104 protein-coding genes and 4 tRNA genes (2 of these 108 cut by a window edge) are annotated in these 112649 nt (G+C 63.7%); 56 read left to right on the top strand and 52 right to left on the bottom strand.

Going from position 1 to position 112649, the window contains the following annotated elements:
* Positions 1-838, bottom strand: the 5' portion of a protein-coding gene (locus tag DSOUD_RS17045) for a vWA domain-containing protein (protein WP_053552130.1). Its footprint begins 500 nt before the window's first position; only the first 838 of its 1338 coding nucleotides appear in the window; it begins with the start codon at positions 836-838; the stop codon falls past the left edge of the window.
* Positions 839-1095: 257 nt separating this feature from the next.
* Between DSOUD_RS17045 and DSOUD_RS17040 the strand changes: the two genes are divergently transcribed.
* The 8 genes from DSOUD_RS17040 (at position 1096) to DSOUD_RS17005 (ending at position 10858) form a co-directional block, all read left to right on the top strand.
* The gene (locus DSOUD_RS17040; RefSeq protein WP_053552129.1) at positions 1096-1788 is read left to right on the top strand and encodes a response regulator transcription factor; all 693 of its coding nucleotides are present in this window, start codon (positions 1096-1098) and stop codon (positions 1786-1788) included.
* 2 nt (positions 1789-1790) lie between these two features.
* Positions 1791-3599 (top strand): HAMP domain-containing sensor histidine kinase, encoded by a 1809-nt coding sequence (locus tag DSOUD_RS17035; protein ID WP_053552128.1) that lies wholly within the window; start codon positions 1791-1793, stop codon positions 3597-3599.
* A 35-nt stretch (positions 3600-3634) separates the two neighbouring features.
* Complete coding sequence (locus DSOUD_RS17030) at positions 3635-4297, top strand: YceH family protein (RefSeq protein ID WP_053552127.1); 663 nt, start codon at positions 3635-3637, stop codon at positions 4295-4297.
* Positions 4298-4398: 101 nt separating this feature from the next.
* Positions 4399-4473, top strand: a tRNA-Val gene (locus DSOUD_RS17025).
* 144 nt (positions 4474-4617) lie between these two features.
* A complete protein-coding gene (locus DSOUD_RS17020) occupies positions 4618-7155 on the top strand; it encodes a helicase C-terminal domain-containing protein (RefSeq protein WP_053552126.1) in 2538 nt (845 codons plus the stop codon).
* Positions 7156-7292: 137 nt separating this feature from the next.
* Complete coding sequence (locus DSOUD_RS17015) at positions 7293-7769, top strand: hypothetical protein (protein WP_053552125.1); 477 nt, start codon at positions 7293-7295, stop codon at positions 7767-7769.
* A gap of 142 nt (positions 7770-7911) precedes the next feature.
* On the top strand, positions 7912-8505 hold the full coding sequence (locus tag DSOUD_RS17010) for a nitroreductase family protein (RefSeq protein ID WP_053552124.1): 594 nt from the start codon (positions 7912-7914) through the stop codon (positions 8503-8505).
* A gap of 202 nt (positions 8506-8707) precedes the next feature.
* Positions 8708-10858, top strand: coding sequence for a carboxy terminal-processing peptidase (locus DSOUD_RS17005; protein ID WP_053552123.1), 2151 nt, complete (start codon positions 8708-8710; stop codon positions 10856-10858).
* A gap of 168 nt (positions 10859-11026) precedes the next feature.
* Here the strand turns inward: DSOUD_RS17005 and DSOUD_RS17000 are convergent, their stop codons facing one another.
* Positions 11027-11731: a spermidine synthase gene (locus tag DSOUD_RS17000; protein ID WP_053552122.1), complete on the bottom strand. Its 705-nt coding sequence runs from the start codon at positions 11729-11731 to the stop codon at positions 11027-11029.
* Between the two features lie 187 nt (positions 11732-11918).
* Between DSOUD_RS17000 and DSOUD_RS18620 the strand changes: the two genes are divergently transcribed.
* Positions 11919-12125, top strand: a complete 207-nt coding sequence (locus tag DSOUD_RS18620; protein ID WP_053552121.1) for a LapA family protein — start codon at positions 11919-11921, stop codon at positions 12123-12125.
* A 283-nt stretch (positions 12126-12408) separates the two neighbouring features.
* Entirely contained in the window at positions 12409-12702 is a 294-nt protein-coding gene (locus DSOUD_RS16990) for a hypothetical protein (protein ID WP_053552120.1), read from the top strand.
* A gap of 99 nt (positions 12703-12801) precedes the next feature.
* Here the strand turns inward: DSOUD_RS16990 and DSOUD_RS16985 are convergent.
* Positions 12802-12877: transfer RNA gene (locus DSOUD_RS16985), tRNA-Asn, on the bottom strand.
* Positions 12878-13103: 226 nt separating this feature from the next.
* Here DSOUD_RS16985 and DSOUD_RS16980 point away from each other — a divergent pair.
* Complete coding sequence (locus DSOUD_RS16980) at positions 13104-14099, top strand: NAD(P)H-dependent flavin oxidoreductase (protein ID WP_053552119.1); 996 nt, start codon at positions 13104-13106, stop codon at positions 14097-14099.
* A gap of 29 nt (positions 14100-14128) precedes the next feature.
* On the opposite strand, the gene DSOUD_RS16975 is transcribed toward DSOUD_RS16980, so the two are convergent.
* Entirely contained in the window at positions 14129-14686 is a 558-nt protein-coding gene (locus DSOUD_RS16975; protein WP_082351354.1) for a cytochrome P460 family protein, read from the bottom strand.
* 159 nt (positions 14687-14845) lie between these two features.
* Between DSOUD_RS16975 and cobO the strand changes: the two genes are divergently transcribed.
* On the top strand, positions 14846-15427 hold the full coding sequence (gene cobO / locus DSOUD_RS16970) for a cob(I)yrinic acid a,c-diamide adenosyltransferase (protein WP_053552118.1): 582 nt from the start codon (positions 14846-14848) through the stop codon (positions 15425-15427).
* Between the two features lie 199 nt (positions 15428-15626).
* On the top strand, positions 15627-15911 hold the full coding sequence (locus tag DSOUD_RS16965) for a CHC2 zinc finger domain-containing protein (protein ID WP_053552117.1): 285 nt from the start codon (positions 15627-15629) through the stop codon (positions 15909-15911).
* An 11-nt stretch (positions 15912-15922) separates the two neighbouring features.
* Here DSOUD_RS16965 and DSOUD_RS16960 read toward each other — a convergent pair whose 3' ends face one another.
* The 3 genes from DSOUD_RS16960 to miaA all read right to left on the bottom strand — a co-directional run bounded on the left by DSOUD_RS16960 (position 15923) and on the right by miaA (position 18608).
* A complete protein-coding gene (locus DSOUD_RS16960; RefSeq protein WP_053552116.1) occupies positions 15923-16294 on the bottom strand; it encodes a PilZ domain-containing protein in 372 nt (123 codons plus the stop codon).
* 126 nt (positions 16295-16420) lie between these two features.
* The gene (locus DSOUD_RS16955) at positions 16421-17704 is read right to left on the bottom strand and encodes a glycosyltransferase family protein (RefSeq protein ID WP_053552115.1); all 1284 of its coding nucleotides are present in this window, start codon (positions 17702-17704) and stop codon (positions 16421-16423) included.
* Position 17705: 1 nt separating this feature from the next.
* On the bottom strand, positions 17706-18608 hold the full coding sequence (gene miaA, locus DSOUD_RS16950) for a tRNA (adenosine(37)-N6)-dimethylallyltransferase MiaA (protein ID WP_053552114.1): 903 nt from the start codon (positions 18606-18608) through the stop codon (positions 17706-17708).
* A 187-nt stretch (positions 18609-18795) separates the two neighbouring features.
* Here miaA and pcnB point away from each other — a divergent pair, with 187 nt between their 5' ends.
* The gene (gene pcnB / locus DSOUD_RS16945; protein WP_053552113.1) at positions 18796-20115 is read left to right on the top strand and encodes a polynucleotide adenylyltransferase PcnB; all 1320 of its coding nucleotides are present in this window, start codon (positions 18796-18798) and stop codon (positions 20113-20115) included.
* A gap of 79 nt (positions 20116-20194) precedes the next feature.
* Here pcnB and DSOUD_RS16940 read toward each other — a convergent pair whose 3' ends face one another.
* The 5 genes from DSOUD_RS16940 to DSOUD_RS16920 form a co-directional block, all read right to left on the bottom strand.
* Positions 20195-22099, bottom strand: a complete 1905-nt coding sequence (locus DSOUD_RS16940; protein ID WP_053552112.1) for a transglutaminase TgpA family protein — start codon at positions 22097-22099, stop codon at positions 20195-20197.
* Positions 22086-22988, bottom strand: a complete 903-nt coding sequence (locus DSOUD_RS16935; protein WP_232426467.1) for a DUF58 domain-containing protein — start codon at positions 22986-22988, stop codon at positions 22086-22088. The genes DSOUD_RS16940 and DSOUD_RS16935 overlap by 14 nt, the downstream gene beginning before the upstream one ends.
* Positions 22949-23890 (bottom strand): AAA family ATPase, encoded by a 942-nt coding sequence (locus DSOUD_RS16930; protein ID WP_053552111.1) that lies wholly within the window; start codon positions 23888-23890, stop codon positions 22949-22951. Before DSOUD_RS16930 ends, DSOUD_RS16935 begins: the two co-directional genes overlap by 40 nt.
* Positions 23891-24012: 122 nt before the next feature.
* A complete protein-coding gene (locus tag DSOUD_RS16925; protein ID WP_053552110.1) occupies positions 24013-25677 on the bottom strand; it encodes a methyl-accepting chemotaxis protein in 1665 nt (554 codons plus the stop codon).
* Between the two features lie 153 nt (positions 25678-25830).
* Positions 25831-26256 carry a VOC family protein gene (locus DSOUD_RS16920; protein WP_053552109.1) on the bottom strand — a complete coding sequence of 142 codons (426 nt, stop codon included), beginning with the start codon at positions 26254-26256 and terminating at the stop codon, positions 25831-25833.
* A 61-nt stretch (positions 26257-26317) separates the two neighbouring features.
* On the opposite strand from DSOUD_RS16920, the gene folK reads away from it, so the two are divergent.
* From folK to DSOUD_RS16885, 7 genes are all read left to right on the top strand, one after another.
* On the top strand, positions 26318-26881 hold the full coding sequence (gene folK, locus DSOUD_RS16915; RefSeq protein ID WP_232426466.1) for a 2-amino-4-hydroxy-6-hydroxymethyldihydropteridine diphosphokinase: 564 nt from the start codon (positions 26318-26320) through the stop codon (positions 26879-26881).
* Between the two features lie 4 nt (positions 26882-26885).
* Entirely contained in the window at positions 26886-27137 is a 252-nt protein-coding gene (locus DSOUD_RS16910) for an eL24 family ribosomal protein (protein ID WP_053552107.1), read from the top strand.
* A gap of 64 nt (positions 27138-27201) precedes the next feature.
* A complete protein-coding gene (fsa, locus tag DSOUD_RS16905; protein WP_053552106.1) occupies positions 27202-27849 on the top strand; it encodes a fructose-6-phosphate aldolase in 648 nt (215 codons plus the stop codon).
* A gap of 201 nt (positions 27850-28050) precedes the next feature.
* Positions 28051-29247 (top strand): ADP-forming succinate--CoA ligase subunit beta, encoded by a 1197-nt coding sequence (gene sucC / locus DSOUD_RS16900; protein ID WP_053552105.1) that lies wholly within the window; start codon positions 28051-28053, stop codon positions 29245-29247.
* 57 nt (positions 29248-29304) lie between these two features.
* Positions 29305-30180, top strand: coding sequence for a succinate--CoA ligase subunit alpha (gene sucD, locus DSOUD_RS16895; RefSeq protein ID WP_053552104.1), 876 nt, complete (start codon positions 29305-29307; stop codon positions 30178-30180).
* 460 nt (positions 30181-30640) lie between these two features.
* Positions 30641-31744, top strand: a complete 1104-nt coding sequence (locus DSOUD_RS18090) for an outer membrane protein assembly factor BamB family protein (protein ID WP_082351353.1) — start codon at positions 30641-30643, stop codon at positions 31742-31744.
* Positions 31745-31895: 151 nt separating this feature from the next.
* On the top strand, positions 31896-32108 hold the full coding sequence (locus DSOUD_RS16885) for a transposase (RefSeq protein ID WP_157671910.1): 213 nt from the start codon (positions 31896-31898) through the stop codon (positions 32106-32108).
* A gap of 38 nt (positions 32109-32146) precedes the next feature.
* Here the strand turns inward: DSOUD_RS16885 and DSOUD_RS16880 are convergent, their stop codons facing one another.
* Genes DSOUD_RS16880 through DSOUD_RS16870 form a run of 3 tightly spaced genes read right to left on the bottom strand, consistent with a single transcriptional unit; the run spans position 32147 to position 35414 of the window.
* Positions 32147-33181 carry a tyrosine-type recombinase/integrase gene (locus tag DSOUD_RS16880; RefSeq protein WP_053550355.1) on the bottom strand — a complete coding sequence of 345 codons (1035 nt, stop codon included), beginning with the start codon at positions 33179-33181 and terminating at the stop codon, positions 32147-32149.
* Positions 33178-34152: a tyrosine-type recombinase/integrase gene (locus DSOUD_RS16875; RefSeq protein ID WP_053552101.1), complete on the bottom strand. Its 975-nt coding sequence runs from the start codon at positions 34150-34152 to the stop codon at positions 33178-33180. The genes DSOUD_RS16880 and DSOUD_RS16875 overlap by 4 nt, the downstream gene beginning before the upstream one ends.
* Positions 34149-35414, bottom strand: coding sequence for a site-specific integrase (locus tag DSOUD_RS16870; protein WP_082351111.1), 1266 nt, complete (start codon positions 35412-35414; stop codon positions 34149-34151). Before DSOUD_RS16870 ends, DSOUD_RS16875 begins: the two co-directional genes overlap by 4 nt.
* Before the next feature lie 175 nt (positions 35415-35589).
* Here DSOUD_RS16870 and DSOUD_RS18745 point away from each other — a divergent pair, with 175 nt between their 5' ends.
* The 11 genes from DSOUD_RS18745 (at position 35590) to DSOUD_RS16810 (ending at position 47462) form a co-directional block, all read left to right on the top strand.
* The gene (locus tag DSOUD_RS18745) at positions 35590-36108 is read left to right on the top strand and encodes a transposase (RefSeq protein WP_198300332.1); all 519 of its coding nucleotides are present in this window, start codon (positions 35590-35592) and stop codon (positions 36106-36108) included.
* Between the two features lie 451 nt (positions 36109-36559).
* Positions 36560-37078 carry a peptide deformylase gene (gene def / locus DSOUD_RS16855; protein WP_082351351.1) on the top strand — a complete coding sequence of 173 codons (519 nt, stop codon included), beginning with the start codon at positions 36560-36562 and terminating at the stop codon, positions 37076-37078.
* Positions 37079-37107: 29 nt separating this feature from the next.
* Positions 37108-38019, top strand: a complete 912-nt coding sequence (gene fmt, locus DSOUD_RS16850) for a methionyl-tRNA formyltransferase (RefSeq protein WP_053552439.1) — start codon at positions 37108-37110, stop codon at positions 38017-38019.
* 1 nt (position 38020) lies between these two features.
* On the top strand, positions 38021-38800 hold the full coding sequence (locus tag DSOUD_RS16845; RefSeq protein ID WP_053552098.1) for a DUF116 domain-containing protein: 780 nt from the start codon (positions 38021-38023) through the stop codon (positions 38798-38800).
* Between the two features lie 76 nt (positions 38801-38876).
* The gene (gene htpX, locus DSOUD_RS16840) at positions 38877-39710 is read left to right on the top strand and encodes a zinc metalloprotease HtpX (RefSeq protein WP_082351350.1); all 834 of its coding nucleotides are present in this window, start codon (positions 38877-38879) and stop codon (positions 39708-39710) included.
* Between the two features lie 115 nt (positions 39711-39825).
* Positions 39826-41181 (top strand): 16S rRNA (cytosine(967)-C(5))-methyltransferase RsmB, encoded by a 1356-nt coding sequence (gene rsmB, locus DSOUD_RS16835; RefSeq protein ID WP_096335457.1) that lies wholly within the window; start codon positions 39826-39828, stop codon positions 41179-41181.
* A gap of 57 nt (positions 41182-41238) precedes the next feature.
* Positions 41239-41898 carry a ribulose-phosphate 3-epimerase gene (gene rpe, locus DSOUD_RS16830; protein WP_053552095.1) on the top strand — a complete coding sequence of 220 codons (660 nt, stop codon included), beginning with the start codon at positions 41239-41241 and terminating at the stop codon, positions 41896-41898.
* Complete coding sequence (locus tag DSOUD_RS16825; RefSeq protein WP_053552094.1) at positions 41898-42458, top strand: CoA pyrophosphatase; 561 nt, start codon at positions 41898-41900, stop codon at positions 42456-42458. The genes rpe and DSOUD_RS16825 overlap by 1 nt, the downstream gene beginning before the upstream one ends.
* 108 nt (positions 42459-42566) lie before the next feature.
* A complete protein-coding gene (locus tag DSOUD_RS16820; RefSeq protein WP_053550358.1) occupies positions 42567-43682 on the top strand; it encodes an IS110 family RNA-guided transposase in 1116 nt (371 codons plus the stop codon).
* Between the two features lie 562 nt (positions 43683-44244).
* Positions 44245-45480 carry a c-type heme family protein gene (locus tag DSOUD_RS16815; RefSeq protein WP_053552093.1) on the top strand — a complete coding sequence of 412 codons (1236 nt, stop codon included), beginning with the start codon at positions 44245-44247 and terminating at the stop codon, positions 45478-45480.
* 134 nt (positions 45481-45614) lie between these two features.
* Positions 45615-47462 carry a bifunctional homocysteine S-methyltransferase/methylenetetrahydrofolate reductase gene (locus DSOUD_RS16810; protein ID WP_053552092.1) on the top strand — a complete coding sequence of 616 codons (1848 nt, stop codon included), beginning with the start codon at positions 45615-45617 and terminating at the stop codon, positions 47460-47462.
* Here DSOUD_RS16810 and grxC read toward each other — a convergent pair.
* Entirely contained in the window at positions 47443-47712 is a 270-nt protein-coding gene (gene grxC, locus DSOUD_RS16805; protein WP_053552091.1) for a glutaredoxin 3, read from the bottom strand. The two genes, DSOUD_RS16810 and grxC, sit on opposite strands and share 20 nt — an antisense overlap.
* 81 nt (positions 47713-47793) lie before the next feature.
* On the opposite strand from grxC, the gene DSOUD_RS16800 reads away from it, so the two are divergent.
* The 5 genes from DSOUD_RS16800 to DSOUD_RS16780 all read left to right on the top strand — a co-directional run bounded on the left by DSOUD_RS16800 (position 47794) and on the right by DSOUD_RS16780 (position 54338).
* Positions 47794-48222: a hypothetical protein gene (locus tag DSOUD_RS16800; protein ID WP_053552090.1), complete on the top strand. Its 429-nt coding sequence runs from the start codon at positions 47794-47796 to the stop codon at positions 48220-48222.
* A gap of 176 nt (positions 48223-48398) precedes the next feature.
* Positions 48399-50354, top strand: coding sequence for an FAD-dependent oxidoreductase (locus DSOUD_RS16795; RefSeq protein WP_053552089.1), 1956 nt, complete (start codon positions 48399-48401; stop codon positions 50352-50354).
* Between the two features lie 93 nt (positions 50355-50447).
* On the top strand, positions 50448-53024 hold the full coding sequence (locus DSOUD_RS16790; protein ID WP_053552088.1) for a molybdopterin-dependent oxidoreductase: 2577 nt from the start codon (positions 50448-50450) through the stop codon (positions 53022-53024).
* Positions 53025-53104: 80 nt separating this feature from the next.
* A complete protein-coding gene (locus DSOUD_RS16785; protein ID WP_053552087.1) occupies positions 53105-53419 on the top strand; it encodes a cupin domain-containing protein in 315 nt (104 codons plus the stop codon).
* Between the two features lie 124 nt (positions 53420-53543).
* Positions 53544-54338 carry an alpha/beta fold hydrolase gene (locus DSOUD_RS16780; protein WP_053552086.1) on the top strand — a complete coding sequence of 265 codons (795 nt, stop codon included), beginning with the start codon at positions 53544-53546 and terminating at the stop codon, positions 54336-54338.
* Positions 54339-54458: 120 nt separating this feature from the next.
* On the opposite strand, the gene DSOUD_RS16775 is transcribed toward DSOUD_RS16780, so the two are convergent.
* The 3 genes from DSOUD_RS16775 to DSOUD_RS16765 all read right to left on the bottom strand — a co-directional run bounded on the left by DSOUD_RS16775 (position 54459) and on the right by DSOUD_RS16765 (position 58217).
* Complete coding sequence (locus DSOUD_RS16775) at positions 54459-56585, bottom strand: methyl-accepting chemotaxis protein (RefSeq protein ID WP_053552085.1); 2127 nt, start codon at positions 56583-56585, stop codon at positions 54459-54461.
* A 423-nt stretch (positions 56586-57008) separates the two neighbouring features.
* Entirely contained in the window at positions 57009-57785 is a 777-nt protein-coding gene (locus DSOUD_RS16770) for an SDR family NAD(P)-dependent oxidoreductase (RefSeq protein WP_053552084.1), read from the bottom strand.
* 75 nt (positions 57786-57860) lie between these two features.
* Positions 57861-58217 carry a TM2 domain-containing protein gene (locus DSOUD_RS16765; protein WP_053552083.1) on the bottom strand — a complete coding sequence of 119 codons (357 nt, stop codon included), beginning with the start codon at positions 58215-58217 and terminating at the stop codon, positions 57861-57863.
* Between the two features lie 224 nt (positions 58218-58441).
* Here DSOUD_RS16765 and DSOUD_RS19035 point away from each other — a divergent pair, with 224 nt between their 5' ends.
* On the top strand, positions 58442-58699 hold the full coding sequence (locus DSOUD_RS19035) for a GSU3128 family (seleno)protein (RefSeq protein ID WP_269745856.1): 258 nt from the start codon (positions 58442-58444) through the stop codon (positions 58697-58699).
* Between the two features lie 80 nt (positions 58700-58779).
* Complete coding sequence (locus DSOUD_RS16760) at positions 58780-59022, top strand: helix-hairpin-helix domain-containing protein (RefSeq protein WP_053552082.1); 243 nt, start codon at positions 58780-58782, stop codon at positions 59020-59022.
* A 139-nt stretch (positions 59023-59161) separates the two neighbouring features.
* Here the strand turns inward: DSOUD_RS16760 and DSOUD_RS16755 are convergent, their stop codons facing one another.
* The 27 genes from DSOUD_RS16755 to glpD all read right to left on the bottom strand — a co-directional run bounded on the left by DSOUD_RS16755 (position 59162) and on the right by glpD (position 86892).
* On the bottom strand, positions 59162-59776 hold the full coding sequence (locus DSOUD_RS16755; RefSeq protein ID WP_053552081.1) for a GNAT family N-acetyltransferase: 615 nt from the start codon (positions 59774-59776) through the stop codon (positions 59162-59164).
* 112 nt (positions 59777-59888) lie between these two features.
* Positions 59889-61058: an IS4 family transposase gene (locus DSOUD_RS16750; RefSeq protein WP_053549677.1), complete on the bottom strand. Its 1170-nt coding sequence runs from the start codon at positions 61056-61058 to the stop codon at positions 59889-59891.
* A 595-nt stretch (positions 61059-61653) separates the two neighbouring features.
* Positions 61654-62442 (bottom strand): TIGR00266 family protein, encoded by a 789-nt coding sequence (locus tag DSOUD_RS16745; RefSeq protein ID WP_053552080.1) that lies wholly within the window; start codon positions 62440-62442, stop codon positions 61654-61656.
* 24 nt (positions 62443-62466) lie between these two features.
* Positions 62467-62865: a CoA-binding protein gene (locus DSOUD_RS16740; RefSeq protein ID WP_053552079.1), complete on the bottom strand. Its 399-nt coding sequence runs from the start codon at positions 62863-62865 to the stop codon at positions 62467-62469.
* Positions 62866-62887: 22 nt separating this feature from the next.
* Positions 62888-64303: an NADH-quinone oxidoreductase subunit N gene (locus DSOUD_RS16735; RefSeq protein WP_053552078.1), complete on the bottom strand. Its 1416-nt coding sequence runs from the start codon at positions 64301-64303 to the stop codon at positions 62888-62890.
* Positions 64300-65784, bottom strand: coding sequence for a complex I subunit 4 family protein (locus tag DSOUD_RS16730; RefSeq protein ID WP_053552077.1), 1485 nt, complete (start codon positions 65782-65784; stop codon positions 64300-64302). The genes DSOUD_RS16735 and DSOUD_RS16730 overlap by 4 nt, the downstream gene beginning before the upstream one ends.
* Before the next feature lie 56 nt (positions 65785-65840).
* Positions 65841-67709, bottom strand: coding sequence for an NADH-quinone oxidoreductase subunit L (nuoL, locus tag DSOUD_RS16725; protein WP_053552076.1), 1869 nt, complete (start codon positions 67707-67709; stop codon positions 65841-65843).
* Positions 67706-68011 carry an NADH-quinone oxidoreductase subunit NuoK gene (gene nuoK / locus DSOUD_RS16720; protein ID WP_053552075.1) on the bottom strand — a complete coding sequence of 102 codons (306 nt, stop codon included), beginning with the start codon at positions 68009-68011 and terminating at the stop codon, positions 67706-67708. The genes nuoL and nuoK overlap by 4 nt, the downstream gene beginning before the upstream one ends.
* On the bottom strand, positions 68008-68508 hold the full coding sequence (locus tag DSOUD_RS16715) for an NADH-quinone oxidoreductase subunit J family protein (RefSeq protein WP_053552074.1): 501 nt from the start codon (positions 68506-68508) through the stop codon (positions 68008-68010). Before DSOUD_RS16715 ends, nuoK begins: the two co-directional genes overlap by 4 nt.
* Before the next feature lie 28 nt (positions 68509-68536).
* Positions 68537-69067 carry an NADH-quinone oxidoreductase subunit NuoI gene (gene nuoI / locus DSOUD_RS16710; protein ID WP_053552073.1) on the bottom strand — a complete coding sequence of 177 codons (531 nt, stop codon included), beginning with the start codon at positions 69065-69067 and terminating at the stop codon, positions 68537-68539.
* Positions 69067-70065, bottom strand: coding sequence for an NADH-quinone oxidoreductase subunit NuoH (gene nuoH, locus DSOUD_RS16705; protein WP_053552072.1), 999 nt, complete (start codon positions 70063-70065; stop codon positions 69067-69069). The genes nuoI and nuoH overlap by 1 nt, the downstream gene beginning before the upstream one ends.
* The gene (gene nuoG / locus DSOUD_RS16700) at positions 70062-72458 is read right to left on the bottom strand and encodes an NADH-quinone oxidoreductase subunit NuoG (RefSeq protein ID WP_053552071.1); all 2397 of its coding nucleotides are present in this window, start codon (positions 72456-72458) and stop codon (positions 70062-70064) included. The genes nuoH and nuoG overlap by 4 nt, the downstream gene beginning before the upstream one ends.
* Positions 72459-72469: 11 nt before the next feature.
* Positions 72470-73732, bottom strand: a complete 1263-nt coding sequence (gene nuoF, locus DSOUD_RS16695) for an NADH-quinone oxidoreductase subunit NuoF (RefSeq protein WP_053552070.1) — start codon at positions 73730-73732, stop codon at positions 72470-72472.
* A gap of 182 nt (positions 73733-73914) precedes the next feature.
* Entirely contained in the window at positions 73915-74397 is a 483-nt protein-coding gene (gene nuoE, locus DSOUD_RS16690; protein ID WP_053552069.1) for an NADH-quinone oxidoreductase subunit NuoE, read from the bottom strand.
* A gap of 63 nt (positions 74398-74460) precedes the next feature.
* Complete coding sequence (locus DSOUD_RS16685) at positions 74461-76848, bottom strand: NADH-quinone oxidoreductase subunit B/C/D (protein ID WP_053552068.1); 2388 nt, start codon at positions 76846-76848, stop codon at positions 74461-74463.
* Entirely contained in the window at positions 76845-77291 is a 447-nt protein-coding gene (locus DSOUD_RS16680; RefSeq protein ID WP_082351347.1) for an NADH-quinone oxidoreductase subunit A, read from the bottom strand. The genes DSOUD_RS16685 and DSOUD_RS16680 overlap by 4 nt, the downstream gene beginning before the upstream one ends.
* A gap of 112 nt (positions 77292-77403) precedes the next feature.
* The gene (rnhA, locus tag DSOUD_RS16675) at positions 77404-77856 is read right to left on the bottom strand and encodes a ribonuclease HI (protein ID WP_053552067.1); all 453 of its coding nucleotides are present in this window, start codon (positions 77854-77856) and stop codon (positions 77404-77406) included.
* A gap of 78 nt (positions 77857-77934) precedes the next feature.
* Positions 77935-78012 (bottom strand) — tRNA-Glu (locus DSOUD_RS16670).
* A 51-nt stretch (positions 78013-78063) separates the two neighbouring features.
* Positions 78064-78139, bottom strand: a tRNA-Lys gene (locus tag DSOUD_RS16665).
* A 93-nt stretch (positions 78140-78232) separates the two neighbouring features.
* A complete protein-coding gene (locus DSOUD_RS16660) occupies positions 78233-79525 on the bottom strand; it encodes an adenylosuccinate synthase (protein ID WP_053552066.1) in 1293 nt (430 codons plus the stop codon).
* 24 nt (positions 79526-79549) lie between these two features.
* Positions 79550-80833 carry an ATP phosphoribosyltransferase regulatory subunit gene (locus DSOUD_RS16655; protein WP_053552437.1) on the bottom strand — a complete coding sequence of 428 codons (1284 nt, stop codon included), beginning with the start codon at positions 80831-80833 and terminating at the stop codon, positions 79550-79552.
* A gap of 46 nt (positions 80834-80879) precedes the next feature.
* Positions 80880-82463, bottom strand: coding sequence for a phosphoglycerate dehydrogenase (gene serA / locus DSOUD_RS16650; RefSeq protein WP_053552065.1), 1584 nt, complete (start codon positions 82461-82463; stop codon positions 80880-80882).
* Positions 82464-82682: 219 nt separating this feature from the next.
* A complete protein-coding gene (locus tag DSOUD_RS16645) occupies positions 82683-82883 on the bottom strand; it encodes a cold-shock protein (RefSeq protein WP_053552064.1) in 201 nt (66 codons plus the stop codon).
* A gap of 226 nt (positions 82884-83109) precedes the next feature.
* On the bottom strand, positions 83110-83310 hold the full coding sequence (locus tag DSOUD_RS16640; RefSeq protein WP_053552063.1) for a cold-shock protein: 201 nt from the start codon (positions 83308-83310) through the stop codon (positions 83110-83112).
* A gap of 176 nt (positions 83311-83486) precedes the next feature.
* Entirely contained in the window at positions 83487-83651 is a 165-nt protein-coding gene (locus tag DSOUD_RS18615) for a hypothetical protein (protein WP_157671909.1), read from the bottom strand.
* A gap of 86 nt (positions 83652-83737) precedes the next feature.
* The gene (locus DSOUD_RS16635; RefSeq protein ID WP_053552062.1) at positions 83738-85255 is read right to left on the bottom strand and encodes a leucyl aminopeptidase; all 1518 of its coding nucleotides are present in this window, start codon (positions 85253-85255) and stop codon (positions 83738-83740) included.
* 11 nt (positions 85256-85266) lie between these two features.
* The gene (gene glpD, locus DSOUD_RS16630; protein WP_053552061.1) at positions 85267-86892 is read right to left on the bottom strand and encodes a glycerol-3-phosphate dehydrogenase; all 1626 of its coding nucleotides are present in this window, start codon (positions 86890-86892) and stop codon (positions 85267-85269) included.
* A 154-nt stretch (positions 86893-87046) separates the two neighbouring features.
* On the opposite strand from glpD, the gene DSOUD_RS16625 reads away from it, so the two are divergent.
* Complete coding sequence (locus tag DSOUD_RS16625; protein WP_053552060.1) at positions 87047-87898, top strand: hypothetical protein; 852 nt, start codon at positions 87047-87049, stop codon at positions 87896-87898.
* Positions 87899-87972: 74 nt separating this feature from the next.
* On the opposite strand, the gene DSOUD_RS16620 is transcribed toward DSOUD_RS16625, so the two are convergent.
* The 3 genes from DSOUD_RS16620 to DSOUD_RS16610 form a co-directional block, all read right to left on the bottom strand.
* On the bottom strand, positions 87973-88416 hold the full coding sequence (locus DSOUD_RS16620) for a tetratricopeptide repeat protein (protein WP_053552059.1): 444 nt from the start codon (positions 88414-88416) through the stop codon (positions 87973-87975).
* Between the two features lie 139 nt (positions 88417-88555).
* A complete protein-coding gene (locus DSOUD_RS16615; protein ID WP_053552058.1) occupies positions 88556-88873 on the bottom strand; it encodes a TRL domain-containing protein in 318 nt (105 codons plus the stop codon).
* A 169-nt stretch (positions 88874-89042) separates the two neighbouring features.
* Positions 89043-90347: a hypothetical protein gene (locus DSOUD_RS16610; RefSeq protein WP_053552057.1), complete on the bottom strand. Its 1305-nt coding sequence runs from the start codon at positions 90345-90347 to the stop codon at positions 89043-89045.
* A gap of 287 nt (positions 90348-90634) precedes the next feature.
* Here DSOUD_RS16610 and DSOUD_RS16605 point away from each other — a divergent pair, with 287 nt between their 5' ends.
* The 4 genes from DSOUD_RS16605 to fusA all read left to right on the top strand — a co-directional run bounded on the left by DSOUD_RS16605 (position 90635) and on the right by fusA (position 97915).
* Positions 90635-93052 (top strand): methyl-accepting chemotaxis protein, encoded by a 2418-nt coding sequence (locus tag DSOUD_RS16605; protein WP_053552056.1) that lies wholly within the window; start codon positions 90635-90637, stop codon positions 93050-93052.
* Positions 93049-93849 carry a GPMC system MBL fold metallohydrolase gene (locus DSOUD_RS16600; RefSeq protein WP_232426465.1) on the top strand — a complete coding sequence of 267 codons (801 nt, stop codon included), beginning with the start codon at positions 93049-93051 and terminating at the stop codon, positions 93847-93849. Before DSOUD_RS16605 ends, DSOUD_RS16600 begins: the two co-directional genes overlap by 4 nt.
* Before the next feature lie 51 nt (positions 93850-93900).
* Positions 93901-95727: a TIGR04442 family protein gene (locus tag DSOUD_RS16595; RefSeq protein ID WP_053552054.1), complete on the top strand. Its 1827-nt coding sequence runs from the start codon at positions 93901-93903 to the stop codon at positions 95725-95727.
* 121 nt (positions 95728-95848) lie between these two features.
* Positions 95849-97915, top strand: a complete 2067-nt coding sequence (fusA, locus tag DSOUD_RS16590; protein ID WP_053552053.1) for an elongation factor G — start codon at positions 95849-95851, stop codon at positions 97913-97915.
* A gap of 195 nt (positions 97916-98110) precedes the next feature.
* Here the strand turns inward: fusA and DSOUD_RS16585 are convergent, their stop codons facing one another.
* Positions 98111-99301 carry a PP2C family protein-serine/threonine phosphatase gene (locus DSOUD_RS16585; protein WP_157671908.1) on the bottom strand — a complete coding sequence of 397 codons (1191 nt, stop codon included), beginning with the start codon at positions 99299-99301 and terminating at the stop codon, positions 98111-98113.
* A gap of 107 nt (positions 99302-99408) precedes the next feature.
* On the bottom strand, positions 99409-100575 hold the full coding sequence (gene rdgC / locus DSOUD_RS16580; protein WP_053552051.1) for a recombination-associated protein RdgC: 1167 nt from the start codon (positions 100573-100575) through the stop codon (positions 99409-99411).
* Positions 100576-100777: 202 nt separating this feature from the next.
* Here rdgC and DSOUD_RS16575 point away from each other — a divergent pair, with 202 nt between their 5' ends.
* On the top strand, positions 100778-101347 hold the full coding sequence (locus tag DSOUD_RS16575) for a YfaZ family outer membrane protein (protein ID WP_053552050.1): 570 nt from the start codon (positions 100778-100780) through the stop codon (positions 101345-101347).
* A gap of 185 nt (positions 101348-101532) precedes the next feature.
* Positions 101533-102489 (top strand): arsenosugar biosynthesis radical SAM (seleno)protein ArsS, encoded by a 957-nt coding sequence (gene arsS / locus DSOUD_RS16570; RefSeq protein WP_053552049.1) that lies wholly within the window; start codon positions 101533-101535, stop codon positions 102487-102489.
* A 270-nt stretch (positions 102490-102759) separates the two neighbouring features.
* On the opposite strand, the gene DSOUD_RS16565 is transcribed toward arsS, so the two are convergent.
* A complete protein-coding gene (locus DSOUD_RS16565; RefSeq protein WP_053552048.1) occupies positions 102760-103836 on the bottom strand; it encodes a pyridoxal-phosphate-dependent aminotransferase family protein in 1077 nt (358 codons plus the stop codon).
* 302 nt (positions 103837-104138) lie between these two features.
* Here DSOUD_RS16565 and DSOUD_RS16560 point away from each other — a divergent pair, with 302 nt between their 5' ends.
* From DSOUD_RS16560 to DSOUD_RS16515, 10 genes are all read left to right on the top strand, one after another.
* Positions 104139-104669, top strand: a complete 531-nt coding sequence (locus DSOUD_RS16560) for a hypothetical protein (protein ID WP_053552047.1) — start codon at positions 104139-104141, stop codon at positions 104667-104669.
* A gap of 249 nt (positions 104670-104918) precedes the next feature.
* Positions 104919-105209, top strand: coding sequence for a co-chaperone GroES (groES, locus tag DSOUD_RS16555; RefSeq protein WP_053552046.1), 291 nt, complete (start codon positions 104919-104921; stop codon positions 105207-105209).
* A gap of 41 nt (positions 105210-105250) precedes the next feature.
* On the top strand, positions 105251-106906 hold the full coding sequence (groL, locus tag DSOUD_RS16550; RefSeq protein ID WP_053552045.1) for a chaperonin GroEL: 1656 nt from the start codon (positions 105251-105253) through the stop codon (positions 106904-106906).
* A 629-nt stretch (positions 106907-107535) separates the two neighbouring features.
* Entirely contained in the window at positions 107536-109641 is a 2106-nt protein-coding gene (locus DSOUD_RS16545) for a TonB-dependent receptor (protein WP_082351346.1), read from the top strand.
* Positions 109642-109651: 10 nt separating this feature from the next.
* On the top strand, positions 109652-110167 hold the full coding sequence (locus DSOUD_RS16540) for a hypothetical protein (protein ID WP_053552043.1): 516 nt from the start codon (positions 109652-109654) through the stop codon (positions 110165-110167).
* Positions 110148-111068 carry a 4Fe-4S binding protein gene (locus tag DSOUD_RS16535; protein WP_053552042.1) on the top strand — a complete coding sequence of 307 codons (921 nt, stop codon included), beginning with the start codon at positions 110148-110150 and terminating at the stop codon, positions 111066-111068. The genes DSOUD_RS16540 and DSOUD_RS16535 overlap by 20 nt, the downstream gene beginning before the upstream one ends.
* An 11-nt stretch (positions 111069-111079) precedes the next feature.
* On the top strand, positions 111080-111283 hold the full coding sequence (locus DSOUD_RS16530; RefSeq protein ID WP_053552041.1) for a hypothetical protein: 204 nt from the start codon (positions 111080-111082) through the stop codon (positions 111281-111283).
* A complete protein-coding gene (exbB, locus tag DSOUD_RS16525) occupies positions 111258-111680 on the top strand; it encodes a TonB-system energizer ExbB (protein ID WP_053552040.1) in 423 nt (140 codons plus the stop codon). Before DSOUD_RS16530 ends, exbB begins: the two co-directional genes overlap by 26 nt.
* Positions 111673-112053: an ExbD/TolR family protein gene (locus tag DSOUD_RS16520; protein WP_053552039.1), complete on the top strand. Its 381-nt coding sequence runs from the start codon at positions 111673-111675 to the stop codon at positions 112051-112053. The genes exbB and DSOUD_RS16520 overlap by 8 nt, the downstream gene beginning before the upstream one ends.
* Positions 112050-112649, top strand: partial view of an energy transducer TonB gene (locus tag DSOUD_RS16515; protein ID WP_053552038.1) — the 5' portion only. It continues 144 nt past the right edge of the window; only the first 600 of its 744 coding nucleotides appear in the window; the start codon lies at positions 112050-112052; its stop codon lies off the right edge, out of view. The genes DSOUD_RS16520 and DSOUD_RS16515 overlap by 4 nt, the downstream gene beginning before the upstream one ends.

The raw sequence follows: 112649 nt of genomic DNA, 5'->3' as shown, positions 1-112649 counted from the left end.
CCCGGTTGCCGCGGATACGCCCCTGGCGGCCGATGATGCGCAGGGGTCGCACGCCGTCGGGACATTCGATCTCGATGACAACCTTGCGGGCGACGACGCTGAGGACATCCCCGAGTTCGGCGGCGAAGATCCGCGGCAGGTCGCTGCTCGACTCGACGAAGTAGTGGTTGCCGTCGCTGCGGCCGGCGAGCTCCGTCATCAGGTCCTCGTTGAAGTCGGTGCCGACGCCGATGGTGGTGACGGAAATTCCTTCCTTGAGGAGAGCGGCGCCGAGGCGGGCGAGATCGGCCGGGGCGCTCGGGCCGACGTTGGCCAGGCCGTCGGAAAGGAGGATCACCCGGTGCACGAAGTCGCGGTGGAGGTTCTTGCGGATTTGGGCCGCCCCCTGACTGACGGCGCCGAAGAGGGCGGTGTTGCCATCGGCGTAGATGCCGCGGATCTCCCCTTCGATCGCCTCGATATGGGCGGCGCTCTGGGACGGAATCAGGGTCTCGACCTGCTGGTTATAGGCGACCAGAGAGAAAAGATCCTGCGGGCCGAGGCGGTGCAGCGCTTCGATGGCGGCTTCCTTGGCCTTTTCGATCTTGCTGCCGGCCATCGATCCCGAGCGGTCGAGGACCAGGACGAGGTTGACGGGAGGACGCTCCGTTTTCCGGAGGAGGGGGGCCACCTCGAGGGTGACCTTGACGATGGTCGTCTGCGCCGGGCCGGCGGGGAGGACCTCGCGGTCGAGAGCGATACGGCAGCGCACCAGGGGTTCGGTGACGGCCGACGCCTGCGGCAGGGGGCTCAGTAGCAGCAAAACGGCGACGGTTAATAATGCGGCGCTTCTTTTCATGGTCTCTCCTTTGCTCGGTGGGTTTTGTTTGCAGATCCGGTGCCAGATTGTTGGGGCCAGTAGATCATTTCCCGGCAAAAGAGTCGTCAGAGGGGGATAAAAGATTTGTAAAAAAATTGTATCCTGCGGAGGGCGCACTCCTCATGTCCCTTCCCCCTTGACGGCGCTGTTCTTTACGGTCACTCTAATACGATCCTAACATCGGGGTCGCAGAATCCTCGCCAAACGCTGTCAGGAGTCCTTAAGGGGATCACATCATGGGCAAAGAACACATTCTGGTCATCGAGGACGAGGAAGATATTCTCGCCGTCGTTCATTACAATCTGAGTCGCCAGGGGTACCGGGTGAGCTGCGCCGCCAACGGCGAGGAGGGGCTGCGGGCGGCCCGCCTCCAGCGCCCCGACCTCATCCTTCTCGATTTGATGCTCCCGGGGATGGACGGCCTGTCGGTCTGCCGGGAGCTCAAGCGCGATGCGGCCACCGAAGGTGTGCCGGTGGTGATGCTCACCGCCCGGGGGGAGGAGTCGGACATCGTCACCGGTCTCGAACTCGGCGCCGACGACTATCTCACCAAGCCCTTCAGCCCCAAGGTCCTCATCGCCCGCCTGCGGGCGGTGCTGCGCCGTCACGAGCGGGAGGCTCCTCCCGCCGAGGGGGAGGCCCCCCTCCTCCTCGACGGACTCACCATCCACCCCGGGCGCAACGAGGTCCTGGTGGACGGCGTCCCCGTCGAGCTGACGTTTACCGAGTTCAGGGTCCTCTATTTCCTCGCCAGCCGCCCGGGATGGGTCTTCACCCGCTATCAGATCGTCAACGCGGTGCGCGGCGACGACTACGCCGTCACCGATCGCGCCGTCGACGTGCAGATCGTCGGCCTGCGCAAGAAGCTCGGTCCCCACGGCGCCCGCATCGAAACGGTGCGCGGCGTCGGCTACCGTTTCCGGGAGTGACCATGCGCCCCGTCCGCCTCATCTGGCAGCTCTACCCCTCCTACCTTGCGGTCCTCCTCGTCTCCCTTCTCGGCGTCGGGTGGTATTTTTCCCATTCGCTGCACCACTTCTACCTCGGGCAGGCGGCCGGCGACCTGGAGGCCCGGGCCCGGCTCATCGCTCCCCAGATCGCCGGGCGCCTGGCTCCCGAAGGCGGCGCCTCCCTGGCCCCCTTCTGCCGCGAGCTCGGCCGCAGCGCCGACAGCCGGGTGACGGTGATCCTCCCCGGCGGCGTCGTTCTCTGCGACTCGGAGGAGGACCCGGCGCGGATGGATAATCATGGCGGCCGCATGGAGGTCGCCGCAGCCCTGGCCGGAGAAACGGGGGTGGCTTCCCGTTACAGCCAGACCCTGCTGCGGGAAATGATGTACGTGGCCGTCCCGGTCCGGGAGGGGGAGGAGATCGTCGGGGTGGTGCGCACCGCCCGGGCGGTGAATGTCATCGACCAGGCCCTGGGGACGGTTTCCCTGAAGATCGCATTGGCCGGGGTGGCGGCGGCCCTCCTTGCCGCGCTCCTGTCCTGGTGGATCGCCCGGCGCATCAGCCTCCCCATCGAGGAGCTCCGCCGCGGAGCCCAGCGCTTTGCCCGGGGGGAGCTTGGCACCCGCCTCTCTTTCTCGGGGCCGGAAGAGCTGCGGGCCCTGGCCGAGGCGATGAATCAGATGGCCGCCCAGCTCGACGAGCGCCTGAGCACCGTGCTGCGCCAGCGCAACGAGCAGGAGGCGGTGCTGGCGAGCATGGTCGAAGGGGTCCTGGCGGTCGACTGTGACGAACGGATTCTGCGCCTCAACGGCGCCGCCGCCGAGCTGGTCGGCGTGCGTCCGGGGGCGGCCGTAGGGCGGCCGATCCAGGAGACGGTGCGCAAGGCCGATCTGCATCGCTTCGTGCGCCGTGCCCTGCAGGCCGAAGAGCCGGTGGAAGGGGACATCGTCCTGGTCAGCGGCGGCGTCGAACGTTTTCTTCAGGCCCACGGCACCCGCCTGCGGGACAGCCGCGGCGAGAAGATCGGGGCACTGATCGTTCTCAACGACGTCACCCGCCTGCGGCGCCTGGAGAATCTCCGTCGCGATTTCGTCGCCAACGTCTCCCACGAGCTGAAGACCCCGATCACCGCCATCAAGGGGGCCGCCGAGACTCTCGAGGACGGCGCTCTCGACGAGCCGGCAGGGGCGCGGCGCTTCGTCGCCATGATCGCCAAACAGGCCGATCGCCTGCACGCCATCATCGACGATCTCCTGTCCCTCTCCCGCATCGAGCAGGGGAGCGAGCGGGAGGGGATCCCCCTGACCTCCCAGGCGCTGCGCCCGGTCCTCGAGGCCGCCATCCAGGACTGCGCCCTGGCCGCCGCCGACAAGGGGCTGGCCATCGACCTCTTCTGCCCTTCCGAGCTGCACTCCCGGATCAATGCGCCGCTCCTCGAGCAGGCGGTGGTCAATCTTCTGACCAACGCCATCAAGTACAGCCCCGAAAGGGGGACGGTGGCCGTCGATGCTGCCCTGGAGGAGGGGCGCTTGCTGATCCGGGTCCAGGACCGGGGGTGCGGCATCGCCGCGGCGCACCTCCCCCGTCTCTTCGAACGCTTCTACCGGGTTGATCGGGCCCGCAGCCGCAACCTCGGCGGCACCGGCCTCGGCCTGGCGATCGTCAAGCATATCGCTTCGGCCCACGACGGTGAGGTCCTGGTCCAGAGCACCGTCGGCGCCGGGAGCACCTTCACCATCGTTCTGCCGCAGGAAGGGAAAGACTCCGGCGACAGACAAACATCCCCCTGACTTGCAACCTTATCTCCCAAAGGAATCGGATGACGATGAACCTCCCCCCTCTCGATGCCGTGGAAATCCGGGTGCTCGGCTCCCTGGTGGAAAAGGAGTTGGCTACCCCCGAGTACTACCCCCTTTCCCTCAACGCCCTGACCAACGCCTGCAACCAGAAGTCGAATCGCGAGCCGGTGCTGGCCCTCGAAGAGACCGACGTGGCTCGCGCCCTCGAGCGGCTGCGCCATCTCGGCCTGGCGATGCTCTCGGCGGAAGGGGGGCGGGTCCCCAAATACCGCCATACCCTCGTCGAGAAGCTCTACCTCGAGAGGGGGGAGCTGGCCATCCTCTGCGAACTCCTGCTGCGCGGGGCGCAGACCGTCGGCGAATTGCGGGGGCGCTCCGAACGCCTCCATCCCCTGGCCGATCTGGCGGCGGCCGAAGGGGTTCTGCAGGATCTGATGGAGAAGGAGCCTCCCCTTGCCGTCCGGCTCCCCCGCCAGCCGGGGCGCAAGGAACCCCGTTTTCTCCACCTTCTCGGCGGCCCTCCCGACCTCGATTTCGAGGCCTCGGCCCCGGCGCCGGAGAGCGCTACCCTGCGGGTGCGGGCCGAAGCGGAGGCCATCGCCGCCCTGGAGGCGGAGGTGGCGACTCTGCGCGCCGAGGTGGACGATCTGCGCCGGGAGATGGCCGCCTTTCGGGCCCAGTTCGAGTGACGGCGGCCCAAGGGGGGGAGTAAGGGAAAATTCTTCGCGAGGGGATTAGGGATTGACAGAACCCCCCTTTTCCCGTAAAAGAAGTCCTTCGTCGGTTGCACAGGCACGTAGCTCAGTGGGAGAGCACTACCCTGACACGGTAGGGGTCCCCGGTTCGATCCCGGGCGTGCCTACCAGCCGCAAGGCTGGTCCCGACACTGCAGGAAGACACCTCCGGGTGTCTTTTTTCGTTTCCACCCCCCCCACCCCCTCTCCTGCCGCGCCTTCCCTTTTCCCGCCGCATCGCCTATAATGCCCCCTTTGCCTCGAGGACTTATCTTTTGGAAATCAGTTACCACCAGCCGGCACTGCTGGCCATGCGCCAGGCGATCGCCCAGGCCCAGGGCAACGAGGTCTTTTTCCTCGGCCGCACCGATGAGGAGCGGCGGGTGGTCGAGGTCGAGGTCCTGGCGCGCGGCAAGGAGGACGCCGTTCCGGCCATCCTTCAGCTCTGCCGCTACGGCGACGTGGTTATCCACAATCACCCGTCGGGAGGGCTTCAGCCGTCGTCGGCGGATATCGAGATTGCCTCGCGTCTCGGGTCCCTCGGGGTCGGTTTCCACATTGTGGACAACTCTGTGGGCAATGTGTATAAGGTGGTGGAAGCCTTCGCCCCCCGGGAGGAACAGCACCTCGAACCCCAGCGTATCGGCGACATCCTCGGCCCTCAGGGGGTGGTGGCGACCACGCTCCCCGGCTACGAAGACCGTCCGGAGCAGCTGCGCATGGCTTTTGCCGTCGGCGAAGCCTTCAACGCCGGGAAGCTGGCGGTCATCGAGGCCGGCACCGGCACCGGCAAGAGCCTGGCCTATCTCGCTCCGGCGATCCTCTGGGCTCTGACCAACGAGGAGCGGGTGGTGGTCTCGACCAACACCATCAACCTCCAGGAACAGCTGGTCCGCAAGGACCTCCCCTTTCTGCAGCGGGCCACAGGGCTCGAATTCCGGGCGGTGCTGGTCAAGGGGCGCGGCAACTACCTCTGCCTGCGCCGCGCCGAAAATGCCCGTCTCGAGACCGGCCTCTTCGACGAGGAGCACGCCGCCGAGCTGCACAGCATCGTCGAATGGGCCGAGAGAACCGCCGACGGCTCCCGGGAGGAACTCCCCTTCCTCCCCCCGGAGCAGGTCTGGGAAGAGGTGCGCTGCGAGCTCGACCAGTGCGGCCGGGTGCGCTGCCCCCACTACGCCCGCTGCTTCTTCCACAAGGCACGGCGCAAAGCGGCCCAGGCCGACATCCTGGTGGTCAATCACGCCCTCCTCCTCTCCGACCTGGCGCTGCGGGCGCAGACCGACAACTACTCCGCCGCCGCCGTTCTCCCCCCCTTCGACCGGATCATCCTCGACGAGGCCCATCACCTCGAGGACGTGGCGACGAACTACTTTTCCTCCCAGGTGACCCGCTTCGCCTTCGCCCGGGTCCTCAACCGGCTCCGTCATCCGCGCCAGCCCGACAAGGGGCTCCTCCCCCGCTACCTTTCGGCCCTGGCCAAGGAACTCCCCGACAGCGCCGACGAGCTCTACCGCGACCTCCACGGCCGCATCGAAAAGCTCCTCGCCGGCCGGCAGGCCCTCTTCGACCTGGCGGTGCGCGATCTCGAATCGATCGGCACCGACCTCTCCGAGGGGCTGTCCCGCCCGGTCCGCGAAGGGGAGGAGCTCAAGCACCGCGTCCTGCCGGCCTTTACCGAAACCCCCCTCTGGGAAGGGATCGCCGCTCGGGTCCGCGCCCTCGGACTGGCGACCAATGAGCTCGCCAAGGGGGTGCGGGCCCTGCTGCGGGCCGGCGACAAGATCCCCGAGGAATACGCCGAGAAGCTCGGCAACTTCTTCACCGATCTGCGGGGGATAGCCGGGCGTCTCGAGGGGATAGCCGCCGATCTCGACTTTTTCGTCGCCAAAGAAGAGCAGACCTGCGCCTGGTTCGAGGTCGCCCTGGGGCGCGTCGGCCGCGGCACCTCCCTGGTTACCAAGCTCTGCACCGCCCCCCTCGAGGTCGCCGACAATCTCAAGGCGGCGGTCTACGACCGCTTCCGCACCGTCGTCCTCACCAGCGCCACCCTGGCCGTCGGCCCCTCCTTCGACTACTTCAAGTGCCGGGTCGGCCTCGACCGGGTGGAGCCGGGGCGGGTCACCGAACTGCTGCTGCACTCCCCCTTCGACTTCGCCCGCCAGACCCTGGTCGCCATCCCCACCGACGTCCCGGAACCGGGGCGCCCCGGCTACCAGGAGATGGTCCGCGACCTCTCCGAGCAGGCGATCCTCTCCGCCGACGGCCGCACCTTCGTCCTCTTTACCGCCTATTCCCTGCTGCGCCGCGTTCACGGCGAGCTCGCCCCGATCCTGTCGGCCCGCGGCTATCACTGTCTGCGCCAGGGGGATGACAACCGCCACCGCCTCCTCAAGAAGTTCGCCGCCGACCCGACGAGCGTCCTCTTCGGCACCGACTCCTTCTGGGAGGGGGTCGATGTCCCGGGGCGGGCCCTCGAACAGGTGATCATCGCCCGTCTCCCTTTCAAGGTCCCCACCGAGCCGGTCCTCGAGGCCCGCTCCGAGGCCATCGAAAAACGCGGCGGCGACCCCTTCATGGAGTACACCGTCCCCCAGGCGGTGATCAAATTCAAGCAGGGCTTCGGCCGGCTGATCCGCCACCGCGACGACCGCGGGGTGGTGATGATCCTCGATGCCCGGGTCGTGAAAAAGGGGTACGGGCGGGTCTTCCTCCGCTCCCTCCCCGAGGCCCGGGTCGTCGCCGCGCCGAGTGCCGAGGTCCTGGCGGAGATGCGCCGCTTCTTTGCCGCCCCCCCTCCAGACGCCCCGTAGACGACCTGCGGTTTGGCCACGGATCGATCTGCCCCGCCTCGAATATTGGCAGGTAAAATGCAAGCCTTCGAGGGTTCAAGGGGAGCGCCGGCCCATCCGGCGCTCCCCTCCCCAATCCCCAAACAAAGGATAAGTGTATGAAGAAAACACTCCTGATCGCTCTGGCTCTACTTTTTCTCACCCCCCTGGCCGGTTTCGCCTCGGGTGTCAACGTCAATGTCAACCTCGACCTCGGCCGGGCCGATCATGTGCCCCTGGTCATCGAGGAACCCCCCCTCTTTCTCGTCCCGCCGTCCCTCGGTTTCCGGGTCGCTGTCGGGGTCCCCTACGAGATGGTGATGCTCGACGGCAGTTACTTCCTTTTTCATGCGGGGAACTGGCACCGCGGCCACGATTATGACGGTCCCTGGGTTGTGGTCGCGCCCGACCATCTGCCGCCGGGGCTCCGCAAACACCGTCACGAAAGGATCCTTCAGCACCGTGACGAGGAGTACCACCGGTACCAGCAGGACAAAAGTCGTTACCACGGCAAGTCATTTCACCCGGAAAAAAAGGAAAAGCATCACGGCAATAAAGGGAAAAAAGAAAAAGGGAACAAGGGGCACCACGACTGAAAAGGGCCGCTTTCGATTCGACACAGAACAGAAGAGGGCAACCCGAAAGGGCTGCCCTCTTCTGTTCTCCCCTGGTTTCCAGGGTGGCGGCGCGCCGCTGGGGCTGCTAGAATGATGCTCACCCCCTGGCCAGGAGATTCCCATGTCGAGCCCCCTTTCCAATTCCCGCACCCCCGAGGTCGACATCGATCCGATGTTCACCGACCGCTGGTCGCCGCGCAGTTTCGCTCCCGAACCGCTCTCCGAGGAGGAGCTGCAGAGCCTCTTCGAAGCGGCGCGCTGGGCGCCTTCCTGTTACAACGAGCAGCCCTGGCTCTTTGTTTACGCCGTTTCCGAAGGTGACCGGCAGCGCTTTGCCACCGCCCTCGTCGAACAGAACCGCCTGTGGGCGAGCCGCGCGCCGGTCCTCCTCTTCGTCGTCGCCCGCCTCGCGTTCGCCCGCAACGGCAAGGCCAACCGTCACGCCATCTTCGACGCCGGCGCGGCCTGGATGTCGCTGGCGCTGCAGGCCCGCAAGCGCGGCCTCTACGCCCACGCCATGGCCGGCTTCAGCGTCGAGCGGGCCCACGAGGTGCTCGCCGTCCCCCGGCAGGGGTATGAGATCATGGCGGCGGTGGCCCTAGGGCGCCGCGACGATCCCGCACTCCTTCCTGCAACCGTGGCGGCAATCGAGGCTCCCAACAGCCGCCGTCCCCTGGTCGATGTCGCCTTCGCCGGCCGCTTTCCCGCCGACTGAGCGACGGATCGATTCCGCGGCCCCTCTGCCGGATTCGTCCCTTCTCTCCGGAGAAGACCGGTTCCGGCAGGGTCATATTGCCTGCACTGTTCCGATTGTGGTATATTTCAAAGCGTTGCGCCATTCCGGCGCTCCCCAACCGAAGGAGAGCGCGGGTGCGCCCGGGGGATTTTGTCTCCCCTGCGCCCCGACGACAGCCGCCATGTCCCTGTTTCGCCTGAAACCGTTCCGCCTCAAATCCCTGTGGCTTCCCGCCCTTTTGCTGGCTCTGCTCCTCTCCATCGGCGCCGCCAGCGGTCTCGCGACCCCGGACGCCTACGACGCCAGCCGCGCCAAGCTTCTCGGCTACGTCCTCAAGGAGCAGCTCACCCGGCATCACTACAGCCACAAGGCTCTCGACGACGATCTGTCGCAGGCGGCCTTCGGCCTCTATCTTAATCAGCTCGACGGGCAGAAGCGATTTCTGCTGCAGAAGGACGTGGTCCGTCTCCAGGGATACGCGAAAAAAATCGATGATGAAATCAGCAAGGGGACCATCGAGCTCCCCCGGGTCGGCGCCGAAATCATGGCCCGGCGCATCGCCGTCGTCCGCACCCTGGTCGAAGAACTTCTGGCCGGCGATTTCGATTTCGCCAAGGCCGAGACCCTGGAAACCGACCCGGAGAAGATCGAATTCTGCGCCAATGACGCCGAGCTCAAAGAGCGCTGGCGCAAGACCCTCAAGTACCAGTTCATCAGCCGGTTTCTCAGCCTGCAGGAGGACGAGGTCCCCAAGGAGGGAGAAAAGGCGCCGAGCGTTGCCGAACTGCGGAAAAAGGCCAAAGAAAAGGTTCTGAAGAATCAGCTCGAATTCCTCGACCGCCTGGAGAGGGAGACGGAGCAGGACCACCTCGATCGCTACTTCAACGCCGTCACCCGCGCGTATGATCCCCATACCAATTACCTGCCGCCGACGGAGAAGGAAGACTTCGACATCAGCATGAAGGGGTCGCTGGAAGGGATCGGCGCCACGCTGCAGGAGGAGGACGGCTACATCAAGGTGGTCCGGGTCATCCCCGGCAGCGCCGCCGCCCGCCAGGGACAGCTCCACGCCGAGGATCTGATCCTTCAGGTCGCGCAAGGGACCGAGGAACCGGTGGACGTCACCGACACCCGACTGCGCGACGCCGTCACTCTCATCCGCGGCCCCAAGGATTCGGAAGTCCGGCTCACGGTGAAGAAGCCCGACGGCACCCGCCTGGTGATTCCCATCATCCGCGACGTGGTGCAGATCGACGAGACCTTCGTCAAGTCGACGACCCTTACCGATCCCAAGGGGAAGACGCTCGGGTACATCCGGATCCCCTCCTTCTACCGGGATTTCCAGGACAGCGGCCACGGCGGCACCGGCCGCAACTCCACGGACGACATGCGCCGGGAACTGGAAAAACTCGCCGGGCAAAAGATCGACGGCCTGATCGTCGATCTGCGCAACAACGGTGGCGGCGCTCTCACCGACGCCGTCTCCATCGCCGGGCTCTTCATCAAGGAAGGGCCGGTGGTCCAGGTGCGCAGCAGCTACGGCGAGATGAAGGTCCTCGCCGACGAGGACCCCTCCATCTCCTATTCGGGGCCGCTGGTCGTCCTGGTCAACCAGTTCAGCGCCTCGGCCTCGGAGATCCTCGCCGGAGCCCTGCAGGACTACGGCCGGGCCCTCGTCCTCGGCGGCGATCACACCCACGGCAAGGGGACGGTGCAGGCGGTCATCGACCTCGACCGGATGGTCCCCTTCCGCAACATGGACAAATACAAGCCCCTCGGCGCCCTCAAGGTGACGATCCAGAAGTTCTACCGGGTCAGCGGCGACTCGACCCAGTACCGCGGCGTCGTCCCCGACATCGTCCTCCCCGACCGCCTCAAGCACCTCAAAAGCGGCGAGCAGTACATCGACTACTCCCTCCCCTGGGACAAGGTCGAAGGGACGAACTACAGCCGCTGGCCGAAGATCGGGGCCACCATCGAGGAGTTGCGCGCCGGCAGCGCCGCCCGGGTATCCGCCGACAAGGAGTTTTCAGCCATCAGCGAGGAAGCCCGGGTCGCCAAGGAGCGCATGGACCAGAGTCAGCAGTCCCTGCAGATCGACGATCTGCGCCGCGAACGCGAGGAGGCCCGCCGCCTCGAGTCCGAGGGGAAAGGGCTCGTCTCTCCCCATGGCGCCGTCCCGGCGGCAGGCGACAAGGAGGAGAGCACTGTCGACTCCGCCGATGCCTGGATCGACGAACTGGCCGAGGATCCCTACGTTCTCGAGGCGCAATCGGTTCTCGACGACATGCAGACCCCCCGTTCCGGATCGGCCGTCGCCGGCCAGCGCTGAGACGGACGCCGGCCTGTTGCGGGCGGGGTGGCGATCGCCCCACGGCGCCCTTAGCGGTCCGACAGAAAAAAAAGGACAGTTTCTCCCCCGGAGAGACTGTCCTTTTTTCTGGTCGATTTTCAAAGGGGAAGGGATCGACGTTGCCCCTCCCCCGGGTCCCGATCCCCCTCAACGTCCGGAGGGTTTGCCGGGGCTCCCCTTCAGGCTGGCGACAAAGACCACGTGGCGGTAGCCGCCGCGCCCCGGGCGCTGGCTGCTGGTGGAAAATCCGGCGTCCTGGAGGCGCTTGTCGAACCCCTCATCGTAGTTCTCCCCCCAGATGGTGAAGACCCCCCCCGGTTTGAGGGCGGCGCGCACCCGGGCGATGGCGCGGCTGCCGTAGAGGGGGTCGTCCCGTCTGTCGGTGCGGAAATGCGGCCCCTTGTAGAGGTCGAAGACCACGGCGTCGAAGCGCGGCAGGGAGGAGTCGTCGGCGGTGCGGCGGACCAATGCGGCGACATCGCCGATCTCCACGGTGACGCGGGGATCATCGACGGCGCCGTCGGTGAGAGGGGCGAGGGGACCGCGGCACCAGGCGACCACCACCGGGTTGAGTTCGGCCACCACCACCTCGGCGGAGGGTGGGAGGGAGTCGAGGACCGCCCGCAGCGTGCAGCCCATACCGAGTCCGCCGACCAGCACCCGGGGAGCCGGATGGTTGGCGAGGTGGCGGCAGCCGAGCTCGCCGAGGACGATCTCGGAGCGGTTGGCCATGCTGTTCATCAGGACCAGGGAGTCGACGGTGATGAGAAAATCCCTGGCGCCGCGCTGGCGCAGCTCGAGAATCCCCTCGTCGGTGGGAACGCTTTCAATGATTTTCCAGGGCTGGGCCATGGTTGAAAACCTCTGGGATCGATGGTTGGAGGAGGGCGAAACTATAACATGGCTGCGCCTGGAAGGGACAGGGGTTCCTGCCCTCTTCCTTGACAAGGGGGGAAAGGACGGGACAATTGAACCGGAGTACCCCCCTTACAGGGGATCAAGAGGGAGAAGACGGAAGGTCGGTCTCGGGGAGGGAAGAATGGTCAAAGCCAAAATGGGTCTCGCCACGACCTTGATTTTGCTCGTCATGTTCGTCCTTTTGCAGAACAGCCAGCCGGTGGAGACCCGGATCCTTTTCTGGTCCTTCACCCTCTCGCGCTGGGTCCTCCTTCTCACCACCACGGTCATCGGTTTTGCCCTGGGGGTCCTCGCAACGCTCATATTCGCAAAAAAGGAGCGTCGGTGACAGGTTTTGCTGATTCCGGTCGCAAGGCAGAGGCGTTGTGAAGCCCTTGGCCCGAGTCGTGCATTCTTTGCGGATCAGTGTCAGAAGAGAAAAATAGTTTCCTTCCGGACGTCAAAGTCTTCGGTGATTCCCCAACTTCAGCAAAATGCCTTCCTTTACGGTCGCCTCGATCGCGCTCGCCAGGGAAGGGTGACTTCCCGCCCCAATGGAGATCGATATGCAGACGTCCCGACAGGTGATAATTATTATCGGCATTTTATTTCTATTAGCAGGGTGTGACTACATGCCCTTCGGCTACACCCCTATCGGGGAGATCAATCGTAGCCCGGGGCGCTTTGAGGGGAAAGAGATCAGGGTCAGGGGGACGGTGACCAATCTCAACAAGTTGCCCTTTCTTGAAATCAAGATTTACACGCTCCGGGATGAAACCGGAGAGATCGCGGTTTTTACCGAAAGCACCCTCCCGGCCATGGGTGAAACGATTGTCATCAAGGCCGCCGTGAAAACGACGGCCATCGTCGGAGACCAATCCTACGGTTTACGGCTGGAAGAAACCAAAAAACTCCCGGCCTTCTGATTGAGTAGCCGATTAAGAGGTGTGTCAAAGGGTTTCTGGAGATCCGGAGGGAAAAAACAAAAAGGCCGATTTCCTTGAGGAAATCGGCCTTCTGATTTTTGGCTCCCCGGGCCGGATTCGAACCAGCGACAGGGTGGTTAACAGCCACCTGCTCTACCGACTGAGCTACCAGGGAATGGTGTTCTCGTCCTCGCGGTGAAGAGACCCGGTCGAAACGAGTTGATTATATACAACGAGCTTCAATTCATTGTCAAGGGGGATTTTCCCGGGGAAGTATATCCGCCGTCGGTCTGCCGGAACCCTCCGGCTTGACAAGGGAGGAGGATGGCCGAGACTTGAAATAGAAAAACCTGGCGAAATTTTTTTCGCCAGGCACGCCGCCTATCCCGGAGGCTTTGCCGATGCCCAGTCCCGCTGCTCCGCCACCGCCGGTGGTCACTCCCTTCACAGGCCAGTTCGGCCTTGCCTACCCCATTATTTGCGCACCGATGTTTCTGGTGAGTTCGGCATCCCTGGTGATCCGCGCCGGCAATGCCGGAGGGATGGGAGCCTTTCCCGCCCTCAACTATCGCCCTCTGGAGCGTATCCGCGAGGCGATCCGCCAGATCCGGGAGGAGAGTGCCGCCCCCTTTGCCATCAACATCATCATGCAGAAGAGCAATCGCGATCGTTACCGCCACCTCGAGCTGGCTCTGGAGGAAGAAATTCCCCTGATCATCACGTCCCTGGGGCACCCCGGGGAGGCGATTCGCCTCGCTCATCAGGGGAAATGCCGCGTCTACTGCGACGTCGTGGGGCTCGACCATGCCCGCAAGGTGGCGGACCTCGGGGCCGACGGCCTGGTGGCGGTGAGCTACGGCGCCGGCGGGCACGCCGGGACCCTGACGCCCTTTGCCCTCATCCCCCTTCTGGCCCGTCATTTCCCCCTGCCGGTGGTGGCCGCCGGGGGGATCGTCGACGGCGCCGGTCTCGCCGCGGCTCTCTGCCTGGGCGCTTCGGCAGCCTACATGGGGACCCGTTTCATTGCCAGCTGCGAGGCGGAGGTGACCTCGACCTACAAGGCGGCGGTGGTCGCCGCCGGCTGCCACGACATCGTCAACACCGATCGGGTCGACGGCTACCCCGGCAATTTCATCCGCACCCCGGCGCTCGACGCGCTGGGTCTTGAGCCGTCCCTTGTCGAGAGGATCCTCTCCGGCAGCCGCACCGCCCGACGCTCCCTGGCCCGCATCCGCGCCACCCGGGTGTTGTTCGGAGCGGGCAGCTCCCGGGCCACCTACAAGACGGTCTTTTCGGCGGGGCAGTGCGCCGGGCTCATCGACGACATACCCTCGGTGCAGCAGATCATCGAGGAGACGATCCGCCATTATCATGCCATCAAAGGAACTCTCCCCTGAAAGCGGGGTCGGGAAAAAAAGGAGGCCATTCAGCGTATCGGCGCGGTCAGGAGCCAGTCGTTCTCCTTGCTCTGGCCGTGACAGGCGATGCAGTCGGCGACCTTCCCCTCGGCGGCGATGGCGCCGTCGGGGGTATACTTGAGCCAGAACCAGTCCCCTCCTTCGGGATTGTACCCCTGGCGTTTGTACATGACGGTGACGGCGGCGAGAACCTTTTCGGGGGTGTAGTTTTCCTTGACGATCATCGCCGTGTCGGGGATCGTTCCGGACTTGTCCTCGATGGCGTAGTAGGCCAGGGGGGAGACGTAGGTGGTGAGGAGGGCGCCGTGCGGCTCACGCCCGGCATAGAAGGGCTCCTTGCCCGGCCACTGCTGCCACTGGAGGTAGGGGTTGTCGCGGGTGATGAACTGCAGGACCGCCTGACCGTTGGTGTCGGGGCAGGCCGGTCCCGCCTGGGCGACGGTCTCTTCGGTCTTGGCCGGGGGAGCCTTGGCGGCCTCCTTTTTTTCGCAGGCCCCGAGATTGGCGACGAGGAAGGCGGCCAGGGTGATCAGGATGACGATCAGGGGACGGGAAAGTTTCGGCATGGTATCCTCCTTTTCCGATGGGTCGCCGGCGGAAACGCCGGGTGAGACAAATTGAACCATTAAAAGGCTCCAAGTCAAGAAGGGTCAACCCCCTTCCGCCGGGCCGGCAGTCGTGTATACTGGGGCGATTAAAAATCCCCGCAGGGAAGGAGAGTCAGGATGACGGCAGGAACGGCAAAGGAATTGAAGGTCAGGCACCTCGACCCCAAAAAACGCCAGGGGCTGGTGGTGGTGATCACCGGCGACGGCAAGGGGAAGACCACTTCCGCCCTGGGGATGGCCCTGCGCGCCTGCGGCCACGACATGCGCGTCGGCATCGTCCAGTTCATGAAGGGGGACATGTACGCCGGGGAGTGGGACGGGGTGAAGAAGATTGAAGGCGATATCGAACTCCTGGCCACGGGGATGGGGTTCGTCGGCCTCGGCGGCAACTCCTTCAGCTTCGAGGAGCACCGGGAGGCCGCCCAGAAGGCCCTGGAGCTGGTTCGCGCCCGGATGGCGGAGAAGCGTTACGACCTGCTGATCCTCGACGAAATCAACAACGCTCTGAAGCTGGGGCTTCTCGATCTCGATCAGGTCCTGTCTCTGCTTTCCGCCCGCCCCTTCGAACTCCACCTGGTTCTCACCGGCCGCGACGCCGACCCGGCGGTGATGGAGATCGCCGACACGGTCAGCGAAGTCCGGGAGATCAAGCACGCCTTTCGTCGCAAGATCGAGCCGCAGCCGGGGATCGACTACTGAGGCAAAAGCCATCGAAGCAAAATCAAAGGGCGCACCGGTTTGGTGCGCCCTTTTTTCATCTCGGCGCCCGTTTTCCGGCCGAGCTGAACGATACCGAAAGGGGGGAGTTGGACGTCGCCGCTCCTATGGGACGGGGGACGCGGATGGAAGACTTGTCCCGGGAAATCGATCGGGTAGACTGAAGCAAAAGGAGGTGATCATGACCGGAGAGCGGCAGGAGTGGGACCAGGAAGTGTCAGCGCGGCATGCGGTGGAGAAGGTCGCGACGGACCTGGGGCTGCAGAAGGAAGGGGAACACTACTTTTGTCCCGGCTGCCAGCCGCTGGGGAAAGGGAACCCCGAGTTGGCCATCAAGCAGGGGCGTTTCCGTTGCTTTGCCTGCGGGGCCGAGGGGGATGTGGTCGGGCTGGTGAAGCTGGCCCGGCACTCGGATCTGCAGGGTGCGATCGCCTGGCTGGAGAAGGAAACTGGGGAAAAAAGTTGAGGCAGGGGGCTTTAACTCGGGCCGGTCTGTTCCACGACCCAGCGGTCGATGGCCTCGGCGATGGGGAGGGGGAGATCGAGGAACTTGAGCCCCATTCCCGGCTCGTAGGGGGAGCCCTTGCGAAAGGGGCGCTTCCAGACGACCTCGCAGGTGCATTGAACCGTTTGGCCGATGGGGGCCGGCAGGTTCATCTCCACCTGAAATATACTCCCCGGCTCCCGGGGATTGACCGTGCCGATGAATATGCCGTTGCGACTGATGTTTTTGCTGTAACCGAAGAAGGACTTGGCTCCGTCGTCGAGGGTGACCTTGAGAACGATCAGCGGCGACCGCAGGTTTTTGCGCTGGGCCGCCGGAGGGGAGGGGGTCTGTTCTTGATCCATAGGGTCTCTCCGTCGGGAAAGGGCAGGATGCCGAACCGTCATGGGACTTAAGTCCTGGGGAATTTTTACCCTTATACCGCAAAGTTGGCGGATTAGAAAGACATAAGTGCAAAATCCTTCCAGCTTTCAGGGAATATCGCCGGGGATCTCCCGTTTGCGAAGCCGGGCGATCTGCTGGTCCAGCCGGGTGGTCGGCTGCAGGCCGGCCCAGGCCATGAGCGCGGGGAGGGCGCGCTCCGGCGAAGTCTTCGGCAGCGTCGCGGCGCAGAGGTGATGGATCAGCTGCAGGGTTTTGAGACCGTCGAACCAGGTGTGAAAGGCGGCGACGAAACGCCCCTGGTCGCGGTGCTGTTCCTGCAGCTGCCGCCAGAGGCGCGGCAGTCCGAGTCCGTCGAGGAAGGCGGCCAGGAGGGGGGAGATATCCCCGGCGGCCGCCAGCAGCTCTTCCCCCGGCGTCTTTCGGCCTGCCGTCGCCAGGGCGAGCCAGGCGCCGAGAATCCGGAAGGTTTCGGGGGGGAAGAAGAGCACCGCCTCCTCTTCCCCTGCCAGCAGGCGCGCCATGCTGGGGCCGGTGCCGAAGGGGGTGCGACGCGACGAGCGGGCCGAGGGATGGACCAGGGTGCCGCAAAGGGTCGCCACTCCGCAGGTCTTGGCCAGCTGCTGCAGGAAATAGAAGTCCTCCCCGGCGCGCCGCCGGTTCATCCCCCCCATTCGCATGTAGGCTTCGGCGCGGCAGGCGATGGCGCTTCCGAGGGTGTGGAATGCGTAGGGGGAGCGGGCGAGGAAGAGCCCGAGGACGTAGTGCCGCAGATAGAGCTCGTAGCGGTCGATGGCCTGCTGGGAGGCGGCACAGGCTCCTGGCTGGTGGCGGAAGGGGATTACGGCGGCTCCCTCGGCAGCGGCGGCGAAATGGCGCCGCAGAGACGAGAGGTAGTCGGGGCGCACCAGGGTGTCGGCGTCGAGGGAGACGAGAAGCGGCGAGGGGGAGCGGTGGTCGAGGCGGGTCAGGGCGAGGTCGAAACCGATCTTGCGGGCCAGGCCGACCCCGCCGTCCCGCAGGGGGAGCTCGAAGCCCGGCGTCGCGGCATCGACCCAGGCAAGCTGCAGTCCTGAAGGGACGCGGCCTTCGGCCAGCTGCTGCAGGGTGGAGAGGTTGGCGCGTCGGTCTTCGGCCGCGGCGTCGGGGCGGTGATTGACGACGACCACCACCAGGGTGCGTTCCCGTTCGGCACTGGGATTCTCTCCGAGACTGCCGAGGGTGGCCTGGAGGCTCTCCCCTTCGGCGAGGGCGGGAATCACAAGCGCAGTGCTGAAGTCGCTGCGGCGGGTCCCCGCCAGATCCCAGGGGCCGGGAGCCCTGCGTTTTTCCAGGTACCGGGTTACGGCGGGTGGCAGGGGGGCCGGGGTCACGTCAGGACGCCGCGGACAGAATGCGCTGCGCCTCCCCGAAGGGATCGCCCGAACCGTCGAGCCAATGGATTTCGGTCCCCTGCCGCTCCATGCGCCGGAACCAGGTGTCCTGGCGCTTGGCGAACTGGTGGATGGCGCTGTTGAGCTGCTGGAACATGTCGTTGCGGCTCAGCTCCCCCTTGAGGAACCGGGCGGCAAAGCGGTATTCCAGGCCGTAGAACTCGAGGGTTTCCCAGGAAACTCCGCCGGCATGCAAAGCTGCCACCTCTTCGAGCATTCCCAGCTCCAGTCGCTGGCGGAGGCGCTCGGTGATGCGGCGGCGCAGGAGGGGCCGCTCCCAGCGGAGGCCGAAGATCAGGGGATGCAGGACGGGGAGGGGGGGGAGCCCTACGGCCGCGCCCTCCTGACCGACGGCGATTTCGATGGCCCGGACCAGCCGGTCGCGGTCGAGGAGATCGGTGGTGTTATGGGTGACGGGGCGAAGTTGCCCGAGGCGCCGCAGGAGTTCCTCATCTTCGAGCCCGGCGAGTTCGGCGCGCAACGCCGGGTTTTCGGGGACTTCGATCAGCCGGTAGCCGCGCAGCACCGCGTCGAGATAGAGCCCGGTGCCGCCGACCAGAACCGGCAGGCGTTTGCGGTCCGAGATGTCGGCGAAGGCCTCGAAAAAACGGCGCTGGAACTCGAAGACGTTGAATTCGTGACCCGGTTCGACGATATCGATAAGGTGGCAGGGGGTGTCGCCGTATTCGGCCAGGTCCTTGCCGGTCCCCAGGTCCATGCCGCAATAGACCTGGCGCGAGTCGGCGGAGACGATTTCTCCCCCGGCGGCCCGTGCCAGCTGGACGGCGAGGCGGGTCTTGCCGGAGGCGGTGGGGCCGAGAACGACGAGCAGATTCGGAACCATGGCATTCTTTCTCGGAAGGGGTTGTCGGTCCATCATAGGGGGTTTCTTGCCGCAGTTCAACGCCTGCGGTTCCCCCGGGGGCGCATTACTTCTTCCCTTTGTGGTAATAATCTGCTAAAAACAGGGAGTTGGACGGCCGCAGGTGCCGTCTCCTTGGCCCCCTTTCCCCCGGTGTACATTCGACCCTATGACCGATTCCGAAACCGACCAATTCCCCGCGGCAAATCTCCCCCGGGTTCTTCCCCGCGCCGAGCATGGCATCTCCCGCAAGCAGATCGACGACCAGACCCTCAAGGTCCTCTATCGGCTGCACAACAACGGCTTCAAGGCCTATCTCGTCGGCGGAGGGGTGCGCGACCTCCTCCTCGGGCGCACCCCCAAGGATTTCGATGTCGGCACCGACGCGACGCCGAGCCAGGTCAAGAAGCTCTTCCGCAACTGTTTTCTCGTCGGCCGGCGCTTCCGCCTCGCCCACATCCGCTTCGGGCAGGATGGTCTGGTCGAGGTGGCCACTTTCCGGCGGCAGGCCGGACCCGACGACCTCCCGGAGAATCCCGACGACCACTTCGGCTTCGCCGAGAACATCTTCGGCACCCCGCAGGAGGACGCCTTCCGCCGGGACTTCACCATCAACGCCCTCTTCTACAACATCGAGGACTTCTCCATCATCGATTATGTCGGCGGCCTCGACGACCTGGAGGCGCGGCGGCTGCGGGTGATCGGCGATCCCCTGGTGCGCTTTACCGAGGATCCGGTGCGGATGCTGCGCGCCCTGGAGTTCTCCGCTCGCCTCGCCTTCACTCTCGATGAGGAAGTCCGGGAGGCGATCTACCGGCGCGCCCCCCTGATTGCCGAGGCGGCCCCGGCGCGGATCCGCGAAGAAATGATGGAACTCTTCCGCCACAGGGTGGGAGGGGAGGTGCTGCGCAATGCCCAGGCCACCGGACTCCTCCCTCATCTCCTGGCGGGGTTCGAGGGGGAGGAGGAGACCTTCTCCCTCCTCGAAAAAGTCGATGCCCGCACCGCCTCGGGGAAGGCGATCGACGAGCCCTTCGTTCTGGCGGCTCTCCACCTCCACCGTTTCCGCGGCGCCTGCCCGGCCGGCGAGGAGCTGACCGTCGCCGATGCGGTGCGCATCGCCGGGCTGGTGCTGGCACCCCACTGCAATTACTTCCATATCGCCCACGGTGTCCGCCATCAGGCCCGCGAGCTCCTGGTCGGTTTCTACCGTCTCGGTCGCGGCCGCGGGATGCGCGGCGAGCGCCGTTTTCTCCAGCACCCGGCCTTCCGCGGGGCTCTGGAGTTCCTGGCTCTGTGGAGCGAGGCGACGGGCGAGGGGGTGGAGCTTGTGGCCCGCTGGCAGGAGGTGCCGGAAAGCGGCCCCTCCGAAGGGCGCCCCAGGGGTGAGGAGGGAAAAACGCCGTCCAAGGGGCGTCCCCGTCGCCGCCGCCGCGGCCCGCGCCGCAAGGGAGTCGCTCCCGCAGCGCCCCCGGAGTCCGGAGAATGACGGCCGGGCGCTCCCCGACTTTCTGAAGGGAGAGGCCCGGCCCCCGGGCCACCCACCGGCAGGGGGAGGCGCCCAAAACCTACTCCCTGCGGCGCAGGGCCCTGACCAGGGTCGCCAGGCGCCGCCGCTCCTCCGCCTCCAGGGGACGATCGCGATAGAGGGCGCCGCCGTAGATGGCGGCAAACTCCCGGCAGCGCTCGTCCCCTGTTCTCCCGGCAATCTCCTCCAGCCCCGACCCGGGGCGAATCGCTTCCTTCCCGAATCGTTTTTCGACGGTTTGCAGATACCTTCTCAGCAGCCGTTCTCCCCTGGTCGCCTTCAGCCTCGGCACCCCACGGACCACCCCCCAGACAAAAAGAATCCCTCCGCATATCCAGGCGAACATTCCCAAACTCCCCTCCCCGAAATGCAGGGAACGCAGGGAGCGGTTGGCCGTGCCGAAGAGTTCCATCTGCTTGTCGAGGTCGTAGCCGATGATCGCCCGGTCCCAGAAGAACTGGGCGGCGTCGAGGAGGGCGCGCACCCCTCTCCCCTCCCGGGAGCCGGGGAAAAGGATGGGATTGTCGGCAAAACGGGTCGGGTCGTGACGCACCCAGCGCCCTGCGTCATCCAGGGCTTCCACCCAGACATGGGCTCTCGACTCGGCGACGGCGTAGTACCCCCCCAGGGCGTTGTATGTGCCGCCGTAGTACCCTCCGACGAGGCGCGCCGGCACCCCGGAGAGGCGCAGCAAAAGGGCGAAGGAGGAGGCGAAGTATTCGCAGTAGCCGCGGCGTTTTTCGAAGAGGAATTCGTCGAGGGGGTCGGCGGAGAGGGGGAGATCGCTGGTGGCGTAGGTGAGGTGCCGGGCGGCAAAGAACTCTTCGAGGCGGGCGATCTTGACTGCGGCGCTTTCGTCCGCCCGGCCGAGGAGGCGGGCGGTCTCCCTGAGGCGCGGCGAGATTCCCTCGGGAAGCTGCAGGTAGATCCCCCGGACGCTGTCGCTGCCGGATTCGAAGACTCCTCCCGGCCGCGACAGGACCCGGTAGCGGACCCGCCTCCTCGGGGGGGACGTGGCGCGGAAGACGGCATCGCCCGACCCGCTGGAGCGGATCTCTCGGATTGTCACCGGCAGGTCGAGCCCGGGCAAAAAGGGGTCGGTTTTGGGTTCGAGAAAGATGACCTGTTCCAGGAGCCGCCCGCCGGCCACCCGTTCCTGGCGGCGGGGGATCTCCGAACCGCGACTCCAGACCCCTCCCTCCAGGGTGTCGAGAACGATCCCCCGCCAGTAGAGGTCCTCCGGCGGCAGTTCTTCGGTCTGGACGCGGAAGGCGAGGGACGGGTCGCCGGCGAGGTCGGCCATCGTCCCCGGGGCGACGGTTTCGGAAAATCCGGTGGTGCCGCCGGTGGCGGGATTGAGAAAGTTCCACAGGGGGTGGGTGGTGCGGGGGAGGATGACGAAGAAACCGAACATGAGGACGAGGGAGGCCAGGGGGAGGACGAGGGCCGTGGTGAGGACCTGCCGCAGCAACGGGCGGGGGAGGGAGAGGGCCGGGGCTTCGTTGTGGAAGCAGAGGAGGACCAGGGCGACGGAGACCAGGATCACCTGGGCGACCAGGGCGGCAAAATAGACCGGGGAGAGGGAGAGGAGTGAAGAGGCCGCCAGGGCGAAGAGCGCCAGGACGCAGATCTGCAGGTAATCCCGCCCCTTCTTCTCCGCCGCCAGGCGCACCGAAAGGAGAAGGATCAGGAGGTTGACCACCGGCCCGGTGACGGCGGCCAGGGAGATGCGGCTGGCGTAGAAGATAAAGACGGCGATGGACAGAAGGGTGGCGGCCGGCGCCGGCAGGAGGGTGCGCCCCCGAACCCTGCCGAAAATCCCCGCCGCAAGCGCCAGGGGGAGGGCCAGGAGGGCCGCAGGGTCGAGATAGGGGACGAGGAGGGCGTAGCCGAGAAGGGCGATGAGGGTGCAGAGGGTATGAATGGCGGTACTAATCGAGACCATGTCCGGCCAGTTCCTTGAGGAGTCGCAGTTTGTGCGGGCGCCCGGTGGACGGCTCAAATATCCGGCCACCGAGTTTCAGGCCGACGGGGCGCCCGGCGCGGCAGCTCCTGTTGATCAGGAAGGCGGCGCAGCCCAGGCGCTCCTCGAGACCGGCCCCCGGGAGTCCGTCGGGATCGACGAGCAGGGGAGAGGCCTCCGTGGCGTCCTCTTTTTTGACCTTGAGCTGATCGTGGCGGGCCGAGAGCTTCCAGTGGATGCTTTTCATCGGTTCGGCGCCGCTGTAGTCGGAAATCCGCGCCAGCTCCCCGTCGAGGCCGGGGCGGAAAAGGGGGCGCGCCCCCGGACGCGGCACGCCTCCTCCGGCGGTCCGGTCCGGGCAGGGGCGCGGCGCGGGAAAGACGGTGACCGTCGGCACCTTTGCCAGGGGAACGGAGCGGCGGAAAAAATTGATGGGGAAGATCGAGGAGAGGCGGAGACCTTCCAGGGGCCTGGCGCCGCGCCCCCGGAAGGTGACTTCGACGGTCGTGGTCGCCGTCTCCCCCCGGGGAATGGCCACAAAGAGCGGGGCCTGGTCGAAAATGAGGACCCGGAGCAAAAACGAAGGAGTCCGGCGGCGTCCGTTGGTCAATTGCAGCGTGACCAGGGTGGGGATGCCGTCGTAGATCTCGTCGGGCAGGAGGAGGTCGAGGTGCAGATGACGCAGGTTCTCCCGGCCGAGAATCCCCGAGACGACCATGAAGCCGAGGAGGGCCGAAACGAGGAGGTAGATGAGGTTGTTGCCGGTGTTCACCGCGGCGAAGCCGAGGAGGAGGGTGAGGGCGATGTAGACCACCCCCGCTCGGGTGAGTTTCAGGCCAGGGGGACCGGCAGCTGGCGGACGATGGCGCACAATAGCTCCTCCTTGCGCAGCCCCTCGTGTTCCGGCTGCAGGATGAGGCGGTGGGCCGCCGCCGGTGCGGCGATATGCTGCACATCCTCGGGGATGACGTAATCCCGCCCTTCGAGAAAGGCCATGGCCCGGGCGGCGTCGGCGAGATTGATCCCGCCCCGGGTGGAGATTCCGGCCAGGATCATGGCGTGGGAGCGGCTGGCGGCCATCAGCGCGTAGATGTAGTCGACGACCTTGTCGGAAAGATAGATCGATTCCCGCACGGTCTGGCGGGCCTCCTGGATGTCGTCGAGGGTCAAAAGCGCCTCGATCCGCCGGATTTCCCCGCGGATGCTGCCGTTGCGGATGATCCCTTTTTCGATGTCCGAAGGTGGATAGCCGACGCCGGTACTGATCAGAAAGCGGTCGAGCTGGGACTCGGGGAGAGGATAGGTTCCGACCTGCTCCGCAGGGTTCTGGGTGGCGATGACGAGAAAGGGGTCGGGGAGAGGATAGGTGTGCCCCTCCACCGTCACCCGACCTTCCTCCATCGCCTCGAGGAGGGCGCTCTGGGTCCGGGGCATGGCCCGGTTGATCTCGTCGACGAGCAGAATATTGTTGAAAATCGGCCCGGGAACGAAGCGGAAGCGGTTTTCGTCGCGGTCGAAGATGGAGAGGCCGGTGATGTCCGAGGGGAGGAGATCGCTGGTGCACTGGATGCGGCCGAAGGAGAGCCCGAGGGCCCGGGCCAGGGCCAGGGCGAGGGTGGTCTTGCCGAGGCCGGGGATGTCCTCGATGAGGAGGTGACCGCCGCACAGGAGGGTGATCAGCGCCAGGCGGATGGCCCGCACCTTCCCCTGCAGGTAGCGCCCGGTGAGGGTGTCGATGACGCGGAGAATTTCATCGCGTTTGTGCAGGGGCATGGCCGCTCCTTTCCTTCGGGGCCGGTGGCTCGAGGGGGACGTCCGTCAGTATGGCAGAAATCCTCCCCGGGAGGAAGACGAAGGAAAAAAAGATCCCCCGGTTTTTCCGGGGGAAGGGACGGTCAGGAGAGGTTGGGGAGAGCGTAGGTGGTTTGGTCCTCGGTGCCTGTTTCGTCGACGCCGACGAAAAAAGCCGTGAGGGATTCCAGCTGCTCCGACTGCAGGGAGAGTTCCTCGGCGGCGCCGGCCACCTCTTCGGCGACGGCGACGTTTTGCTGGATGATGAGGTCGAGCTGCTGGATCGCCCGGCCGATCTGGTCGGCGCCGGCGTCCTGCTCCCGGCTCGCCGCCGAGATCTCCTGGACCAGTTCGGCGGTCCGTTCGATGTCCGGGACGATGCGCTCGAGAAGCGTTCCGGCGTGTTCGGCGACAGCCATGCTCGAGGTGGAGAGGGCGTTGATGTCGGCGGCGGCGCTCTGGCTCCTTTCGGCGAGCTTGCGCACCTCGGAGGCCACCACGGCAAACCCCTTGCCGTGTTCCCCGGCCCGGGCCGCTTCGATGGCGGCGTTGAGGGCCAGCAGATTGGTCTGGCGCGCGATCTCTTCGATGATCAGGATGCGCCCGGAAATTTGCCGCATGGCAGAGACGGTATCGGTAACGGCGAGCCCCCCCTCCCGGGCGCTGGCTGCCGCCTGGGCGGAGATCTTTTCCGTTTGCAGGGCGTTGTCGGTATTCTGGCGGATGTTGGCGCTCATCTCCTCGATGGAAGAAGAACACTCTTCGGCGGCGGCCGCCTGTTCCACCGCCCCCCGGGACATCTGCTGCGAGCCGGCGCTCATCTGCCGGCTGCCGGCGCCGAGGTTGGTGGCGGTCAGGCGGACCTCCCGGGTGACCTCGGCGAGCTTGGAGGCCATGGCCTGCAGGGCCTGCATCAATTCGTCCCGGCCGGAGCGCTCCTTGATGCGGACATCGAGGCGCCCGGTGGCGATCTGCTGGGCGAGGGCGGTGACTTCTCGCATCGAGTCGGCCATGGCCGCCATGGCGCCGGCGAGCTGACCGATTTCGTCACCGCTTTTGACCGCGATCTCCAGGGAAAGATCCCCGGCGCCTATGGCCTCGGCCACGGCGATGGAGCGCCGCAGCGGCCGGACGATGAGACGGGAAAAGGCAAAAGAGAGAATCAGACACAGGGTCAAGAGCCCCGCAAGCGTCAGGGCGGCGATGCGCCAGGTCAGGGAAAGTATCCCCTCGTCGTTGGCGGCCTCCGAGTCGGCGACGATTCCGGCGATGCGGGAGGCGAGCTTCTCCTTGGCCTCGGCCACGGAGGTGAAATCGAGGGAGACGGCCACTTCTCCGAGGGTCTCTTCGGCGTCCGCTCCCCGGTAGACGATCTGCTGGCGGATGAGGGTCTCTCCCCCGGCGGCCTCGGCTTGGGGGGTCAGGGGGTTGCCGTCCCTGTCGAAAAAGACCACCGAGGTGATATCGCCGTCGCGCTGGGCGTTGCCGGCGATCTGGGCAAGGCTGTCGTAGTCGTAGTTGAAGATGAATCCGACGGCCGTCTGGGCCATCAGTTCCGCTGCCAGGCGCCCCTTTTTCTCCAGACTCTCCCGGAGCAGAACTTCCTGCTGGGCCTGTTCCCCCTGGAGAATGTCGGTGAAGGCCGCGGTCTGGCGATTCTGCAGGGCGGTGGCGCTCACCAGGACCCCAGCGGCGATGGCGCCGAGGAGAAGGAGGGTGACGAGCGAGACGATGGCGACGAACTTTGCGGTGATGCCCATGTTTTTCATCTGATCTTCCCTTCGATGAACGGCCCTCGGATATTTTGCGGGTGATGCTCGGGGAATGCGGAGGATTAATTTAGCAAAAAATGCGCCAACCCCGTAATAAGGCCGAATTCCCCGGTTTATGCGGCTGGAAAAACCCCGGAGAGGGGGGGCGTGTCAAAATTTTGAAGATTTACCCGCCTCCGCGCCCCCTGCATCCTCGCTGAGAACGATAAGATAGCCGTCGGGATCGTGGAGCCAGACCTCCCGGCGGCGGTGTTGCGCGTCGTCGATTTCGTAGGGGACGTGCAGGTCGAATCGGGCGATGGCCCTCAGGGTCGGGCCGAGATCTTCCGTGGAGAGTTCCAGCATCATGCCGACTCCCCGGGGGTGACGTTCGAGATTCTGGAAGAGGGCCGGGTGCAGGCCTTCGAGGGCGGCGGACTCCCGAAAGAGGATGGTCGCCTCGGCGCGGTGCAGCAGGAGGACGGGCGGGTGCCCGGGGAGGGGGATGAAGGACTCCAACTCCTGACCGAGGATCTCGCGGTAGAATTGGGCGGTTCGCTCCAGATCGTCGACGGCAAGAGTCAGGGTCAGGCTCATGAGGGGCTCCTTTATGGGGATTAATTAGCACGAGGACGCCTGCGGCGCAAGGGGCAAAGGAGTGGCGATTGACTCCTCCGGCTCCGGTGTGGTTAAATCGTCGCCCATGGACAGCGCATCTCTCCCCACGGTCACGGCCTATCTCGGCCTCGGCTCCAATCTCGGCGACCGCCTCGCCACCCTCCGCGGGGCGCGCATCGCGCTCGACGGAGTCTCCGGAGTCCGGGTCCTCCAAGGGTCGCGTCTCTATGAAACCGCACCCGTCGGCGGACCGCCGGGGCAGGGGCCCTATTTGAACGGGGTGCTGGCCGTGGCGACACAACGCTCTCCCCTCTCCCTCCTCGAGGCCTGCCTGGCCGTGGAGGAGGCCTTCGGCCGCAGCCGCCGTGAGCGCTGGGGGGCGCGGACCCTCGATATCGATCTTCTGTTTCACGGTCGGACCGTCCGGGAAGACGCCCGTCTCATTCTCCCCCATCCGCGGCTTCATCAGCGGGCCTTCATCCTCGTCCCCCTGGAGGAGCTGGCTCCCGGCCTGGTACACCCCGGACTCGGCCTGACCGTCCGTCAACTGCTGGAGCGCCGCCCCGACAGGGAGGGGGTGAAACTCCTGGCCGAAACCTGGTGAATCGATGATCCGTCTCCTGTTCGTTTTTCTCCTCTTTTTTCTCGGCTATACCCTCCTGCGGCTTTTCCTCAGGATCCTTTTCCTCCCCCGCTCTCCCCGGACGACCGCGGAGAGTCCGAAGGGAGAGGAGATGGTCCAGGACCCCCAGTGCGGGACCTACCTCCCCCGGACCGATGCGCTCAGCAGGACCGTCGGCGGGGAGGAAAAATATTTCTGTTCGAAAAAATGCCGTGATGATTACAGCGGTCAAAAATGATTCCGCCCTCTGTTCCCAGCGCACCCGGACAAATTAGGATCCCTCACCCCGAAGGAGTTTCCCCATGAAGTTTTTCATCGATACCGCCGAAGTCAGCGAAATCCGCGCCGCCCATGAACTCGGACTGGTGGACGGCGTCACCACCAACCCGTCGCTCATCGCCAAGAGCGGCCGCGACTTCAAGGAAGTGATCACCGAGATCGTCTCCATCGTCGACGGGCCGATCTCCGCCGAGGTCATCGCCCTCGACGCTCCAGGGATGGTGGCGGAGGGGCGGGCCCTGGCGGCGATCAACCCGAAAAACATCGTCGTCAAGGTGCCGATGACCCCCGAGGGGCTCAAGGCGACCCGGATCTTCTCCGCCGAGGGGATCAAGACCAACGTCACCCTGGTCTTCTCACCGCTGCAGGCCCTCCTCGCCGCCAAGGCCGGGGCGACCTACGTCTCCCCCTTCGTCGGCCGCCTCGACGACGTCGGCCACGACGGGATGGAGCTGGTCGAGCAGATCCGCACCATCTTCGACAACTACGGCTTTTCCACCGAGATCATTGTCGCCTCGGTGCGCAGCCCCCTGCACATCCTCAACGCCGCCCTGGTCGCCGCCGACGTCTGCACCATCCCCTACGGCGTCATGCTGCAGCTCGCCAAACACCCCCTGACCGACGTCGGGATCGAGAAATTCCTCGCCGACTGGGACAAGACCAAAAAATAGCTCATTTTCACCCCTTGCTGGCAAGCCGGCGCGCGTCTGCTAGAATGAGGCAGATGTGCGCCGGTTTTTTTGTTCCGAATTTATCCTGACTAAATTTTTTCCTGGCGCTGGGCGGTTCTAAGGGGGTAGTTTACGGAAGGCATCCCCTCCAGTTTTCAGCATGCTTAAAAGACGTATCCTCTACCAGAGAAGCGAGGCGCCATGAACATCCATGAATATCAGGCCAAGGAGATTCTCAGCACCTACGATATCCCGGTACCGCGCGGCCGGGTCTGCCTGACCGCCGACCAGGTGGAACGCGCCGCCAAGATGATGGGCGGCCGCTGCATGGTCAAGGCGCAGATCTACGCCGGCGGCCGCGGCAAGGCCGGCGGCGTCAAGCTGGTGCATTACCCGGAGCAGGCGCAGGATCTGGCCAAGGACCTCTTTGCCAGAAAGCTGGTGACGCCGCAGACCGGCCCCGAAGGTCTGCGCGTGCGGCGCATCCTGGTCGAGGAGGCGGTGGAGATCGCCCGCGAGTTCTATCTCTCCATCACCCTCGACCGCGCCAGTTCGCGCTACATCCTCATCGCTTCGGCCGAAGGGGGCGTCGAGATCGAGGAGGTGGCGGCCAAGAGCCCGGAGAAGATCCACAAGCTCGCCATCGATCCCCTCTCCGGTCTGCATTCCTTCCAGGCGCGCAAAATTTCCCTTGCCCTCGGCTTGAAGGGGAGCCTGTGCGAAGACTGCGTGCAGCTCATCCTCAGCCTCTACCGCGCTTGCCTGGAAAAGGACTGCTCCCTGGTGGAGATCAACCCCCTGGTGGTGACCAAGGCCGGCTGGCTGATGGCGATGGATGCCAAGATCGCCTTCGACGACAACGCCGTCTTCCGCCACCGTGAATACCCGGACATGATCGACTACTCGCAGCTCGATCCGCTGGAGATCACCGCCGGCAAGTACGATCTCGCCTACATCAAGCTCGACGGCGCCATCGGCTGCCTGGTCAACGGCGCCGGCTTGGCGATGGCGACCCTCGACGTCCTCAACGAGTGCGGCGGCAAGCCGGCCAACTTCCTCGATGTGGGGGGCGGGGCGAGCCGGGAGAAGGTGACCGAGGCCTTCAAGATCATTCTCCAGGACCCGGATGTGCAGGGGATTTTCGTCAACATCTTCGGCGGCATCATGCGCTGCGACGTTATCGCCCAGGGGATCATCGACGCCGCCAGCGAGGTGGACTGCCCCCTGCCGATCGTCGTGCGCATGGACGGCAGCCAGGTCGATGAAGGGAAGGCTTTGCTCAAGGAGTCGGGGCTCAACGTGCAGACCGCCGACAGCCTCGGCGACGGCGCCCGGCGCATCGTCAAGATGCTCGACAGCGCCGAGGCCCGGCCGAAGGGCAGGGCGAAAAAGCCCTAAGCCCTCTTTCTTCGTCCCCGTCAAAAGTCTGCCGTCGCCCCTTGCAGGAGAATTGTCATGTCGATACTGCTGAACAAGAATTCGAAGGTCCTGGTCCAGGGAATCACCGGCCGCAGCGGCCTCTTCCACGCCCAGAAGTGCCGGGAATACGGCACCCAGATCGTCGCCGGGGTCACCCCGGGGAAGGGGGGGATTCACGTCGAGGGGATTCCGGTCTTCAACACCGTCGAGGAGGCGGTGAAATACACCGGCGCCAACGTCTCGATGATCTTCGTCCCGCCGCCGGGCGCCGCCGACGCCATTCTCGAGGCGGCCGACGCCGGACTCGATCTGGCCATCTGCATCACCGAAGGGATCCCGGTGCGCGACATGGTGCCGGTCAAGCGCGTCCTCGAAGGGCACAAGATGCGCCTCGTCGGTCCCAACTGTCCCGGCGTCATCACCCCCGACGAGTGCAAGGTCGGCATCATGCCCGGCTACATCCACAAGAAGGGGTCGATCGGCGTCGTCTCCCGCAGCGGTACCCTCACCTACGAGGCGGTCAAGCAGCTCACCGACGCCGGCCTCGGCCAGTCGACCTGCGTCGGCATTGGCGGCGACCCGATCATCGGCATGAGCTTTATCGACGTGCTGCAACTCTTCAACGCCGACCCGGAAACGACCGGCGTCTTCATGATCGGCGAGATCGGCGGCGGCGCCGAGGAGGAGGCGGCCGAGTGGATCAAGGCGAACATGAAAAAACCGGTGGCCGCCTTCATCGCCGGCGTCTCGGCGCCTCCCGGACGGCGCATGGGTCACGCCGGGGCGATCGTCACCGGCGGCAAGGGACGCGCCGAAGACAAGATCCGCACCCTCACCGACTGCGGCGTCAACGTCTCCACCTCCCCGACCCGCATGGGCGAGGCGATGCTCGAGGCGATGAAGAAGGGCTGAGTCGCTTTCGAAATCTGTTCGTTAATGTTCACAGAAGCGCCCGTCGCCAGCTCAGCGACGGGCGTTTCTGCCCCGGGGGACCGGCTCCGCTTCTGCGGTGCCTGTCCCCTTTTACGCAAGGCAGTCCCGCAGATGTAGTCTCAGCCTGGTATTCCTGGGGCAGCCCTTTATCCCGGGGACGGCATCCGAAACTCATTGACAGGTTCTTATCTGTTTCCTATGGTTCAGCCACAGCCAGACGCTCTCGCGTCAATAGTTCCCGGTTTGACCCACCATGTGACCCAGCGTGAGGGGTCCGATCTCCAAAAAATCAAATCACATGGTTGAGGCAGGATGGAATGTACCTCTGCCACCGGGCATACAAGGGGTCGTCGCGGCGGTCCGCCAAATCAGGTAAGCCTTTCTACATACAGGATTAGGGTAATATCTCAATTAAATACCATAAAGTAAGGGGACTATAATGGAAGACTCAAATCGTTACGATTACATCGGGGGCGGCCCTGGTGGCAACAGCGTCGTCGAAGAAAAAGTGATGCTTCCATTGAAAATTCTTTGGAAATCTAAAAATATTAATTCACCCTATGTCAGTATCCTTCTTTCAGAGGAGAGTGCCATAGCTGTCTCGCGAAATCCCCCAAAAAACTTTACTGTAAACCAAAAAATTTCCTCTTTTGATCGAGCTTCCGGCAAAGTCCGCTGGGAGGTTGTTTTGGATAACATGGGTGGTGGGTTGGGGGGAAGGATGTGTCTCTATCAAGACACGGTAATCCTTTGTGATAGTTCATCAAGTTCGGTGGTTGCCTTGAAGGATGGGCATATTTGTTGGCGGACCGAGGGGTTCACTGCGTGTAGTCCGATACGACATTTTGCGGGTGAAATAATTATTTGTGCCATTGGCGGCGTGTATTTCCTTAATCCGGCGACCGGTGCGGTAGTGCGCCAAATAGAAATGGATCAGGGCCATTCACCTAGTTTTACCGAGGAGGAGGTGGTTGTTCAGACCAGCGGTGGCTTTTATAATTGTTATGACCGCAAGACCTCGGAATTGCGTTGGAGTATTAATTTTGGCGAGTTGGGAAAATGTGACACAGGCGTTGGTACCCCTGCCCGCGGGTCGATCACTTGTCGAAGCCCACTCATCCACGGAGGTCGCATCTATGCTGGGTCAAACGGTCGAATTGTTGCCTTCGATCTGGAAAAGGGAGATATCCTTTGGATGACAAAGAGAATGATGCAACTGAGGGAAGTTTTGTATCGGAATGGTCGGCTATACGGTATGGCGGATAGTTGCTTCCGCATTCTCGAACCAGAAACCGGGGAGGTTCTTCTGGAGAGACATCACCCTGATGAAGGAGGCGGTGGAAATATGCCATATATGGCCGGAAAAATTATCTTTAACAATGAAAAGTGCATTCAAGCCGTCGACATCGAGACTGGAGAGATGGTCTGGAGCTTTGCCGACAAAAGGAAGACCATTGGCTTTACCGGACAACCAGTTTACCTGGATGGTCGGTTATACACCGCCGATACCGGCGGTTGTCTTTATTGCTTTGAGACGGCATAAAGGGGGCCGGCTGGACAAACCTCTGAGGGGGACAGGCACCATCTAAATGAGAGGTTGGCCGTTGTGGTAGAGGGACAGGCAACTTTTTGAAGGGCAAAAAAGTAGCCAGTCCCAAAGGATAGGAGGGGGGATGCCGAGGGCGGGGAGGGTGGTGGCTGACAATGAGGTCTATCATGTTCTCAACCGGGGGAATGGACGGGCCGAGGTGTTTCACAAGCCGGCGGATTTTGCGGCGTTCGTGACGTTGATCGGTGAGGCGAAGGAGCGCTTCCCGGTCAAGGTGCTCGCCTACTGTCTGATGTCCAACCATTTTTTATGTGGAGCTCCACATAACACGTGTTATGTGAAGCGCGAACTTATGTGAAGTTCATTTCTGGACACTCCCTCATTCTCTACCCCAGATCAAGGTTTTACTGCACATAATTTAGGTGATTTTTCGAGCGCAGCGAGCCACTGCAAGACGTCGGGCTTCTGCCATGGCAGGTCGTGGCTGACGACCGGTGCTGTTGTTTTTTCGAGCATTCTCCGTTTCATGTCCATATCGATTTCGACGTAGACATGCGTGGTGTTGATGTCGGCGTGCCCCAACCAATAACTGACCATATTGATATCGTTGCCGGCCCGCAGCAGATGCATGGCCGTGGTATGCCTGATAGTGTGTGGATTTACGGCCCTGCTCCTCATCGATGGGCATTGATTCCGGGCTGAGGCCGCATATTTGCTCAGGATTTGGCGAATGCCGAAACGGGTGATGGGAACTCCGTTGGCGTTGAGGAAGAGCTGCTCAGCGGCCGGATCATGGGGATTGCGAACTTTGAGGTAAGCCTGAAGGGCTTGTGCCATTTCGGGCCACAGCGGACAGCTGCGGTGCTTTTTACCCTTGCCCAGAAGCGAGATCTGAGCGGTGGCACCCTGCAGGCGCAGATCTGGGATTTTGATGCCCACAATTTCACTGACGCGAGCCCCGGTGTTGTAGAGCAGGAGCAGCAAAGCCTTGTCGCGCGCGGCGGTGCGTGCATTGACATTCACCGCATCGAGCAGCGCCTGCATCTCGTCCTGCTCCATGTACTTGACCGTCTTGTGCTGCGTACGTTTCAGAGGGATGGTGCGAATCCTCTGGCACTGGAGCAGCAAGACCGGCTCCTCTCGGGCGATGAAACCGAAGAAGACACGGATGGCCGCCAATCGGGCATTACGGGTTCGCGGCGTGCAGCCGCGAACGTTTTCAAGATGATCGAGGAACGCCAACACAAGCGCTTCGTCGATCTCTTCGACGCTCAACTCGTCGGCGCTCTTGCGCAGGGTGTCCGCAGCAAAGCACAACAGCAGCTTGATCGCGTCGCGGTACGCCAGCAGGGTATTGGTCGCGAGGCCTTTCTGGATCGGCAGGTAGTGGCTGAAGAAGGGTTTCATGAACTTGGCCAGCAACTGTTTCATGACTGTCCTCCGTTGGTTTGGATCTGTTGGAGGTAGTAATCGTGGAAGCGCCGGGCCACCTCTTCGGTCAGCTCCGGCGTGGCCCGAAGGTAGACCTGGGTGGAATGGATATCCACATGTCCCAGATAGGTTGCCAGCCAAGGCAGCCGCGCGTTTACATCCTGCCCGTCTCGATACCAGGCCAGCAGCCTGTGAACGGCAAAGGTGTGTCGCAGGTCGTGGATGCGGGGGCCGGCGTGCTCGTTGTGGGGGATGGCGCAGCGGCGCAGCAACTGCCGAAAGGTAAGGTTGACCGTGACATGATGCAAGCGCCGGGATCGTTGATTCAGCAGCAGCGGGGAGTCCGGCGAGCGCGGCTTGATGCGAAGGCGTCTGTCCAGATATTGCTGCAACGCCTGGCAGGTGGTCGTGCTCAAAGGCACCCAGCGGGCCTTGCGGAACTTGCCCTCGACGATGTAGAGCCGCTCTTCGGCGCAGAGAAAGTTCTCCAGGTTCAGGGCCAATGCTTCCCCGATACGGATGCCCGTGCTGTAGAGCAGGCCGAGGAGTGTCCGGTAGGTGAGTGGCCGCAGGGAGCCCGGCGGCCGCAATTCCGCGGCGGCGGCCAGCAAGGCGCCGACTTCCCTCTGGTTGTAGATGTACGGCTGATGAGCCGCCTGCGAGGCAATGACCCTTATGGGTTCGGGAACGTAGGTGAGCGGGTCGTGCCGCAAGAGATACCGGCACAGCTGCTGCACCACGCAGAAGCGGTTTGACTGCACACGCGGTGCAAGGTGCGAAAGAGTCAGAAGATACCGGTCGGTGATCTGCGGGGTGATGCACGAAGCTTCAAATTTTTCTTCGACCAGGAAGCGGTCGAAGTAGCTCAACAGCAGCGCCTGGCTCTGATAATCGGTGCCGGAGAGCTGCCGCAAGCTGATGAAGTTCCGGATCTGAGGAGCCAGGGCGCTGTGAAATTCCAGGGTTCTCATCGCGTCACCTCCTGCGGCCACTCCAGGGCGACCTGCTTCAGGGCGTTAAAGTCGACCTTGGTGTAGATAAAGGTGGTGCCGAGATGGCGATGGCCCAGCACATCGGCAATCGCCTTGAACGGTTCTCCCTGCGCGAGCATCCGGGTCGCAAAGCCATGCCGAAAGGCGTGGGCGCCCTTGCTGGGAATCTCGATGCTTGCGGCTCGGATACGGCGCTCGATGATGACGGAAAGGGAACTGGAGCGGGGAAGCGGGTGGTAGGGGGCACGCGAGGTCAGAAACACCTGCGGGTTCGAACTGGATGGCCGGGCATTTTGCAAGTAGTTCAGCAGGCTCTCCCCCACCTCGACGGTGAGGGGAAGGCAGCTGTCCTTGCCGCCCTTGGAAGCTGCAAAGAAGATCCGGTTCTGCGCCCAGTCGATCTGCTCCAGCCGCAACGCCCGAACCTGGCCGCCTCGGACACCGTAGGTGTGAAGCAACTGAACGATGGCGTAATCCCGTCGGCCCACCGTGGTCTTGCGGTCGATCCCCTGAAGGACCTGCCGAGCCTGAGCCTCAGTCAAGCCGCGCGGGACCGAAGCCAGCTTGTAGGCTCTCAAGGTAGGAACCGCCAGGTCCAGGGGCTCCCGGACGTAGCCTCGATGCAGGCAGAAACGGAAGAAGGTCCGCAGGGTCGACTGCATCGATCGCCGCGCTGCTTTTCCGACCTTCTGCGCATAAGCCAGGAAGAACGCCTCGATGCTCTCCGGGCTCAGCTTGGCCAACCCTTGTAATGTCGCCTGCGGGCCGAGGTAGCGCAGGAAAACGGTGAGGTACTGAGCGCGCAACTCGCAGGTCCCGGCAGCGGCGTGCTGGTAATGCTGCATCCATTCGAGGTAGGCATCCAGAAGAGGCGCAAAGATCTCGCTTTGCGGCAACGGATTGAAAAACCCCTGTTCGCCAAGGTACTCGACGAAACGACTGAGCGAGTGGCGAACCCGCTTCAGATGACCTTCCAGTGGCCCGCGGTGCCGACACCGGGCAGGATATGCTTCGAAAAATCCATCAACGTCTTTGGGACAGAGGATTTGGCCGGGGACAACTCCTTGCCGGCCAAGATGCTGATTAAAATGAGAGACGTTCGATAGATGCTTGCGGATGGTCCCCTGACGGAAACCGTGCTCCATCAACCAGGTACAGAAACCGTCCAGAAGCGTTCCCAGTGGGCCGCTTCGCAACTTCTTCAGCGTTCCCGGACACGAAAATGCCTGTTCCAGTTCCATGACAACCTCCCTTCTTTGCCTCTATTATCGAGGCATTCGGGGATGGTCAGGGCGCAGAATTATGTGCAGCAATTATTGGCGAAAACCCAGGGGAGTGGCGAAAATGATGAGAGAATCAGAAGAGAGTTGAGGGCAACTTCACATAAGTTCGCGCTTCACATAACATTTTCACCTGTTGGTCCAGCCGCAGAGGGGAGAAGACCTGAGCAAATGGATGCAGTGGCTGATGACCAGCCATGTGCGCCGTTATCACCGCCACCACGGCACCAGCGGCCATCTCTGGCAAGGCCGGTTCAAGAGCTTCATCGTCCGGGACGACGACCACCTGCTGACGGTGGCCCGCTACGTGGAGGGCAACCCGGTGCAGGCCGGGATGGTCGTCTCGGCCCGCGACTGGCCCTGGTCGTCCCACCGCGAAAACCTCACAATCTGCCCAGGGACTGGCTCCGTATCAGCGGTGCCTGTCCCCTTTGAGACGACAGCGCAAGCGGTGCCTGTCCCCCTTGGAAAGACGGTAGTCGAGGGACAGGCACCTTCGGAGCCAGTCCCTGGGGGCAAGGTGACGGATACGGGGTTGCTCAAACTGCCTTCCGATTGGGCCGAGTATGTCGACACCCCCCTGACCGGCAGGGAGTTGAGCCGACTGAAGCTGAGCCTCCACCGCCAAGTCCCATTTGGGGGACTGGGTCTTTGAAAAGGTGCCTGATCTCCTTCATGATAAGGTCCTCTTGGATTGGCCGTTGGTGGGTAGGGGGACAGGCAACTTTTAAACTGCAAAAGTAGCCAGTCCCCGGGCAACAGTAGCGCGATATTGGGGGACTGGCTCCTTGAAAAGGTACCTGAACTCCTTCCTGATAAGGTCCTCTTGGATTGGCCGTTGGTGGGTAGGGGGACAGGCAACTTTTTGGACGGCAAAAGTAGCCTGTCCCCCCCCGCAGACCGGTGTCTCCCATCCACCCCATTTCTCCCCGCCCCGTCCTCAAGTCAATGACCCATCCCCCTCCTCACCCGATCCCGCCGAAACGTTGCCAATAAGTTGACTTTGCTGCACTGTTCCCCTTATCATGAGTGGCTGTGACGGACCGCTCACCTCACCGCCCAAGCGGTTTTCCAACGATTTTCCACCCGCACCGAGACAGAGAACCATGGCACTGATGCAAATATTTCACTATCCCGATCCGATCCTGAAGAAGGTGGCCAAGCCGGTGACGGTCATCGACGACGAGCTGAAAAGTCTGGCCCGGGACATGGCCGAGACGATGTACGCCGCCCCCGGCGTCGGTCTGGCCGCCCCTCAGGTCGGAGTCTCGCTGCGCCTGATCGTTCTCGACTGCGCCCCGAAGGACGAGGCGCCGCAGCTGATCACCGCCTTCAACCCGGAGATCATCGCCCGCGAGGGGGAGGTCTGCGAGGAGGAGGGGTGCCTGTCGGTCCCCGCCTACTACGCCAGCGTTACGCGCTCCGCCGTGGTCCGGGTGCGCTATCTCGACCTCGACGGCAAGACCGTGGAGCGGGACGCCGAAGGGCTCCTTTCGGTCTGTTTTCAGCATGAGATCGATCACCTGGACGGTATCCTCTTCGTCGACCACCTTTCCCCCCTCAAAAAATCGCTGTTCCGCAAGAAGTACAAGAAGATCATGGAACAGCAGCAGGAGCAGCTGTGATCAAGCCCCAGGACATCCGCACCGTCTTCATGGGTACACCGGACTTTGCCCTTGCCACCCTGGAGGGGCTGCTCGACACCGGGGTCGACCTCTGCGCCGTCTACACCCAGCCCGACCGCCCCAAGGGGCGCGGCAACAAGCTCTCGGCGCCTCCCGTCAAGGAACTGGCCCTCGCCCGGGGGATCCCCGTCTATCAGCCGGTAAAGCTGCGCGACCCGGCCGTGGTGGAGGAGCTGCGGGCTCTGGCCCCCGACCTGATCGTCGTCGTCGCCTACGGCCAGATCCTCCCCAAGAGCGTTCTGGAAATCCCCCGCTACGGCTGCATCAACGTCCATGCCTCCCTCCTCCCCCGCTACCGCGGGGCGGCGCCGATCAACCAGGCGGTGATCGACGGCGAAGAGGTCGCCGGGGTGACGACGATGGTCATGGACGTCGGCCTCGACACCGGCGCCATGCTCATCAAGCGCGCCACCCCCATCGGTCCCGAAGAGACCGCCGGCGAGCTCCACGACCGCCTGGCCCTTCTCGGCCGCGAGGCGATGGAGGAGACTCTGGAGAGGCTCTGCGCCGGAACGCTCAGGGCCGAAGCCCAGGACGACGCCCTGAGCACCTATGCGCCGATGATGAAGAAAGAGGACGGGCGCATCGACTGGAGCCGCAGCGCTCAAGCGATCCACAACCAGGTGCGGGGGCTCGACCCCTGGCCGGGGGCTTTTACACATCTCGACGGCGAGGTCCTCAAAATCGCCCGCACCCGCCCCGAGCCCGGGGAGGGAGAGCCGGGGACGGTCCTTTCCGCCGGCGCCGACGGAGTGCGCATCGCCTGCGGCGAGGGGGTTCTGCTGGTCCGGGAGCTGCAGTTGCCGGGGAAGAGGCGCCTTTCTGCCCGGGATTTTCTCCAGGGCAAACACCTCCCCCCCGGAACGACCCTGGAGCCCTGACTTGGCCGCGACGCCCGCCCCGCACCGGGAGTACCAGCCGCGCAAGCGCCTTTTCATCGGACTGCTGGCTGTGGCCTGCGCCCTGGTTCTGCTCTGCGCCTTTCTCCTCTGGTGGGTGCCGAGCGTCGGGCTGGAGAACATTCATCCCATCCTGCCGCTGATTTCCGGGGCGGTTCTGGCGACCCTCGCCGCCCTCATCGTCGGCGGGCTTTCCCTGCTGATTCTCACCCTCCTCACCGGGCGCGACCTCTTCTTCTCCGAGCGACTGCGGCGGGTCGTCATCAAGGCCCTCTTCCCGGCGGTCATCGCCTTCGGGCGCCTCATGGGGATCCATCGCGATCTGTTGCAGCAGTCGTTTATCGCCCTCAACAATCAGCTGGTCCGTTCCCGGAAACTGCGGGTGGCGCCGGCGCGGGCGATGATTCTCCTCCCCCACTGCATCCAGCTCTTCGACTGTCCGATCCGAATCACCGGCGAAGTGGACAAGTGCCTCCGCTGCGGAAAGTGCGACATCAGCGCCCTGGCCGAGATGGCCGGTCGCCGAGGGGTGGAGATTGCCGTGGCCACCGGCGGAACCCTGGCCCGCAAGCTGATCGTCGAGAAGCGCCCGGCCTTTATCCTCGCCGTGGCCTGCGAGCGCGACCTGACGACCGGGATCCGCGATGCCTACCCCCTTCCGGTGATCGGCATTCTCAACCGTCGCCCCAAGGGCCCCTGCCTCGACACCCACGTCGTTCTCGACGAGGTGGCCAGGGTTCTCGACGAACACCTCCAACCTTGAGCCCCTTGATTTTCCCCGCCCCGGCCATTATATTGGCAGCAGAACTCGCTTCAATTAACGACAGAGGTGATCTTTGATGAATACCGTCCGTACCGTCATGCTCATGACTTTGTTGACTCTGGTGCTGGTGACCGCCGGTGGCGCCCTCGGCGGACAGGGGGGCGCCCTCTTCGCCCTGATCCTGGCCGCGGCGATGAACCTGGGGAGCTACTGGTTTTCCGACCGCGTCGTCATCGCCATGTACCGCGGCCGCGAAGTGCAGAGCGGACCCCTTTATGAGGTGGTGCAGGAGATCTGCCAGCGGGGCGCCCTGCCGATGCCCAAGGTCTGCATCCTCCCTCAACCGACGCCCAACGCCTTTGCCACCGGGCGCAACCCCGAGCACGCCGTGGTCGCCGCCACCGAGGGGATTCTGGCGATTCTCAGTCGCGAGGAGCTCCTTGGAGTCATGGCCCACGAGATGAGCCACGTCAAGCATCGCGATATTCTCATCGGCTCCATCGCCGCCACCCTGGCCGGGGCGATCTCCTACCTGGCGCACATGGCCCAGTGGGCGATGATCTTCGGCGGCGGCCGCGACGACGAGGACAGCAACCCCCTGACCCTGATTCTCATGATGATCCTGGCGCCGATCGCCGCCATGCTGGTGCAGATGGCGATCTCCCGTTCCCGGGAGTACGAAGCCGACAGGGGCGGGGCGCAGCTTTCCGGCAGTCCCCACCACCTGGCCAGCGCTCTGCGCAAGCTCGAAACGGCCAACAGCCGCTCGCCGATGCCCAGGGTCAACGAGGCGACCGCCCACATGTTCATCGTCAATCCGCTGCGCGGCGGCGGCTTCAAGTCCCTCTTTTCCACCCACCCGCCGGTGGAGGAGCGGATCCGGCGCCTGGAGAGCATGCCTCACAGCTGAAGTAGCCATGATTTTTTTGCGCCGAACCGATCGCCATCCCTTGTCCTGGGCGGGGGCATGTCCGACATGCCCCCGCCTTTTTTGAATGATCAGCCGAGAGCCGAGGTCAAACCTTTTGAAACTGCTCGATCCGCGCCACATCGCCTACGAGGTTCTCCGCCGTGTCGACGAGGGGGCCTACTCCGACCTGGCGCTCGACGCCGCCCTGCGCGCCGCTCCCGGGATCGATCCCCGCGACCGCGGCCTGGCCACCGAACTCGTCTACGGGGTGCTGCGCCGCCGCGGCTCCCTCGATTTCGCTCTCGGCCGCTTCTGCAGCCAGCCCCTGGAGAAGGTGGAGGCCGGGGTGCGGACGCTTTTGCGACTCGGCACCTACCAGATCCTCCATCTCGACCGGGTGCCGGCTCCCGCCGCCGTTCACGAGACGGTGGAGCTGGCCCGCACCCTGGGGCTGGAGCGGGCCACCGGCTTCATCAACGGCATCCTCCGCGCCCTGATCCGCGGCGCCGCGGCGATCCCCTGGCCCGACCCGCAGAAGGCGACCCTTGCCCATCTCGAGCAGGTTCTCTCCCTCCCCCCCTGGCTGGCCCGGCGCTGGCGCCGTGAGCTCGGCGACGAGGAGGCTCTGGCGTTGGCTGCCGCCATGCTCGAACCGGCTCCCTTCACCCTGCGGGTCAACACCCTGCGCCTGGAGCGGGACGCCTACCTGGAGGAGCTGCGCAAGGCCGGATACGAGGTGCAGGCGACCCGCTATGCCCCCGAAGGGGTGAGAGTGACCGCCCGTCTGCCCGGGGCGCTCCCCGGGACCGGCGAGGGGTTCTGCCAGGTGCAGGACGAAGCAAGCATGCTCATTGCCCGCCTCCTCGATCCGCAGCCCGGAGAACGGATTCTCGACGCCTGCGCCGCCCCCGGCGGCAAGACCACCCATATCGCCGCCCTGTCCGGCAACGCCGCGGCCATTCTCGCTCTCGACCTGCACCCCAAGCGGGTCCGCCTCATCGGCGAAGGGGCTTATCGCCTCGGCTGCGAGGGGATCGAGACCAGCGACTGGGATCTCACTCGCCCCCCCGGATTTCTCGATGCCGAAAGCTTCGACCGCGTCCTCGTCGACGCCCCCTGCAGCGGTCTCGGGGTGCTGCGGCGCAACCCGGAAACCCGCTGGCGGCGCATCGAGGCTGACATCGGGCGCCTGGCTCTCCTCCAGGGGACCATCCTCGGCAACGTCGCCCCCCTGGTGCGTCCCGGCGGAACCCTCCTCTATTCCCTCTGCACCCTCACGCCGGAGGAGACCGACGGGGTGGTCGACGCCTTTCTTGCCGGCCATCCCGACTTCGTCCGCGAGGACCTGCGCCTTTCGGCGCCGGCCGGGTGGCAGGAACTCTTCGACGACAGGGGCGCGCTGAGCACCTTTCCCCATCGCCACGGGGGGATGGACGCCTTTTTCGCCGTGCGCTTCCGCCGCCGCGGATAGACGCCCCTTCTCCGACCCTTCGCCCGCGCAGGACGACCTTCACCCAGGGAGTTTTCCATGATCAAGATCGCACCGTCCATCCTCTCCGCCGATTTCGCCCGCCTCGGCGCGGAGATTCAGGCCATCGATGCCGGAGGAGCCGATTACGTTCATATCGACGTCATGGACGGCCACTTCGTCCCCAACATCACCATCGGTCCCCTGGTGGTGGAGGCGGCCCGCCGGGTGACCAACCTCCCCCTCGACGTCCACCTGATGATCGAAAACCCCGACCGCTTCATCCCCGACTTCGCCCGGGCCGGCGCCGACCTGATCACCGTCCATGTTGAAGCCGTCCCCCACCTGCACCGCACCGTGCAACTGATCAAAAGTCTCGGCAAGAAGGCCGGAGTCTCCCTCAACCCGGCGACCCCGGTTTCGAGTCTCGAGGTCATCCTCGAGGATATTGACCTGGTGCTGATCATGTCGGTCAACCCCGGCTTCGGCGGCCAGAGCTTTATCCCTTCTTCCCTGGCCAAGATCGAAGCGCTGCGCGCCGAAATCGACCGCCGCGGGCTACAGGTGGAGATCGAAGTCGACGGCGGGGTGAAAACCGACAATATCGCCGCCATTGCCGCGGCCGGGGCGAGCGTCTTCGTGGCCGGCAGCGCCGTCTTCGGCACGGCCGACTACGGCGCCACCATCGCCGCCCTCAAGGACAACGCGGCGCGGCGCTGATGCTCGATCCGGTTTTTATCGCCGCACGCCTGGCGGCCCATGCGCCGCGCTCCATCGCCGATCGCGGGCTGCGCCCCTCCGCCGTTCTCGTCCCCCTCTTCGTCCGCCAGGGGGTGGACACGCTCCTCTTCACCCGGCGGACCCGGCATCTCAATCACCACCGGGGGGAGATCTCTTTCCCTGGGGGGGCCTGGAGCGCCGGGGATGCCGACCTCTGCGCCACGGCGCTGCGGGAGACCGAGGAGGAGATGGGGATTGCCGCCGCCGATGTCCGGATCCTCGGTCGCCTCGACGACTTCATCTCCGTTCACGGCTACCACGTCGTCCCCTTCGTCGGCAGCTTCCCCTGGCCCTACCCCTACCGGGTCAACAGAGAAGAGATCGACGAGGTCATCGAGGTCCCCCTGGAGGCCCTCCGCGACCCGGATATCTGGCACAAAGAGAACTGGAAACACCGGGGGCGCCTCCATCCGGTGCACTTCTACACCGTGGGGGAGCACGAAATCTGGGGGCTGACTGCGGCCATCCTTCGCCAGTTCCTCAAGCGCCTCTTCGACTAGACATAATGGCTGACAGTTAGAGACAAAAAAAGACCTGCCCCTTGCAAACGTGGGTTATGTTGGAAGCTCTTGAACCCCAACACAGAGCCAAAATCAAGGAGGCAGGTCATGAAGAAGTCTAGCATGTTTATCGGGTTGGACGTCCACAAAAACTCCATTGAGATCGCTATCGCCGAGGAGGGTCGCACCGGCGAAATTCGACACTATGGGAAAATTGACGGGAGTTTGGTTGCTCTCGACAAGGTTGTTAGGAAACTGGTTTCGAGAGGCTGCGAACTCCATTTCGTCTACGAAGCTGGCCCTTGTGGCTATGATGTTTACCGACACCTTACATTTCAGGGGTTCGATTGTGTGGTGGTAGCGCCCTCAAAGATCCCCAAGAAAAGCGGCGACCGTATTAAGAATGACCGCCGGGATGCCCAAATGCTTGCCCGCCTGCATCGAGCCGGTGAACTGTCTCCCGTTTTTGTGCCTCTTACCGAAGATGAAGCCATGCGGGACCTTACCCGATCAAGGGAGGATGCCAAGGCGTCGGAGAAAAAAGCCAAGCAGCACATTCTGGCATTTCTTCTTCGACACGGTCACCGATTCAGTGGACGAACCCCCTGGAGCCAGGCACATATGCGCTGGATCGCTGGAATCAAAATGCCTCATCCGGCCCAGCAGATTACCCTTCAGGAATATGTCGGCGCGCTTACTGAAAGCACTCGGCGGGTGGAGCGGCTGACTGAGCAGATTCAACAACTCTTGCCCCAGTGGCGGATGTTTCCGGTAGCTAAAGCCTACCAATCCCTGCGAGGCGTCTCCTTGATTGTCGCAGCCACAACCGTTGCTGAAATAGGAGATTTGAAGCGCTTTAAGAGCCCCGTTGAACTGATGTCCTATCTCGGACTGGTTCCATCGGAACATTCCAGTGGCGAGACAACGAAACGAGGTTCAATTACCAAAGCAGGCAATGGACATGTGCGCCGGGTCCTGGTGGAAGCCTCCTGGGCTTACCGCCTTCCTGCCCGGGTCAGTCGGGAGTTACGCAGACGACAAGAAGGCCTGTCGCAAGCAATTTGCGATATCTCCTGGAAAGCTCAACTCCGATTATGTGCCCGCTACAAACGTATGCTGGCGAAGGGTAAATCCAAACAGGTGATCGTGACGGCTATAGCTCGAGAACTCTGTGCTTTTATGTGGGCAATAGCCCATGAAGTTGAAATCCCGGCCATGGCATAACAAACCACAAACAACTCAATCACCTCAAAAACCTGTTGGAGAAAGCATATTGAAGCAAAACTAACATTCCAGGGCAGTTACAGGGGCGCAACCGCGGTCAGGAGAACCCTCGAGGACACTATTGGATAAGGCCTTGGCCGAACTCACGTTACTAGAGAGAGGCAGCTCCGCGACGAAGACAAGTCTGGCGGTACCCAACCCGCGAATATCAGTCTGATTAGCCGTCGCAATACAGGTTCCGCCCCTGCAAGTGCCCTGGAACATAACGCACGAAAAACCGCTGAAAATCAGTTGGGCAGTGAGCGTTTCTTCTATTGACAACTGTCAGCCATATCAGTGTCCCGATTGGTTCATTCCGTCCATTAATTCTGGTCCTTTTGGCCGCTCCCTGCGTTGGGTCTCCTCGGCTTAAGCCCGGCCAGGGCTGCGTCGACCCGCCTTGGCAGCGACCAAAATGCCTCAGAATTATCTGAATGGACTAACCAAACGGGACACTGGCCCTCCTTGCAAGGGGGGGACAAGCCGCTAGAATGTAGCCATCCTGTCGGAAAGAGGAGCGCCCATGAACCTGTTGCGCAACCGCAGCCTGCTGAGCAAGATCAATCTCACCATCGCCGCCATACTCCTGCTCTTCTTCGCCCTCTCCGCCTGGCTCGGTTACCGGCAGCAACGGGCCTTCATCCTCGAGGACGCAGTGGAAAAGGCGCGCCTGGTCGCCTCCCAGGCGATCCGCACCCGCGAATACCTCTCGGCCCAGCTGCAGATCGGCGGCATCGTCCTCTCCGAGCAGCGCTACGGGATGATTCCGGTGGTGGCTTCCAACCGCATCGGCCTGCGGGTCGCCGAGGACCTCGACTACCGCATCCGCCAGGTTTCCGAGCGCTATCGCAATGCCAGCAACGCCCCCGACCCCTTCGAGTCCCAGACCCTGAAGCGTTTTCGGGAGACGCCGGCTCTTGGCGAGTATTTTGCCATCACCACGGACCGGGGGGAGCCGGTCTTCCGTTACCTGCAGCCCTTCACGGCCGAGGAGAGCTGCCTGGAGTGTCACGGCGATCCGAAAAACGCCCCGGCCTTTCTCCAGCGACTCTATCCGCTGGCCAAGGACCAGGCCTACAACTACCAGATCGGCGAGATCATCGGCGCCGCTTCGGTGACCATCCCCATGGACAGGCTCTACCGGCAGATTTGGGCCAACGTCCGCCATGACGTCCTCTACACCGGCGGGGTCTTTCTCGCCCTGATCACCTGCCTGGGGATCCTCATACGCGTCGTCGTCACCCGCCCCCTGGCCCGCTTCGGCACGGTGATCGGCGAAGTGGTCCGCACCGGACAGTTCGAGGAAAAACTCCCGCGCCGCGGCGGCGACGAGATCGGCGTGCTCATCGACGGCTTTAATGAAATGATCGACCATCTGAGGGAGAAGACCCGCCATCTCGAAGAGTCGGAAAAACGCTATCGTGTCCTTACGGAGACGGCCCGCGACGGCATCATCTCCTTCCTCGCCAACGGGCAGATCATTCTCTTCAACCACGAAGCCGAGCGGATGTTCGGCTACAGCAAGGCCGAAGTCCTCGGCCTCGGCGTCGACCGACTGATTCACGAGGACTACGCCGAACTCCATCGCCTGGGGGTCGAGGCCTATCTGAAGGAGAAGGGGGGCGCCGCGGTGAACAAGCTGAACCGCCTTCCCGGGCGGCGCCGCGACGGCACCGTCCTCCCCTTGGAGTTCTCCCTCTCCGTCGCCGAGTCGGAGGGACACCTCTTCTACACCGCCATCGTCCGTCTTCAGGGGTAGGCTTTTGACCCCGGCCGCAATCCCTGCGGGGTTCGGCCGGGGTCAGGCTCCTCTGGCTCCTTTATCTTTTGTTCTTTTTATGGCATAACCTCCTCTGTGCTCTTCGTCCCTTCCCCCCATCCCTGTCGGCCGATATGAAGACCCTGAACCCACGCAGCGCCCTGTTCCTCGAACGTCTCGCCGAAGAAGTGATCATCGGCGACGGGGCGATGGGGACCCTCCTCTACAGCCGGGGCATCCCCCTGGATGTCAATTTCGAATATCTCAATCTCACCTCCCCGCAGCAGGTCCTGCAGGTCCACCGGGACTATGCCGCCGCCGGGGCCCGGCTTCTGGAGACCAACACCTTCGGCGCCAACGGCGCCGTTCTGGGGGCCATCGGCCTGGAAAAGAAGGTCGGGGCCATCAATGAAGCCGGCGCCCGTCTGGCCCGGGAGGCCGCCGGCGAACTTTGCTTCGTCGCCGGCTCCGTCGGACCGCTGCGGCGCCCCCGCGGGGAAGCCCAGGAAATTCCCCCGTCGCAGAAGGAGGCGCTGCTCGCCGAGCAGATGGAGGCCCTGGCCCAGGGCGGGGTCGATCTCTTTATCCTCGAGACCTTCGCTTCCCTGGCCGATCTCGAGCTGGCTCTGGGTGTCGCGGCAAGGCTCGGCCTGCCGGCCGTGGCCCAGATGGCCTTCATTGAGGACGGACGGACCCGCGAAGGCCTCTCCGCCGAAGAGGCGGCGCGGCGCCTGACCCAGGCGGGGGCGACGGTGCTTGGCGCCAATTGCGGCTCCGGCCCCAGGGAGCTCCTCAGGGTCCTGGAACGGATGGCCGGGGCCACCGATCGGCCCCTGTCGGCCTTCCCCAACTCGGGATTCCCCCAGTATCTCGACGGCCGCTACATCTATCTGGCCACCCCCGACTACTTTGCCGCCATGGCCAGTGACATGGCGGGCGCCGGGGCCTCCCTGATCGGCGGCTGCTGCGGGACCACCCCCGAGCATATCCGCGCCCTGGCCGGGGCTCTGGCCGGGGTGAAGCCGGCGGCGCGTGCCCGGGTTCGCCGGGTCGAGACGCCGGTCCGCCCGGAAGCCGGGATTCCCTCCACCGCCAGCCGGACCTTTCTCGACGGCTGGGGACGGCGGCCGGTGGTGACGGTGGAACTCGACCCGCCGCGGGGGTTCGACTGCGGCAAGGTGATTGAAGCCGCCCGGGCCCTGACGGCTGCCGGGGTCGATGCCATCAGCCTCGCCGAGAACCCCCTGGCCCGGATCCGCATGGGGAATATGGCCCTGGCCCGGAAAATCGAGGAGGATACCGGCACCCCGGTCATCGTCCACGTGACCTGCCGGGACCGCAACCTCATCGGCCTCCATTCCGAACTGATGGGGGCCCATCTGCTCGGGCTTCGCACCCTTCTGGCGGTGACCGGCGATCCCGTTTCCGTCGGCGGCGAGGCGGGAGCGACCAGCGTCTTCGATCTCAATTCCATCGGCCTTCTCGAGCTCCTGTCGGCCCTCAATGAAGGGAAGAGCCTTCTCGGCGCCGACCTCGGCGGCTGCAGCCAATTTCTCCTCGGCGCCGCCTTCAATCCGAATCTGCCGAGCATGGACGGCCAGCTGCGGCGGCTGCAGAAGAAGATCGCCGCCGGGGCCCGCTTCGTGCAGACCCAGCCGGTCTACTCCCCGCAGATCCTCGACGAGCTTCTGGCGCGCACCGCCCCCCTGCAGGTACCCGTGCTCGTCGGGCTCCTGCCGCTGGTGAGCGAGCGCAATGCCGAATTTCTTCACAATGAGGTGCCGGGGATCAGTCTCCCCGATGGGGTGCGGGCGCGGATGAAGGGGAAGAGCGGCGGCGCAGGGGCCGCCGAGGGGATGGCGATCGCCGGGGAGCTGGTGGAAGGGTGCCGCGGGCGGGCGGGGGGATTTTACCTCATGCCCCCCTTCGGCCGGGTCGAGCTGGCGCTGGAGCTGATGGCTCTTATCCGCCGGAAGGCTTGAGCCCGAGGAGGCGGTCGAGCTCCCCTTCTTCATCGAGGTCGAAGAGTTCGCTGCAGCCGCCGATCAGTTGCCCTTCGACGAAGATCTCCGGGACCGTTTCCCGCCCGGAACGGCGGCGCATCTCCTCCTCCAGGGCCGGATCGACAGTGACGTCGTACTCGGTGTAGGGGATTTCCTTGATGCGCAAAAGTTCCTTGGCGCGGCTGCAGTAGGGACAATAGCTCTTGGTATAGATTTCGACATTTTTCATGGGAACTCCTCTGCTGTGCCCCGTTTCGAAGACAGACAGTTACTCTATACGAAACGGGCCGAGAAGCAAGAAAGGCAATCGATGCTACAGAAATTTTTCCGCCGTACCCCGAGACTGGCGCCCCTTTTCGCCCTCTTTTTCCTCTGCTCCTGCGGAGTGATGGCGCGCTCCGAGGCGGATCTGACCCGGGAGAGTCGCGACTTCAGCCAGCGTCTGCGCTGGGGGGATTTTCAGGGGGCGGCACGCCACCTGGCCGATCCCTACCGGGACGATTTTCTCGCCCTCTTTCAGGGGATCTCCGATCTGCAGATCGTCGATGTGCGTGTGGAAAAGATCGACCAGCCTCTTTCGGAGCTCGAAGGGGAGGTCGAGATGGTCCTCGAATACTATCAACTCCCCTCCATCCGGGTGAAGGAATTCCGCTTCCGCCAACTGTGGCGTTACGAGGGGGGAACCCGTTATCATGCCGGTCTCTGGCAGGTCGTCTCACCCTTCCCGCCCTTCCCCTGAAAGCGGGTCCCCGGGGAGAAATTTCCCTTGATTTGCCACCGGTTTTTGTGGTAATTAGCTGCATACTGTATACAAAATAGACGGGGGCAACTGCCAGAAAAGACCCGTTTTTTGCTCTTTTCGAAGGCATGTGGACGCGGTCCGCGAGCTGTCTGGCGGTCTTGAAGGAGGTCGATTTGGCTCAGGTTGTTTTTTCCAGTTGGGGACGAGAGGTCGTGGATAACCGCAAGGGCGGTGAAGTGGATCTGGCCACCCTCAAGCTCAAGCTTCCCGAGAGATATCTTGACGACGGCAAGGTCGGGGCCTTCATGGGCTGGGACGGCATTATTCTCCTCGACCCCGAGACCGACATCGTCGCCATGGCCGCCGAATACATGAAGCGGGTGCAGCAGAACTACTGCTGCGGCAAGTGCACACCCGGAAAGAAGGGGACGCGGGTCCTGCAGGACACCCTGGCCCGGATCCTCGCCGGTCACGGCGAGGAGCGGGATCTGGAGGTCATCGAGGAGCTCTCGACCCTCCTGGAGAGCTGCAAGTGCACCCTGTGCATGACTTCGGCCGTTCCGGTCATCGATACCGTCAAACACTTCCGCGACGACTATCTCGCCTATATCCGCGGCGAGCGCAAGCCGAAGTTGGCCGCCTCCTACAAGGAAAAACTCACCGCGCCCTGCATGGACAAGTGTCCGGCCCATATCGACATCCCCGCCTACATCGAAGAGATCAAGGAATACCGCTTCGACGAGTCCCTCTCCGCCATCCGCCGCAACATGCCGATTCCCGCGGTCTGCGGCCGGGTCTGTCCCCACCCCTGCGAAAAGGCCTGTCGCCGCGCCCTGGTCGATGAACCGATCAGCATCATGGTTCTCAAGCGCGTCGCCGCCGACCACGAATGGATGCACCACAAGCAGCCGCCGATGGTCCCCGCCCCCCGCAAGGACAAGAAGGTCTGCGTCGTCGGCGCTGGCCCGGCGGGGGTGACCTGCGCCTACTACCTTCTTCTCGAAGGCTACCAGGTGACGATCCTCGACATGCTGTCCGAGCCGGGGGGGACGGTGGCCGTCGGCATCCCCGACTACCGCATGCCCCGTCATCTCCTGCGCCGCGATATCGAAATCATCACCAATCTCGGCGGCGAAATCCGCTTCAACACCAAGCTCGGCCGCGACGTCTCCCTCAAGGAGCTCAAGGAGCAATACGATGCGGTCTTTCTCGGCACCGGCGCCTTCAAGTCGAAGCCGATGGGGGTCGAAGGGGAGGACGAAGGCTACGAGGGGTTCTCGGCCGGAGGGATCAACTACCTGCGGGAAGTGGCTCTCGGCGAACCGATCAAAACGCCGAAACGGGTCATCGTCGTCGGCGGCGGCAATACGGCCATTGACTGCGTCCGCGTCGCCCTGCGCGAAGGAGCCGAGGAGTCGATTCTCGTCTATCGCCGGACCCGCCATGAGATGCCCGCCGAGTCCTACGAGGTCGACGACGCCGAAGAGGAGAACGTCCAGTTCGAGTTCCTGCGCAATCCGACCCGGCTGATCGCCGAAAACGGCAAGATCGTCGGCGTCGAAGTGGTGGTCATGGAACTCGGCGAGCCCGACGAGTCGGGGCGCCGTCGGCCGGCGCCGAAACCGGGGAGCGAGTACGTCATCCCCTGCGACATGGTCATCCCGGCCATCGGCCAGGATCCGGACCTCTCCTATCTCGGCGAGGAGGATTTCGGCATCAAGCAGACCCGCTGGAACAGCATCGTCACCCACGGCGGCACCATGATGACCGACTGCGAAGGTGTCTTCGCCGGCGGCGACTGCGAATACGGGGCGATGACCGTGGTGGTTGCGGTCGGTCACGGGCGGCGCGCTGCCCGGGTCATGAGCCGCTGGCTCTCGGAAGGAAAGGCCTTCCTCGACGAGGAGGACGCCATGGAAGATATCCTCAATCAGCTCGGAGTCTTCGACGACAAGGAGCAGGTCGGCATTCTCGGCGGGCTTCACCGCGAGCATCAGCCCAAGGTCGCGGGTGCGGAGCGGGCGCACAATTACGAGGAGATCGAACTGGCGATGCCCGAGAGCCAGGCCGTGCGGGAGGCCGAACGTTGCCTGCGCTGCTATCGGGTGGCGATGGTGGCCATCAGCTAACCGCTCCTTTTCTCTGCTCTGAACCGGCCCCGACGTTTCCTCTGCCAGCTATTCGGCGGCGGCCATTCCCGACGTGCTAAAGGTGAATAGTCCATGATCAAACTCAAGATCGACGGAAAAGACGCCCAGATTGAAAAGGGTGCGACCATCCTGGCAGCCGCCGCCAGGGTCGGCATCAAGATTCCCACCCTCTGCTACCTGCAGAAGGTTTCTCCCACCGGCGCCTGCCGGGTCTGCGTCGTGGAGATCGAGGGGGTCGACAAACCGATGACCGCCTGCAACACGGTGGCCGTCGACAACATGGTGGTGACCACCCAGTCGGAGAAGCTCCGTACCATGCGCCGCCAGCTCGTCGAGCTGCTGCTTATCAACCACCCCCTCGACTGCCCGGTCTGCGACGCCGCCGGCGAGTGCGATCTGCAGAACATCTGCTACGACCTCGATGTCGTCTCCCAGCCCTTCGGCGCCGAAGACGTCTGTCACGCCCCGATCAACGACTGGCCCCTGATCCAGCAGGTCCCCTCCCGGTGCGTCCTCTGCGAGAAGTGCGTCAAGACCTGCCATGAAGTCGTCGGCGCCAGCGCCCTGGTGGTGCGGGAGCGCGGCGAAAAAGCCTTCATCGACACCGTCGACGGCCAGCCGCTGGACTGCGAGTTCTGCGGCAATTGCGTCGAGGTGTGCCCCACCGGCACCCTGATCGCCAAGACCTTCAAGTTCAAGGCCCGCCCCTGGGAACTGACCAAGACCCCCTCCATCTGCACCTACTGCGGCAGCCAGTGCCAGATCGATCTGCACGTCAAGGGGGACCGCATCTATCGCGTCACCTCCGACGACGAGAGCGTCAACGGCGGCAACCTCTGCATCGGCGGTTACTTCGGCTACGGCTATGTCAACTCCGAGCGCCGTCTCCTCCACCCCCTGGTCAAAAAAGGGGAGGGCCTGGAGAAGGTCGACTGGAACGAGGCCCTGGCCGCCGTCGCCGGCGCGGCTCACCGCCTCAAGAGCGAATCCGGAGCCGCCGCGCTGGCGGGTCTCGCCTCGCCGCGGCTGACCAACGAGGAAAACTACCTCTTTCAGAAACTCTTTCGTGTCGCCCTCGGCAGCAACAACATCGATTCCGAGGCCCGTTTCGGCGCCCTGCGCACCCACAAGGCCCTCGATGCCGCTCTCGGCCTCAAGGGGGCCAGCAACCGCATCGACCGCATCTCCGGGGCCGAGGCCGTCCTCGTCTTCGGCTGCGACGTCACCGCCGAAGCTCCCGCTCTCGACTGGCAGATCGAATCGGCCTGCCGCAAGAACGACGGCAAGCTGGTGGTCGCCAACATGCGCCGGGTCAAGCTTAACCGCTATGCCCATGTCTCACTGCAGTACCGCCCGGGAAGCGAAGTCCTTCTCGCCAACGCCCTCGGCCGGCTGATCCTCGAGGCGGGGCTCGCCGACGAGGACTTTCTGCGGCGCTTCGTCGGCAATCTCGACGAACTCAAGGCCCACCTTGCCGCCGTCGACCTCGAAGAGGCGGTCTCCGGGACCGGCCTCTCTCTCGATTTGCTACGCGAGGCCGCCGATTACCTTGGCCGCGCCGGTTCGGTGGCCCTGATTCTCGGCGCCGACATCGGCAAGTCCAAAGGGGCCGAAGAGAAGACGGCGGCAATCGCCAACCTGGCCATGATCAGTGGCGCTCTCCACGGCGACCTCGGCGGGCTTTTCCCTGTCGACGAAAAGGGGAACATGCAGGGCCTTCTCGACATGGGTGTCTGCCCCGAGTTTCTCCCCGGCTATCACCCCTACGAAGCCGGGCGCGCCCGCTTCGAGAAGGCCTGGGGCGCCAAGCTTCCCGCCGGGGGGCTCGACGCCGCCGGTATTCTTTCCGGCATCGAAAAGGGGGAGATTCGCTTCCTCTACCTGGCGGCGACCAATCCGCTTGTATCTTTCCCCGAGAGCGGTCGCTGGCGCAAGGCACTGGCCAGGGTGGAATGCCTCGTCGTTCAGGATATCCTCGATACCGAGCTCTGCGCCCTGGCTCACGTCGTCCTCCCCGGCTCCTCCTTCGCCGAGAAGAGCGGCACTTTCACCGCCCTCGACGGCCGCGTCTCCTGCCTCGGCAAGGCGCTGCACCCCGTCGGCGACGCCCGGGAGGACTGGGACATCCTGGCCGACCTCTATGACCGCCTCGCTCCTCAGGGGCTCTCCCTCGACCGCGACGGGGTCCTCACGGAAGCCGGGGAACTGAGCGGCCTCGACACCGAGGTCTGCTCCGCCGGGAGCGGCCGCTGCAAACCCTGCCTTAAAAAGCCGTACCGCCCTGCCGACAAGAGTCTGAACTACACTCCCGTCGAGGGGTCGCTCGAGGCCCCGGCCGCGATGGAGCTCCTCAGCGGCAAGACCCTCTTTCACTTCGGCACCACCTCGACGTTCGCCGAGGGGAATCTGGCCGTCGCCCCGTCGGGGTATATCGAGATCCATCCCGAGGATGCCGCCGGCCTCGGTGTCGCCGAAGGGGGGATGCTCAGGGTCACCTCGGCCGTCGGCAGCGCCCGGGGAGCGGCCCGCCTCAGCGGCGGCGTCCCCCGCGGTCTGCTCTTTGCCCCCTACCATTTTGCCGACCTCAACATCCAGCAGGTCGTCCCGGCAGGCGTGAACCGCGTCGCGGTCCAGGTCAGCAAGGGTTGACCTCCGGCGGGAACAAGGGGTAAACTTCGGCGTTCCGGCGATTGTCGCCGGAGCGCCTTTTATCGTTCCGGGGAGAATTTATGGAAAGCATGTTCTGGGATTACAAGGAGAAGGTCGCCTTCGACAAGGAGAAGGCCGGCAAGGTTGTCCTGGCGGAAACCGCCCACTCCCGCACCACCCTCTGGTGCCTGCTGCCGGGGCAGCACATCCATCCCCATGTCCACGCCGGGGACCACATCTGGGTCGTTCTCGAAGGGACGGGGGATTTCCTCAGCAACGCCGCTCCGCGCCCCCTCGAGCCTGGGGCGGTTGTGGTGGCGCCGGCCGGGCAACCCCACGGCATCGACAACAGCGGCAGCGAAGGGCTCGTTTTCGTCAGCGTCTCCGCAGGATAGGTGCGTACCGGACAATGGACAACGGCAGAGCCCCCGGGTCGCAAGGACTGGGGGCTCTGCCGTTTCTTTTCCGGTCCGGCGGCGCGGCCGGGGGGGGGGCGACGCAACAGCGAAGGAGGTTTCCATGAAGGCAAGGATCAACGGCATCGAACTGGCGTGGGACGACACCGGCGGAGCCGGCACCGCCGTCCTCCTCATCCACGGTTATCCCCTGTGCCGCCGCATGTGGCGTCCGCAGGTCGCGGCCCTGGCTGCCGCCGGGTACCGCGTCATCACCCCCGACCTGCGCGGGTTCGGTGAAAGCGAGGCTCCTGGCGGAGCCGTCAGCATGGAGCTCTATGCCGACGACCTGCTGGCCCTCCTGGACCATCTCGGCCTGGAAAAGGCGGTAATCGGCGGCATGTCCATGGGGGGCTACGTTCTCCTCGACCTCCTGGCCCGGCACCGGCAGCGTTTCAGCGCCGCCCTCTTTATCGTCACCCGCGCCGGCGGCGACGACGCCGAGGGGAAAGCCAGGCGCGCCCGCCTGGCGGCTACCGCCCTCGCCGAGGGCGCCCTCCCCGTCGCCGACGCCTTTGCCGGGCTGGTTTTCGCCTCCGGGACCGCCGGCAGCCGTCCCGAACTCGTCAGGGAGGTGCGCAGCTGGATGGAAGGGACCTCCCCCGGCGGGCTCGCCGCAGGGCTCCTCGCCATGGCCGACCGCGTCGATTTCACTTCCCGGCTCTCCGAGCTGACCCTGCCGGCCCTGGTGATCGGCGCCGAGGAGGACCGGGCGATCCCGCCTGCCGAATCGAGACGGCTGGCGGAGGGACTTCCGGAGGCGACCCTGGTGATTCTCCCCGGCGGCGGGCACCTGGTCAATCTCGAGTGTTCGGAGGCTTTCAATGGCGCCCTGCTCGGTTTTCTGGGTCGGGTCTGAGGAGGAAGAAGGAAGAAGGAAGAAGGAAGAAGGAAGAAGGAAGAAGGAAGAAGGAAGAAGCGCCCCCGGGTCGATGAGACCCGGGGGCGGCTTTATTTTAAGGGCAGGAAAAATTCAAAACTAGAGGGACTTTCGGCCGGACGTTTTCTTGGCAGGAAAATTCTCGTTGGCCTGAAAGGGGAGGATATTGCCGGGGGGGTTCTTGTCCGGCTGTTTTGCCGTTTTCGGGGAAGGGACAGGGTTGCCGGTCTGGCTTTGACCGGAGCTCGTCTTGAACTGGTTGAGCTGCTCGATGACCAGGGTGCTTTCGTCCCGACGGTTTTCGAGCTCGGTAAAGATCTGATCCCCCAATCCCCGGACCTGGTCCATCATGGCGTCGATGTGGCCGGCGTTTTGCTCCTGGTCGCCGGAGGCTTTGGCCAGGCTTCCGGCCATCCCTTCGATCTCCTCCACCTGCCGGGCGATGCGGGTGATCGCCACGGCCTGTTCCCTGGAGGCGCCCGAGACCAGGGCGGCGATATTCCCCATCTCCTGGATCGATTGGGCGGTGTGTTCGGCGTTGACCGTCTGTTCGTGGCTCGAGGAGAGAATGCTGCTGGCATATTCGAGGGCCCGGTCGGCACTGGTGACGATTTTCTGCAGCGTCTGTTCGGTGTTCTGGCCCAGGGCCACACCCTCGCCGACCAGATTGCGGGTGAAACTGATTTCCCGGGTCGCGACCCTCGTTTGCTGGTGGATCTGTTCCAGAAGCTCCTCGATGGCCGTGGCCGAGCCGGAGGTTTGCTGATAGAGGCTTTGGATCTCCCCCGCCACCACGGCGAAGGCGCGACCGTGTTCCCCCGCCTGGGCGGCGAGGATCGAGGCGTTGAGGGAAAGGAGCTGGGTCTTCTGGTTGATCTCTTTAATCATGGAGAGAAAGTCGGCGATATTGTTGGTGCGCTCTGTCAGGGCGTCAAAAGCGCCGACGGTGGTCGTCATCGCCTCGGCGATTTTCAGCAGACTCTGGTGGGTGCGACTGACCACCGCCACTCCTTCGTTGGCTTCCCTGCCGACGGTTTCGGCCATCTGGTGGGAGCTGGCGGCATCTTCGGCGGTCGCCCGGGCCGCAGCGGAGATCTCCTGGGTGGCCGAGACGGCTCCTCCCATCAATTCATCGAGCCGCCCCAGATTCTCCGAGACCTGGTTGACCGCCGCGGAAATTTCGCTGGTGGCCGATCCGGTATCGTCCACCGCCAGGTAAAGGGTGTCCGAAGAGCCGCGCAGCGCCCGGACGTTGTCGGTGGCGGCGCGGGTGTTGCGTTTGACCTCGGCGATCATCCGGGCAAAGTCCTTGCGGTGGCGCAGCGACTGGGCGAAGGTGCTCTGAATTTCGCCGGTCAGCAGTTCGACCGCCTGCAACAATTCGATCTTGGAGAGGGCGGCGGCCACCTGCTCGGCGAAGATCTTGACGGTGTTGAGATCGCTCTCGTTGAGGGCGTTGTGGTTCTGCTTGTTGTCGACGCCGAAAAGGCCGACCGGTTCTCCGTTGATGACGATCGGGCAGAGGATGAAGCTGCGCGACCGCAGCTGGGAGATGGCGTCGCAGGGCGGCTTGAGATTGTAGACGGCCGGCATCTTCCGCATGTCCTGGACCAGAAGCGGTTCATCGCGCAGCATCGTCAGGTAGAGAACCCCGGCCCGCTCATCGAGAGGCAGACTGACTCCCGAGACGTTGTCGTCGCCGCTGCCGCGACTGGCCATGAATTCGAGCCGGTCCCCTTCGGCGTTGAGCATCAGAAGGTTCACCCGATCGTAGCCGAGAATATCCTTCAGGCTGTCGGCGGCCAGATGCATGATTTCCTTTTTGTCGAAGGATTTCTGCAACTGGGCGTTGGTCTGGTGAAAGCGCTTCATCTTGTCGTTGAGATTCTTCGACAGGTCGTCCAGGTCCTGGCCGCGCCGGCGCAGGTCATCCTGCAGGCTTCCGATGGAGCTTTGATGCTGGACAGCCTCATCGCGCCAGGCCTTGCCGTTTGCCCCCAGGGTCCAGAAGAGCAGAGAGGCGAAACACAGCAAGAAGAGCGCCAGGGCGCCGTTTTCCGGAGTCCCCCACAGGGTGTAGGCGATCTGGGTCCAGGCTGAAGTATCGTGATTGCCGAAGAAGAGGTAACGGATAAAGGCCCAGGCAGGAGGCGCGGCGAGGCTGGCAAGGAAATGGAGGAGGGGGAGGGGGGGCGGGGTCCGCCTTCTGTTCATGTTCCTGTTCATCTATCGATGATCCTCAGTTGAGACGGCCCGCGGCGGGCCCAGGGACCCGCGATTGAAAAAGCCCTCCCCCGGTGCTGGATGGAAGGCTGGTCCAGTGTTACGTGTGGCCGTGGCGGGGAACAGATCCCCGAAAGGAGTCGGGGACAGGGGTCTTTTGGCCAGGCTCCTCATCCCGTATCCGTCCGGATTTTTGAATTTCATGCAGGCTAACACAATCGGAAAAGGAGCAGCAAGAAAAATCAAAGGATGTTCTGAAAAACAACTTCCCATAGTGTGTAAAATTTTCGCTATACGATAAAAGTTATAAATATCGATTAGATATATACCTTATTTAATACGAAATACCTTTTTATTTGGATTAAGTTTACGAGGAAAAGTCCCAGCCGACCTGCCAGGAATTCGAGCCCGCCAACGTTTGCCCCCTTACCCATCCACCTCTCCCTTGGCCTCCCGGTGGATCGCAAAGGGGGCCCAGGACTGGTCGATGGACATCACCTCCAGGGTGTTGACGTTGACGTGGGGGGGCAGGTTTGCGACGTAAAAAACGATGTCGGCAATGTCTTCCGGGGTGAGGGGGGCGGTGCCGGCATAGACCTGGGCCGCCTTGTCCTCGTCCCCCTTGAAGCGGACGGTGGAAAATTCGCTCTCGGCCATCCCCGGTTCGATGTTGCTGACCCGCACCCGGGTACCGAGGAGATCCGCCCGCAGGTTGCGGGAAAATTGCTGGACGAAGGCCTTGGTACCGCCGTAAACGTTGCCGCCGGGGTAGGGCCAGTTGCCGGCGGTGGAGCCGATGTTGATGACATGGCCGCTGTTGCGCTCGACCATGGACGGCAGGACCGCCCTCGTCAGGTAGGTGACCCCCTTGATGTTGGTGTCGATCATCTGCTCCCAGTCGTCGAGGTCGGTCCGCCATGCCGGTTGCAGTCCGAGGGCGAGGCCGGCGTTATTGAGGAGGAGGTCGACGGTCCTGAAAGGAGCCGGCAGGGCTTCGAACCCCTGGGCCACTGCGCTGCGGTCGCGCACATCGAGGGGCCAGAGGTGGATTTCGCTTTCTCCGCCGAGTTCGGTCCGCAACGCCTCGAGCCGCTCGCTGCGCCGGGCGGCCAGAACCAGTCGCCATCCGGCGGCGGCGAATTTGCGGGCGCAGGCCTGCCCGAACCCGGAGGAAGCGCCGGTAATCAAGACGGTTTTTTTCATCTTTTGAGCCCTTTCTGCTGTTGCCGCACGTGAGAGGGTGAGGGATCGATGGTGGTTGCTGCCGGCAGCTTTCCGCTACGCCTGGCCATACTTGCGATTGAAGGTCTCATCGCTCATGGTCAGAAAGAGGATGAACTCGACGAAGGCGACTATATAGGGGATGAACGTCCAGCAGAAGAGGAGGTAGACGATGCCGAGCCCCACCTGCCCGAGGTAGAATTTATGGATTCCGAAGCCGCCGAGAAAGAAAGCGAGGAGGGCGGCGGCGATCCGGCTCTTGCCGTTGGCGGCCAGGGGGCCGAGGTTGATCGAAAGGGGCCTGCTCATCTGGCGAACCCCGCACTTGGGGCAAATTTCCGCCTTGGCCTTGATGACCGAGCCGCAATCGGCGCAGAATTTTTCATCGATGCCTTTGGTCGGCAACTCACTCATTTTCGTCTCCTTGGACATTCCGCTAAAAAAATCCCGGATCTTGCTGGCTGTCGTCGAGAAGTATACAAGAAGGGGGGACGGCTTCGCCATCGCAAATTGTTCAGCGTCCCGGTTCAATTTCGACTGAATCCTGTTCGGGATGGATCCTGGGCCGGCTCAGTGTGCTAGACTTGTCAGGGGAGGTTCCACCGGGGGCAAACCAAAAAAAGGAAAAAGGAGAACGTATGAAAATACGCAAGAAATTTCTCGATTACGAATACCCTGAAGTCCTCGACGGCAAGACCCGGGAGCTGATCCGGGTCGGCTGTGCCGTGGCGGTGGGGTGCCCCGACTGACTCAAGAAGCACTTCGCGGTCGCGAAGAAAGCCGGTGCCACCGAGGACGAACTGAAGGAAGCCATGGCCTACGGCATGATCGCCCCCTCCGGACGAGCCAAGAATTTCGTCCTGGGGATGAAGAAGGAACTGGGGATCGAAGACTGACGAAATGAAATCGGTTCGCTGGCCGCGGACCCGGGCTCTGAGCCCTGGTATCATTCACCTTCCTGTTAGAGGAGAGGACCATGAAAAAAACCATGAAGGAGTTGCAGCAACTCAACGGGATCGGAAAAATTCTGTCGCAGCGCCTGGTTGAATCGAGCTACGACAGCATCGCCAAGGTTGCCGCCGCCGAAGAAAAAGGCCTGGCGAGAATCGCGGGAATGACCCCCAAAAAGGTTCAGTCCATTGTCACCCAGGCCCGTAAGCTGACAGGGGAAGCTGAGAAAAGTCACCACACCTGGTTGAACAACAGAAGAAAGGGGTAAAGTCAGCCCGCAGCTTCCATTTTTCCGGCAAGCAAGGGGTCGTTTTTCCGACGTTTTTGAGTTTGAAACAGGGTCCAGGCTAGAGTTGATGAATCTCGGCCATCGCACCTTGCGACCTCCGTCACCTGGTTTCAAGTTTTCAGGTCCCGACCCCCAGTCCCTTGACCCGTGCGGTGATAGTCACTTCGCTCATGAGTCCTGCACTTGCGAGTTCAAACCGGGCCCGGTCTATCGACATCACGATATCGTCCTTCTCCTCGGCGAAAGAGCTTGCGAACGGGCTCTGGTCGAGTTGGTAACCGAGTTTCTCGACCATTCGACGGGAGGCAACGTTCGTCGGGACGATTGAGGCGTAGATACGCTCAAGTCCAAGTACCCGAAAAGCTGCAAGGTGCATCATCGCCGCGTAGCGCGTACCCAGCCCTCGACTCTGCTCGGTCCGTGAACCGACGAGTATGGCAAATTCAGCTGTGCTTCCTGAAAATTTCCGAAAATCCGCATCTCCTATTAGGACGCCATCCTGTTCCAGCAAAAAGGGGCGACCCTTGTTCGTCCGCAAAAACTCATAGTTCTCCACAATGTCAGTGGCAGTCATCTCCTGCGTATTTGTCAACATTGCAGAGTTGTGTCGGTCATTGTTGAAAATCGCGAGTAGGGGTGCAGCAACCAGCACCTCCTCTTCGGTGGGTTCAAAAGCAAGCAGTTTTCCCTCCCCGCCAGGGGCCTCAATGGACCATAGTGTTTTTGCGCGCATGTAATCTCCTGTATTTTGAAGCATTTGTTTAATCTTCCACTCTTTGCGTGGGCCTATCGGTAAATGACTCATCTTGCCTCAAACGTTGATAGTGCTACACACTACTGTCCGGTTAATAGCCGAATAAATTCAGCTGGTTATAATCTTGGGTGTCTGGAATCTGCTTGAGCGCTTCCGCAACCAACGATGAAATGGGCTTTTTCTCGAACAGATTGACCTCCAGGATCTGCAAAAAAGTGTAGAGAGTACATTTGATGCTAAGCTGCCTTTTAGCGATCGCCACAAGTAGATATATGCAAAGAGCTACCCATATCTGGCTCTTGACCGCATTGATAGAAGTCCCGTAGAACGCTTTTATTCGTAGATGCTGTTTGATCCACTTGAAGAATAGCTCCACTTGCCAGCGCTGTTTATAGATGTCTGCAACCGTTGTGGCTCCAATTTCAAAGTGGTTGGTGAGGAATACAAGCCGCTTGTTTCGCTCTTTATCAACATAACTGACCCGGCGCAATCTCTCCGGGTAACCCTTTTTCGATTTCTGGGTGACCAAGGCAATCACTTGGTCGGCTCGGACGCCGGCCTCCTTGTCCTTGGGCAAAGAGTACAACCGCTGGTAGCGTAGGTTGTCCTTGGCCCGCACCACGAAGAAGGCGCCCTGTCGGTGAATGGCATAGAGCCGGGCAAAATCTACGTAGCCGCGGTCCATCGTGTAGATGGCCTCTTCGGTGACGGGCATTTCGTCAAGCATCTTGACGTCATGTACTTTGCCGGTTGTCACGGCCACAAACGTGGGGATGATGCCGCGCAAGTCAATGAGCGTGTGCATCTTGACCGCTGCCTTGGTCGTGCGAAACTCGGCCCACGGAAACAGGGTGAGGCAGAGGTCAATGGTCGTCGAGTCAAAGGCGAACAGTGGCTGCTTCAACTCGATGGCCAAGGGCTCATCCCGGTACAGCTGCTGTGCCATGCCGATCAGGACTTGGCCGAAATCCTGAAAAATGCGCCAATCCCGGCGCTCGTTGGCGTCGGCAAGGGTGGAGCGGGAGACAGCGCCACGAAATCCGATGTGGTAGAGCTTCTCCCGATGAGAGTTCAGGCACGTTTCGATATCCCTCAAGCTCTCGCGACCCGATAGCTGGGCATAAGCCAGGCACAGGAACTGGTCAAATGCAGTAAAGCTTTTGGCCCGGTACTCGCCGCGATACCGTCGGGCACAGAGGTTGAACTCGTGACGCGGGAGAAACTGAAGTAGCTGTCTGAAAACGGTCTGGCCAGCGTTCATGGATGCCCTCCTGAAGTGTCAGGAAGATATCACTCGCGGGCGGGGTGAAGCGATTTCAAATCGAGAAAAGAACAGTTGAGCCAAAGTACTATAATTTTCAGTAGGTTATCGACGTACATTCAAAGTTAACCGGACAGTAGTGAGTGCTACATATTTATGAAATTTTGAAAAAAATATTTGACGGGCAACGATAAGGGTCGGCGACGGGCCGGAATAATTTGGGAGAGGGCTATCCGGGAAGGGCACCTGTTTTTCAGTCCGTGGGGATCCGGTGGTTATGCGTTTGGACGGGGAGCCAATTACGGCTGGAATGATTTCGACTGGCCGGCCTGCTTTATCCCCGCTGGCGGCTTCGTTTACCGGGGGCCTTCGGGCAATTCCGGCCTGCAGGGCCTCTATCTAACGGACTACGGCGACGGGTCCCTCTACCGGATCGATTAGGCTGAGTCGGGGGGACGCCCCCTTTTACCCCTCTTGCCCCCTAGAATACAAAAGCGCCGCCATCGATCGATGGCGGCGCTTTTTTTGGAACCTGGGCCTGAGGCCTGCGAATTCGTCGAGGTGTCGCCTGCGTTTCGTCGCCGAGGCGGCGCCCCTATCGTCCATCCAGCATCCGCCCGATCCCCCCGAGCACCGAACCTTCCCCCCTCTCCGACCCGCCGGCTCTCGGCGCATGGGCGATAATCCGGTCGGCGAGGCGGCTGAAGGGGAGGCTCTGCATCCAGACCTTGCCGTGACCGCTCAGGGTGGCAAGAAAGAGCCCTTCGCCGGCGAAAAACATGCTCTTGAGATTGCCGGCCCTCTCGATGTTGTAATCGATGCCGGGCTCGAAGGCGACGAGGCAGCCGGTGTCGACGCGCAGCGTCTCCCCCTGCAGTTGGCGCTCGATGATGGTCCCGCCGGCGTGGATGAAGACCAGGCCGTCCCCCTGCAGGCGCTGGAGGATGAACCCCTCGCCGCCGAAAAAGCCGGTGCCGAGACGGCGCTGGAAGGCGATGCCGAGCCGGGTGCCGAAGGCGGCACAGAGGAAGGCGTCCTTCTGGCAGAGAATTTCGCCGCCGACTTTTGCCAGATCGAGGGGGATGATTCTGCCGGGATAGGGGGCGGCAAAGGCGACATGCCTCCTAACGCTCCCCCGGTTGGTGAAATGGGTCATGAAGAGCGACTCGCCGGTGAGAACGCGCTTGCCGGCGCCCAGGAGTTTCCCCAGCAGTCCCTGGTCGGCCTGGGAGCCGTCCCCCATCCGCGCTTCGAACTGGATGTCCTCCTCCATGTAGTTCATCGCTCCGGCCTCGGCGATCACCGTTTCGCCGGGATCGAGTTCGACCTGGACCATCTGCATGTCGTCGCCGACGAGGGTGTAATCGACTTCATGGCAGCGCATGGCGTTCTCCTTTCAAGGGGCTCCTCAATGGTCGCGATAGCCGAGGACGACCAGAAGGCAGGAACCGTCGGCGATGACGTTGACGCCGGCCTTTTGGCAGGCGGCCACGGCCGCCGGGCTCTCGGCTCCGGGCTGCATCCAGATGTTGTCGATCCCCCGGGCGATGGCCGCTTCGACCACGGCCTCGGTGATTTTCGGCGGGGTGATGACCGAGAGGCTCCTGACGTCATCGGGGAGTTCGGCGACGGACGGGACGCAGTCGATCCCCTCGATTTTCTCGGCGCGGGGGTTGATGGGGACGGCCTTTTTCCCGTGCTGCAGGTAGCAGCGCAGGATCTTGTTGCCGTATTTGTCGCGGTTGGTCGAGGCGCCGGCGACGCCGAAGGCCGGGGACGAGAGGAATTTAGCGATGCGCTGCTCCATGAGGGCTCCTTGGGACAGGGGTTCAGGGGAGGATCGTCGTGATGAGCTCGAGAAGCGGGCCGGGGAAGAGGCCGAGGGCGAGGGCGGCGGCGAAACAGACGAGAATCGCTCCGTGTTCGGCGGCCTCGCCGTCGTGCCGGGGCCGGGCCCGGTCGTCGGCCATGAAGAGGGCGATGAGGGGGCGCAGATAGTAGTAGAGGGAGACGACGGAGGCCAGGACGCCGATGAGGGCCAGGGCGAGGTAGTCGGCCCGGAGCGCGGCGTGGAAAATGCCGAACTTGCCGATGAAGCCGGCCGTCGGCGGGATCCCGGCCAGGGAGAGGAGGAAGCCGCCGAAAGCGCCGGCGCGCCAGGGGTGGCGATAGCCGAGTCCCCGCAGGTCGCTCAACTCCCGCGGCTCGCCTTCCGTATCGGAGAAGGAGGTGAGGATGGCAAAGGCGCCGAGGCTCGCGGCGCTGTAGGCCACCAGGTAAAAGATCACGGCACTGTTGCCGCGCACTCCGCCGGCGAGGAGGCCGGTGAGGAGGTAGCCCATGTGCACCACCGACGAATAAGCGAGCATCCGCTTGAGGTTCTCCTGGCGCAGGGCGCAGAGGGTGCCGGCGAGCATGGTCACGGCGGCCAGGAGCCAGAGGAGGGGGGCGAGGTCGCTGCGCCCCGTATCCAATGCGGAGAGGAGAGGGATCAGGGCGGCAAAGACCGCCCCCTTGGAGCCGGTGGCGAGGAGGCCGGTGATGGGGGCCGGAGCCCCCTGGTAGACGTCCGGGGTCCAGAGATGGAAGGGGACGAGGGAGGTCTTGAAGCCGATGGCCACCAGAAGCATGGCCCAGCCGAGGAGGGCAAGGGGGCGCAGGCGTCCCTCCACGACGAGGGCGGTCATCGCCTCGGGGAGGTGAAAGGAGCCGGCGGCGGTGTAGATCAGGGCGATGCCGAAGGCGAGAAAGCCCGTGGCAACCGCTCCCATGACCAGGTACTTGAGCCCGGCCTCGGCCCCCTCGGCGCCGTCCTTGTGGAAGGCGATGAGGATGTAGAGGGCCAGGGTGAAGGATTCGAGGCCGAGAAAGAGCCCGACCAGGGAGGTGGCCGCGGAGAGGAGCGACATCCCGACAGCGGCAAAGAGGACGAGAGCGGTGTATTCTCCTCCGGCAAAGCGCCGCTCCTCGCTGTAGCGCAGGCTCAGCAGCAGGGTCAGGGCGGCGACCGCCGACCAGAGGACGGCGAAAAAGCGGGCATAGCCTCCGGTGCCGAACATCTGGGCCACCTCGAGGTGCGGCGGCACGGCGACTCCGGCGGCGAGGGCGGCGGAAAGGGCGAGGGCGGTCCCGAGGAGAAGGAGCGGTCGTCGGGAAGGCCACCAGGCGCCGAGGACAAGGATGAAGGCTGCGCCGAGGGCGAGGATGAGGATCGGCAGCAGGGCGTAGAGATCGGACCAGGTCACGGCAGTCCTCCCTGGGTGGCAAGCAGGAGGCGCACCGGTTCGTGGAGCGGCTCGAGAAAGGGGGCGGGGTAGAGGCCGAGCCAGACGACGAGGACGGCCAGGGGGACGAGGATCAGCCCCTCGCGGACGGTCAGGTCGAGCCAGGGCTCGGCGCCTTTGGCCGGACCCCAGAGGGTCTCCTGGACGAGGCGCAGGGTGTAGGCGGCGGCGAAGACGACACCGGCAAAGGCGACGGCGCCCCACAGGGGGTGGACAGAGAAGGTGCCGAGGAGGATGAGGATCTCGCCGGTGAAGTTGTTGAGGCCGGGGAGGCCGAGGGAGGCGAGGGCGAAAAAGAGGAAAAAGGCGGAGAGGATCGGCACCCGCCCCCAGAGGCCGCCGAGTTCGTCAAGGTTGCGGGTGCGGGCCCGATCGTCGATCATCCCCACCATGGCGAAGAGGGCGCCGGTGGTGATGCCGTGGTTGACCATCTGCAGAATCGATCCCTCGAGGGCGGTGGTGTTCCAGGCGGCGATGCCGAGGATGACGAAGCCGAGGTGGGCCACGGAGGAGTAGGCGATGAGGCGCTTGGCGTCCTGCTGGGCGTAGGCGATCCAGGCGGCGTAGAAAATCCCGATCAGGGCCAGGGCCGCCAGAACGGGGAGGCTGGCCCGGGCCATATCGGGAAAGAGGGGGAAGCCGAAGCGCAGCAGCCCGTAGACCCCGGTCTTGAGGAGGAGGCCGGCGAGGATCACCGAACCGGCGGTGGGGGCCTCGGTGTGGGCGTCGGGGAGCCAGGTGTGCACCGGGACGAGGGGGACCTTGATGGCGAAGGCGAGAAAAAAGGCGGCAAAGAGCCAGGGGGCGATAGACGCCGGGACGGCGGTGTCGCGCAGCGCCTCGAGAGCAAAAGAGTAGTCGCCGCTTTGGCCGCCGTGCAGGGCGTAGAGGGTGATGATCGCCAGGAGCATGAGGAGGGAGCCGGCGAGGGTGAAGAGAAAGAACTTCACCGCCGCATAGATGCGCCGGGCGTGTCCCCAGATGCCGATGAGAAAGAACATGGGGATCAGCATCACCTCCCAGAAGAGGTAGAAGAGGATCAGGTCGGTGGCGAGAAAAACACCGAGGATTCCCGTCTCCATCGTCAGCAGCAGGGCGAAGAAGAGGGGGGCGTGGCGCTCGTTGGGCCAGGAGATGAGGACAGAGAGGACCAGAAGAAAGGCGCTGAGAAGAACCATCAGCAACGAGAGGCCGTCGAGTGCCAGGGTGTAGCGGATGCCGAAGGAGGCGATCCAGGGATAGTCCTCCCGAAGGAGCCACTCTGTCGTGCCGCTGCTGGTCGTAAAGAGCCAGACGGTCAGGGCGAGAACGACGGTGGTGACGGTCAGGGCGACCCAGCGGCAGTCGGCGGCGCTCCTGTGCAGCGCCAGGCAGAGCAGGGCGCCGATCAGGGGGAGGGCCAGCAGCAGGGTCAGCCAGGGGAAGGGGAAAACGCCGTTCATGATTCCTCGTGCAGGATGGTCGGGTTCAGGGGGGAGCGCCCCCGCGGGACGAACGATCAGGGGATCAGGGTCCGCAGCAAAAACCAGCCGAGGAAGATCACCGTTCCCCAGGCCATGGCCATGAGATAATTCGAGAGCCGGCCGGTGGTCAGGGTGCGCAGGCGTTCGCCGGCCCCCTGGAATACCCCGGCCAGGCCGTCGAGGACACCGTTGATCAGGGCGTCGTCGGTCCCCTTCCAGAAGAAGTCGGCGACGGCGGCAAAGGGGCGCAGGATCAGGGCGGCCACGATGCAGTCGGCCTGCCAGCCGCCGAGGAAGAACCGTTTAATAGCGCCCTCTCTCCCCGGTTTGAAGTGCCGGTAGCGGGCCCGGGCGACAAGGACGCCGGCGGCAAAGAGGGCGGTGGCCAGTCCCCAGAGTCCCCATTCGACTCCGTGGGAGACCTCCGGCGCCTTTCCGGCCAGGGGGCCGAGGAAATGGTGGAGGAGCGAGCTGCCGCCGATGAGGCCGGGGAGGTTGAGAAGCCCGCCGCCGAGGCCGAGAAGGGCCAGGGGGAGAAGGGGCCAGATCATGGATGGGGGGAGGGGGTGGCCGTGGAGGTCTTTGCGCGGCGCGCCGGCAAAAACCAGGTAGAGGAGGCGGAAGGTGTAGAGGGCGGTCAAAAAGGCGGTGAAGACGCCGATCCCCCAGAGAACGTTGAAAAGGGGGGTCTGGTGGGCGAAGGCGGCGAGGAGGATGCCGTCCTTGGAGAAGAAGCCGCCGGACAGGGGAGCCCCGGCGAGGCAGAGGGCGCCGGCGAGGAAGAGCCAGAAGAGGAGGGGAGAACGTTTTTTCAAGCCTCCCATGGCATGGATGTCGTTTTCGCCGCCGGCCAGGTGAATGACGCAGCCGGCGGCCATGAAGAGGAGGGCCTTGAAGAAGGCGTGGGTCAGGAGGTGGAACATCGCTGCGGAGACGGATCCTGCGCCGACGGCGAGGAACATGTAGCCGACCTGGCTCATGGTCGAGTAGGCCAGGACCCGCTTGATCTCCCGCTGCGCCAGGGCGCAGGTCGCCGCGTAGAGGGCGGTGGCGGCGCCGACCACGGCGATGGCGGCAAGTGCCGTCTCCGAGAGGGAGACGAGGGGGAAGAGGCGGCAGAGGAGATAGACCCCGGCGGTGACCATGGTGGCGGCGTGGATCAGGGCCGAGACCGGGGTGGGGCCGGCCATGGCGTCGGGGAGCCAGGTCATCAGGGGGAGCTGGGCGCTCTTGCCGCAGGCGCCGCCGAGGAGAAGGAGAGCAATGGCGGTGACCGTCGCCGCCGGGAGTTGGGAGGCTTCGGCGTTGACGGCGCTGATGGAGAGGGTGCCGAAGAGGGAAAAGAGCCAGAGGAGGGCGACGCCGAGAAAGACGTCCCCGACCCGGGTGACGAGAAAGGCCTTGCGTCCGGCGTCGGCGTTTTTGGTCTCCTTGTACCAGTAGCCGATGAGGGCGTAGGAGCAGAAACCGACCCCCTCCCAGCCGAGAAAGAGGAGGAGGAGATTGTTCGAAAGGACGATGGTCAGCATGGCGAAGACGAAGAGGTTCAGCAGGGCGAAGAAGCGGGCGTAATCCTCTTCATCCTTCATGTAGCCGACGGCGTAGAGATGGATCAGGGTCGAGACGCTGGTGACCATCAGGGCCATCGGCGCCGAGAGGCGGTCGAAGAGGAGTTCGACGGGAACCTGCAGGGCGCCGCTTTCCAGCCAGGTGTAGAGGGTGACGGTCGTCCCCTCCCCGGCGGCCAGGGGCCAGAGGACGAAGGTCAGAAGGGCCGAACCCGCTGCGCCGAAGACCGCCAGGGAGACGGCGACGGCGCGGGGGAGGCGCAGGCCGAAGAGGGCGTTGGCCGCTCCGCAGGCGAGGGGGAGCAGGGGGATCAGAAAGAGGAGCGAAGCATTCATCCCTTCATCCCGTCGAAGTCGTTGGCGGTTATGGTTCCGCGGCGGCGGCTCAGATAGACGACCATGGCCAGGGAGATGGCGACCTCCGCCGAGGTCATGGCCATGAGGAAGATGACGAAGATCTGGCCGTCGACGGAATGCCAGAGGGCCGAGGCCCCGACCAGGGTCAGGCCGACGGCGTTGAGCATGATCTCGACGCCGATGAGGATCATGATCAGGTTGCGCCGCGCCAGGACGCAGGAAAGCCCCATGATGAAGAGGGCGGCGGAAAAGGCAAGGATGTGGGCCATCGGCACGATCATCGGCGCCCCCTTTCGACCCGGCCGACGTAGTAGGCGCCGACGGCGGCAAAGAGGAGCTGGAAGGAGACGATCTGCACCGCCAGGGCGTAGCGTTCGAAGAGGGCGTAGCCGAAATCCCGGGGGGTGGCGTAATAGGCGGGATCCCCTGTTCCGGCCATCGGCTGGGCGACGACGAGAAGGAGGGTGCAGCCGAGAAGGACCGCCCCCAGGAGAACCACCGGTCCCCAGCGCAGCCACCCCGGGCCGCGGAGTTCCTCCGTGGGGGCGAGTTCGAGCATCATGATGATGAAGAGAAAAAGGACCATGATCGCCCCGGCATAGATGATGATTTCCCAGGCAGCCACCAGCGGCGCGCCGAGAAGGTAGAAGATCAGGGCCAGGGCGAAGAAGGCGTTGACCAGGTAGATCACCGCATGCACCGGGTTGCGCCGGGTGATGCACATCGCCGTCGCTGCCAGCGCCGTGAAACCGAGAATGTAGAAGATGACTGTCGCCATGGTGTTCAACCTTTGGTTAAAAAAGCCCCTACGGCAGATTGGAGCGAAAATCGGCCGGCGGATTCTCCTCGTCGCCGGCTCCCCGGACCTGGCCGACGCCGATCCCGGCGTGCCGGTAGAAATCATATTCGTTGTCGCGGCCGCCGCCGTCGATGAGGAGGTCCTCCTTTTCGGCCACCAGCTTGAGGAGATCGCGGCTCCCCATCTCGTAGTCGCCGCTCATCTGAATGGCCAGGGTCGGGCAGGCTTCGGCGCAGAGGCCGCAGAAGATGCAGCGGGAGAAGTTGATGCGGAACCAGGCGGCGTAGCGTCGCCCGTCGGCACGCTCGGCGGCCTGCATGGAGATGCAGTCCACCGGACAGGCGGCCGAGCACAGGTAGCAGGCGACGCAGCGCTCCTCCCCTTGCGGGTCGCGCGTGAGGACGATGCGCGCCCGGCAGCGGGGGGAGACGGTGCGTCGCTCCTCCGGATACTCGATGGTCACCGGCGTGCGCAGCATGTTGCGCAGCGTCACCCAGAAGGGGTGCACGGTCCCCCTGATGTCGCGCCACAGATTCATCATGAGCCTTTCAGCCAGAGGAGGATCGCCCCCGTCGCCAGAACGTTGACCAGCGCCAGGGGGATGAGGACCTTCCAGCCGAAGTGCATCAGCTGGTCGTACCGGAGGCGCGGCAGGGTCCCGCGCACCCAGATGAAGACGAAGGAGACCGCCAGGACCTTGCCGGTAAACCAGACCACCGGCGGCAGGAACGGGCCGTGCCAGCCGCCGAGAAAGAGGACGGTGACCATGGAGCCGAGGATGATCATGTTGATGTATTCGCCGACGAAGAAGAGGCCGAAGCGCATCCCCGAGTATTCGGTGTGAAAGCCGGCGACCAGCTCGTTCTCCGCCTCGGGGATGTCGAAGGGGACCCGTTTCGATTCGGCGGTGACGCTGATCAAAAAGATCAGGAAGGCGACGGGGTGGACGATGGCGAAGGGGAGGGGATCCTGGGCGACGACGATGTCGGTGAGGGAGAAGGAGCGGGCGGAGAGGATCACCGGCACCACAGAGAGTCCCATGGAGAGCTCGTAGGAGATGAGCTGGGCGAGGCCGCGGATGGCGCCGAGGAGGGCGTATTTGGAGTTGCTCGCCCAGCCGCCGAGGGCGACGCCGTAGACCGCCAGGGAGGAGAGGCCGAGAAAGTAGAGGATGCCGATGTTGAGGTCGCAGACGACCATCGGCAGCTGCCGGCCGAAGATTTCCAGCGGCGGCGCGAAGGGGACGACGGCGAAGGCGAGGAGGGCGGTGACCGCCGCCAGCCCCGGGGCGACGAGGAAGAGAAACCTGTCGGCGCGGTCGGGGACGGTATCCTCCTTGGTGAGGAGCTTGATCACGTCGGCCAGGGGCTGGAGGAGGCCGAAGAAGCCGACGCGGTTGGGGCCGAGGCGCAGCTGCATGCGGGCGAGAATCCTCCGTTCGGCCAGAACCAGGTAGGCGGCCAGGGAGAGGACGACGCCGAAGATCAGGAGGAGCTTGACCAGAACCAGGGCGAGGGTGATCAGCAGCTCGTTCATGGCCTCCCTCCGGAAGAGACGGTGCCGTAGAGATGACGGGTGCCGGGGACGAAGGGGGCCAGGGCCGAGCCGCGCAACCGGGGGAGAATGGCGATCCCGGCGGGGAGGGCGGAGCTGGTCCGGGCGGTGACTCCCTGCCGGCCGAGGACGGTGGTCAGGGTGACCGCCTCGCCGTCGCTAATGCCCAACCCTTCGGCGTCGTCGCTGTTCAGGTGGATTTCCGCCGGCCGGCGCAGAGGATCGAGAACGGCGCTCAGGGACTCAAGAAGGCCGCTGCCGACAAAGGATTCGACGACGTAGAGAGCCAGTGTTCCGGCGGGGCGGCAGATCGGGAGGGGGACGGCCGGAGGCGCGGCCAGGGCGCCGATCCCCCGGACCCGTTCCCCTTCGGCGGGGAGGGCGGTCAGGGGCGAGAGGCGCAAATCGGCGGCGGCGAGGCGGCCTCGGATCTCTTCGAGGGAATCGTCGGCGCCCTGCAGTCGGCCGAGAATCGACCAGGCCGGCCGGGGCGCGTCCCCCGGGGTCCCGGTCTCAAAGGTGCGCGGCGGGTGGTCTCCGTCGCCGGTAACGGCGATGGGGGTGCCGGGGGAAAAGACCTGCCGGTAGGGGAGGAGTCGTCCCTCATTGTTGATCAGGGTGCCGCTTTCCTCGACGAGGGTGGTGGTCGGCAAAAAGATATGGGCGCGGCGCATCGTCTCGGTGGGAGTGCAGTCGAGGGCGACGAGGAGTTCCAGGTGAGGAAGAGCGGCCTCGACCGCGCCGGGGTCCCCTGAATCGAGAAAGGGGTCGGCCTGCAAGGTGATGAGGGCCTTGATCGTCCCCTCCTGCATGGCGTCGAGCAGGTTAGAGAAGTCTGGGGCGGCTCCGGAGAGGAGGGCGCCGCCGAAGCTGTTCGGCCCGGAGAGGGTGACCATGCCGGCGCAGGGGCGCTCCTCCCGGCAGAGGGCGGTCACCGTGGCGGCAAACGCTTGCACCCCTGCCTCACCGAGAAGGTCGGCTCCGCCGATGAGGACCGGACGCTTTGCCGCGGCGAGGCGCTGGCGCAGCCCCTCGACGAAGAGGGCTTCGGCCCGGGAGAAGGCATCGAGTGAGCCGCCGGAGAGGGCCGACAGAAGGGTCGGGAGGCGCTCGGGGTGGAGGGGGAGGCGGGAGGCCGGGAAGGGGAGGAGAATCGGCCGGGGATCGACGGCCGCCACCTGGCCGCCGCTCCGCACCGCCTGGCGCAGAGCCAGACCGAGCATCGGCGCTTCGCTGGCCGGGTCGCAGCCGATAAGGATCGCCAGGTCGCTGCGGCGGATCTCCTCGAGGCTGCAGCTTTTCTCTCCGAGGAGGGTGGCGGCGCGCGCCGCCCGGTCCCGCTCGGGATGAGATTCGAAGACCAGATGGGGCGTGCCGAGGGTCCGGGCCCATTCCCTGAGGAGGGCATTGGCTTCGAGGCTGGCCCGGGACGAGCCGAGGAAGGCGACACTCTGGGGACCGTGTTGGGCGACGAGGCTTTCGATGCGGCGGCCAGCGGCGCCCAAGGCCTCCTCCCAGGTCGCTTCCCTGCCGTCGACCAGGGGCGTCCGGGGGCGCTGCGGGTGGTTGACGTAGCCGTAGCCGAAGCGGCCGCGATCGCAGATGAAAAAGCCGTTGGTCTGGCGATTGACGCCGGCGCGCACCCGTTGCACCTGGCGGTAGCGGGCCCCGGGGACGACGGCGCAGCCGAGGGAGCAGTGGGGGCAGATGGAATCGGCCTCCTCAAGGTCCCAGGAGCGGCTGCGGAAGCGGAAGGGTCGGCTGGTAAAGACCCCGGTGGGGCAGACGTCGATGATATTGCCGGAGAAGGGGCTTTGGAGGGCCCCGTCCCGGAAGCGGCCGAAGAAGAGGCGGTCGCGGGAGCCCATGACCCCGAAGTCGTCGCCGCCGCAGTAGTCCTGATAGGTGCGCACGCAGCGGTAGCACTGGATGCAGCGGTTCATCTCCTGCTCGACGAAGGGGCCGAGGTCCTGGTTGATCCAGGTCCGCTTCTTCCCGCGGTAGCGGCGGATGCCGTGGCCGCCGGCGATGGTCATCTCCTGCAGCTGGCACTCACCCCCCTCGTCGCAGACCGGGCAGTCGTGGGGGTGGTTCATCATCAGCCATTCGATGAGGTGGCGGCGCATCTCCGCCGCCTCGGGATCGACGGTGGAGACGACCATGCCGTCCTTGGCCAGGATCATGCACGACATCTGGATCCCCTTCACCGGGCCGTCCTCGAACTTCATGGCGCAGAGGCGGCAGGCCCCGACGGCGCCGAGGGCCTCGTGGTAGCAGAAGTGGGGGATGACGATCCCCAACGCCCTGGCGGCTTCGAGAACGTTCTCCCCCTCGGGGACGGTGATCGTCTGGTTGTCGATGGTCAGTGTCGGCATGCTGTAAAATCCTAGTTTTTAACGAAGGGGCATCGGCCCTGCCGAACATGATCCTCCAGCTCATCCTCGAAATGCTCGAGGAGCCCGGTCACAGGCCCCATCGCCCCTTCGGCGAGGGCGCAGAAGGAGCGGCCGGAGATGTTGCGCTTCTGGTCGCGGAGCATGGCGATGAGTTCGGCGCTGCCGCGACCCTCCTCGATCTCCTCGAGAATCCAGCGCACCATCGCCAAGCCGTCGCGGCAGGGGGTGCACCAGCCGCAGCTCTCGCGGGCGAAGAACCGCAGTAGGTTGAGGGTGGCTCCGACCATGCAGGTTCCGGCCTCGAAGACGGTCACCCCGGCGGTCCCGAAACGGCTGCCGGCGGCACTCAGCGGGTCGAAATCCATCTCCACATCGAGATGGGCGGCCGTGAGGAAGGGGGTCGAGGCGCCGCCGGGGAGGCAGGCCTTGAAGGGGCGGCCGCCGCGCATCCCGCCGCCGATTTCGATCACCTCGCCGAGGGTGATCCCCACGGGGAGCTCGAAGCACTCGGTTGTTTTCAGGTGTCCGGAGAGACCGAAGAGCTTGGTCCCGGCTCCTCCGGCGTTCTGCGCCAGCCCCTTGAACCAGTCGGCGCCGCCGGTGAGGATATGCGGGACGCAGGCCAGCGTCTCCACGTTGTTGACGGTGGTCGGTTTGCCGAAGAGCCCCTTGACCGCCGGGAAGGGGGGCTTGCTGCGGGGGGTGGGACGGACCCCCTCGATGCCGTTGAGCTGGGCGGTCTCCTCGCCGAGGATGTAGCGCCCGGCGCTGCGGTGGACGTGAATCTTGAGCCCCCCGGCGCCGGCAAGAAAGCCTGCGGCCTCCGCTTCGGCGACGGCGCGCTCGAGGTTGCGGGCGCAGCGTTCGTAGGCGAAGCGGATGAAGATGTAGGCCTCCGAAACCCGGAGGGCATAGGCGGCGATGATGACGCCTTCGATCACCTGGTGGGGGTCGGACTCGAGAAGGACGCGGTCCTTGTAGGTCCCCGGCTCCATCTCGTCGCCGTTGACCACCAGGTACTTGGGGCCCGGCTGATCGGCGGGGAAAAACGACCATTTGAGCCCGGTGGAGAAGCCGGCGCCGCCGCGTCCCCGCAGTCCGGCGTCCTTCACCGTCTCGCGCACCTCGGCCGGGGTCATGGTTTTCAGCGCCTTCTCCAGCCCCCGGTAGCCGCCGGTCTTGCGGAAACCATCGATAAAGACGGTCTCTCCGGGGAGGCGGTTCTTGAAGAGGACTTGCGGGTGCTTGGTCATTTATAAACCTTTTTTCCTCACCACTGAGTGTTCAAATTTGCCGTCGGCGATCTTTTGTCCGAAGGTATTTAAAGGAAAAGTTTTTGGCCACCAGGACACGGAGCCACCAAGAAAATCCAATAAAACAAACGGCCTGCTTGGTGTCTTGGTGCCTTGGTGGCAAATCCTGCCCCTGTGGTCAATCAGCCGTTGGTCTTTTCCTGCGCCAGGATCGCATCCACCCTCTCCGGGGTCAGATTGCCGTGGGTGGTCAGGCCGATCATCATCGCCGGGGCCTCGCCGCAGGCGCCGAGGCAGCAGGTCGGCAAGAGGGTGAAGGCGCCGTCGGCGGTGGTCCCGCCGGGAGCGATGCCGAGCTTCTGCTGCAGGTAGTCGTAGACGTGTTTTCCGTCGCGGCTCCAGCAGCAGATCGAGTCGCAGACATGGATGACCCGCCGCCCCACCGGGGAGCGGTAGATCTTGTCGTAGAAGGTCGCCACCTCTTCGACCTGAAGCGGGGAGAGGCCGAGGATGACCCCGGCCAGCTCGATCCCCTCGTCCGGAACCCAGCCGTGGGAATCCTGGATGGCGCGCAGCACGTCGACGATCATCTCCCGCGGGTGGGGGAGGGAGGCGGCCCGGGCCCTGAGGTCGTCGATCTCTTTTTCGCTGAGGAGTTCGGTCATGAGCTGAAAGTTCCCTGTGAGGCCGCTATCCGACCGATTGGCCTGATAATCCGGGCGGCCGATTTACCTGTCGAGGTCCGCCAGGACGAAATCGATGGAGCCGAGGATGGTGATGAGGTCCGCCACCAGCCATCCCCGGGTCATCTTCGGGAGGGCCTGCAGGTGGGGGAAGCTCGGGGTGCGGATGCGCATCCGGTAGGGGATGCTGGTTCCGTCGGAGACGGCGTAGTAGCCGCACTCCCCCTTGGCCGACTCGATGGCCCGGTAGCACTCCCCCTTGGGGGCGGTGGGGCCGCGGCTGACGTTGACGAAATGATGGATGAGGCTCTCGATATCCTGGAGTCCGGCCCGCCGCTCGGGGTAGGCGTAGCGGTAGTCGTCGGTCATCCAGCGTCCGGGCGGCATCTTCTCCGAGGCCTGACGGACGATCTTCAGGCTCTGGCGCATCTCCTCGAGGCGCACCCGGTAGCGGGCAAAGGAGTCGCCCCCTTCGGCGGTGGCGACGTCGAAGTCGAAATCTTCATAGCCGCCGTAGGGGAGGGAGCGGCGCAGGTCCCAGGCGATGCCGCAGGCCCGCAGGTTGGGGCCGGAGATCCCCAGGTCGATGGCCTCGTCGAGGGAGAGGACGCCGATCCCCTCGGTGCGGGCGCGGAAGATCGGTCCGTCGGTCAGGAGTTTGTCGAACTCGTCGATGCGGGCGGCAAAGGTGCCGGTGAAGGTGTCGACAAGAGCCTTCCAGTTCTCGGGGAGGTCGAGGGGGACGCCGCCGATGCGCAGCCAGGCGGGGTGCATGCGGCCGCCGGTGACCGCCTCGATGATATCGAAGATCTTCTCCCGGGATTCGAAGGCGTAGAAGACCGGGGTCATGGCGCCGACGTCGTGGGCGAAGGTGCCGAGCCATACCAGGTGGTTGGCGATGCGGAAGAGTTCGCCGAGGAGGATGCGGATGGTGCGGGCCCGCGGCGGCACCTCCACCCCCATCAGGGTCTCCACCGACTGCAGGTAGGCCATGTTGTTGAGAATCCCCGAGAGGTAGTCGATGCGGTCGGTGTAGGGGATGTACTGGTTCCAGTGCTGGCGCTCCCCCATCTTCTCGGCGGCGCGGTGGTGATAGCCGATGTCGGCGTCGATGTCGACGATCTCTTCCCCGTTGAGTTTGAGGACGAGGCGCAGTACGCCGTGGGTGCCGGGGTGGTGGGGGCCGAGGTTGAGGATCATCGTCCCGGCGCCCTCTTCGAGTAGCGCCCCCTTGAAGAAGGAGTTTCCTCCCCGGGGGATCATGGTGGCAGCGGTGGCGGCGGTGTAGGGGGGCATCTCCGTGGCGCGGGAGGGGTGGCTCTTGCGCAGGGGGTGCCCCGGCCAGGAATCGGGCATGAGGATCCGCCGCAGATCGGGGTGGCCGGCGAAGCGGATGCCGAACATGTCGAAGACTTCCCGCTCGTACCAGTCGGCGCTCGGCCACAGGGCGGTGATGGAGCGGGCCTCGGGAGACTCGCCGGACAGGGGGACTTTGACCCGCAGGTAGCCGGGGTCGTCGAAACTCAGGAGGTGGTAGACCAGGGTGTAGTCGTGCCCCGGGGGGACGGCCCGGGTGCTCTCGTCGACGGCGGTGAGGTCCTCGAGGCGGCGGAAGCGCCGCGGCGCCTCGTTCTTCAGGAAGGCCAGAAGCTCCGGGGCGGTGGCAGCGTCGCAGAGAAAAGTCGGCATGTCCCGCCCCTCGGGGTCTTCGGTCACCTTTTTGCCGAAGCGTTTCGCCAGGGCGCGGCGCAGCTCGTTCGTCGACGAAGGAAAGGCGATGCGGGGCTGGGGAGGGGTCCAGATGAGGGGGGAGCGGGAGCCGGAGAAGTCGGGTTGCTGCAGGGAGGTGCCGCGGCTCGGGGCGTTGCCGTAGCCGGGGCCGCGGGTGTCGCGGCTCTTGCTGAGGCCGTCGACCAGAACCGGGACCGTCGTTCCTTCGCTTCCGCCCGGGAGGCCGAAGACCTTGCGCGCCGGGCGCTCCTCGGCGGCGATCTTCTCCTGCAGCAGGATAAGCCCCTGCATGAAGGCCTCGGGGCGGGGGGGGCAGCCGGGGATGTAGACGTCGACGGGGAGGAGCTGGTTGACCCCCTGGATGACCGAGTAGGTGTCGTACATCCCCCCGGAGTTGGAGCAGCTCCCCATGGAGATGACCCACTTGGGGTTGGCCATCTGCTCGTAGAGGCGCAGAATGGTCGGCCCCATCTTTTTGAAGGGGGTCCCGGAAATGACCATCAGGTCGGCCTCCCGGGGGGTGCCGCGGAGCACCTCGGCGCCGAAGCGGGCGAGGTCGAAGCGCGGCGTCATGCTGCTCATCATCTCGACAAAGCAGCAGGAGAGGCCGAAAAACATCGGCCACAGGCTGTTTTTGCGCCCCCAGTTGATGGCGTCGTCGAGGGAGGCGAGGATGACGTTGGGCGGGATCTCTTCGCTCATTCCATCCTCTCCCTCTTGGAGGGGAGGCTGCGGGCGCGGGGACCCCAGTCAAGGCCGCCGGTCTTCCAGAGGTGGATCAGGCCGAGAAAGAGGATGAGGATGAAAAAAGCGACCTGGGCGAACCCCCCCCAGCCGAGACGGTCGTAGGCGACGGCCCAGGAGACGACGAAGATCATTTCGACGTCGAAAACGATGAAGAAGATGGCGACGAGATAGAAGGGGACCGGTTCGGTGAGCCGGGCCTCCCCGGTGGGGACGACTCCCGATTCGTAGGGCTCCCCCTTGGCGACGCTGTGGGTCTTGTTTCCGAGATACCCGGCGAGAAAGAGGAGGAGGCCGACGAGGAGGACGGCGATGGCGGCATAGAGACCCAGGGAGAGGAGGGCCTCGAAGGAGGGGGTGCCTTCTCCGGGGAGGGATGGGGGATGGATGGGAAGGGGCATGGCCGGCTCGTCAGCGTGAGGGGGGCGGCGAAAAAAACCGCGGCACAGGTTCGGAAGACCGCAGGATTATAACACATCTGCCTCCCCTGTCCATCCTCTTGGGGATGGAGACCTACCCCTTTCGGCCGCGGATGATCGCCTCGCGCGCCAGCTCGTCGCAGCGTTCGTTTTCCCTGTGCCCGTCATGGCCGCGGACCCAGCGCCATTCGATCTGGTGTTTTTGCGAAAGAACCAGGAGGCGCTCCCAGAGGTCGCGGTTGAGAACCTCTTCCCTCTTGGAATTTTTCCACCCCTTGCGGATCCATCCCTGGATCCATTCGGTCATCCCCTTGTGCAGATACTGGGAGTCGGTGGTCAGACGCACCCGGCAGGGACGTTTGAGCGATTCGAGGCCGGCGATGGCCCCCATCATCTCCATGCGGTTGTTGGTGGTCTCCGCTTCGTAGCCGGAGAGCTCCCGGGTGTGGTCGTCCCAGTGGAGGATGGTGCCGTACCCACCGGGACCGGGGTTGCCGGAGCAGGCGCCGTCGCTGAAGATCTCGACAATCTTTTCATCTGAATTCATGGGGACCTCGGGCGTACTGGATACAGTCGGAACGAAAACAGCCCCACCGCCGTCGGGGCGATAGGGCTGAAATTCTTTTGGCGTCCCCAGGGGGATTCGAACCCCCGTCGCCGCCGTGAAAGGGCGGTGTCCTGGGCCAGGCTAGACGATAGGGACCTATGCTTCAAGTGCCCTGCAGGAAATGTCCCTGCGGTTCCTGCATTAAAATGGTGAGCCGGGGGGGGATCGAACCCACGACCATCTGATTAAAAGTCAGATGCTCTACCAACTGAGCTACCGGCTCGTCGAACAGAATCGACTTTATACTGGATCGTTCTGCAGAAGTCAACCCGTTTTTTCGAAAAAGGTGCCCGGGATCACTCCTTCACCCGATTCTTCAGCCGAAGGGATTTCTGACCTGAATCGTCTGGTCGCGGCGGGGGCCGATGGAGACCAGAGCCACCGGGCATCCGGTGACCTGCTCGAGCTTCTTCAGGTAGATCCGCGCCTTTTCGGGGAGTTCTTCGACGGTTTTGGCTCCGGCGAGGGAAGTCATCCAACCTTCCATCTCTTCGTAGACCGGTTTGCACTCCTTGAGGACGTCGAAGTCCTGGGGGAAGTAGTCGAGCATCTCGCCGCGGTAGGAGTAGGCGGTACAGATCTTGATGGTCTCGAGGTCGTTGAGGACGTCCATCTTGGTGATGGCCAGACCGCTCATGCTGTTGGTGCGCACCGCTTCCCGCAGCGCCACGGCGTCGAACCAGCCGGTGCGCCGGGGGCGGCCGGTGGTGGCGCCGAACTCCTGGCCGGCCTGGCGCAGATGCTCCCCCATCTCGTTGTCGAGTTCGGTGGGGAAGGGGCCTTCGCCGACGCGGGTGACGTAGGCCTTGGAGATGCCGATGACCTCGTCGATGAAGCGCGGCCCGACGCCGGTCCCGGTGCAGGCGCCGCCGGCGATGGTCGAGGAGGAGGTGACGTAGGGATAGGTCCCGTGGTCGACGTCGAGAAGGCTCCCCTGGGCCCCCTCGAAGAGGATGTTGCGTCCGGCCTCGATGCTCTGGTTGAGGAGGGTCGAGGCGTGCCCCAGGTACTTCGCCAGTTCCCGGGCGTAGGCGCCGTATTCCTCGAGGATCGCCGCTTCGTCCATGGGCGGTTCGCCGAGGAGCTTTTCGAGGAGGAAGTTTTTTTCCGGGAGGAATTCCTTGAGCTTGCGGGCGAAGGTCTGGGGCTTGACCAGGTCGATGAGGCGGATGCCGCGGCGACCGATCTTGTCTTCGTAGGTCGGGCCGATGCCGCGGCCGGTGGTGCCGATCTTGCGCTCTCCGGACTGCTTTTCGCGGGCGATATCGATCGCCTTGTGGTAGGGCATGATGATGTGAACGTTGCCGTCGACCACCAGCTGGCTGTCGTCCTGAAGGTACCCCTTTTTCTTGAGCCCTTCGATCTCGTGCAGGAAGACCTTGGGGTCGAGGACGACGCCGTTGCCGATGATGCAGCGTTTCCCCTCATGGAGAATCCCCGAGGGAATCAGGTGCAGGACCGTCTTCTCGTTGCCGACCACCAGGGTGTGCCCGGCGTTGTTTCCCCCCTGGTAGCGGACGACGTCCTCGGCATATTCGGTGTAGATGTCAACGACCTTACCCTTACCTTCATCGCCCCATTGGGCTCCTACGATTACCACATTAGCCATAGTGTTTCGTTCTCCTGGTCGGGCTTAAAGAGCAAAATTGCCGGTGAGGATCTCCTGGTAGCGGATCGTCGATCGCCGGCCGTCGGCAAGGTGAATGAGCTGGATTTCATCGTTTTCGGCATCGCCGAGCATCAGATAGCGGAAATTCATCCGCCGGGCGTAGTCCAGGGAACCGTCGAGGTTTCGCGCGATGATGTCGCGGGCGGCGGAGTATCCCTGGCGGCGCAGAGCCTGGGCGATGCGCTGGGCGCGCTGTTTGTCGGCTCCTCCCTGGAAGATCAGCACGTCCGTGTGGCTGACGGCGACCTCGTCCAGCTCCCGGTCGAGGCCGAAGAGGAGCCCCTGCAGGTCGAAGGCGAACCCGGTGGCCGGTGCCGGATAACCGTAGCGGGCCGTGAGGTTGTCGTAGCGGCCGCCGAGGCAGACGGCCTTGCCGACGCCGGCGAGAAATCCCTGAAAGGTGACGCCGGTGTGGTAGTCGAGGCCGCGCAGTTCGCCGAGGTCGAAGGTGACGTGATCTTCGACGCCGTAGACCTGGAGGATTTCGAGGACGCGCTGGAGGTTTTCCAGGGCCCGCTTCGAGCGGGGATTGACAACGACCTTTGCGGCTCGCTCGAGGACCTCCCGGCCGCCGAAGAGGCGGGGGAGAGCCATGACCTCCTCCCGGGCCCGGTCGCTCAAGGGGACGTCGCGGAGGAGGGCGGTGAGTTCGGAGCTGTCCTTGCGGGCGATGGCTCCTTCGACCTCCCGGGCCCGCGTCCCGGAGAGGGGGAGTTCGGCCATCACCCCGCGGAAAAACTCGACCTGGCCGATGTCGACGGTGAACTCCGAGGCCCCGAGGGTCTTGAGACACTCGATGGCCATGGCAATCATCTCGGCGTCGGCCTCCGGGCTGTCCAGTCCGATCAGCTCGACTCCGGCCTGGAAGATCTCCCGGTCCTTGCCGGCCTGCTGCTCGGCGTGACGCAGCACCCGCCCGGTGTAGCAGAGGCGCAGGGGGAGGGGGATCTCCCGCATCCGGGTCGCGACGATGCGCGCCACCTGGGGGGTGATGTCGGGGGGAAAGGCCACCAGTTTGCCGCTCTGGCGGTCGTCGAAGCGAAAGGTTTTTTCCCGCAGACCCTCCCCGAGCCCCTTCTCGAGCACATGCAGGAATTCCAGGGACGGCGGAAGGATGGGGCGAAAACCCCAATGGGTGAAAATTCCATTGAGGGTCTGCTTCAGATAGACGAGCTTGGCCGCCTTGTTCGGCAGAAAGTCCTTGACCCCCTTGGGGAGCATGGCCTCGGATACGGCATCAGGTGTCATCATTGGTCATTCCGGTTCGCTGTCCTTCGGCGCCGGGCGCCTCGTTTCAGAGCTGGACCTGAACCGCCGAGAGAATGTTTTCATTGCTCCGCAGCGCTTCGAGGATCTCTTCGGGAATCCTGCTGTCGACGTTGATCATGGAGATCGCCCGCCCTTTTATCTTGCGGCGGGAGAGGTTCATCATGGCGATGTTGATATTGGCGTCGGCGAGGATCTTGCCGATGAAGCCGATGACGCCGGGGCGGTCGTAGTTGTGAAGGACGAGGAGGTTTCCTTCCGGAACCGCCTCGACCGGGTAGTCGTCGACCCGGACGATCCGGTAGTCATCCTGGCCGAAGAGGGTGCCGCAGACGGAGCGTTGTCCCTCGGCGCCGTTGACGGTCAGGCGGATGATATTGGAGAACCCCTCGGCGGTGGCGCTCCGGGTTTCGATGACCCGCAGCCCCCGTTCGGTGGCCAGGTGCGGGGCGTTGACATAGTTGACCATGGAGCCGAGCATCGGCGTCAGCAGCCCCTTGAGCAGGGCCATGGTCAGCGGCGCCGTCGGATGATCGGTGACGATTCCGGCGTATTCAACGATGATGCTCTGCAGCCCCCGGGCCGAGAGCTGGGCCTGAAAGGAGCCGAGGCGTTCGGCGAGCTCGATGTAGGGGCGGATGACCCCAAGGAGGTCGGCGCTGATGGACGGGACGTTGATGGCGTTGGTGACGATCCCCCGCTGCAGAAAGTCGGTGATCTGGTGGGCGACCTGGACCGTGACATTGACCTGGGCGTCGAGGGTTGCGGCGCGCAGGTGGGGGGTGCAGATGACCTGTTCGAGGGGGAGGAGCGGGTTGTCCCCGTCAGGAGGCTCCTTGCTGAAGACATCGAGGGCGGCGCCGGCGACCCGTCCGGAACAGATCGCCTCGGCCAGGGCCTCCTCGTCAATCAGCCCACCGATGGCGCAGTTGACGATGCGGCAGGACGGTTTGACCTTCTCCAGCGCTTCGCGGTTGAGCAGTCCTTCGGTCTCGGCGGTCAGCGGGAGGTGGAGAGTGATAAAGTCGGAGCGCTCCAGCAGCTGGTCGAAGTCGACCTGTTCGGCCTCCATCTGGCGGACCACCTCGTCGGCGAGGTAGGGGTCATAGACGACGACCCGCATCTTCAGCCCCAGGGCCCGTTCGATGACCAGCCGGCCGATCTTGCCGGCGCCGATGACTCCGAGGGTTTTGCCGGATATTTCGACGCCGAGAAAGCGATCTTTTTCCCAGCGGCCGCTCTTGGTGGAATGACTCGCTTCGGGGATCTGCCGGGCCAGGGCCATGATCATGGCAATGGTGTGCTCGGCGGTGGTCGTGGTGCTGCCGAAGGGGGTGGTGACGATCACCACCCCTTTGCTGTTGGCGGCGCTCAGATCCATGTTTTCGACGCCGATTCCGGCGCGGCCCACGACCTTGAGGCGCTTTGCCGCGGCGAAGACCTCGGCCGTGACCTGGGTGCCGCCGCGAACGACCAGGGCCTCGGCATCGGAGACCGCCTCAAGGAGTTCGGCGGGGGAAATTCCGGGCCTGTAATCCAGTTCGATCCCTTGGGCTTCCTCGAAGACGCTGAGTCCTTCGGGGGAAAACTTATCGGAAACCAGCACTTTCATAGGACGAACCTGTCGGGTTGGCGCAGGGAGTGACGGGGGCGTAAATTTCACCAAGGACGTACGTTAGCAATACGGGGGGGGGGATGTCAAGATCAAAGCCGGTCCGATAGCCGCGGGATAAATGGCGGGATTCCCTTGGAGAAAGGCGGGGCGAGGGACAAAAAAAGCTCCGCGGCGACGCGGAGCTTTTTGATGGATGGAATTCCCCGACTGTTCCGGTCAGATCTTGCGGACGTTGGAGGCCTGGGGACCCTTCTGCCCCTGGGTCACGTCGAATTCGACGCGATCGCCCTCGGCCAGGGATTTGAATCCCTCGCTGGTAATGGCGGAAAAGTGGACGAAAACGTCGGTGCCGCCGTCGTCCTGAATGAAGCCGAATCCCTTAGCGTCGTTGAACCATTTCACAGTGCCTTGTGCCATCGTCTTTCGTGCTCCTCTGCTCTCCGGTAAGGGAGGTTTTAAAAAGGTGTTTCGGTCAGGACTTTCGGGTCATGGCCGCACCTGGGGTTGACGGTCGAAATCGTTCCGGCAATACGCCGTGTGAACGGAAGACTGTCCGTGCTATTACCATGGGGCCGGGGGGATTGGCAAGGAGATTTCGCGGCAGAAGCCGCCGCTTCGTAAGCGGAACCCCGGCGCTCCCTGATCAGAGGCGGGCGACGTTTTGCGCCTGGGGTCCCTTGGGGCTGTGGATAATTTCGAAGACGACGGGGTCGCCCTGAGCCAGGGTCTTGAACCCCTCCATGCTGATGGCGGAGAAGTGGACGAAGACATCCTGCCCCCCCTCCTGTTCGATAAAACCAAATCCCTTGGCGTCATTGAACCATTTTACCGTGCCCTGTGTCATCGTCATGCTCTCCTGTTCTGTGCAAAAGAAGCAGATTTTTCCGGCCCTCCCGGGAAAATCCGGACTTTGAACACTCTAGCGGCAGGAGCGAAAATTTCAACCGCATCCATTAAAAAAAACACAGAAAATTGTTGGTCAGAGGGGTCTCCCGGACACCGGCGAAGACCTGGGAGCAGTCAGGGTTGGCGGCGCGATTTGTCGGCAGGCTTCTTCAGGAGCAGGTCCAGACAGAGGGAGCAGATCGTCGCGGTGTCGATCTCGCAGACGTCCTTGCGGATCTGATGCCCTTCTCCCTCGATCGCTCCCTGATATTCTCCGCACCAGGCACAGTACCGTAGCAAGGGCCCTCCTTTTGCGCGGTTCATTGGGGGAAATCTAGCAGGGGCCTTGAGTCTGTCAAGGATGGGGCGATAATTTCACCGGACCGTCAATCGGCCTCTCCGGGGAATCCCCCCTGCATCAGGTAGGCGAGCAGGAGACGGACGCCGACGCCGGTTCCGCCCTTCGGCTGGCAGGGGCGCCCCTTTTCTTCCCAGGCTGTTCCGGCGATATCGAGATGGGCCCAGGTGAATTCGGCGGCAAACTTCTGCAGGAAGGCCGCCGCGGTGATCGTTCCGGCGGGGCGGCCGCCGGTGTTCTTGATGTCCGCCACCTCGCTTTTGATCTGATGGCCGTAATCTTCCCAGAGGGGGAGCTGCCAGAGCCTTTCGCCGCTCCTTTCTCCGGCCTGAATCAGTTTCCGGATCAGTCCGTTGTGATTCCCCAGGATGGCGCTGGCATGGTGGCCGAGGGCGATGATGCAGGCGCCGGTCAAGGTCGCCAGGTCGATGACGACGCGGGGCTCGAAGCGCCGGGCGTAGGTCAGGGCGTCGGCGAGAATCAGGCGCCCCTCGGCATCGGTGTTCAACACCTCGATGGTCCGTCCCGAGAGGGAGGTGAGGATGTCGCCGGGGCGGATGGCGCTCCCTGACGGCAGATTTTCCACGGCCGGGATGATCCCGATGAGGTTGATCGGGAGTTTGAGCAGGGCGGCGCTGAGCAAGGTTCCCATGACGGCGGCTCCCCCGGCCATGTCCATCTTCATTTCGTCCATTTTTTCAGCAGGTTTCAGGGAAATTCCTCCGGCATCGAAGACGACCCCTTTGCCGATCAAAACGATCGGCCTGGCGTCGCCGTTTCCTCCCCGGTGCTCGAGAACGATCAGACGCGGTTCCCGGATGCTCCCCTGGGCGACCCCGAGGAGGGCTCCCATCCCTTCCACTTCCAGTTGCGCCCGGTCGAGAACGGTGCAATGCAGGGGGACCTCCTCGCTGAGCGCCCGGGCCTGGCGGGCGAGGTAGTCGGGGGATTTGACGTTGCCCGGTTCGTTGACCAGGTCGCGGGCCAGGGTGACGCCGCGGTCGATGCAGCGCGCCACCTTCAGCCCGGGGGTGGCCGCGCGGAGATCGCCTTTGCTGGAAACCAGAAGTGTCGCCCTTTCGAGCAGGGGGGGGAGCTCGCGGCCGTTTTCCGTGCGGTGACGGTCGAAACGGTAGCCGGCCAGCTGCAGCCCTTCGGCGATCGCCTGGGTCGCCGCCTCGAGGGTCATCCGGCGCAGGGGAAGGGACGTCAGGTCGATGGCGCAGGTTCCCAGCCTTCGACCCTGGAGGAAGCCGACGAGCTGACCGGCGGCCTGACGCAGACGCTCGGCGCCGAAACCCTTTTCCTTGCCGAGGCCGAGGAGGAGAATCCTCTCCTGGGCCAGGCGGCTCCCCGAGTGGATCAGCAGCGTTTCGCCCAGGCGCCCGGTGAATTCGCCGTCCTTGAAGGCCCGAGCGACGATGCCGTCGAGCCGGACATCCAAATCTTTGAGGAGCGGGGTGGAGGGTTTCCCCTCCAGCGCCGTCAGCACCAGGCAGGGGGTCTTGTGGGCGAGGGGGGAGGCGTGCTGAAGCTTGATCTCCATCGACGATCCTTTCAGGGGGTAAGGTAGCGCTTCCGGTAGCTGTTTTCCCATTCCTGCCTGCGGTCCCGGTCGATTCCGAGGCGGCTCGCCATGATTTCGGCGACGGCAGGGAGTTCGGCCAGACCCCGTCCCGGAAGGAGGGCCAGGGGTGTGCGGCGACGGAGGATATCCTCGGGCGTCCGGGCCCCTTCGAAGTCGACGGCATAGGCCACCTGGAGGGCGAGGAGGGGGGACCCGGCGACGATGGGGTACAGAAGGTCCGGCTCGGCATCGGCCATGGCCAGAAGCCGCGGAGTTCGTGATCCGTAGAGGTCGGCCAGCCCCTCCAGCCGTTCCCGGGGGAGATCGCAGGCGCTTCTCCAGAGGGGGACCTGGGTCGCCAGGTACCGGCGGAAGTCGCCGGTGGCGCCGCCGGGGAGGGGGGTGCTCCCGGTCAGGGAGGGGCCCCGGGGGCGCCCGAGAAGCTCCATGACCCGAGAGGAAACCTCCTCGGCCACCGCCCGGTAGGTGGTGTACTTCCCGCCGCCGACGGAAAGGAGCCCTGAGGCAGAGGTGAAGAGGCGATGTTCCCGGGAGGTGCGCGTCGCCTTCGATTCCTCTTCGGCCACCAAGGGGCGGAGTCCGGCGAAGGAGGAGACGATGTCGTCGCGCTTGAGTTCCGGGGTGCGCAGGTGGCGCTTGGCTTCCCCGAGCAGATAGGCGATGTCGTCCTCTGTGGGGGTGAGGTTGTCGGGATCCCGGCGGTCGTCGACATCGGTGGTGCCGATCAGGGAGAGCTCTCCCCAGGGGATGACGAAAAAGAGCCGGTCGTCCCGTCCGGCGGTCAGATAGAGCGCCTCGTCGCCGCAATTGATACGGGGAACGAGGATGTGGGTACCGCGGGTCGTGCGCAGTTTCGCCGCGTCGTCGCCATCGAGGGCACAGAGGCGGTCGAGCCAGGGACCGGTGGCATTGATGATGACGGTCGCCTCGACCTCCCGTTCCTGGCCGTCGATGCCGTCGCGCAGCCGGGCTCCGCAGACCTTTCCTCCCCTTTTCAGCAGGGAGGTCAGGGTCATGTAGTTGAAGACCTCGGCCCCGGCTTCGGCCGCCGCCAGGATGTTTTCCAGGCAGAGCCGGGCATCGTCCATGCGGCAATCCCAGTAGCGGGCCGCTCCGACAAGGCCTTCGCCCTGCAGGGCCGGCTCGCTGCGGAGGGTTTCGTCGGCCGAGAGGATGGTGTGCCGGCCGGTGTTGCGAAAGAGGGCGAGAAGGTCGTAGAGGGTCATCCCCGCGCGGATGGTGAGGAGGGAGCGGGGGTCCCCCTTGTAGACGGGGATGAAAAAGGGGAGGGGGCGCACCAGGTGAGGGGCGATGGTCTGCAGGATGCGGCGCTCGCGGCAGGACTCGAAGACCAGCCGGAAGTCGAAGCGTTCGAGATAGCGGAGGCCGCCGTGGACCAGCTTGGTCGAGGCGCTGGAGGTTCCCGAGGCGAAATCTTCCTTTTCCACCAGGGCGACACGGACGCCGCGCAGCGCCAGGTCGCGGGCGATGCCGGCACCGTTGATGCCGCCGCCGATGATCAGGGCGTCGAAGCGCTGCCGGGTCAGGCGCGAGGGGTCGCGCTGGTGGGGAGAAGGGGGGGAGTGGATGCTCATAGGGTTCAAGTCTAGCGTCCCTTGCCGGGCTTTTCAATGGCGGCGTTGACATTTGCCGGTCGGCCGATAGAATTTGCAAATTATGACGGGTCGGATGGGGTCACCTCCGTTGGAGATGAGGACCCTGTCGGACTGAAATGGCCGGGAGGTGACGATGTATCGATTGACCCAGAGAGTCCTTTTGCTGCTGCTGGTTTTAAGTCTCCTCCCGGCGTGCGCCCTGCACCGCGACGCCGGCCGGAGCGAGGTGGGGGAGTGTCCGGTCCAGGTGAACGACTATGTCGACGGCCACGGCCGGACCGGCATTCAGGGAAAGGTCTTTATCAAGGGGTCGGATGAGCCCCTGACCGCGGCCTTCGTCAACATCTATTCCGACACCATCTCCAATCTCCTCGGCCCGTCCCGGTTCATCTCGCAGCCGACCGATGCCGAGGGGTACTATTCCCTCGATCTTTCCCCCGGGACCTACTACGTCGTGGCGCGCAAGCGCATGAGCGGCCAGTCCACCGGTCCCCTTTCCCCGGGCGATTTCTACTCCGAACACCAGCGCATCGTCACCACCGTCGTCGAAGGGAAAATTTCCCGGGTCGATCTGGAGGTGGTGCCGATGAAGGCGCCGATGTTTTTCAAAAAAGAGGTGGTGGCTCGGGAAACGGATACGGGGATCCGCGGCATTCTCCTCGACCGGCCGGGGAATCCCGTCGCCGGGGGGTTCGCCATGGCGTACAGCGATCAGGACCTGAAGCGGCTCCCCGATTACGGATCGACCCTTTCCGACGCCGAGGGGCGCTTCACCATCTATCTCCCCTCCGGGGGGACCTATTATCTGGCGGCCCGCATTCACGCCTGGGATATGCCGCGCACCGGAGAGCCTTACGGCATCCTCGGCGGGCAAACCCCGACGCCGGTGGTTGTCGAAAAGGGTCAATTCGTCGAGGGATTGATCATCGAAATGGCGCCCTTTGCCGGCGAGTACAAGCCGGGGAAGAGCCGCCGCCCCTACTGACGAAGCTGTGGGAAAAAGAAAAACAGGAGGCCGGGCCCTGGAGCCCGGCTTCCTTCATTTCGAGGGGAGGTTGCTTAGCGCAGGCCGAGCCTTTCCAGCAGGAGGCCGAGGTATTTGTTGAGGGGGTTGTTGCGGGAGAGGGAGAGAATCGTCGGCGTCCCCCGCAGGCCGAGTGCCTTGAGTTCTTCGATGATCTGCGGGCTTCTCCCCTGTTTGAGCCCCTTGCGGAAGGTTTTGATCGCCTTCCCCTTCTCGCCGGCCAGGAGGTAGACCCGACCGAGGTTGAGATAGTAGAGGGGTTTGTGGGGGTCGGCCTGCAGCGCGTTGGTGCACAGGCTCAGGGCCTTCTGCATCTGCCGGTTTTCCCGGGCCATGCAGTAGCCGAGGTAGGAGAGGGCGACGGGGGAGGGGTCGAATCGGGCCGCTTTTTCGAAGTGCAGCAGGGCGACCAGGGTGTTGCCGTCCTCGATGGCGGCGATCCCCTTCTGGATCAGGGCATCGGAATCCTTGTCAGGCATGGAATGGGCCTTTCTTTTTCGATTCTGGGCGGATCGCCGCCGGGCCTGGAAAAAGGCTGTTCCCTCAAAGCTTACAAAAAAGCGCCATCCCCGCAAGAAGGGATGGCGCTCTTTTGTGAGCGTTCCTCCGGCGACGGTATTATTCGCCGTAGACCTTCAGCTGAACCCGGGAGAAGACGCCCATGATGTTCTGGGTGTGATAGTCGACATGGTGGATCTTCTTGATGCCGCCGTTTTTCATGGCGGCGCTGATGCTGACGTCGCCGCGCCCGACACCGACGATCACCATCCCTTCGGCGACGCCGACCTTGGAATAGCCGGCGGCGCTTCCCACCATCAGGGGTCCTTCAAAATCGGTGAAAAACATTCCCTGAATCGGGGTCATCCCCATGGTGCATCCGGATAAGAGAAAAAGGGCCAGGCAAAGGATCATGACGGACTTGAGACGCTTGCTCATGGGTTTGGACTCCTCCTTGCGGGATGATAAAGGGCAGGGGGCCTTGCGGAGCACTGCCGAACGAACGGGTGAATTCAGCGACTTGAAGCAGAGGAACCTTAGCAGGGAGTCTTCTGAAATTCAATAGTTTTAATGATTTTGTCCCGCCTGTTTTTTCATCCGGGAAATGCTACAGGGTACTTGACTCGAGGGAGTCGGTGATCATCGCCTCCTGCAGGCGCAGAGCGATGCGGCGCCGCATCGCGGTGGGGATTTCCACATGGAGGCAGAGGGCATCGCTGCAGAGTTTTCCTGCTTCGATCCGCTGTCGGGCATTGCCGCCGGCGCCGGGGAGCCAGCGGATATTGTCGGAGGGGAGGAAGGTGCGCTCCTCGCCGGGGAGGAGGCTGGCCACCTCGGTGCGCGGATCGATGACGCGGCCGATGAGCTGCAGTCCGCCGAGGAGAAAAAGGTGGCACCCCCTGTGGGGTTCTTCGCAGTATTGGAGATAGATCTCTGTGGACAGATCGCGCAGGATCCCGAGACCGCGGCGCAGGAGAGGGCGGGGGGTGAGGTGGAGGACGCCGCCGCGTTCAACCATCCGGCCGAGATCGTCGGTGCGGGGATAGGGAGGAAACCCGCCCAGCCCCACCACCAGCCGGTAATCGTCCGTCCGGGTGCCGACGCAGCCGTGGATATCGATGATCAGTTGCGGGGACGACAGGCCGAGGAGGGCGGCATAGCGACGGAAGCCTTCTTCCATCTTGTAGCAGTAGGGGTGCCCCTGGCCGTCAACGTAGGGGTAGATGACGTCGATGTTGCTGGGATTGAGGGGAACGCCCCATCCCTTGAGAATTTCCAGATTCTCGTCGGTGAGGGGCTCGCGGCCGGAAAATCCGAGATTGATCGCCGCCGCATCCCCCTTGCCGGCGCGGAGAAAATAGAGGGCGACTTCGAGAGTGTGGGGATCGTAGGGCCCGTGGGTGGCGGTCAACAGCGCCGTGCCGGGATCGATTCCGCCCCGGCGCCGCAGAAGGAGGACTCCCCCCGAGCCGTCGGCTTCGAAGCGGCACTCGAATCCCTCGAGGCGACGGTCGCAGGCGATCCAATCCGAGCTCGAAGTCGGGACGGCGCCGAAGAACTGCCGCAGAACCTTTTGCCGCCACAACGGGATGAAGCGCAGGGCCCTGTCGGGGAGGCGGTAGTAGACGGTGTAGCGGGGGACGTCGAGATAGACCCGGATCCCCCGGCGGAAGAGGAGTTGCCGGTTGTAGTTGTTCTGGGTGGTGTCGAGGACCCGCTCGGTGATCTCCTCCATCGCGGCAAAGGTCTCCTCCGGGGGGGTCTCGTCCAGGAGTTCCACCCGTTTCAGGTGGCGGTAGTCCTCCCGGCCGATTTCGACCTCCAGGCGATTGAGATGCCTGTAGAAGGGGGCGGCTTTGTCCACGGTGAAATGGCTGACGAAAAGGCTCGGGATGTCGGGGCGTCGGGGCATGGTCCGCTCTCCTTGCGGGAAGACACCTCAAGGATAACCGGTGCCGAAGCGGGGGGCAACGACGAACGGGGCGGAAGGGGGTTTTCGAAAGATCCCTTGCCCCTTCATTCCCGAGCAAAAAGGCGTATAAATAGTTGCCACCCGTTATTAAAAGGTGTTATTTTGCACCGGGGTCCGGTCTCAGCCGACCCTTCCCAAAGTTCCAGGGCGGGCGGCGCCGAGTCGAGTGCCCCCCGCCGGTCGGGAACTCCTCTGTGAACCTCTTAGAGTTATCCAAGGGTGTGGCAATGGTCGGGTTGTTGAAGTTGCGCGGGAAAATCCTTCTGTCCCTGATCGGTCTTTCCGTCATCCCCCTGGCGGCCGTCGTCCTGGTGGTTCTGCAGCTCACCGGCGATCAGCTCGAGCGAGAAATGGAGGAGCGGGCGGCGGGAGTCGCCGATTTCGTGGAGATTTCCACGACCCTTTCCCAGCGGGAATACGGCAACTATATCCAGCTCATGTCCCGCAACGCCGAGGTGGTCAATACCGTCTACTATGCGACCCTGAGCGGCGAGACAGAAGGGTTGCAGGCGATTGCCGAAGAGGCCCAGAAGAGCTACGGGTTCGATCTCGTCGAGATCCTCGGGGCCGACGGCACGCTGATCTTCCGTTCGGTCACCACCGAAGGGCTGCCGGCAGTCACCGGCAGGGAGCACCCGGTCATCCAGGACAGTCTGGAGGGGGAGTCGTCCTATGCCCTGGGAACCTTCGACGGCCAGCTCGGAGTCGTCACCGCCTCTCCGGTGGCGACTCAGCAGGAGGTCATCGGCCATCTGGTCGGCGTCTCCTTTCTCGACAAGGGTTTCGCCAATAAGCTCAAGGCCCTCAGCCACTCCGAGGTCGCCTTCTTCGATGAGAAGGGCGTCTACGCAACCACCCATGAAGGTCTGCAAGGCCTCGACCTGACCATCTTGCAATCGAGCGCCAGCGAACTTGAGGAAATGGGGCGGGGGATCGTGTCGAGCCGCCAGATCCGTCGCATGACCATCGGTGGGGATCCCTTTGCCCTGATCGCCAATTCCCTGGGGAGCGGGCAGGCCGGCGTCCTTCTGGCCATCGATATCTCGGAGATGGTCTCGTCCCAGGAAAAAACCCGTCAGCTCCTCTGGCTCCTCCTCCTCGTCCTCGGCACCGTCGCCGGTCTGATCGGCGTGGTGATCAGCCGCGGGATCACCCGCCCCCTGGCGGAGGTCGTCGCCAACTTGAAAAACATCGCCGAAGGGGAGGGGGATCTGACCCAGATCCTCCAGGTCAGCTCCCGGGACGAGGTGGGGGCCCTGGCCGAGAGTTTCAACGCCTTTGTCGCTCGCCTGCGGGAGATGGTGCAACGGACCCGGACGGTTTCGATCGATCTGGTCGGGGCGACGGAAAAAATCCGCACCTCCAGCAACGAGGTCAATGCCGGAGCGATCCGCCAGTCTCAGGCGTTGGAGGAGTCCTTCCGGGCCATCCAGGGGATCGACAGCGCCGTCTCCGGGATCGCCGAGAGCACCGGCGTCCTGGTTCATGCCGTCGAGGAGAGCTCGTCGGCGACCCTGGAACTCGGGGCGACGATCGAGGAGATCGCCTCCCAGATGGAAAAGCTCTTCGGGACCGTCGACGAGGTTTCCAGCTCCATCAGCGAAATGTCCGTCGCCAGCCAGCAGGTGGCGGAAAATGTCGAGATCCTTACCTCCTCCACCGAGGTGACCGCCTCCTCCATCATCGAGCTCGACGCCTCCATCAAGGAGATCGAGGAAAACGCCGAGCGCACCAACCGTCTCTCCGAAGAAGCGGCCCGCGACGCCGAGGAGGGGAAGGCGGCGGTGGACGAGTCGATCCGGGGGATCGGTGAGGTGCGTCAAACCGTTGACCGGGCCAACGAGGCCATCAAGGTGTTGGGGAAGCAGTCGGACGCCATCGGCAAGATTCTCAATGTCATCGACGAGGTCGCCGACCAGACCGGCCTTCTGGCCCTCAACGCAGCCATCATCGCCGCCCAGGCGGGGGAGCACGGCCGGGGTTTTGCCGTCGTGGCCGTGGAAATCCGCCAGCTGGCCGACCGCACCGCGGTTTCCACCCGGGAGATCGGGACGATTATCGGCGGCTTGCAGGCCGGAACCCGCGCAGCGGTCGATGCCATGACCGCCGGCAGCGAGCGGGTCAATCGGGAGGTGGAGCGATCCAAGGTGGCCGGTGCGGCCCTGGAAAAGATCCGCAACAGTACCCTCAAGGCCTCGGAGCAGGTGCAGGGGATCGTCCGCGCCACCCAGGAGCAGTCCCGGGGGAGTCGGCAGATCACCGATTCGATCAACCAGGTCGCCACGATGCTCGGGCAGATCGCCACCGCCGTCAAACAGCAGACCGAAGGGAGCCGGCAGTTGGCCCGCGCCGCCGAGGCGATGAGGGAAATCGCCTCCCAGGGGAAGATCAGCACCCGGGAGCAGGCCAAGGGGAGCCATCAGATCGGCGCCAGCATGGAGCAGGTGCGCAACATGATCGAGCGCATCGACGCGGCGACCCGCGAGCAGACCCAGCGCAGTGCCCAGGTCGTCGAGGCCGTGGCCAGCATCCGGGCGATCGCCGAAGGGAATGCCGCCCGCACCGCCGAACTCGACCAGGTCATGGCCATCCTTTCCCGGCAGACCGCGGCCCTTGAAGACGAGGTGGGTGCATTCAAGGTATGAGCGAGGCGCTATTGACCCTGACCATTCTCGGCTCGGGGACCAGCACCGGGGTTCCGGTGATCGGCTGTTCCTGCCCGGTCTGCCTCTCGACCCGGCCGGAGAATTCCCGCACCCGGTGCAGCGCTCTTCTCTCCTGGGGGGGAAAAAACGTCCTCCTGGACACCTCCACCGACCTGCGGCAGCAGATGCTGCGGGAGGGGGTTCGGGCCATCGACGCCGTTCTCTACACCCACACCCACGCCGATCACGTCCACGGCATCGACGATCTGCGGGCCTTCAACCTCACCGGCGGCGAGGCGATCCCCATCTTCGGCTCCAAGGAAACCATCGCCCTGATCCGCCGGAATTTCGGTTATATTTTCGAAGAGGACGTTGAACCGGGGTACCGGCCGCGCCTCGTCACCCGAGAAGTCGCCGCCCCCTTCCAACTCTTCGGCGAGACCGTCCGCCCCCTGCCGCTGCGCCATGGCGGCACTTGGTGCCTCGGCTACCGCATCGGGCCCCTTGCCTACCTCACCGACTGCAGCGCCATCCCGGCGGAGACGGAACGCCAGCTGCAGGGACTCGAGGTTCTGGTCATCGATGCCCTGCGCTTCCGGCCCCATACGACACACTTCAATATTCCCCAGGCGCTCGAGGTCGCCGGACGCCTGGGAGCCAGACGCACCCTGCTCACCCATCTGAGCCACGAGGTGGAACACCTGCGCGATTCGGCCATTCTCCCCGCGGGGGTCGAGTTTGCCTGCGATGGCCAGCAATTGACCCTGAATCTCGGAACGAAAGCGGCCACCCCTTGAACCTGAGCCCGCAAGGGCTTCATGTTTCGTAAAAATCGGGAAAAGACCTCTATGCATCAGGAAATCCGCCTCCACGGCCACGTCAACGAGACCATTGAATATTTCGCCACCGCCGCCGCCCGGGACGCCTACCGCTGCTATTTTTACGAAACCCCCGGCAACACCATGCGCTTCTTCTCTCCGGGGAACGAGTTCGTCCTCTCCCGCGACGGCATCAGCCACCGGGGGAACGGCGGCACTTTTTGCGAATACATGTTCGGGGTCGATCTTCCCCTGGCCGATCTGGCCAAGGGGGACGTGCGCAACCGTCTGGTCCTCTACGGGGCGACCTTTCAGGAGGGCGGGTCGTTGCAGTTCACCGACCATACGGAAGGGGTGCAGAGCTACGACCGGATTTTTCTCGACGGCAATGCGGTCGCCAACTACTTCATCTTCCTCACCGGCTCCGTTTCCGGACCCCTCCAGGAGCAACAGGAGGGGATCCTGCGTCTCCTCGGCAAACTTCTCAAGCGCACTTCCTGTCTGGAGGACGGGGACGACGCCAACCTCACGGACGAACTCTTCGGTCTTCTCGGCCACAAGAGTTCCCTTTACCTGATCAAGCTGATCAACAAAAAGCACCGGCTCTACCAGGAAAACTTCCGCGAACTCTACTATGCCCACAAGTCGATTCCCGATCACGAGTTCGCCCGCCTGCAGCTCCTGGCGGAGAGCCTCGGCGTCGACAAGTACCAGCAGGAGCGGATCCGCATCGATGTCATGTACAAGGACCCCGACAACCGGCGGATCGTCGACGAGTACAAGAACTTCCTCATCGAATGCAACCGCAAGGGGAGCATCAGCACCCAGGAAAAGGCCCGTCTCACCCGCCTCAAGACCCTGTCGGTGCGCAACAAGATCCCCTCGGCGCTTTTTTATACCCTCGACGAGATGCTCAAGCACGACAAGCTGGTCGATTCGGATGAGCAGGACTACATCTCGGAAACCCGGGAGATTCTTGCCGGACTCTTTCTCCAGGAGCAGCAGATCGACGCCAGCATCGACAGCGAGGATATGGTCAAGCTCCTTTACGCCAAGCGCCGGGCCACCGAGAACCGCGATCACACCTTCGAGCATATCCTCCTCGAGACCGGCAAGGCCTGCGACGAAAAGATCCGCGACGGCGCCGATCTCTCCCTTCTCGAGGGATTTTCCTATATCGTCACCTACTTCGACCGTTACGACAGCGCCTCGGCCCACATCAATCAGCTGGCCTTCATGGAGAACGTCCGCTTCACCGAGGAGTTTGTCCGCAGCCTTCTCGGCAACAAGAAGGCCTTCGACGAACTGTCTCCCAAGCTCTTCGAGGCCCTCTTCTTCAACGATATCAGGGACAACAAATACCTCGGCCTCTACGGCCGCAAAAAGGTCGTTTGTCTGCAGAAGGGGATTACCGCCATCGAAGACGGGCGTCTGACGATCGCCGGTCTGCTGCAGCAACTCGGCGAACTCAACCAGCAGGAGCGCCTCTACGGCATGCTTTTGTCCCACGTCAAGGAGCGGATCCGCAACTTCTACTCCCGCTACAACACCCGGGCCGAGCAGGAGGCGCTGCGTCTCGAGGTGGCCGAGGAGATCCGCAACAAGGGGCTCTCCGACGGCGAAATCCCCGACGGCCTCTTCCGCGACGTGGTGGTCAATATCAAGAAGGAGGCGGTCTACCTGCACAATCTCCTGCCGGGGATCGTCGCCGGTCGCGATATCGCCCTGCGGGAGGATTTCCTCGAGAACAGCGGCCTCGACCGCTTCTACGTCGAGGAGCTGGAGCGGGAATATTTCGAGCTCAACAACCTCGACATGGAAGACCTCTACCAGATCCGCAAGGGGTTCAACGCCTGACAACCGCCTGAAACAACTCCCCTCCCGTTGCCTCGTCCTCCGGATCGGCTATAGTTCCCTGTGTCCCCCCAAAGGGATTAACCAAGCGGGACACGAGCCAACCATCCGACGGCGAGGCACCATGACCCATCCCCCCCTGGACGCGATCCGCAACATCGGCATCATTTCCCATATCGACGCCGGCAAGACCACGGTCTCCGAGCGCATCCTCTATTATTGCGGCGAGATACACCGCATGGGGGAGGTCCATGACGGCCTGGCGACCATGGACTGGATGCCCCAGGAGCAGGAGCGCGGCATCACCATTACCTCCACAAGCACCAGCTGTCGCTGGCGCTCCTGGTGGATCAATCTCATCGATACCCCGGGACACATCGACTTCACCGTCGAGGTCGAACGCTCGCTGCGGGTCCTCGACGGCGCCGTGGCGGTCTTCAGCGCCGTGGAAGGGGTCCAGCCGCAGAGCGAATCGGTGTGGCGTCAGGCCGACCGCTACCGTCTCCCCCGTCTCTGCCTGATCAACAAGATGGACCGTGTCGGGGCCGACCACCAGGCCGTTCTCGAGCAGATTGCCGAACGTCTGCAGGCCCGGGCGGTGCTGCTTCAGCTCCCCGTCGGCCAGGAGGGTTCCTTCTCCGGAACCGTCGATCTCCTCGGGGAGCAGATGCTCTCCTATTCCGAGACCGACCAGGGGGCGACGGTGGAGATCAGCCCCATACCCGGGGAAATGCAGGGGGCCTGCGACGCCGCCCGCGCCCGGGTGATGGAGGCGGCCGCCGACTTCGACGATACCATTCTCGAGGATTTCCTCGAGGGGCGGCCGGTGACCGGCGAACGCCTCACCGAGGCTTTGGCGCGCGGGGTCCGTCAGGCCCGGATTTTCCCGGTCTTTCTCGGCGCGGCGCTGCGCAACAAGGGGATCCAGCCCCTTCTCGACGCCATCGGCCTCTTTCTCCCCTCCCCCCTCGAGGTTCCGTCCCCTCTGGCCAGGGATCCACGAGGGGAACTCCCCGACCGGCTCCTTGCCTGCGATCCTTCGTCCCCGCTCTGCGCCCTGGCCTTCAAGGTCGTCGCCGACGAGGGGCGCAAGCTCACCTATCTGCGGCTTTACTCGGGTATCCTGCGCAGCGGTCAGGCGGTTCTCAACGGCCGCACCCAGACCCAGGAAAAAGTCCCCCGCCTCTTCCGGATGCACGCCCATAAACGCGAACAGATCGATGAAGCCCGGGCCGGAGACATCGTTGCCGCCGCCGGCCTCAAGGAAGTGCTCACCGGAGACACCCTCTGTTCCCCCGAGGACCCCAGGGTTCTGGCGGGGCTCAATCTCCCCGAGCCGGTGGTTTCCCTCGCCGTCGAACCCCGGGGGGTCGACGATCGGGAAAAACTCCTCCCGGCCCTGGAAAAGCTGCAATGGGAAGACCCGACCTTTCGCGTCCGGGAGGACGGCGAAACCGGCCAGACGGTTCTCACCGGAATGGGAGAATTGCACCTCGAGGTGATCGTCGACCGCCTCTCCCGCGATTTCGGCGTGCAGGTCAAGACCGGTCGTCCCCAGGTCGTCTACCGGGAGACGGTGCTGCGGCCGGTCCGGCGGCATGAGGTCTTTCAGCGGGAGATCGACGGCAGGATGCAGGGGGGGGAGGTTCTGCTCCTCCTCTCCCCCCTCCCCCGCGGCCAGGGGGTGAAGATCCGCATCGAGGAGGAGGGGAACCCCCTCCCTGCGGAGCTTCTGGCGGCGTTGCGCGAGAGTCTGTCCGCCGGCTGCCGGGGCGGCGTGATTTCCGGCTACCCTCTCACCGACATCGAGGTCCAGGTCCTCGAGGCCCCCTTCGTGGCCAACCTCACCAGCGAGACGGGGATCCGCGCCGCCGCCCAGAAGGGGCTGGCGCTGGCGGCCCGGGAGGCGGGGCCGACGCTTCTCGAGCCGGTCATGGCGCTGGAGCTGGTGGTCCCCACCGATTCGGCCGGGAGGGTCCTCGGCTCCCTGCAGCAGAAGCGGGGGAAGGTGGAGGGGATGGCGTCGCGCGGCAGCCTGGAGACGATCCGTGCCCGGATTCCCCTGGCGGAGATGTTCGGCTACATGACCGAATTGCGCAGCGCCACCAAGGGGCGGGGGACCTACACCATGGAGTTCGCTCATTTCGATCAGGCCCCGGAGGAGACGTTGCGCCGCTTCGGCTTTCTCTGAGGGTCCCGAAGGTGGAAATACAAAAAAGGGAGGGCGACCCTGCGGGACCCCTCCCTTTTCTTCATTAAAAACAAAGATTTCAACGCAGAGTCGCAGAGTCGCAGAGTGCGCAGAGAAATCATCAGGAAAAGGGGCGGGTTTTCTCCGCGCCCTCTGCGTTGACAGACCTTTTTTGCTTGATTCGGATTTCAGGATTCAGGAGGCGCCGGTGAATTCGATGCCGAGAAGGGTGACGTCGTCCCGGACCGCGGCGCCGCGGCCGAAGGCGTAGAGATCCTCGATGAGGCGTCCGCAGGCCGGATCGAGGGGGCGGCGGCGCTGGCTGGAGAGCTTGCGGAAGAGGCGCTCCTCGCCGTAGAAAGCCCCGGCCGGATCCATGTATTCGGTGATGCCGTCGGAGTAGAGGAAGAGCCGGTCGCCGGGGGCGAGGACGAGTTCCCCCTCCTCGAAGGGGATGATGTTCCCCATGCCGATCACCGGTCCGCCGCGGAGGAGCGGCTCGCTTTCGCCGTCGGCGCGAACGAGCAGGGGGGGAGGGTGGCCGGCGCAGCTGTAGGTCACCTGCCCGGAGACGGTGTCGAGGAGGACGTAGGCGATGGTGAAGAATTTTTCGAAGCGTTCGAAGGGGTATTCGCGGTCGAGGTCGACCAGGACCTCCGCCGGGGAGGGGATCCGGTAATAGGGGGGAGCGGCCAGGGCCCGCTTGACGATGCGTCCGGTGTGGAGGGAGAGGCTTTGATAGACGGAGACGGTGACCATGGCCGCCGAGACTCCGTGGCCGCAGACATCGAAGAGGTAGACCATCACCGTGCGTTCGTCGAGGTGCACCACGTTAAACAGGTCGCCGCCGGCATGGGCGCAGGGGAGAAACCTCCAGGCGAAATGAAGCGGGCCGATTTCCGGGAGGCGCGGCGGCAGCAGGCTGGTCTGGATCAGGGCCGCCGAACGGTGGTATTCGGCGATTTCCTGCTGTTTCTCCAGGAGCAGGCCATGGGCGAGATTGACTTCGTAGGTCAGGCGGCGGATGGTGAGCTGACTGTTGACCTTGGAGAGGACCTCTTCGTAATCCTCCAGGGCGACAAGGGTATCGGTCCCCCAGGGCGCCAGATCCTTCATGGCCGCCGGGGCGCAGCCGCTGGAGGAAAAAAGCAGGCAGGGGACCCCCTCCCTCTGGCAGCGGCGGCCGAGGTCGTTCCAGCTCCCGGAAGGTTCCCGGGAAGCCAGGGTGACGTCGAGGAGGATGAGGGCGGGAAATTCGCCGAGGAGTTCGGTTGCCCGGGCGACTCCAGAGGCGAGCTGGACCTGGAAACCGGCGGCACGCAGGATGGTCCCCAGGGGAGAATCCCTGGAGGACCCGGCCTGGGCAATGAGGATTTTTTCCGCCATGGCGACGTCCGGAAAAGGATGGAAGAGGAAAGGATGTTCCAAGTATAGCCGTTTGCCCGCCTCCTTGCCACGGCTCACCCTTCGGTCCGGAGAGCCACGGCGTCTCCTCAGTCCTCCTGCAGCCAGGCGGCGATGGCCTGATTCAGGGCCCCCCAATCGGCGCCGAGGCGCAAAGAGAGGAAGGTGGCAAGGAGGCTGTCGAAGAGCTGCAGACCCTCCTCGAGGACATGCATGCGCTCATAGAAGATGGCAATCTTCTCGTTGTCCTGGTCCGTATGGGCGTCCTTTTCCAGTTTGACGGCCGGGGCCTTGAAGGAGGCGAAGTGAAAGAGACTCCCTTTCAGTGTCAGCTTCCAGAGGTGCTCCCCCTTTTCCAGATAAATGATCGCCTCGAGGATCTCCTTGCCGCCGAGGAGGGCGGTGCGGACCTCGCTGAAATGATCCTGGGGTCCGGCGACGGTGATCTTCTGCACGCCGGTTTCGCCGCCGCCGGCCAGAACCAGGCGGTCGTTGGGGTAGGCGATGAATTCCTCCCCTTCCACGGCGGGGCCGGGGCGGTTGACGGCGTAGCGGGAGTCGCCGGTCATGCTGCGGTACGTCAGCCAGCGGAGAAAATCCCAGCCGAGCCACTGGTTGTCCTTGATCAGGTCGATCACCGCCTCGGAGGTGGCGCCGTTGGCCTTTTCCAGGGCCGGCCGCAGGGCGGACTCGACGACCTGTGCGGCCCGGGCGTAGGGGTGGACGGCCACCAGGCGCAGCCCTTCGAAGGTCTGCTTGAAGAGGGTCTCGAAGAGTTCGATGACCTTGGCGTTGAGACTGGCAAAGGTCAGCCGGCCGCTGCGGGTGTCCCAGACCGCATCGTAGGTGGCGGGGGCCGGAAGCGTCCGGGCGAGGAGCGCGCCGCGCACGGCATCGCGCAACTCCTCCTTCTTGTGCTTGTTGACCCGCTGCATTCCCGGATTGGCGGCCAGATGTTCCTGCAGCGCACTCTCCAGATGGGCGCGCATCAGCGCCGCCGGAACCCGTCGCTGATCGCGGCGCAGGGTGAAGCAGAGGGAATGGTCGCGGCGGTAGACGTCCGGGTTCCCGAAGTCGTTGGCCTTGAAATCGTCGAGGTGAACCCAGCCGACGGAGAGCTCTTCGGCCCCCTGGTCGATGGGCTGGAAGGCGTTTTTGGCCAGGCGGGGTGCGGCCCAGGCGAAGAGGTCCTTGTCGGGGACTTCGCCCAGGACCTGGAACTGGCAGATACTGACGGTGTTGGCTAGGATGCCCATGTCTTTTCTCTCCCTGATGGATTGGCTGCGGCCTATGGGATACACCTTTTGGCAGGTGGGGGCAAGGGATTTGTTGACGGCTTTTCCCGGGGGCGGCTCGCCGCGGGGGGTTGCTTCCGCCGCCTGTTTGTGCGATAGTTCGCCCGATTCTGCGGCCCTGCTCGGGATACGTCACCCCTGTGAAATGTAAAGGAGTAATGACATGCGTAAATCTCTGTTGTTCGCCCTGCTGATCTCGCTTTTGGCCGTATCGGCCCAGGCCACCTCCCTGGAAGTCGGCTTCAGCGACGAAAGGGCTCAGTTCGCCCTCACCGTCCCTATCGTCGAGGACAACTACGGAACCGCCAAGTTTTATGGCCGCTTCCTCTACAACGACGACGAGCCGACCACTCTGGGCTCCGGCGGATTCGAATTCTCCGGGACCCCGGGGAACGTCCCGGGACTCGAACTCGGCGTTGGGGCCCAGCTCTTCGTCGGCGCCACCCACCATGACCAGGATATCCTCGCCGCCGGGATCGGCATTCGTCCCAGCTATGCGCCGCCGGCCCTCGGCGGACTCGGCTTTTCCGCCAAGCTCTACTATGCCCCGAAAATCTTCTCCACCCTCGACGTCGAGCGTCTGGTCGAGGCCGGCGGACGGGTCTTCTACGCCATCACCCCCAAGATCCGGATTTTTGCCGAATACCAGAATATCCGCGCCGACTTTGACGGGCCCCGCAACGGCTGGACGATCGACGAAGGGTTGATGGGAGGGTTCTCGGCCCGTTTCTAGGATTCTCTTCCGATCGCCTTGAAAAAAATCGTCTTTTCCCGCCAAGCCGGGAAAAGACGATTTTTTGTTTACCGGGGGAGATTGTTTAATCCCCGGTGATGATGTATATAGATTGGGGCATGATTGCTCCTTGCCCCCCGTTTCTCCGTATCCGCCCTCCGACCCCCTCTTGCGCCGGGAATTTCATGGACACCTTTGCAGATACCCTGAAAAAAACCCTGGGGACGGCGCTCTCCAGCGCCGCCGTGCAGACGATCCAGGTCAACGTCGGTTCCCTGTGCAATCTGGCCTGTCGGCACTGCCATGTCGGCGGCTCACCGCAGAGCCGGGAAGTGATGGACCGGGCGACCATGGAGTCGGTCCTGCGCCTGGCCGCCGCCTTTCCCGAGGCCCAAATCGACATCACCGGCGGCGCGCCGGAACTCAATCCCAACTTCCGGTTTCTGATCGAGGCCCTCTCTGCGACCGGCCACCCCCTGCAGGTGCGCTCCAACCTCTCGGTTTTCTACGAGGCGGGAATGGAAGGGCTCCCCGAATTTTTTCGGGAGCATGGGGTTCAACTGGTCGCCTCGCTCCCCTGTTACCTGGAAAAAAATGTCACCGCCCAGCGCGGCGCCGGAGTCTTCGACAAGAGCATCCGGGCGCTTGGCCGCCTTAACGAACTCGGCTACGGCCGCCAGCCGGGACTCGGTCTGAATCTCGTCTACAATCCCGGCGGCCCCTTCCTCCCTCCCGGGCAGGTCGCTCTCGAGGCCGACTACCGGACACGGCTGCGTCAGGAGCACGGCATCATCTTCACCCGTCTCCTGACCCTCACCAATATGCCCCTCGGGCGGTTTCTCGACGACCTGCAGCGCCAGGGGAAAGAAAGCGACTACCGTCACCTCCTCGTCGACGCCTTCAACCCCGGGACCGTCGAGGGGCTGATGTGCCGCCACCAGATCTGCGTCGCCTGGGACGGCACCCTGTCCGACTGCGACTTCAATATGGCTCTCGGCCTCCCCCTTTCCGGGGGGCTTCCCACCCACATCGACGACATCGACCCGGCGCTGCTGGCGGGGAGGCCCATTGTCACCGGCGAACACTGCTTCGGCTGCACCGCCGGTTGCGGATCTTCCTGCGGCGGGGCGCTGGTCGCCTGACCCGGGTTCCTGCCGCCGGATTTGAAGAAAAAAGCCCCGGCCGAATCGATTCGGCCGGGGCTTTCGCTCATTTCTGAAGCCTTGATGGAAAAACCTGACTAAAACAAAGGATTTAACGCAGAGGCGCAGAGGGAGGGAGAGACGCAGGGAACATCAGAAACAAAGCTTTTCATGATGTTGTTTTCTCTCCGGCTCTCCTGTCTCTGTGCCTCAGCGTTGAGAACATCTTTTCTCACGACCACCTGATTGTTGACTCGTCGCTTTGGATATTCAGGAGCGGACCTGGGGGAGGAGCTCTTCGAGGAGGGCGAAGAGATCGTCGAGATCGCCCTGGGTCATGTCGGCCATGTGGGGGATGCGGAAGGTTAGGTTCTTGATCTTGCCGTAGCCGTTGTCGATGGCGTACCCGCGCTCCCCGGCGAGTTTTTTGAGTTTTTCCAGATCGGTGCGGCCGTCGTTTCTGGCGCAGGTCAGGGTCAGGGAGCGGCACCCCTCGGCGGCGAACTGGGAGAACCCCTGGGACTCGATCCAGCCGCGGGTCGCCTCGGCCATGGCGCGATGGCGGGCATAGCGGTTGTCGAGACCTTCGACCTGCATCTTCTTCAACTGATGGTTGAGGGCATGAATCAGGGTGATGCAGGGGGTGCTCGGAGTGTTGTCCTTGAGGTCGTTGACCTCGAACTCCTCGAAATCGAAGTAATAGCCGCGGTTGGCCGTGGTGCGGGCCTTGTCGAGGGCGTTCCGGGAGACGGCGAAGACCGCCAGCCCCGGAGGGAGGCCGAAGGCTTTCTGCACTCCGGCCAGGCAGACGTCGGTGCCGAGAGCCGTCACGTCGAGGGGGACGGCGCTCATGGAGGAGACGGTGTCGACGATGAAGGAGACGTCGGGGTATTTTTTCATCACCTCGGCGATCTCCTCCAGGGGGGACATCACGCCGGTGGAGGTCTCGTTGTGGACCAGGGTCATGGCGTCATACCGGCCGGTGGCCAGAGCCTTATCGACCATCGCGGCGGTAATCGGCTCGCCCCACTCGGCGCTGTAGAGATCGGCTTCGAGGCCGCAGCGTTTTGTGACGTCGTGCCATTTGGAGCTGAAGGCGCCGTTGCCGAAGTTGGCGCAGCGCTTCTGCACCAGGTTGCGCACCGCCCCCTCCATGACCCCGAAGGCGCTTGAGGTGGAGAGAAAGACCGGGTCTGTTGTATTGAGCAGGCCTTTGAGGGCGGTGGTGACTTCGCGGTGAAGAACGGCATACTCCTTCATGCGGTGGCCGACCATCGGCACGCTCATCGCCTGCAGCACATCGGGGCTGACCTCGACCGGTCCCGGAATGTAGAGTTTTTTCCCCATGTCGCTGTTGCTCCTTTGAAAATAAAAAACGCCCCGACCGCGAGGTAGATGGAGCGGTCTGTCGGATCCCTGTCCCCGGTGGTTTAAATCCCGGCGCTCGGTCACAAAAACACCCGAAATGCCGCCTCGGAACCAGCCAGCGATTTAGCACGCACGCCGGGCCGATGTCAAGGAATTCCCTCGTTGACAACCTCCCGGGGGCAAGGTTAGGATGCTTGCTCTTCCGGTCGATGCCGCAAGGGCGAGGGAACAACCGAACATCCACGACACAGGCCTGCCGCCGCCGAGATGGAGAAACGCCCATGGGTGCAAAGCACATCAACTCCCTTCTGTTCCTTCTGCTGCTGGCAGGGTGCGCCGCCGTCCCCTCGGTGCGCATGGAAGCCGGCTTCACGCCGCCGCCGCCGCAGGAGACGATCTATATCGTCCCCTTCACCACCATCATGGTCCCGGTCGCCATTGAGGAGGGGGTTTTCGATCTCTTCGTCGATACCCTCATTGCCGGGAGCAGGGGGGGCGAATTCGAATTCGTCATTCTCAAGGAGGGGACCTCCCGTGTCGACCCCCAGTGGCTGGCCGAGCACAACTATGTCACGGGGGAGGTTTTCGCCTATGTCGAGGAGAGCGGATGCTGCTCCACGGCCATCCGTCTCAGGAGCCGCCTGCAGGTCCATCAGCCGGGGAGCGACCGGCCGACCCTGACCCTTGATTATCCCCGGGAAACCTTTTTCGAGCACGACTACTCGACGGTGGAAACCGAACGCAAAAACCTCGCCGAAGACGTCGCCCGCACCCTGGCGACCCGCCTCCTCGACGCCCTCTCCGGGCGCTGAATCCCGCTGTTTTCCCCACTCGGTCGACGAATTCTCCAGAAAGACCTTGACATTCAGGACAGGCTGATTATATTTACCCCTGTTGTTAGCACTCCCGTCCGGCGAGTGCTAACGAGGACGGTGCCTGCAGAGAGGTCCCGGCTCGCCGCTGTCGGCGAGTAACCGGGGGCCTTTTTACATTGACCCGGCAAGTCTTCCCCAGGGACACGCTCCCGTAATCCATTAGGTTTTATCGAAAGGAGACGCACCATGAACATCAGACCGCTGCACGACCGTATCATCGTCGAGAGACTCGAAGAGGAGACCATGACCTCCGGTGGCCTCTACATCCCCGACTCGGCCAAGGAAAAGCCCCAGCAGGGACTCGTCGCCGCCGTCGGCAAGGGGAAGGTGACCGAGGACGGAAAGGTTCTCCCCCTCGACGTCAAGGTCGGCGACAAGATCCTTTTCGGCAAGTATTCCGGGACCGAGATCAAGGTCGAAGGCAAAGAGTATCTGATGATGCGCGAGGATGACGTCCTCGGCGTCGTAGAGAAGTAAGGCAACCGGCTCACACCTATTTTTGAAGGAGATCGATAAAGATGGCAGTCAAGGAAATTAAATTCGGACAGGACGCCCGCGCCCTCATTCTCAGCGGCGTCAATCAGCTCGCCAACGCCGTCAAGGTGACCCTCGGCCCCAAGGGGCGCAACGTCGTCATCGAGAAGTCCTTCGGCGCACCCCTGATCACCAAGGACGGCGTCACCGTCGCCAAGGAAATCGAACTGGAGAACAAGTTCGAGAACATGGGGGCCCAACTCGTCAAGGAAGTCGCCTCCAAGACCTCGGACATCGCCGGCGACGGCACCACCACCGCCACCGTTCTCGCCCAGGCGATCTATCGCGAAGGGGTCAAGCTGGTTTCCGCCGGCCACAACCCCATGGAGATCAAGCGCGGCATCGACAAGGCCGTTGAAGCCTCCGTCGCCGCCCTCAAGGAACTCTCCAAGCCGATCAAGGACCACAAGGAAGTCGCCCAGGTCGGGACCATTTCCGCCAACAGCGACAAGACCATCGGCGACATCCTCGCTATGGCCATGGAAAAGGTCGGCAAGGAAGGGGTCATCACCGTCGAGGAAGCCAAGTCGATGGACACCACTCTCGAGACCGTCGAGGGGATGCAGTTCGACCGCGGTTACCTCTCCCCCTACTTCGTCACCGACGCCGAGCGCATGGAAGCGGTGATGGAAGACGCCCTGATCCTCATCCACGACAAGAAGATCAGCAACATGCGCGATCTTCTCCCCATTCTCGAGCCGGTCGCCAAGCAGGGGCGCCCCCTGCTGATCATCGCCGAAGACGTCGAGGGCGAAGCCCTGGCCACCCTGGTGGTCAACCGTCTCCGCGGCACCCTCAACGTCACCGCCGTCAAGGCTCCCGGCTTCGGTGATCGCCGCAAAGCGATGCTTGAGGATATCGCCATCCTCACCGGCGCCAAGGTGATTTCCGAGGAAGTCGGCTTCAAACTCGAAACCGCCACCCTCGACATGCTCGGCAGCGCCAAGCGCATCGTCATCGACAAGGACAACACCACCATCATCGACGGTGCCGGGAGCGAGACCGACATCCAGGGACGCGTCAAGATGGTCCGCGCCCAGATCGAGGAGACCAAGAGCGACTACGACCGCGAGAAGCTCCAGGAGCGTCTCGCCAAGCTGGTCGGCGGGGTTGCCGTGGTCAAGGTCGGCGCCGCCACCGAGACCGAGATGAAGGAAAAGAAAGCCCGCGTCGAAGACGCCCTGCACGCCACCCGCGCCGCTGTCGAAGAAGGCATCGTCCCTGGCGGCGGAGTCGCCCTGATCCGCTGCATCGCCGCTCTCGAGAAGCTCAAGCTCGAAGGGGAGCAGCAGTTCGGCGTCAACATCGTCAAGCGCGCTCTTGAAGAGCCCTTGCGCCAGATCGCCGGCAACGCCGGCATGGAAGGGTCCATCGTCGTCAACCGCGTTTCCCTCGAAACCGGCGCCTTCGGCTTCAACGCCGCCACCGACGAGTACTGCGACATGATCGAGGCCGGGATTATCGACCCGACCAAGGTCACCCGCAGCGCCCTGCAGAACGCCGCCTCCGTGGCCGGTCTCATGCTCACCACCGAGGCCGTCATTGCCGACGCTCCCAAAAGCGACGATGCCATGTCCGGCGGAATGGGCGGCGGCATGGGCGGAATGGGCGGAATGGGCGGCATGGGCGGCATGATGTAATCCCACCGCACACCGTTTTTTTGCTTAAGCACCATCAAGGGCCTCCGAAACTTTCCGGAGGCCCTTTTTTTTATTTGCCCTTCGATAAACAATTTTTTTTGAATTTGCCGGGAATTGTCTCCCTCAGAGATTACATATTCCCAGTTGTGTCCGGTTAGCCATTTGCAGCCAGCACATGCCCCCTCTCCCTAACCCTCTCCCACGAGGGGAGAGGGGACTTAAAGCTCCCCTCCCTTCGATGGGAGGGGCTGGGGGAGGGTGAAAGACGGTGAGCCGCTTCGGGTTTTTGGGGATGGAAAAGACCGTTTCACCCAGAGACGCAGAGACGCCGAGAAGGCTGAAAGGAAGGAACGGCAGGGAGGGCGCGAAGTATTGCCGTCCGTATAAATGTTGCCAAAATATCAAATTTTTTTATGAAAAGAAACAATCCGCCTTGTTAATCCCCTTTTTATTGCTAGCATTCCAACATAAATAACATAATAATTTGCAAATGTACGGAAGGGTCCTGATCCTGACGGGTCAGCTTACTCCCCGAGCTCTCACTTCCGGTAGCACTCTTTTCACCCAATTCCCGGAATTCAGGGCGGTCAGACTGTCATGGGATATGCACTTTTTCAGGAGGTGAACTGGTGAAAAAACGGTTGTTGTTCCTTGCTCTTTTCGGGGTTGCCTGCCTGGCGCCGGGACGGTCGGCGGCGGAAGAGCTCGGCTCCCACGAGGTGGATGAGGTGGTGGTGTCGGCGACCCGGACCGAAAGAAAAACCGAGGAGATCCCGGCGGCGGTCAGCACCGTCACCGAAGAGGAATTGAAGGACATGCGGCTCCTCGGAGTGAAAGAAACCCTGACGGGGATGGCCGGCGTCCAGGCGGAGACCCGCAACGGCGGCTACGATGCCCGGCTCATCATCCGCGGAGCGGGACTCAAGGCCCGCTACGGCATCCGCGAAATCATGATCCTTCTCGACGGCGTACCGATTACCGATCCCGACGGGATGACCCGCCTCGATTTTGTCGATACCCAGCTCATCGAGCGGGTGGATGTCGTCCGCGGGCCGAACTCGACCCTCTACGGGGCCAATGCCGCCGGGGGGGTCGTCAACGTCATTACCCGCAACCCCTTCGAGGAAATCCGCGGACTGACCCTCGGCTACGGAAGCGACGACACCCGGCTGTACAACCTGATTTATGGCACCAGTATCGGCCAGACCTATTTCACCCTCAGCGGGACGCACAAATCCACCGACGGCTGGCGGCAATGGAGCCGGTTCGAAACGAGCCAGGGGGGGGCCAGGATCGGCCATCTCTTCGCGGACGGCAGCTCAGTCGAACTCAATTTCAATTACACCGAGGCGGACCTGCAACTTCCGGGGACCCTGAGCCAGGAGGCGTTTTGGGCCGATTCCACCCAGTTGACCTCGGAACCCTTCCGGAACTCGAGCCGGGACAGCGAGATCTTTTCCACCGGGCTCAAGCTGAAAAAGGATTTCGGGGACATTCACCTCAAGCCTCTCGCCTACTATCAGCACTGGCAGCATTTCCATCCGGTGACGGGGATGATCAATGACGGCGGCGCCGACGTCTACGGCGTCGATATCCAGGCCGATCTGGACCATTCCTTCCTCGGTCGGGCCGGGGTGTTGACCTTCGGGACGGCGGGGCAGGTCGACGCTTCGGACGGGGAGAAGTTTACCTACCGGGACGTTGCGACCTCCCCCAGCGGACAGATTCTCTTTACTCTTTCGGATGTCCGGGGGGATTTGGCGGAAATCAACGACGACACCGTCAGCAAGGTGGGGGTCTATGCCCAGGAGTCCCTCACTCTTTCCGAGCCCTGGCTCCTCGATTTCGGCGTTCGTTACGACCGGGTGAAGTTCGATCTGGAAGCGGAAATTTTTCAGGAGTTTGTCTTCGGCGCCAACCGCTATCTTCCCAACCGCCAGAGCATCGAGGTCGACCGAAGTTACGACCAGATCAGTCCCCGGATCGGAACCGTCTACAAAGTGACCGATTGGCTCCATCTCTATGGCAACCTGTCGACGGGATTTCAGACCCCGCAGTCGAGCGAACTCGCGGAGAATCCGGACCTTGGTGTCGCCCGGACGAGAAACGTCGAAGCCGGCTTGAAGGGGCGCTTTCCCGGCGGGCACCGTTTCGACCTGGCGGTCTTCACAATGGAGGTGCAGGACGAGATTGTCCAAACCGTTCTCGAAGGGGGCGAGACGTCCTACAGCAATGCCGGGGAGACCGACAAGCGCGGGATCGAGCTGGAGATGGAGATTCACCCTCTCCCGGGGCTGGCCCTGGGAGGAACCTATACCTACAGTGATTTCCAGTTCGACGAGTTCCAGGAGCCGGTGCGGGTTTTCAACCCCGTCAGCGGAACGACCGAAACCGTCCTCCTCGATCGCGGCGGCAACCGGCTGCCGTATATCCCCGAGCATCAGTACAGCCTTTTCGGACTCTACCGCCATTCCAGCGGCTTCAAGTGTCGAATCGATGCCAACAGCTGGGGAGAATACTGGGTCGACAACGCCAACTCGGAAAAATATTCCGGCTACGATTTCCTGACCAATTTCATGGTCGGCTGGGAAAACGACCGCTGGAATGTCACGGTCGACGCCTACAACGTCTTCGACAAGCTCTATGCCATGGAAGTCACAAAATCCGGAGAGACCCTGGCCTTTCGTCCCGGGGCGCCCAGGACCCTTTTCGCCAAGGTGTCCTACCAATTTTGAGGGGTGGCAGATGCGAGGTAAAAAAACGGTTTTTTTCCTGACGGCGACGGCCCTGGCCCTTCTCGGAGCCACGACCCGCTTCGAGGATGCCGCTCATTCCATGGGGCTCCTTTCCCTGCGGGGTGGAAAGGTGAGGCATCCCCCCGTCTTCACCGCCGGGAAGGACAGATACACCCTGATCGCCACCGCCACCGTTCTCCCCCCTTTTTCCGGGGACGTTCGGGTGCTGCTGGAAGGGGGGCCGGCGATGGAGTACGCCCTCTACAATTCCCAGCCCGGCTTCGATCTCGGGCTCCGGCCCCACCCGACTTTTCAGGAGGGCGTCTATCACGGGATCAAACCCGGCGATCGCCTCGCCCTGTGGGTGGTCATGAAACCGGGGGAAGGGGTTGCCGAAGGTCATTCTTGCGAAAAAACCGGCGTATCCCTGGCCTTCTACGAGGCTTCCGGCCGAAAGGAACTGTTGCGGATTCCCATCGACTTCAGAAAAGACGGAGAGAGAGGCCATGCCGGAGAGTCCCATTAAAATCCATTTCTTCCGACGCCACCGCACCCCCCTTCTACTCCTCGGAGTCCTCCTCTTCATGCCCCCCCTGTCCCTGCTCTTTCAGGCGGGGACAACGGACAGCAATTTCTGCGGCGCCTGGTGTCCGCGGATGTTTTTCGTCTGGCGGGAGGGGATGACGTTCAGCCAGTTCTTCCTCGGGTTTGCCCGGAGTTTCATGGGGGTGATTCTCCTTGTCGGCATCCTGCTGAGCACCCTGTTCCTCGGCCGGTACTGGTGCAGTCACCTCTGTCCCATCGGCGGCACCACCGAACTCGGCAGCCGGCTGGTTTCGCGAAGGTTGAAGATCGACTACAGCCCGGTTCCCGCCCCCCCGGTGAGATACGGCTATCTGGCCGTCTATCTTCTCGCCCCCCTGGCGGGGCTGGGGAGCCTCTGCTGCAATTACTGCAATTTCGCGACGGTGCCGAGGTTGTACGGCGCCTTTTTCACCCCGGCCGACCTCGCCTATTTTTTCCGCACCCTCGGCTGGCTCAATCTGGCCCTGGTTGTATTTCTCGGTTTCCTGGCCCGGGGGGGGAGGGGCTATTGCAATTTTTTCTGTCCCGTCGGCGCCCTGGACGCCCTGGCGGCAAAGCTGGGGAGCCGGTTCGGCCGCCGGATGCGCCTCGACGCCGAGCGTTGCACCCGTTGCGGCCTCTGCCTGGAGGTCTGCCCCACCTGGGCGATCGGTCTGGAGAAGCAGCCGTGCATCGATCAGCTTTCCTGTCTCCCCTGCGGGGAGTGCGAAAAGGTCTGCCCGGAAAATGCCATAGCCTACAAAAAGGCGGCGGCAAGGGGTCGCCTCGGCCGCCGGGCCGAGACTCCGGCAACCGCCGTCGCCTCGTCGATGCCGGGGGCTTGCGGCGGGCCGGGCCTATGAAGGGGGGAAAGTTGAAGGCCACCATCGCCACATCCGCTCTCGGGGTCGGAGGGGGGCTGGGGACCCTCTTGTCGGCTCCTCCCTGTGTCGGCACGAGCTGCCCCTCCTGCTTCGGATGCGTCGGCGCCGGCGGTCTCGCCCTGGTGCTTTCGGCCCTCGCCCTGTACAAAAAAACAAAGGAGAAACGAAATGGAGTGGCTCAGACCGGCCATTGATTACGGAATCATCGGGCTCCTGCTGTCGATGAGCGTCGTCGCCGTGGCGGTGGCCCTGGAAAGACACCTTTTTTTCCGCCGGGTCTCCCTGGTCGATTATCCGAACAAAAAGCTCCTCGAGCTGGAGCTGACCCGCAAGCTTCACATCATTGCCACCATCGGCAGCAACGCCCCCTATATCGGATTGCTCGGCACGGTCCTGGGGATCATGCTGACCTTTTACGCCATGGGGAGGGAAGGGTTCATGGATACCGGCGTCATCATGGTCGGACTGGCCCTGGCGCTCAAGGCGACGGCGGCCGGTCTGGTGGTGGCCATCCCCTCCATTACCCTCTACAACGTCCTGGTGCGCCGGGTCCGGGAATTTTTGCTGGAATGGGAAGGCCGGCATGGATGAGAAGGAATTCGATTATATAAACGTTATCCCCTTTATCGACATCATGCTCGTCCTGCTGGTCATCGTCCTCACCACCTCGACCTTTATCGCCCAGGGGACGATACCGATCAGTCTCCCGCAGGCGGCGGAAAAAGAGCAGGATGCCCTGAAAAAGCTGGTGATCGAAATCGACAAAAGCGGGGCGATTTTTCTCAACAGCCGCCCGACGAGTCTTGAGGGGCTGCAGACAAGCGCCGGGGACTTCCCCCGGGAAACCCCGGTGCTGATCCGCGCCGACAGGACACTGGTTCTGCAGGTGTTCGTCGAGGTCATGAGCCGCATCAAAACCCTCGGTTTCGCCAGGGTCAGCCTGCAGACGGAATTCAAGCCATGAACCGGCAGTTTCGCGCCCTGCAGTATTCCCTGGCCATTCATCTTTGCCTCCTCGGAGGGCTCCTTCTCGGCAGCCGGTACACGACCCCGCCGCTGACGATCTCCTTGATCGATTTCAGTCTGGCCGAATCCTCCGGCCCCGTCGCCGAAGAGCCGTCGAAATCGGTGCCGAAGGCCCGCCCGGCACCCCCGCCAGTAAAAAAGGGGGCGGCCAGGCCGATCGAGAGGCGGGCGGAAAAAAAAGTTGACCCAAAGGCGCTGCCTCCGGTCGACTCCGTGCCCGAACCCCAATCCGTTCCTGTGCAGGCCGAGCAGAGGCCGCAGAACCCGGAGCCGGAGGCGGAAAGGGCTTTGCCGCGGACTTTGGCCGAAGAATTTCCCTCCCCGATGCCTCCTGCCGCCTCCGGCGAGGGGGCGGCTGCGGAGGCCGGTGATTCGGAGAGCCGACCCTTTGCGGCGCGGGACAAATACCTGAAAGAGCACTACACCTACATTCGCGCGCTGATCATGAAAAACCTTCTCTATCCGGCCATCGCCAGGGAAAAGGGGTGGACCGGGCAGACCCGGGTCTCCTTCGTGGTCTGCGAGAACGGTTGC

Source organism: Desulfuromonas soudanensis (assembly GCF_001278055.1).
In the GTDB taxonomy this organism is placed as follows: domain Bacteria; phylum Desulfobacterota; class Desulfuromonadia; order Desulfuromonadales; family WTL; genus Deferrimonas; species Deferrimonas soudanensis.
This window is presented reverse-complemented; position numbering and strand designations above follow the sequence as displayed.

What these genes read in the sequence shown, in the direction of transcription:
- DSOUD_RS16595 (WP_053552054.1), top strand. Translation starts at nt 93,901, where the DNA reads ATGCATCAGGAAATCCGCCTCCACGGCCACGTCAACGAGACCATTGAA.
- nuoL (WP_053552076.1), bottom strand. Translation starts at nt 67,709, where the DNA reads ATGAATGCTTCGCTCCTCTTTCTGATCCCCCTGCTCCCCCTCGCCTGC.
- DSOUD_RS17015 (WP_053552125.1), top strand. Translation starts at nt 7,293, where the DNA reads ATGAAGAAAACACTCCTGATCGCTCTGGCTCTACTTTTTCTCACCCCC.
- htpX (WP_082351350.1), top strand. Translation starts at nt 38,877, where the DNA reads ATGAATACCGTCCGTACCGTCATGCTCATGACTTTGTTGACTCTGGTG.
- DSOUD_RS17035 (WP_053552128.1), top strand. Translation starts at nt 1,791, where the DNA reads ATGCGCCCCGTCCGCCTCATCTGGCAGCTCTACCCCTCCTACCTTGCG.
- DSOUD_RS16685 (WP_053552068.1), bottom strand. Translation starts at nt 76,848, where the DNA reads ATGAGCGAAGAGATCCCGCCCAACGTCATCCTCGCCTCCCTCGACGAC.
- DSOUD_RS16815 (WP_053552093.1), top strand. Translation starts at nt 44,245, where the DNA reads ATGAACCTGTTGCGCAACCGCAGCCTGCTGAGCAAGATCAATCTCACC.
- DSOUD_RS16640 (WP_053552063.1), bottom strand. Translation starts at nt 83,310, where the DNA reads ATGACACAGGGCACGGTAAAATGGTTCAATGACGCCAAGGGATTTGGT.
- groES (WP_053552046.1), top strand. Translation starts at nt 104,919, where the DNA reads ATGAACATCAGACCGCTGCACGACCGTATCATCGTCGAGAGACTCGAA.
- DSOUD_RS16610 (WP_053552057.1), bottom strand. Translation starts at nt 90,347, where the DNA reads ATGCCCCGACGCCCCGACATCCCGAGCCTTTTCGTCAGCCATTTCACC.
- DSOUD_RS16730 (WP_053552077.1), bottom strand. Translation starts at nt 65,784, where the DNA reads ATGAACGGCGTTTTCCCCTTCCCCTGGCTGACCCTGCTGCTGGCCCTC.
- exbB (WP_053552040.1), top strand. Translation starts at nt 111,258, where the DNA reads ATGGAGTGGCTCAGACCGGCCATTGATTACGGAATCATCGGGCTCCTG.
- DSOUD_RS16760 (WP_053552082.1), top strand. Translation starts at nt 58,780, where the DNA reads ATGAAAAAAACCATGAAGGAGTTGCAGCAACTCAACGGGATCGGAAAA.
- glpD (WP_053552061.1), bottom strand. Translation starts at nt 86,892, where the DNA reads ATGAGCATCCACTCCCCCCCTTCTCCCCACCAGCGCGACCCCTCGCGC.
- DSOUD_RS16620 (WP_053552059.1), bottom strand. Translation starts at nt 88,416, where the DNA reads ATGCCTGACAAGGATTCCGATGCCCTGATCCAGAAGGGGATCGCCGCC.
- nuoF (WP_053552070.1), bottom strand. Translation starts at nt 73,732, where the DNA reads ATGACCAAGCACCCGCAAGTCCTCTTCAAGAACCGCCTCCCCGGAGAG.
- DSOUD_RS16925 (WP_053552110.1), bottom strand. Translation starts at nt 25,677, where the DNA reads ATGAAAAACATGGGCATCACCGCAAAGTTCGTCGCCATCGTCTCGCTC.
- DSOUD_RS16740 (WP_053552079.1), bottom strand. Translation starts at nt 62,865, where the DNA reads ATGGAGCAGCGCATCGCTAAATTCCTCTCGTCCCCGGCCTTCGGCGTC.
- DSOUD_RS16875 (WP_053552101.1), bottom strand. Translation starts at nt 34,152, where the DNA reads ATGAGAACCCTGGAATTTCACAGCGCCCTGGCTCCTCAGATCCGGAAC.
- DSOUD_RS16785 (WP_053552087.1), top strand. Translation starts at nt 53,105, where the DNA reads ATGGAAAGCATGTTCTGGGATTACAAGGAGAAGGTCGCCTTCGACAAG.
- DSOUD_RS16755 (WP_053552081.1), bottom strand. Translation starts at nt 59,776, where the DNA reads ATGCGCGCAAAAACACTATGGTCCATTGAGGCCCCTGGCGGGGAGGGA.
- DSOUD_RS16600 (WP_232426465.1), top strand. Translation starts at nt 93,049, where the DNA reads ATGAGCGAGGCGCTATTGACCCTGACCATTCTCGGCTCGGGGACCAGC.
- nuoK (WP_053552075.1), bottom strand. Translation starts at nt 68,011, where the DNA reads ATGATCGTGCCGATGGCCCACATCCTTGCCTTTTCCGCCGCCCTCTTC.
- DSOUD_RS16800 (WP_053552090.1), top strand. Translation starts at nt 47,794, where the DNA reads ATGCTACAGAAATTTTTCCGCCGTACCCCGAGACTGGCGCCCCTTTTC.
- sucD (WP_053552104.1), top strand. Translation starts at nt 29,305, where the DNA reads ATGTCGATACTGCTGAACAAGAATTCGAAGGTCCTGGTCCAGGGAATC.
- nuoE (WP_053552069.1), bottom strand. Translation starts at nt 74,397, where the DNA reads ATGACCGAACTCCTCAGCGAAAAAGAGATCGACGACCTCAGGGCCCGG.
- DSOUD_RS16750 (WP_053549677.1), bottom strand. Translation starts at nt 61,058, where the DNA reads ATGAACGCTGGCCAGACCGTTTTCAGACAGCTACTTCAGTTTCTCCCG.
- DSOUD_RS16745 (WP_053552080.1), bottom strand. Translation starts at nt 62,442, where the DNA reads ATGCGCTGCCATGAAGTCGATTACACCCTCGTCGGCGACGACATGCAG.
- DSOUD_RS17040 (WP_053552129.1), top strand. Translation starts at nt 1,096, where the DNA reads ATGGGCAAAGAACACATTCTGGTCATCGAGGACGAGGAAGATATTCTC.
- DSOUD_RS16990 (WP_053552120.1), top strand. Translation starts at nt 12,409, where the DNA reads ATGCCCTTCGGCTACACCCCTATCGGGGAGATCAATCGTAGCCCGGGG.
- DSOUD_RS16960 (WP_053552116.1), bottom strand. Translation starts at nt 16,294, where the DNA reads ATGGATCAAGAACAGACCCCCTCCCCTCCGGCGGCCCAGCGCAAAAAC.
- DSOUD_RS16715 (WP_053552074.1), bottom strand. Translation starts at nt 68,508, where the DNA reads ATGGCGACAGTCATCTTCTACATTCTCGGTTTCACGGCGCTGGCAGCG.
- fsa (WP_053552106.1), top strand. Translation starts at nt 27,202, where the DNA reads ATGAAGTTTTTCATCGATACCGCCGAAGTCAGCGAAATCCGCGCCGCC.
- DSOUD_RS16765 (WP_053552083.1), bottom strand. Translation starts at nt 58,217, where the DNA reads ATGAGTGAGTTGCCGACCAAAGGCATCGATGAAAAATTCTGCGCCGAT.
- DSOUD_RS16965 (WP_053552117.1), top strand. Translation starts at nt 15,627, where the DNA reads ATGACCGGAGAGCGGCAGGAGTGGGACCAGGAAGTGTCAGCGCGGCAT.
- DSOUD_RS16980 (WP_053552119.1), top strand. Translation starts at nt 13,104, where the DNA reads ATGCCCAGTCCCGCTGCTCCGCCACCGCCGGTGGTCACTCCCTTCACA.
- DSOUD_RS16535 (WP_053552042.1), top strand. Translation starts at nt 110,148, where the DNA reads ATGCCGGAGAGTCCCATTAAAATCCATTTCTTCCGACGCCACCGCACC.
- sucC (WP_053552105.1), top strand. Translation starts at nt 28,051, where the DNA reads ATGAACATCCATGAATATCAGGCCAAGGAGATTCTCAGCACCTACGAT.
- DSOUD_RS16625 (WP_053552060.1), top strand. Translation starts at nt 87,047, where the DNA reads ATGTATCGATTGACCCAGAGAGTCCTTTTGCTGCTGCTGGTTTTAAGT.
- DSOUD_RS16635 (WP_053552062.1), bottom strand. Translation starts at nt 85,255, where the DNA reads ATGGAGATCAAGCTTCAGCACGCCTCCCCCCTCGCCCACAAGACCCCC.
- DSOUD_RS16940 (WP_053552112.1), bottom strand. Translation starts at nt 22,099, where the DNA reads ATGGTCTCGATTAGTACCGCCATTCATACCCTCTGCACCCTCATCGCC.
- pcnB (WP_053552113.1), top strand. Translation starts at nt 18,796, where the DNA reads ATGACCGATTCCGAAACCGACCAATTCCCCGCGGCAAATCTCCCCCGG.
- DSOUD_RS16770 (WP_053552084.1), bottom strand. Translation starts at nt 57,785, where the DNA reads ATGAAAAAAACCGTCTTGATTACCGGCGCTTCCTCCGGGTTCGGGCAG.
- DSOUD_RS18090 (WP_082351353.1), top strand. Translation starts at nt 30,641, where the DNA reads ATGGAAGACTCAAATCGTTACGATTACATCGGGGGCGGCCCTGGTGGC.
- nuoG (WP_053552071.1), bottom strand. Translation starts at nt 72,458, where the DNA reads ATGCCGACACTGACCATCGACAACCAGACGATCACCGTCCCCGAGGGG.
- DSOUD_RS16775 (WP_053552085.1), bottom strand. Translation starts at nt 56,585, where the DNA reads ATGAACAGGAACATGAACAGAAGGCGGACCCCGCCCCCCCTCCCCCTC.
- DSOUD_RS16540 (WP_053552043.1), top strand. Translation starts at nt 109,652, where the DNA reads ATGCGAGGTAAAAAAACGGTTTTTTTCCTGACGGCGACGGCCCTGGCC.
- DSOUD_RS16810 (WP_053552092.1), top strand. Translation starts at nt 45,615, where the DNA reads ATGAAGACCCTGAACCCACGCAGCGCCCTGTTCCTCGAACGTCTCGCC.
- DSOUD_RS16605 (WP_053552056.1), top strand. Translation starts at nt 90,635, where the DNA reads ATGGTCGGGTTGTTGAAGTTGCGCGGGAAAATCCTTCTGTCCCTGATC.
- miaA (WP_053552114.1), bottom strand. Translation starts at nt 18,608, where the DNA reads ATGGTTCCGAATCTGCTCGTCGTTCTCGGCCCCACCGCCTCCGGCAAG.
- DSOUD_RS18620 (WP_053552121.1), top strand. Translation starts at nt 11,919, where the DNA reads ATGGTCAAAGCCAAAATGGGTCTCGCCACGACCTTGATTTTGCTCGTC.
- DSOUD_RS16660 (WP_053552066.1), bottom strand. Translation starts at nt 79,525, where the DNA reads ATGGCTAATGTGGTAATCGTAGGAGCCCAATGGGGCGATGAAGGTAAG.
- DSOUD_RS17010 (WP_053552124.1), top strand. Translation starts at nt 7,912, where the DNA reads ATGTCGAGCCCCCTTTCCAATTCCCGCACCCCCGAGGTCGACATCGAT.
- DSOUD_RS16585 (WP_157671908.1), bottom strand. Translation starts at nt 99,301, where the DNA reads ATGGCGGAAAAAATCCTCATTGCCCAGGCCGGGTCCTCCAGGGATTCT.
- DSOUD_RS16575 (WP_053552050.1), top strand. Translation starts at nt 100,778, where the DNA reads ATGCGTAAATCTCTGTTGTTCGCCCTGCTGATCTCGCTTTTGGCCGTA.
- DSOUD_RS16910 (WP_053552107.1), top strand. Translation starts at nt 26,886, where the DNA reads ATGATCCGTCTCCTGTTCGTTTTTCTCCTCTTTTTTCTCGGCTATACC.
- DSOUD_RS16780 (WP_053552086.1), top strand. Translation starts at nt 53,544, where the DNA reads ATGAAGGCAAGGATCAACGGCATCGAACTGGCGTGGGACGACACCGGC.
- DSOUD_RS17030 (WP_053552127.1), top strand. Translation starts at nt 3,635, where the DNA reads ATGAACCTCCCCCCTCTCGATGCCGTGGAAATCCGGGTGCTCGGCTCC.
- DSOUD_RS17000 (WP_053552122.1), bottom strand. Translation starts at nt 11,731, where the DNA reads ATGGCCCAGCCCTGGAAAATCATTGAAAGCGTTCCCACCGACGAGGGG.
- fusA (WP_053552053.1), top strand. Translation starts at nt 95,849, where the DNA reads ATGACCCATCCCCCCCTGGACGCGATCCGCAACATCGGCATCATTTCC.
- DSOUD_RS16920 (WP_053552109.1), bottom strand. Translation starts at nt 26,256, where the DNA reads ATGAGCCTGACCCTGACTCTTGCCGTCGACGATCTGGAGCGAACCGCC.
- DSOUD_RS16930 (WP_053552111.1), bottom strand. Translation starts at nt 23,890, where the DNA reads ATGCCCCTGCACAAACGCGATGAAATTCTCCGCGTCATCGACACCCTC.
- serA (WP_053552065.1), bottom strand. Translation starts at nt 82,463, where the DNA reads ATGAAAGTGCTGGTTTCCGATAAGTTTTCCCCCGAAGGACTCAGCGTC.
- DSOUD_RS17005 (WP_053552123.1), top strand. Translation starts at nt 8,708, where the DNA reads ATGTCCCTGTTTCGCCTGAAACCGTTCCGCCTCAAATCCCTGTGGCTT.
- rdgC (WP_053552051.1), bottom strand. Translation starts at nt 100,575, where the DNA reads ATGGGCATCCTAGCCAACACCGTCAGTATCTGCCAGTTCCAGGTCCTG.
- DSOUD_RS16880 (WP_053550355.1), bottom strand. Translation starts at nt 33,181, where the DNA reads ATGAAACAGTTGCTGGCCAAGTTCATGAAACCCTTCTTCAGCCACTAC.
- DSOUD_RS16560 (WP_053552047.1), top strand. Translation starts at nt 104,139, where the DNA reads ATGGGTGCAAAGCACATCAACTCCCTTCTGTTCCTTCTGCTGCTGGCA.
- DSOUD_RS16565 (WP_053552048.1), bottom strand. Translation starts at nt 103,836, where the DNA reads ATGGGGAAAAAACTCTACATTCCGGGACCGGTCGAGGTCAGCCCCGAT.
- fmt (WP_053552439.1), top strand. Translation starts at nt 37,108, where the DNA reads ATGGGTACACCGGACTTTGCCCTTGCCACCCTGGAGGGGCTGCTCGAC.
- nuoI (WP_053552073.1), bottom strand. Translation starts at nt 69,067, where the DNA reads ATGAATCTGTGGCGCGACATCAGGGGGACCGTGCACCCCTTCTGGGTG.
- groL (WP_053552045.1), top strand. Translation starts at nt 105,251, where the DNA reads ATGGCAGTCAAGGAAATTAAATTCGGACAGGACGCCCGCGCCCTCATT.
- rnhA (WP_053552067.1), bottom strand. Translation starts at nt 77,856, where the DNA reads ATGAATTCAGATGAAAAGATTGTCGAGATCTTCAGCGACGGCGCCTGC.
- DSOUD_RS16825 (WP_053552094.1), top strand. Translation starts at nt 41,898, where the DNA reads ATGCTCGATCCGGTTTTTATCGCCGCACGCCTGGCGGCCCATGCGCCG.
- rpe (WP_053552095.1), top strand. Translation starts at nt 41,239, where the DNA reads ATGATCAAGATCGCACCGTCCATCCTCTCCGCCGATTTCGCCCGCCTC.
- DSOUD_RS16790 (WP_053552088.1), top strand. Translation starts at nt 50,448, where the DNA reads ATGATCAAACTCAAGATCGACGGAAAAGACGCCCAGATTGAAAAGGGT.
- DSOUD_RS16615 (WP_053552058.1), bottom strand. Translation starts at nt 88,873, where the DNA reads ATGAGCAAGCGTCTCAAGTCCGTCATGATCCTTTGCCTGGCCCTTTTT.
- DSOUD_RS16975 (WP_082351354.1), bottom strand. Translation starts at nt 14,686, where the DNA reads ATGCCGAAACTTTCCCGTCCCCTGATCGTCATCCTGATCACCCTGGCC.
- DSOUD_RS16820 (WP_053550358.1), top strand. Translation starts at nt 42,567, where the DNA reads ATGAAGAAGTCTAGCATGTTTATCGGGTTGGACGTCCACAAAAACTCC.
- DSOUD_RS16680 (WP_082351347.1), bottom strand. Translation starts at nt 77,291, where the DNA reads ATGCCCCTTCCCATCCATCCCCCATCCCTCCCCGGAGAAGGCACCCCC.
- nuoH (WP_053552072.1), bottom strand. Translation starts at nt 70,065, where the DNA reads ATGAACGAGCTGCTGATCACCCTCGCCCTGGTTCTGGTCAAGCTCCTC.
- DSOUD_RS16870 (WP_082351111.1), bottom strand. Translation starts at nt 35,414, where the DNA reads ATGGAACTGGAACAGGCATTTTCGTGTCCGGGAACGCTGAAGAAGTTG.
- grxC (WP_053552091.1), bottom strand. Translation starts at nt 47,712, where the DNA reads ATGAAAAATGTCGAAATCTATACCAAGAGCTATTGTCCCTACTGCAGC.
- DSOUD_RS16655 (WP_053552437.1), bottom strand. Translation starts at nt 80,833, where the DNA reads ATGACACCTGATGCCGTATCCGAGGCCATGCTCCCCAAGGGGGTCAAG.
- def (WP_082351351.1), top strand. Translation starts at nt 36,560, where the DNA reads ATGGCACTGATGCAAATATTTCACTATCCCGATCCGATCCTGAAGAAG.
- arsS (WP_053552049.1), top strand. Translation starts at nt 101,533, where the DNA reads ATGGACACCTTTGCAGATACCCTGAAAAAAACCCTGGGGACGGCGCTC.
- DSOUD_RS16520 (WP_053552039.1), top strand. Translation starts at nt 111,673, where the DNA reads ATGGATGAGAAGGAATTCGATTATATAAACGTTATCCCCTTTATCGAC.
- DSOUD_RS16645 (WP_053552064.1), bottom strand. Translation starts at nt 82,883, where the DNA reads ATGGCACAAGGCACTGTGAAATGGTTCAACGACGCTAAGGGATTCGGC.
- cobO (WP_053552118.1), top strand. Translation starts at nt 14,846, where the DNA reads ATGACGGCAGGAACGGCAAAGGAATTGAAGGTCAGGCACCTCGACCCC.